This window comes from Paraburkholderia sp. UYCP14C (assembly GCF_004197395.1).
Classification (GTDB): domain Bacteria; phylum Pseudomonadota; class Gammaproteobacteria; order Burkholderiales; family Burkholderiaceae; genus Paraburkholderia.
On the sequence record NZ_SELS01000011.1, the window covers coordinates 1 to 115,343 of the forward strand.

The 115,343-nt window shown below is 65.8% G+C and carries 96 protein-coding genes (1 of these 96 running past the window's edge); 34 read left to right on the forward strand and 62 right to left on the reverse strand.

All coding sequences use genetic code 11. The features are described 5' to 3' along the window. The first annotated feature begins 123 nt into the window (after positions 1 to 123). A complete protein-coding gene (locus EVC45_RS12455; protein ID WP_129958285.1) occupies positions 124 to 774 on the forward strand; it encodes a glutathione S-transferase family protein in 651 nt (216 codons plus the stop codon). Positions 775 to 796: 22 nt separating this feature from the next. On the opposite strand, the gene EVC45_RS12460 is transcribed toward EVC45_RS12455, so the two are convergent. Beyond that, the gene (locus EVC45_RS12460; protein ID WP_129958286.1) at positions 797 to 1,993 is read right to left on the reverse strand and encodes a diguanylate cyclase; all 1,197 of its coding nucleotides are present in this window, start codon (positions 1,991 to 1,993) and stop codon (positions 797 to 799) included. Beyond that, the gene (locus tag EVC45_RS12465) at positions 1,950 to 2,825 is read right to left on the reverse strand and encodes a hypothetical protein (protein WP_129958287.1); all 876 of its coding nucleotides are present in this window, start codon (positions 2,823 to 2,825) and stop codon (positions 1,950 to 1,952) included. Before EVC45_RS12465 ends, EVC45_RS12460 begins: the two co-directional genes overlap by 44 nt. Positions 2,826 to 3,408: 583 nt before the next feature. Between EVC45_RS12465 and EVC45_RS12470 the strand changes: the two genes are divergently transcribed. Beyond that, positions 3,409 to 4,476 carry an FUSC family protein gene (locus EVC45_RS12470; protein ID WP_129958288.1) on the forward strand — a complete coding sequence of 356 codons (1,068 nt, stop codon included), beginning with the start codon at positions 3,409 to 3,411 and terminating at the stop codon, positions 4,474 to 4,476. A 92-nt stretch (positions 4,477 to 4,568) separates the two neighbouring features. Here EVC45_RS12470 and EVC45_RS12475 read toward each other — a convergent pair whose 3' ends face one another. From EVC45_RS12475 to EVC45_RS12495, 5 genes are all read right to left on the reverse strand, one after another. Further along, complete coding sequence (locus tag EVC45_RS12475; protein WP_129958435.1) at positions 4,569 to 4,967, reverse strand: cupredoxin family copper-binding protein; 399 nt, start codon at positions 4,965 to 4,967, stop codon at positions 4,569 to 4,571. 36 nt (positions 4,968 to 5,003) lie between these two features. Further along, positions 5,004 to 5,948 carry a metallophosphoesterase gene (locus EVC45_RS12480; protein WP_129958289.1) on the reverse strand — a complete coding sequence of 315 codons (945 nt, stop codon included), beginning with the start codon at positions 5,946 to 5,948 and terminating at the stop codon, positions 5,004 to 5,006. 172 nt (positions 5,949 to 6,120) lie between these two features. After that, complete coding sequence (locus EVC45_RS12485) at positions 6,121 to 7,080, reverse strand: aldo/keto reductase (protein ID WP_129958436.1); 960 nt, start codon at positions 7,078 to 7,080, stop codon at positions 6,121 to 6,123. Between the two features lie 48 nt (positions 7,081 to 7,128). After that, positions 7,129 to 7,743, reverse strand: coding sequence for an HAD family phosphatase (locus EVC45_RS12490; RefSeq protein WP_129958290.1), 615 nt, complete (start codon positions 7,741 to 7,743; stop codon positions 7,129 to 7,131). Positions 7,744 to 7,752: 9 nt separating this feature from the next. Then, complete coding sequence (locus tag EVC45_RS12495) at positions 7,753 to 8,928, reverse strand: epoxide hydrolase family protein (RefSeq protein ID WP_129958437.1); 1,176 nt, start codon at positions 8,926 to 8,928, stop codon at positions 7,753 to 7,755. Between the two features lie 119 nt (positions 8,929 to 9,047). Here EVC45_RS12495 and surE point away from each other — a divergent pair, with 119 nt between their 5' ends. Continuing rightward, entirely contained in the window at positions 9,048 to 9,827 is a 780-nt protein-coding gene (gene surE / locus EVC45_RS12500; RefSeq protein WP_129958291.1) for a 5'/3'-nucleotidase SurE, read from the forward strand. Positions 9,828 to 9,859: 32 nt separating this feature from the next. Here surE and EVC45_RS12505 read toward each other — a convergent pair whose 3' ends face one another. After that, positions 9,860 to 10,678, reverse strand: coding sequence for a DUF4148 domain-containing protein (locus EVC45_RS12505; RefSeq protein WP_248295103.1), 819 nt, complete (start codon positions 10,676 to 10,678; stop codon positions 9,860 to 9,862). Between the two features lie 587 nt (positions 10,679 to 11,265). Next, on the reverse strand, positions 11,266 to 12,183 hold the full coding sequence (locus EVC45_RS12510; protein ID WP_129958292.1) for a LysR family transcriptional regulator: 918 nt from the start codon (positions 12,181 to 12,183) through the stop codon (positions 11,266 to 11,268). 141 nt (positions 12,184 to 12,324) lie between these two features. On the opposite strand from EVC45_RS12510, the gene EVC45_RS12515 reads away from it, so the two are divergent. Together EVC45_RS12515 and EVC45_RS12520 are read left to right on the forward strand one after the other, a co-directional pair. Further along, positions 12,325 to 13,089 carry an SDR family NAD(P)-dependent oxidoreductase gene (locus tag EVC45_RS12515; protein ID WP_129958293.1) on the forward strand — a complete coding sequence of 255 codons (765 nt, stop codon included), beginning with the start codon at positions 12,325 to 12,327 and terminating at the stop codon, positions 13,087 to 13,089. Between the two features lie 81 nt (positions 13,090 to 13,170). Next, the gene (locus tag EVC45_RS12520; RefSeq protein WP_129958294.1) at positions 13,171 to 13,878 is read left to right on the forward strand and encodes a pirin family protein; all 708 of its coding nucleotides are present in this window, start codon (positions 13,171 to 13,173) and stop codon (positions 13,876 to 13,878) included. 318 nt (positions 13,879 to 14,196) lie between these two features. On the opposite strand, the gene EVC45_RS12525 is transcribed toward EVC45_RS12520, so the two are convergent. After that, on the reverse strand, positions 14,197 to 15,096 hold the full coding sequence (locus EVC45_RS12525; protein WP_129958295.1) for a DMT family transporter: 900 nt from the start codon (positions 15,094 to 15,096) through the stop codon (positions 14,197 to 14,199). A gap of 245 nt (positions 15,097 to 15,341) precedes the next feature. Between EVC45_RS12525 and EVC45_RS12530 the strand changes: the two genes are divergently transcribed. After that, a complete protein-coding gene (locus tag EVC45_RS12530; protein WP_248295104.1) occupies positions 15,342 to 17,663 on the forward strand; it encodes a PA14 domain-containing protein in 2,322 nt (773 codons plus the stop codon). Positions 17,664 to 17,838: 175 nt separating this feature from the next. Here the strand turns inward: EVC45_RS12530 and EVC45_RS12535 are convergent, their stop codons facing one another. Together EVC45_RS12535 and EVC45_RS12540 are read right to left on the reverse strand one after the other, a co-directional pair. After that, complete coding sequence (locus EVC45_RS12535) at positions 17,839 to 18,474, reverse strand: carbonic anhydrase (RefSeq protein WP_129958296.1); 636 nt, start codon at positions 18,472 to 18,474, stop codon at positions 17,839 to 17,841. 329 nt (positions 18,475 to 18,803) lie between these two features. Next, complete coding sequence (locus EVC45_RS12540; protein ID WP_129958297.1) at positions 18,804 to 19,079, reverse strand: DUF1488 domain-containing protein; 276 nt, start codon at positions 19,077 to 19,079, stop codon at positions 18,804 to 18,806. A 205-nt stretch (positions 19,080 to 19,284) separates the two neighbouring features. Between EVC45_RS12540 and EVC45_RS12545 the strand changes: the two genes are divergently transcribed. Beyond that, positions 19,285 to 20,778 carry an MDR family MFS transporter gene (locus EVC45_RS12545; protein ID WP_129958298.1) on the forward strand — a complete coding sequence of 498 codons (1,494 nt, stop codon included), beginning with the start codon at positions 19,285 to 19,287 and terminating at the stop codon, positions 20,776 to 20,778. A gap of 37 nt (positions 20,779 to 20,815) precedes the next feature. On the opposite strand, the gene EVC45_RS12550 is transcribed toward EVC45_RS12545, so the two are convergent. The 6 genes from EVC45_RS12550 to cbiE form a co-directional block, all read right to left on the reverse strand. Continuing rightward, entirely contained in the window at positions 20,816 to 21,991 is a 1,176-nt protein-coding gene (locus EVC45_RS12550; RefSeq protein ID WP_129958299.1) for a serine aminopeptidase domain-containing protein, read from the reverse strand. Positions 21,992 to 21,993: 2 nt separating this feature from the next. Next, complete coding sequence (locus EVC45_RS12555; RefSeq protein ID WP_129958300.1) at positions 21,994 to 23,016, reverse strand: GyrI-like domain-containing protein; 1,023 nt, start codon at positions 23,014 to 23,016, stop codon at positions 21,994 to 21,996. A 198-nt stretch (positions 23,017 to 23,214) separates the two neighbouring features. Beyond that, complete coding sequence (cobM, locus tag EVC45_RS12560; protein WP_129958301.1) at positions 23,215 to 23,943, reverse strand: precorrin-4 C(11)-methyltransferase; 729 nt, start codon at positions 23,941 to 23,943, stop codon at positions 23,215 to 23,217. Between the two features lie 39 nt (positions 23,944 to 23,982). Continuing rightward, positions 23,983 to 24,699 (reverse strand): cobalt-precorrin-6A reductase, encoded by a 717-nt coding sequence (locus EVC45_RS12565; RefSeq protein ID WP_129958302.1) that lies wholly within the window; start codon positions 24,697 to 24,699, stop codon positions 23,983 to 23,985. Next, positions 24,696 to 25,796 (reverse strand): cobalt-precorrin-5B (C(1))-methyltransferase, encoded by a 1,101-nt coding sequence (locus EVC45_RS12570; protein WP_129958303.1) that lies wholly within the window; start codon positions 25,794 to 25,796, stop codon positions 24,696 to 24,698. The genes EVC45_RS12565 and EVC45_RS12570 overlap by 4 nt, the downstream gene beginning before the upstream one ends. Continuing rightward, a complete protein-coding gene (gene cbiE, locus EVC45_RS12575; protein ID WP_129958304.1) occupies positions 25,796 to 27,019 on the reverse strand; it encodes a precorrin-6y C5,15-methyltransferase (decarboxylating) subunit CbiE in 1,224 nt (407 codons plus the stop codon). Before cbiE ends, EVC45_RS12570 begins: the two co-directional genes overlap by 1 nt. 320 nt (positions 27,020 to 27,339) lie before the next feature. On the opposite strand from cbiE, the gene cobG reads away from it, so the two are divergent. Genes cobG through cobJ form a run of 4 tightly spaced genes read left to right on the forward strand, consistent with a single transcriptional unit; the run spans position 27,340 to position 31,971 of the window. Continuing rightward, entirely contained in the window at positions 27,340 to 28,851 is a 1,512-nt protein-coding gene (gene cobG, locus EVC45_RS12580; RefSeq protein ID WP_168991460.1) for a precorrin-3B synthase, read from the forward strand. Beyond that, complete coding sequence (locus tag EVC45_RS12585) at positions 28,844 to 29,470, forward strand: precorrin-8X methylmutase (RefSeq protein ID WP_129958306.1); 627 nt, start codon at positions 28,844 to 28,846, stop codon at positions 29,468 to 29,470. Before cobG ends, EVC45_RS12585 begins: the two co-directional genes overlap by 8 nt. Then, a complete protein-coding gene (locus EVC45_RS12590) occupies positions 29,471 to 30,214 on the forward strand; it encodes a precorrin-2 C(20)-methyltransferase (protein WP_129958307.1) in 744 nt (247 codons plus the stop codon). Then, positions 30,211 to 31,971 carry a precorrin-3B C(17)-methyltransferase gene (cobJ, locus tag EVC45_RS12595; RefSeq protein ID WP_129958440.1) on the forward strand — a complete coding sequence of 587 codons (1,761 nt, stop codon included), beginning with the start codon at positions 30,211 to 30,213 and terminating at the stop codon, positions 31,969 to 31,971. Before EVC45_RS12590 ends, cobJ begins: the two co-directional genes overlap by 4 nt. A 30-nt stretch (positions 31,972 to 32,001) precedes the next feature. Here the strand turns inward: cobJ and EVC45_RS12600 are convergent, their stop codons facing one another. Together EVC45_RS12600 and EVC45_RS12605 are read right to left on the reverse strand one after the other, a co-directional pair. Beyond that, a complete protein-coding gene (locus EVC45_RS12600) occupies positions 32,002 to 34,623 on the reverse strand; it encodes an AAA family ATPase (protein WP_129958308.1) in 2,622 nt (873 codons plus the stop codon). Further along, entirely contained in the window at positions 34,620 to 35,825 is a 1,206-nt protein-coding gene (locus EVC45_RS12605; RefSeq protein ID WP_129958309.1) for a DNA repair exonuclease, read from the reverse strand. The genes EVC45_RS12600 and EVC45_RS12605 overlap by 4 nt, the downstream gene beginning before the upstream one ends. Positions 35,826 to 36,034: 209 nt before the next feature. On the opposite strand from EVC45_RS12605, the gene EVC45_RS12610 reads away from it, so the two are divergent. Next, positions 36,035 to 37,315 carry a DUF445 domain-containing protein gene (locus EVC45_RS12610; RefSeq protein ID WP_129958310.1) on the forward strand — a complete coding sequence of 427 codons (1,281 nt, stop codon included), beginning with the start codon at positions 36,035 to 36,037 and terminating at the stop codon, positions 37,313 to 37,315. Between the two features lie 196 nt (positions 37,316 to 37,511). On the opposite strand, the gene EVC45_RS12615 is transcribed toward EVC45_RS12610, so the two are convergent. Continuing rightward, positions 37,512 to 37,802: a hypothetical protein gene (locus tag EVC45_RS12615; protein ID WP_129958311.1), complete on the reverse strand. Its 291-nt coding sequence runs from the start codon at positions 37,800 to 37,802 to the stop codon at positions 37,512 to 37,514. Positions 37,803 to 38,355: 553 nt separating this feature from the next. Further along, positions 38,356 to 39,360, reverse strand: coding sequence for a formylglycine-generating enzyme family protein (locus tag EVC45_RS12620; protein WP_129958312.1), 1,005 nt, complete (start codon positions 39,358 to 39,360; stop codon positions 38,356 to 38,358). A gap of 463 nt (positions 39,361 to 39,823) precedes the next feature. Between EVC45_RS12620 and EVC45_RS12625 the strand changes: the two genes are divergently transcribed. Continuing rightward, complete coding sequence (locus EVC45_RS12625) at positions 39,824 to 41,800, forward strand: AI-2E family transporter (protein WP_129958313.1); 1,977 nt, start codon at positions 39,824 to 39,826, stop codon at positions 41,798 to 41,800. 132 nt (positions 41,801 to 41,932) lie between these two features. On the opposite strand, the gene EVC45_RS12630 is transcribed toward EVC45_RS12625, so the two are convergent. Genes EVC45_RS12630 through EVC45_RS12645 form a run of 4 tightly spaced genes read right to left on the reverse strand, consistent with a single transcriptional unit; the run spans position 41,933 to position 46,193 of the window. Next, positions 41,933 to 42,685, reverse strand: a complete 753-nt coding sequence (locus EVC45_RS12630; RefSeq protein WP_129958314.1) for an aspartate/glutamate racemase family protein — start codon at positions 42,683 to 42,685, stop codon at positions 41,933 to 41,935. 14 nt (positions 42,686 to 42,699) lie between these two features. Next, on the reverse strand, positions 42,700 to 44,115 hold the full coding sequence (gene hydA / locus EVC45_RS12635; protein ID WP_129958315.1) for a dihydropyrimidinase: 1,416 nt from the start codon (positions 44,113 to 44,115) through the stop codon (positions 42,700 to 42,702). Positions 44,116 to 44,125: 10 nt separating this feature from the next. Next, the gene (locus EVC45_RS12640; protein WP_129958316.1) at positions 44,126 to 44,854 is read right to left on the reverse strand and encodes an aspartate/glutamate racemase family protein; all 729 of its coding nucleotides are present in this window, start codon (positions 44,852 to 44,854) and stop codon (positions 44,126 to 44,128) included. 43 nt (positions 44,855 to 44,897) lie between these two features. Beyond that, a complete protein-coding gene (locus EVC45_RS12645; protein ID WP_129958441.1) occupies positions 44,898 to 46,193 on the reverse strand; it encodes an MFS transporter in 1,296 nt (431 codons plus the stop codon). 229 nt (positions 46,194 to 46,422) lie between these two features. Between EVC45_RS12645 and EVC45_RS12650 the strand changes: the two genes are divergently transcribed. Next, entirely contained in the window at positions 46,423 to 47,124 is a 702-nt protein-coding gene (locus tag EVC45_RS12650) for a GntR family transcriptional regulator (protein ID WP_168991462.1), read from the forward strand. A gap of 222 nt (positions 47,125 to 47,346) precedes the next feature. Here EVC45_RS12650 and EVC45_RS12655 read toward each other — a convergent pair whose 3' ends face one another. Beyond that, positions 47,347 to 48,057: an SDR family NAD(P)-dependent oxidoreductase gene (locus EVC45_RS12655; RefSeq protein WP_129958317.1), complete on the reverse strand. Its 711-nt coding sequence runs from the start codon at positions 48,055 to 48,057 to the stop codon at positions 47,347 to 47,349. A 105-nt stretch (positions 48,058 to 48,162) separates the two neighbouring features. Next, a complete protein-coding gene (locus EVC45_RS12660) occupies positions 48,163 to 48,915 on the reverse strand; it encodes an SDR family oxidoreductase (RefSeq protein ID WP_129958318.1) in 753 nt (250 codons plus the stop codon). A 190-nt stretch (positions 48,916 to 49,105) separates the two neighbouring features. Between EVC45_RS12660 and EVC45_RS12665 the strand changes: the two genes are divergently transcribed. The 3 genes from EVC45_RS12665 to EVC45_RS12675 all read left to right on the forward strand — a co-directional run bounded on the left by EVC45_RS12665 (position 49,106) and on the right by EVC45_RS12675 (position 52,704). After that, positions 49,106 to 50,611, forward strand: a complete 1,506-nt coding sequence (locus EVC45_RS12665; RefSeq protein ID WP_129958319.1) for a PLP-dependent aminotransferase family protein — start codon at positions 49,106 to 49,108, stop codon at positions 50,609 to 50,611. A 149-nt stretch (positions 50,612 to 50,760) separates the two neighbouring features. Further along, complete coding sequence (locus tag EVC45_RS12670; RefSeq protein WP_129958320.1) at positions 50,761 to 52,497, forward strand: FAD-dependent oxidoreductase; 1,737 nt, start codon at positions 50,761 to 50,763, stop codon at positions 52,495 to 52,497. Positions 52,498 to 52,518: 21 nt separating this feature from the next. Beyond that, positions 52,519 to 52,704: a hypothetical protein gene (locus tag EVC45_RS12675; RefSeq protein ID WP_018425236.1), complete on the forward strand. Its 186-nt coding sequence runs from the start codon at positions 52,519 to 52,521 to the stop codon at positions 52,702 to 52,704. Between the two features lie 75 nt (positions 52,705 to 52,779). Here EVC45_RS12675 and EVC45_RS12680 read toward each other — a convergent pair whose 3' ends face one another. The 3 genes from EVC45_RS12680 to EVC45_RS12690 form a co-directional block, all read right to left on the reverse strand. Further along, positions 52,780 to 53,763: a 2-dehydropantoate 2-reductase gene (locus tag EVC45_RS12680; protein ID WP_129958321.1), complete on the reverse strand. Its 984-nt coding sequence runs from the start codon at positions 53,761 to 53,763 to the stop codon at positions 52,780 to 52,782. Between the two features lie 71 nt (positions 53,764 to 53,834). Beyond that, positions 53,835 to 54,629 (reverse strand): class II aldolase/adducin family protein, encoded by a 795-nt coding sequence (locus tag EVC45_RS12685; protein WP_129958322.1) that lies wholly within the window; start codon positions 54,627 to 54,629, stop codon positions 53,835 to 53,837. A gap of 99 nt (positions 54,630 to 54,728) precedes the next feature. Beyond that, entirely contained in the window at positions 54,729 to 55,928 is a 1,200-nt protein-coding gene (locus EVC45_RS12690) for an amino acid aminotransferase (protein ID WP_129958323.1), read from the reverse strand. Positions 55,929 to 56,120: 192 nt separating this feature from the next. Here EVC45_RS12690 and EVC45_RS12695 point away from each other — a divergent pair, with 192 nt between their 5' ends. Next, entirely contained in the window at positions 56,121 to 57,062 is a 942-nt protein-coding gene (locus tag EVC45_RS12695; protein WP_129958324.1) for a LysR family transcriptional regulator, read from the forward strand. Between the two features lie 81 nt (positions 57,063 to 57,143). Here the strand turns inward: EVC45_RS12695 and EVC45_RS12700 are convergent, their stop codons facing one another. The 6 genes from EVC45_RS12700 to katE form a co-directional block, all read right to left on the reverse strand. After that, on the reverse strand, positions 57,144 to 57,968 hold the full coding sequence (locus EVC45_RS12700; protein ID WP_129958325.1) for a helix-turn-helix transcriptional regulator: 825 nt from the start codon (positions 57,966 to 57,968) through the stop codon (positions 57,144 to 57,146). A 103-nt stretch (positions 57,969 to 58,071) separates the two neighbouring features. Continuing rightward, a complete protein-coding gene (locus EVC45_RS12705; RefSeq protein WP_129958326.1) occupies positions 58,072 to 59,199 on the reverse strand; it encodes a hybrid sensor histidine kinase/response regulator in 1,128 nt (375 codons plus the stop codon). A gap of 9 nt (positions 59,200 to 59,208) precedes the next feature. Beyond that, a complete protein-coding gene (locus tag EVC45_RS12710; RefSeq protein ID WP_129958327.1) occupies positions 59,209 to 59,877 on the reverse strand; it encodes a chemotaxis protein CheB in 669 nt (222 codons plus the stop codon). Positions 59,878 to 59,887: 10 nt separating this feature from the next. After that, complete coding sequence (locus EVC45_RS12715) at positions 59,888 to 60,715, reverse strand: protein-glutamate O-methyltransferase CheR (protein WP_129958328.1); 828 nt, start codon at positions 60,713 to 60,715, stop codon at positions 59,888 to 59,890. A 34-nt stretch (positions 60,716 to 60,749) separates the two neighbouring features. Further along, complete coding sequence (locus EVC45_RS12720; protein ID WP_129958329.1) at positions 60,750 to 64,319, reverse strand: response regulator; 3,570 nt, start codon at positions 64,317 to 64,319, stop codon at positions 60,750 to 60,752. Positions 64,320 to 64,612: 293 nt separating this feature from the next. Continuing rightward, complete coding sequence (katE, locus tag EVC45_RS12725) at positions 64,613 to 66,733, reverse strand: catalase HPII (protein WP_129958330.1); 2,121 nt, start codon at positions 66,731 to 66,733, stop codon at positions 64,613 to 64,615. Positions 66,734 to 67,112: 379 nt separating this feature from the next. Between katE and EVC45_RS12730 the strand changes: the two genes are divergently transcribed. Then, positions 67,113 to 68,426, forward strand: coding sequence for an MFS transporter (locus EVC45_RS12730; protein ID WP_248295105.1), 1,314 nt, complete (start codon positions 67,113 to 67,115; stop codon positions 68,424 to 68,426). Here the strand turns inward: EVC45_RS12730 and EVC45_RS12735 are convergent. From EVC45_RS12735 to EVC45_RS12745, 3 genes are all read right to left on the reverse strand, one after another. Next, on the reverse strand, positions 68,410 to 69,309 hold the full coding sequence (locus EVC45_RS12735) for a MipA/OmpV family protein (RefSeq protein ID WP_129958332.1): 900 nt from the start codon (positions 69,307 to 69,309) through the stop codon (positions 68,410 to 68,412). The two genes, EVC45_RS12730 and EVC45_RS12735, sit on opposite strands and share 17 nt — an antisense overlap. A 365-nt stretch (positions 69,310 to 69,674) precedes the next feature. Then, on the reverse strand, positions 69,675 to 70,433 hold the full coding sequence (msrA, locus tag EVC45_RS12740; RefSeq protein ID WP_129958333.1) for a peptide-methionine (S)-S-oxide reductase MsrA: 759 nt from the start codon (positions 70,431 to 70,433) through the stop codon (positions 69,675 to 69,677). Positions 70,434 to 70,604: 171 nt separating this feature from the next. Next, positions 70,605 to 71,147 carry an Lrp/AsnC family transcriptional regulator gene (locus EVC45_RS12745; protein WP_129958334.1) on the reverse strand — a complete coding sequence of 181 codons (543 nt, stop codon included), beginning with the start codon at positions 71,145 to 71,147 and terminating at the stop codon, positions 70,605 to 70,607. 139 nt (positions 71,148 to 71,286) lie between these two features. Here EVC45_RS12745 and EVC45_RS12750 point away from each other — a divergent pair, with 139 nt between their 5' ends. Further along, positions 71,287 to 72,303 (forward strand): 1-aminocyclopropane-1-carboxylate deaminase, encoded by a 1,017-nt coding sequence (locus EVC45_RS12750; RefSeq protein ID WP_129958335.1) that lies wholly within the window; start codon positions 71,287 to 71,289, stop codon positions 72,301 to 72,303. A gap of 60 nt (positions 72,304 to 72,363) precedes the next feature. Here EVC45_RS12750 and EVC45_RS12755 read toward each other — a convergent pair whose 3' ends face one another. Continuing rightward, a complete protein-coding gene (locus EVC45_RS12755; protein ID WP_129958336.1) occupies positions 72,364 to 73,254 on the reverse strand; it encodes a LysR family transcriptional regulator in 891 nt (296 codons plus the stop codon). 138 nt (positions 73,255 to 73,392) lie between these two features. Here EVC45_RS12755 and EVC45_RS12760 point away from each other — a divergent pair, with 138 nt between their 5' ends. Next, positions 73,393 to 74,118: a pirin family protein gene (locus tag EVC45_RS12760; RefSeq protein ID WP_129958337.1), complete on the forward strand. Its 726-nt coding sequence runs from the start codon at positions 73,393 to 73,395 to the stop codon at positions 74,116 to 74,118. A 99-nt stretch (positions 74,119 to 74,217) separates the two neighbouring features. Next, positions 74,218 to 74,631, forward strand: a complete 414-nt coding sequence (locus tag EVC45_RS12765; protein ID WP_129958338.1) for a DoxX family protein — start codon at positions 74,218 to 74,220, stop codon at positions 74,629 to 74,631. A gap of 114 nt (positions 74,632 to 74,745) precedes the next feature. On the opposite strand, the gene ahpF is transcribed toward EVC45_RS12765, so the two are convergent. The 3 genes from ahpF to prpR form a co-directional block, all read right to left on the reverse strand. Then, the gene (ahpF, locus tag EVC45_RS12770; RefSeq protein WP_129958339.1) at positions 74,746 to 76,338 is read right to left on the reverse strand and encodes an alkyl hydroperoxide reductase subunit F; all 1,593 of its coding nucleotides are present in this window, start codon (positions 76,336 to 76,338) and stop codon (positions 74,746 to 74,748) included. 173 nt (positions 76,339 to 76,511) lie between these two features. Further along, on the reverse strand, positions 76,512 to 77,075 hold the full coding sequence (ahpC, locus tag EVC45_RS12775; protein WP_129958340.1) for an alkyl hydroperoxide reductase subunit C: 564 nt from the start codon (positions 77,073 to 77,075) through the stop codon (positions 76,512 to 76,514). A 150-nt stretch (positions 77,076 to 77,225) separates the two neighbouring features. Then, positions 77,226 to 79,247 carry a propionate catabolism operon regulatory protein PrpR gene (gene prpR, locus EVC45_RS12780; protein ID WP_129958341.1) on the reverse strand — a complete coding sequence of 674 codons (2,022 nt, stop codon included), beginning with the start codon at positions 79,245 to 79,247 and terminating at the stop codon, positions 77,226 to 77,228. Positions 79,248 to 79,447: 200 nt separating this feature from the next. On the opposite strand from prpR, the gene EVC45_RS12785 reads away from it, so the two are divergent. From EVC45_RS12785 to EVC45_RS12795, 3 genes are all read left to right on the forward strand, one after another. Then, positions 79,448 to 80,332 carry an oxaloacetate decarboxylase gene (locus EVC45_RS12785; RefSeq protein WP_129958342.1) on the forward strand — a complete coding sequence of 295 codons (885 nt, stop codon included), beginning with the start codon at positions 79,448 to 79,450 and terminating at the stop codon, positions 80,330 to 80,332. 318 nt (positions 80,333 to 80,650) lie between these two features. Beyond that, positions 80,651 to 82,090 (forward strand): MFS transporter, encoded by a 1,440-nt coding sequence (locus EVC45_RS12790; RefSeq protein WP_129958343.1) that lies wholly within the window; start codon positions 80,651 to 80,653, stop codon positions 82,088 to 82,090. A 40-nt stretch (positions 82,091 to 82,130) separates the two neighbouring features. Next, positions 82,131 to 82,568, forward strand: a complete 438-nt coding sequence (locus EVC45_RS12795; protein WP_129958344.1) for a GNAT family N-acetyltransferase — start codon at positions 82,131 to 82,133, stop codon at positions 82,566 to 82,568. Between the two features lie 39 nt (positions 82,569 to 82,607). Here EVC45_RS12795 and EVC45_RS12800 read toward each other — a convergent pair whose 3' ends face one another. The 3 genes from EVC45_RS12800 to EVC45_RS12810 form a co-directional block, all read right to left on the reverse strand. After that, positions 82,608 to 83,468, reverse strand: a complete 861-nt coding sequence (locus EVC45_RS12800; protein WP_129958345.1) for a 2OG-Fe(II) oxygenase — start codon at positions 83,466 to 83,468, stop codon at positions 82,608 to 82,610. A gap of 90 nt (positions 83,469 to 83,558) precedes the next feature. Beyond that, positions 83,559 to 84,044, reverse strand: coding sequence for a nuclear transport factor 2 family protein (locus tag EVC45_RS12805; RefSeq protein WP_129958346.1), 486 nt, complete (start codon positions 84,042 to 84,044; stop codon positions 83,559 to 83,561). Between the two features lie 205 nt (positions 84,045 to 84,249). Beyond that, a complete protein-coding gene (locus EVC45_RS12810) occupies positions 84,250 to 85,827 on the reverse strand; it encodes an MFS transporter (protein ID WP_248295106.1) in 1,578 nt (525 codons plus the stop codon). 123 nt (positions 85,828 to 85,950) lie between these two features. On the opposite strand from EVC45_RS12810, the gene EVC45_RS12815 reads away from it, so the two are divergent. The 3 genes from EVC45_RS12815 to EVC45_RS12825 all read left to right on the forward strand — a co-directional run bounded on the left by EVC45_RS12815 (position 85,951) and on the right by EVC45_RS12825 (position 89,132). Continuing rightward, positions 85,951 to 86,832 carry a LysR family transcriptional regulator gene (locus EVC45_RS12815; RefSeq protein ID WP_129958347.1) on the forward strand — a complete coding sequence of 294 codons (882 nt, stop codon included), beginning with the start codon at positions 85,951 to 85,953 and terminating at the stop codon, positions 86,830 to 86,832. A gap of 201 nt (positions 86,833 to 87,033) precedes the next feature. Then, positions 87,034 to 87,630, forward strand: a complete 597-nt coding sequence (locus EVC45_RS12820; RefSeq protein ID WP_248295107.1) for a hypothetical protein — start codon at positions 87,034 to 87,036, stop codon at positions 87,628 to 87,630. A 155-nt stretch (positions 87,631 to 87,785) separates the two neighbouring features. Continuing rightward, on the forward strand, positions 87,786 to 89,132 hold the full coding sequence (locus EVC45_RS12825) for a DUF2325 domain-containing protein (protein WP_129958348.1): 1,347 nt from the start codon (positions 87,786 to 87,788) through the stop codon (positions 89,130 to 89,132). A gap of 33 nt (positions 89,133 to 89,165) precedes the next feature. Here EVC45_RS12825 and EVC45_RS12830 read toward each other — a convergent pair whose 3' ends face one another. From EVC45_RS12830 to EVC45_RS45590, 7 genes are all read right to left on the reverse strand, one after another. Then, positions 89,166 to 89,573, reverse strand: coding sequence for a winged helix-turn-helix domain-containing protein (locus EVC45_RS12830; RefSeq protein ID WP_373683017.1), 408 nt, complete (start codon positions 89,571 to 89,573; stop codon positions 89,166 to 89,168). Positions 89,574 to 89,624: 51 nt separating this feature from the next. Continuing rightward, complete coding sequence (locus EVC45_RS12835; RefSeq protein ID WP_129958349.1) at positions 89,625 to 90,188, reverse strand: nitrogen fixation protein NifQ; 564 nt, start codon at positions 90,186 to 90,188, stop codon at positions 89,625 to 89,627. 27 nt (positions 90,189 to 90,215) lie between these two features. Beyond that, positions 90,216 to 91,655 carry a nicotinate phosphoribosyltransferase gene (locus EVC45_RS12840; RefSeq protein ID WP_129958350.1) on the reverse strand — a complete coding sequence of 480 codons (1,440 nt, stop codon included), beginning with the start codon at positions 91,653 to 91,655 and terminating at the stop codon, positions 90,216 to 90,218. 98 nt (positions 91,656 to 91,753) lie between these two features. Next, positions 91,754 to 92,353 carry an isoprenylcysteine carboxylmethyltransferase family protein gene (locus EVC45_RS12845; protein WP_248295111.1) on the reverse strand — a complete coding sequence of 200 codons (600 nt, stop codon included), beginning with the start codon at positions 92,351 to 92,353 and terminating at the stop codon, positions 91,754 to 91,756. 312 nt (positions 92,354 to 92,665) lie between these two features. Then, positions 92,666 to 93,868, reverse strand: a complete 1,203-nt coding sequence (locus tag EVC45_RS12850) for an AAA family ATPase (RefSeq protein ID WP_129958351.1) — start codon at positions 93,866 to 93,868, stop codon at positions 92,666 to 92,668. Positions 93,869 to 94,053: 185 nt separating this feature from the next. Further along, positions 94,054 to 94,335: a hypothetical protein gene (locus EVC45_RS12855; protein ID WP_129958352.1), complete on the reverse strand. Its 282-nt coding sequence runs from the start codon at positions 94,333 to 94,335 to the stop codon at positions 94,054 to 94,056. A gap of 250 nt (positions 94,336 to 94,585) precedes the next feature. Then, complete coding sequence (locus EVC45_RS45590) at positions 94,586 to 94,801, reverse strand: hypothetical protein (RefSeq protein WP_168991463.1); 216 nt, start codon at positions 94,799 to 94,801, stop codon at positions 94,586 to 94,588. Positions 94,802 to 95,665: 864 nt separating this feature from the next. Here EVC45_RS45590 and EVC45_RS12860 point away from each other — a divergent pair. Together EVC45_RS12860 and EVC45_RS12865 are read left to right on the forward strand one after the other, a co-directional pair. After that, complete coding sequence (locus tag EVC45_RS12860; RefSeq protein WP_129958353.1) at positions 95,666 to 97,093, forward strand: sigma-54 dependent transcriptional regulator; 1,428 nt, start codon at positions 95,666 to 95,668, stop codon at positions 97,091 to 97,093. A gap of 416 nt (positions 97,094 to 97,509) precedes the next feature. Beyond that, positions 97,510 to 100,155, forward strand: coding sequence for a mechanosensitive ion channel domain-containing protein (locus EVC45_RS12865; RefSeq protein ID WP_129958354.1), 2,646 nt, complete (start codon positions 97,510 to 97,512; stop codon positions 100,153 to 100,155). 68 nt (positions 100,156 to 100,223) lie between these two features. On the opposite strand, the gene EVC45_RS12870 is transcribed toward EVC45_RS12865, so the two are convergent. The 6 genes from EVC45_RS12870 to EVC45_RS12895 all read right to left on the reverse strand — a co-directional run bounded on the left by EVC45_RS12870 (position 100,224) and on the right by EVC45_RS12895 (position 108,221). Beyond that, a complete protein-coding gene (locus EVC45_RS12870; protein WP_129958355.1) occupies positions 100,224 to 102,485 on the reverse strand; it encodes an ATP-dependent DNA helicase in 2,262 nt (753 codons plus the stop codon). Beyond that, positions 102,482 to 104,251, reverse strand: coding sequence for a VRR-NUC domain-containing protein (locus tag EVC45_RS12875; RefSeq protein ID WP_129958356.1), 1,770 nt, complete (start codon positions 104,249 to 104,251; stop codon positions 102,482 to 102,484). The genes EVC45_RS12870 and EVC45_RS12875 overlap by 4 nt, the downstream gene beginning before the upstream one ends. A gap of 69 nt (positions 104,252 to 104,320) precedes the next feature. Then, positions 104,321 to 104,905 (reverse strand): LUD domain-containing protein, encoded by a 585-nt coding sequence (locus EVC45_RS12880; protein ID WP_129958357.1) that lies wholly within the window; start codon positions 104,903 to 104,905, stop codon positions 104,321 to 104,323. Next, positions 104,892 to 106,295 (reverse strand): lactate utilization protein B, encoded by a 1,404-nt coding sequence (locus tag EVC45_RS12885; RefSeq protein WP_129958358.1) that lies wholly within the window; start codon positions 106,293 to 106,295, stop codon positions 104,892 to 104,894. Before EVC45_RS12885 ends, EVC45_RS12880 begins: the two co-directional genes overlap by 14 nt. Further along, positions 106,292 to 107,035, reverse strand: a complete 744-nt coding sequence (locus EVC45_RS12890) for a (Fe-S)-binding protein (RefSeq protein WP_129958359.1) — start codon at positions 107,033 to 107,035, stop codon at positions 106,292 to 106,294. The genes EVC45_RS12885 and EVC45_RS12890 overlap by 4 nt, the downstream gene beginning before the upstream one ends. 193 nt (positions 107,036 to 107,228) lie before the next feature. Next, positions 107,229 to 108,221, reverse strand: coding sequence for a LacI family DNA-binding transcriptional regulator (locus EVC45_RS12895; RefSeq protein WP_129958360.1), 993 nt, complete (start codon positions 108,219 to 108,221; stop codon positions 107,229 to 107,231). 362 nt (positions 108,222 to 108,583) lie between these two features. Here EVC45_RS12895 and EVC45_RS12900 point away from each other — a divergent pair, with 362 nt between their 5' ends. After that, positions 108,584 to 109,351, forward strand: a complete 768-nt coding sequence (locus EVC45_RS12900; protein WP_129958361.1) for a sugar phosphate isomerase/epimerase — start codon at positions 108,584 to 108,586, stop codon at positions 109,349 to 109,351. Between the two features lie 3 nt (positions 109,352 to 109,354). Then, positions 109,355 to 110,494, forward strand: a complete 1,140-nt coding sequence (locus EVC45_RS12905) for a Gfo/Idh/MocA family protein (protein ID WP_129958362.1) — start codon at positions 109,355 to 109,357, stop codon at positions 110,492 to 110,494. Between the two features lie 66 nt (positions 110,495 to 110,560). Here EVC45_RS12905 and EVC45_RS12910 read toward each other — a convergent pair whose 3' ends face one another. Together EVC45_RS12910 and EVC45_RS12915 are read right to left on the reverse strand one after the other, a co-directional pair. Next, entirely contained in the window at positions 110,561 to 111,307 is a 747-nt protein-coding gene (locus EVC45_RS12910) for a FadR/GntR family transcriptional regulator (protein ID WP_129958363.1), read from the reverse strand. 94 nt (positions 111,308 to 111,401) lie between these two features. Next, positions 111,402 to 113,213 carry a S10 family peptidase gene (locus EVC45_RS12915; RefSeq protein ID WP_129958364.1) on the reverse strand — a complete coding sequence of 604 codons (1,812 nt, stop codon included), beginning with the start codon at positions 113,211 to 113,213 and terminating at the stop codon, positions 111,402 to 111,404. A gap of 214 nt (positions 113,214 to 113,427) precedes the next feature. On the opposite strand from EVC45_RS12915, the gene EVC45_RS12920 reads away from it, so the two are divergent. Both EVC45_RS12920 and EVC45_RS12925 read left to right on the forward strand, forming a co-directional pair. Next, on the forward strand, positions 113,428 to 114,417 hold the full coding sequence (locus EVC45_RS12920) for a ferritin-like domain-containing protein (RefSeq protein ID WP_129958365.1): 990 nt from the start codon (positions 113,428 to 113,430) through the stop codon (positions 114,415 to 114,417). A 176-nt stretch (positions 114,418 to 114,593) separates the two neighbouring features. After that, on the forward strand, positions 114,594 to 115,343 hold the 5' portion of the coding sequence (locus tag EVC45_RS12925; RefSeq protein ID WP_129958366.1) for a sulfotransferase. 48 nt of this gene lie beyond the right edge of the window; the window shows 750 of its 798 coding nt (coding positions 1-750); the start codon lies at positions 114,594 to 114,596; its stop codon lies beyond the right edge, outside the window.

Consider the following 115,343-nt stretch of genomic DNA (forward strand, 5'->3'; position numbering starts at 1 on the left):
CCCGAACCGCCCGGTGCGGACCCGCACGCCGGGTGGTGTGGCAGGGGCACGGCCTTATGGCCGTCCCCTATGCCGATCGGTTCACGGCTCGACCGCTCTCCCCACGATCCACGGAGCCCCGACATGTCCTACGTTCTGTACTACTCGCCCGGCGCGGCCAGCATGCCCGTGCACTGGATGCTGCTCGAAATGGGTGTGCCGTTCGAAGCGCGCCTCGTCGATATCGACTCGGGCCAGCAGCACGATCCCGAGTATCTGCGTCTGAATCCGGCCGGCCGCGTGCCGACGCTGGTCGTCCACGGCGTGCCGCGGCATGAATCGGCCGCGCTGCTGATGCTGCTCGCCGAGCGTCACGCCGATGCCGGCCTCGCGCCCGCGCCCGGTTCGCCCGCGCGCGCGGAATGGCTCGAATGGATGATCTACCTCGCGAACACGGTGCTGCCGGCAATGCGCGACTGGTTCTACGCCGCAAGCGACGGCGAGCCGTCGGGCGCCGAGGGGGTGCGCGCGCTCGCGCAACGCCGCATCGAAGCGGCCTGCGCGCGCCTCGACACGCATTTCGCCGACGGCCGCGCCTATCTCGCGGGCGACACGCTCAGCACCGCCGATCTGCTCGCGCTGGTGCTGATGCGCTGGACCCGCAACATGCCCCATCCCGCGACGGCAGGCTGGCCGCATCTGGCGAGCTATATCCGCAGGCTGCGCGCACGGCCTGCGTTCATCGAAGTCAACGAGCGGGAAAAGCTGACGGAGTGGCGCAACGACGATCAGTGACGTTCAATGACGTTCAGCGGGTTCAAAACGTCGCTTCCCGGCCCGTCTGCGCCGCGAACGCGAAGCCGTTCTTGCCGTCGCGCTTGACCTGATACATCGCAGCATCGGCGGCGGCGACCAGACGGCGGTGATCGTCGACATCGTCCGGATAGCTCGCGATGCCCACGCTCGCCCGCACCCGGCCGATCCCCATCTGTGCGTCGGTCTCGACCACGCAGGCCATCAGCCGGCGGGCGATCTCGGCCAGTTCGTCGTCGCCCGCGAAGGTGCGCACCAGCACCGCGAACTCGTCCCCGCCGATGCGCGCGACCAGATCGCCCTTGCGCACCGACGCGCGAAACCGCGCCGATACGGCGGCGAGGAATTCGTCGCCGGTGCGATGCCCGAACGAATCGTTGACCTGCTTGAAGCCGTCGAGGTCGATATACAGCACGGCGAGGCGTTGCTCGACGAGCGCGGTCCGCGCGGTTTTTGCGGCGGCGTCGAGCGCGGCCTGTAGCTTGCGGCGGTTCGACAGACCGGTCAGCGAATCATGCAGCGACGCGAGCTCGAACTCGTGCGACTGCCCCGCGAGTTGCCGGTTGCGCTTAGCGTACATGCCGAGCGCCGTGATCAGCATGCAGAACAGCAGCGCGGCGAGCGCGATCAGCGTGCGCGCGACGTGCGCGACGCGCAGCCGCACGTCGGCGCTCGCCTCGTCGCGTTGCGCGCGCCAGTATTCCGACACGCTGCCGAGCACCGTCGCAACGGCTTCGGGCGTCGCCTGCGCGGGTGATAGCGACGGAATGGGCGGCGCCGGCGACGGACTCGCGTTGACGAGCGCCGCGAGCGACGCGAAACGCCGCGCGAGTTCGGTGCGTGCCGCGTCATAGGCCGGCACGAACGACGCGTCGCGACTCGCCGGAGTCTCGGCCATGTGCTGCCATACGGCCAGTTGTTCGCGCGCGCTGTCGACGCGCTCGGCCGCCTGCAGCACGAGGCCTGCGTACTCCTGCTTCAATTGATCGGAAAACACGGTGCGGATCTGCATCGCCACGTACAGCAGACCGAACAGCAGACACAGCAGCGCGGCCACGGCGATGCTCGTGGGTCCAACCCGCAAGCGCCACACCGGCGCGCGCGCGTGTGCGGCACCGCGCATCCCGGCTTGCGCTGCTGGCCCGACGACCACGGGCTCAGGGATGGGAGTAGTTATTTTGTTGCTGTCGGCCGTTGTCATGTTGACGATAGCTCACGCGTCGAAGGAACTGCCCGATCCGCGCAAACAGACCGCCCTTGTGCTCCGACGACGCGCGCCGATCCTGCTGCGCGAGCCGCGCATCTTTCGCGCCGTGGCCGGCCGGGGGCTTTGCGGTGGAATTGGCGGCGTGCCGCGTGGGGCGTGGGGGTGGCGTGGAAGCGATGGCGGCTGTGGGCTTATCGAGCGAGGTATCGGCCGACGCGTCGGCCGGCTTGTCGGTCGTGGTGTCCACCGGCGGATCGGCCAGCGTGGCGGTGAGACTCGGGTCGGGCGTAGCTGGGTGGATCTGGCCGGACCACACGGACGGGTTACTGTCCTCGACGCCGGCGTTCACGCGGGCCACTTCGTCGTGTGCGACGTCTGGTGCTGTGGGTTGCGCCGCCGACGGTTCGGCTGGCTGCGCGGCTAACTGTGGTGTCGCTGACTGCGTGGCTGGCTGCACGGCTAACTGTGTGGCTGGCTGCGTGGCCAACTGCGCGGCAAACTGCGTGCCGGACGGCGCGGCGACCTCCTCCGACGCGTGCGCGACGGCCACCGTCGGCACCCCGCCCGCCGCCGATGAGCCGAGCGCCAGGCGCGCGCCCGCAATCGCATCCGCGTAGGTCTGCTGATCCTGATTGAACCAGACGCCGTAGGCCACGGTGCCCATCACGCCGAAGGTCAGCGCGCCCGCTGCCGCGAGGCACAGCGCGAGACGGCCGAAGCGCGGCGGTGGCGCGCCCGATTCGTCCGGGCCGTCGGGTTCGAAGCCCGGGGACCGGCTATCCGTTGCGGAATGGCGCAAATCGATATTGTCGGGATCGGTAGCCATCGCAATACACTCCGGGTATGCCACTTCCTGCTGACTGGCTGGCGCGCCGACGAGCCGGCGGGTAAGCCGCGCTCGCGCGCTGCCGCTGCACGCAATGCTCAATGAATGTAATCCTGTCGCGATCGGCCGACAACATAGCAGCGTTGCGTTTCCGCCTCGCGTCAGTGGTGCTACGAACGAACGTCGCGGACACCGCGCGAGTTGGCAAAAAAACGTGCAAAGCTGGTAAAAACTCCAACCCGACAAATAGCCGATTGCCGGCCGTGCGCCTGCCGTCGCCCGCTACCCGAGAGACGTCGAGGGTACTGCGAAATGCGTCAGCGCGGTCGCAGTTTCGTATGCAACAACCGGGCCTGGAAACAGGCTCGCGCGCGACGCCCGGCACACCGCTCGAAACCCGCGCCGGACTGTGCGCGCCACACGCTCGAGCAGCATCCCGCGAACCTGCTACCGCGCGAATTCCCGCAAAACCGTGCGCGGCCGGTGGTAAGGTCACGTGCGCGCATGTCCCGACCGCCGCGCCGCGCCGCGCCATGCCCGGCCCGCGGCGCCCGGCCCAACGTCATCGGTCAGCATAAAAATCATGTCGAACAGGTATCAGCACAAACCACTCACACCGTTGCGTCGCGCGCTGGCGCGCTTTTCTCTTTCGGAAACCGCCAAGTACACGAAGCTGACGCTCGGCCTGTGGATCGGTTTCGGCATCCCGTACCTGCTCGGCTACCCCGACGCTGCCGTGCCGCTCGCCGGTTCGACGATGCTCACGCTGGCGCTCGGTAGCTCGATTTCGGCGGCGCGAAGCTACTTCTACAAGCGCGTGCTTTCGAACGTGGTGGCGATGCCGATCGGCACGCTGCTGATCTGGCTGACCGCGCCGCACCTTTGGATGGGCGCGGCGCTGCTGCCGCTCGTGATCTTCAGCATCGTCGCGCTGCGGCCGTCGCTGTTCCAGATGACCAGCATCACGGTGCCGATCACGCTCGTGCTCTATTCCGGCGAACACATTCCGCTGCTCGAACAGCGCCTGATCGGCGTGGTGCTCGGCATGTTCCTCGGCTTCATCATCCAGCAGATCGTGTTTCCGCCCGATCACGGTTATTGGGCGAACACGCTGGTCAACGACGGCAACGAACAGGCCACCGATGTCGTCGGGCAACTGGCCGCCGCTCGGCTCGACAAAGCGCAGATCAAGGCGGCGGCCTCGAAGCTGCGCACGCTGAGCACGAACCTGAAGCAGGCGCACCTGCTGCTGAAGACCGATCTCGAGCAGGCGTGGGTGGCGCCGCATCTGAAGCGCAACGCGGCGCGGCTGCCGGTGTTCGCGTGCTATCAGGAGACCTTCGATTCACTGGTCAATTTTCTCGAAACGATGGACACCTTCCACGATCAGTTCGCCGCGCTCGACGCCCCGTGGCGCGAAGCGTTTCTGGCGCGGCTCGGGCAGCTCGTCAACGCTCACCGCCAACTGGCCGAGGCCGCCGATCTGCGCGTCGAGCGCCCTGCGCTCGCGGCACCGCCACTGCATATGGAGGACCTGCGTCAGCTGACCGAGGACCTCCCCGCATCGAACGTGTTTACGAGCGTGTACCTCGGGCACCTGACCGGCTACGGGATTCTGCTGTGCCGGTTGAGCGAGCTGCATACCGCGTGAGCGGCGCGGGTTGCCCAGTCCACCGCACCGCTCGTTTGTACCGCTCATTGCACGGCTCATAGCACGGCTCATTGCACGGCTCATTGCACGGCTCATTGCACGGTAATGGTCGCCTTCATGTTCGGATGGATGCCGCAAAAGATCTTGTACACCCCCGGCTTATCGAACTTGAACTGATACGTGTCGTTCTGATCGAGCGCGGCCGAACGGAACAGGCCCGCGTCGTTGACCACCGTGTGCGGCTCGCCGTCGAGATTTTTCCACGTAACCGTCGTGCCCGCTTTGACGGTCAGTTCCATCGGCGTGAACATGAAGTTCTTGATGACGATCGCGTTAGGCGTCGACGCGACGGTCTGTTTCTGCGCCTTCATCTGCATCGGCATTTGCATCGGCATCGTCGTTTGCGCGACGCCCAGTCCCGCCGACACCGCCAGAATCGCGACACTGCCGAGCAGAATCACGAGCGCGCGGCCCATCATGTTGGTTAGCATCATTGATCTCCTCGAGCGTAAAAGTGGCGCATGCCGTCAGGCGAGCGTGCTGTCGTTGAGCGTCGCTTTCAGCGGATGACGCGCGATGCTCACGCTCGTCACGCCGAGCATCTTCGGCAACTGGTCGCTCGCAACCTTCAGCGGCCCCGGGCCGTCGCCCTGGCCGGCGGTCGGCTGCGGATAGGCGGTCGAGCGCGCGGTGTGGAACGTCACGTTGCCTTCGACCTTCGTCACGATCTGATGAATGTGTCCGTTCAACACCGTCACCGAACCGAAGCGCTTCAGATAGCTCATCGCCTGACCCGCGTCGCCGGTGCCCCAGCCCCACGGCTCGTAGATCGTCCACATCGGCATGTGCGCGAACACGACTATCGGCGTGCTCGACGAGCGGCCTTTCAGATCGTTTTCGAGCCATTGGAGCTGTTCGTCGCCGAGACCGCCGAGGCCGTTCGGCTTGAAATGCATCACGTTGACGAGCCCGACGAAGTGCACGCCCTGGTGATCGAAGCTGTAATAGCCGCGGTTATCCGATGCCTTGCCGAAGCGGCTGAAGTACTCGGTGCCGGGGCCGTCAGTAACGTCATGCTCGCCGGGGACCGTGTGCACCTCGGTGATCTTCAGGCCCGACATCAATTGCTGGGCGAGATCGAACTCCGAGGCCTTCGACAGATGCGTGATGTCGCCGGTGTGAATCGCGAGCGGTGGGCGCGCCGGCATTGCGTTGACGTAGTCGATCGTCTGCTTCAGCGTGCCCGCGACGTCAGGATTCGCTTCCTTGTTGAAGCCGATATGCGTGTCGCTGATCTGCAGGAAAAGCGGCACCCCGGCCGGGGGCGATGCGGCGTTCGCGTCGGCGGCGAGCGCCAGCTCGACTGGCGTCAGCACGCCGCCCGACAGCATGAACACGGTGCCGAGGCCGCCGAACGCAAGACATTTCAGCGCGCCGCGACGCGCCGGATCGAATGAATGATGTGACGACATGTTGACCTCACGATAAGGATTCGTCGAACCGAACCCGGTTCGTGAGGCATAACCGGCGGGCTACGGGTTTTATTCCCGTGGCGTGCGAAGCTCGTGGCGAGCTGCGTTTGTATGCGAATGGAAAGCGGCAAGTAATCGTCCTGACGGATTGCACACGGGGTTGCTCATCACGTCAGCCGCCGACCGCCGCGATGATCTTCGCGCGCATCGCCGCGTCGGGCAACGGTCCCGATCCCGCGCGCACGTTGTCCGCCATGTATTGCGGCCGCCCGGTGCCGGGAATCACGACCGTCACCGCCGGCTGCGCGAGCACGAATTTCAACAGAATCTGCGCCCAGCTCGCGCAGCCGATTTCGGCGGCCCATGCGGGCACCGGCGTCTTCATCACACGCGCGAGCAAACCGCCGCCGCCGAACGGTTGGTTGATCACGACGCCGATGCCGAGATCGGCCGCGAGCGGCAGAATGCGCTGCTCGGCCGTGCGATCGTCGGCGGCGTAGTTGATCTGCACGAAGTCGGGCTTCTCGCTGCGCATCACCGCGGCGACTTCGTCGAACGCGCTCGACGTGTAATGCGTGATGCCGAGATAGCGAATCCGGCCGCGCGCTTTCCAGTCGCGCAACGTCGCGAGCTGCGTGCGCCAGTCGAGCAGGTTGTGGATCTGCATCAGATCGACGTGCGGCTGCTGAAAACGCCGCAGCGATTCCTCCATCTGCGCGATGCCGGCCGCGCGACCCTCGGTCCAGACCTTGGTCGCGATGAAGGCCTTGCGATGCGCGTCGAGTTGCGTGAGCAGCGCGCCCGCGACCGCTTCCGACGAACCGTACATCGGCGAAGAATCGATCACCGAGCCGCCCGCTTCGAACAGGATGCGCAGCACGTCGGCGAGTTGCGCGCGCGCGGCGGCATCGTCGCCGACGTCGAAGGTGCGCCACGTGCCGCAGCCGATCACCGGCAGCGCTTCGCCGGTGGACGGGATCGGGCGACGGTTCATGCGGGGTAACGCGCTACCGGTTGGCGCGGGCGTGTCGGTTTGGGCAGTCGTGACGCGCGACAACGCAAGCGTTGCCGGCAACCCGAGCGCCGCGCGCAGAAAGCGGCGGCGCTGATCGTGGTTCGTCGGAAGTGTCATCACGTGATGGGGTCCTCGCGCACGAAATTTCGCCCCCTATCGCAGCGCTTAAAGCACACCTCGCCGCGCGAATTCGAGCAACAAACCCTCCGCGTCGACGAAGCGGTAAGCCTGCAAACCGGCTGCGAGCGCGCCGTCCACGTTGGCCTGGCTGTCGTCGATGAACAGGGTGTCCGTTGCGGCCGCGCCGAGGCGTTCGACGCAGCGCAGATAGGTCTGCGTGGCGGGCTTCGCCGCGCCGAACGCCGCCGACGAATAGACGTGCGTTCCGAACAGCCTGGCAACAGGTGGATTCAGATAAGCGATGTGATCGGTCAGCAGGTGGCAGTTGTTCGTCAGTATCGCGATCCGGCAACGCTGCGCGGCGCGGGATGCCAGCGCGAGCGCGGCTTCGTTCGGCGCGATCGATGCGAGCCGCGCGTCGAGCCACTCGGCGGCGCTCACCGGATAATCGAGCAGCACGCCGAGTTCGCGCAGGTATTCGTCGTCGCTGATTTCGCCGCCATCGGCGCGCGCCTCGAGTCCCGAGCCCCAGATCGCGTGACGCACGGTCTCCGCCGTGCAGCCCGCGATCGCCGCGAGACGCTCGACGCGCGCGGCGCGGTCGTAGTGCGACAGCACACCTTCCAGGTCGAACAGAAGCAGCGTGACGGATGCGCTCATGCTGCGTCCCTAGCGCGCTTTCTGTCGCAACGGCCTGAAAAACTTCCGAATCTCCGCCGCGAGCAACTCGGGCTTTTCCATCGCTGCAAAGTGTCCGCCGGCTGGCATTTCGTTCCACTGCACGACGTTGAAGGTGCGTTCGAGCCAGCTGCGCGGCGGATGATTGATCTCCTTCGGAAACAGCGCGAAACCGACCGGCGTGTCGATGCGCCCGCCGCCGGAAAAACGCATCGGCTGCAGACGGTTTTCCCAATACATCTGCATGGCCGGGCCGATGCACTGCGTGAACCAGTACAGGGAGATATTGGTCAGCAGATCGTCTTGCGAGAACACGCTTTCCACGTCGCCGCCGCAATCGCTCCACGCGCGAAACTTCTCGCCGATCCATGCGGCGAGTCCCACCGGCGAATCGTTCAGCGATGCGGCGACGGTCAGCGGTTTGGTGCCGTGCTGATGCGCGTAGCCGCCTTCGAGCGCGGCCCAGTCGTTCTTCTCGCGCAGATAGTCCTGCTCGGCCGACGTCAGCTCCCGCTGCGCCGCGCCGATCGCCGGCTCGTAGGAACTCGGCAGGAAGTTCAGATGGATGCCGTCGACCGCTCGCGGATGACGCGCGGCCAACGCGATCGACACGCCCGCGCCGAGGTCGCCGCCCTGCGCGCCGAAACGCTCGTAGCCGAGCCCGCGCATCAGCGACACCCACAGGTCCGCGACCTGGAACGCGGACATGCCGGCCTGCCTGGGCGCAGGCGAAAACGCGAAGCCCGGCAGCGACGGCGTGACGACGTCGAACGCGTCGGCGGGATCGGCGCCGAACGCGGCCGGATCGCACAACTGATCGAGCAGCGCGTGAAACTCGAAGAACGAACCGGGCCAGCCGTGCGTGATCACGAGCGGATAAGCCTGAAAGCCGGACGCGACACTGGCGGCGCGCCGATGCGCGAAGTGCACCGTCTGGCCGTTCACGTCGGCGAGAAATTGCGGCAGCTGGTTCAAGCTGCGTTCGGCCGCGCGCCAGTCGAATTGCCCAGCCCAATAGGTCGCGAGTTCACGCAGCCAGGCCGGATCGGCGCCCTGCTGCCATGCGGGCGAAGGAGTCGCGGGTGCCCAGCGGGTGGCGCGGATGCGGCGGCGCAGATCGTCGATGTCCTGATCGGCGATCGCAATCTCAAACGGGTCGATCTGCATGGCGGGGTCGTCCTGGGTCGATTCGCGGCTCACCGTCATCGTACGCGCGTCGGACGAAAGCCGGATAATGGCCGTCCCTTCCCCACGATTTATTCACCGACCCACAGGAGATTGACGCGATGTCCGCTTACGATTCCAAAGTGCCGCGAGTGCTGCTGACGAACGACGACGGTATCGACGCGCCCGGCTTGGCCGTGCTCGAAGCCGTCGCCGCCGAGCTCGCGCACGAAGTCTGGGTGGTCGCGCCCGAGCACGACCAGAGCGGTACGTCGCATTCGATCAGCCTGCATTCGCCGCTGCGCGTGAGCCGCCAGGGCGAACGCCGGTTCGGCGTGACCGGCACGCCCGGCGATTGCGTCGTGATGGGCGTGCGGCATCTGATGCGCGAGGCGCCGCCGTCGCTGGTGCTGTCCGGCGTCAATCGCGGCGGCAACCTCGGCATCGAAACGATGTTTTCGGGCACGGTCGGCGCGGCGATGACGGGGCTGCTGCTCGGGCTGCCGTCGTTCGCGCTGAGCCAGGTGTTCAGCGATCGCGAGCGCGTGCGCTGGGACACCGCGCGCACGCTCGCGCCCGGCGTGATCCGTCAGTTGCTCGCGATCGAGCATGCGGCACCGACCTGCCTGAACATCAACTTTCCCGACGTCGATGCCGCCGCTGCCGGTCCGCTGACGCCGACGCGCCAGGGCGTCGGGCTCGTCAGGGACATCGACGTGCTGCCGGAAGTCGACCCGCGCGGCATCGCGTATCACTGGCTGCGCTTCGAGCGCGGGCCGCGCGAAAACGAGGCCGACAGCGAAACGGCAACGGTCGCGGCGGGTCGCGTCTCGGTCACGCCGCTCGCGTTCGATCGCACCGACGAAGCCACCTTCGCCCGGCTCGCTGCATCGTTGATCTGACGGGTGCCGCGGACGCGGCGGACGCCCCTGATTCAGTGCGCCCCTGCCCCCGCTGGCTCGGGTCTGCCGAACGCGGGCATCGTGCCGTTCTCACGCGCGCGCACGAGTTCGGCCTCCACCTCGGCGCGGGTCTTGGGGCCGTTGCTGGCGACCGCTTGCGTTCCGCTCCGGCCGGTCAGCCCCGTGCGCGGCATCGACCATGGCAACTCGACGCCTTGGGTTGAAGATTGCAGCGACGCCCCCGCTTCTGGCTCGACGCTGGCTGCTTTCTTCGCGGATCGCTCGGCGGTAGAACTCTTCCGGTGGGTGCCGCCCCGTGCGTGATTCGTACTCGATGTCGTCGCAACGCTTTGCGCTGAGTGCGGTTTCGTCGGGGTGCTCGACGCGCCTTTCGGATGTTCGCCGGACGCAACGCGGCTATGGTGTGCGTGCGCGGTCTTTGCCGGCGGCGCCTGGGTCCGGTTCGGCGTCACCGCAGACTGCGGCGGTAAGCTCGACTGCTGCGGCTCCGGTTGTACCTCCGGTTGCGCCTTGTTCGACTCCCGCGCGAACTGCAGTGCCGCGATGGCCAGAGCGTCGCCCGCCTGGGCGCCGATCGACGCGGCCGGCTGAGCCCGCAACGCGGTCACGTCGTCGCGCAGCGCATGGTGGCGCGACGACGGCACGCCGTCCCGGCCTACACTCTGCCCCACCACCGCGCCCGTCACGCTAACGCCCCGTTCGCCATCGGCGGCGAGGCTTGCATCCTGGCCGGACGACCAGTCGTTGTCCAACTGCGATACATAGGCCCCTATCGTCACCGCGCCGAAGACGAGGGCCGTCAACACGATCATTTTCGGTTCGCTATACAAGGCACGCTCCCCATTACGGCAGATCGACCCACTTGTGGAAGTGTGGGTGATCAGGATGACAGTGTTTTCCTTTTAGACCGAACAACTGACGAATCGGCGGTTCTGGTCGGGGGTGTGTCCGAAATCGACGGGCAATGGTCTGTTCAAACGTGCGCGGCAAGCGTCCCAAGCATTTTTGTAGGACGTCGTTAAAGGTGAAAAACCGGCGTTGAATTTAATGGGCCTTCTTCACAAGGTCGGTCACTGGAAGCCGAACTCCATGCCTCGGAACTTGAAAAATTCTGTCCATCGTGCCACTGCAGGTGGGAATTGCTGAGCGCCGTCGCAGGTGGACGGTAGACCGAAAGCAGGCTGGGCAAAACGAATGCTGCAATGGTGGTTCGCTGATTTCCGTTGCCCCGGTTCGGCCATGAACGGCCAATCCCCACGAAATATCGTCAGGCCGCTTCAATCGACAAAGCGGCCTTTCATCGAAGCAACATTCAAGCGGTGCGCGTCACGGCGAACGCGTCTGCCGCTGCCACCGTGTCCAACGCCTCACGCAACAGCTGAGCGCGGGCGACAAGCCCTGCGGCTCGTCGAACGCATTACTTCGGCCATCGCCAAGATGGCTCGGACAGATGCTCCGCAAAATAATCGGACAGCGCATCCACCTTCGCAGGACGCGCGCGCGCCGATGGCGTGACGAAGTAAAGGCCACCCTTCGTCAACGACCAGTCGGTGAGGATCGCTTCGAGGCGGCCATCGGCCAGATATTCGCCGGCGATGAATTCGGGCAGCTCGGCAATCGCGAGGCCAGCGAGCAGCGTGGGCAGCAGCGCATCGGCATTCGTCACGCGCAGCGGTCCGGTCGGCATGACCGGCTCCTCCTCGCCCGCGGCGTTCGTGAAGCGCCACACATCGCTGCGCGCGCGATACGCGTATGAAAGGCACGGGCGGTCGGCCAGTTCGCGCGGATGCGCGGGCCGCCCTTCGCGCTTCAGATACGCTGGCGACGCCACCACGAACTGTGTGACCGCGCACAGCCGTCGCGCGACCAGCGACGAATCCGGTAGCGCGGCGATGCGCAGCGCGGCGTCAAACCCATCGGCGACCAGATCGACCGACGCATCCGAAAGATGCAGGTCGATCGACACCTCGGGGTAGGCGCGAAAGAAGCCGGGCAGCAGCGGCGCGACCCAGCGCAGCCCGAACGACATCGGCACGGCGAGGCGCACCAGTCCGCGCGGCTGCACCGACATCTCGCGCGCGGCGCTTTCTGCTTCTTCGGCCTGACGGTATATCTCTCCGGCCTTCTCGCAGATCGTCCGGCCGAACTCGGTGAGTGAGAGTTGGCGCGACGTGCGGTTGAAGAGCCGCGCTCCCAGCCGGTCTTCGAGACGGGCAACGCCGCGCGAGACCGTCGCCACCGACACGCCCATCGCGCGCGCAGCGGCCGCGAACGATCCCTCCTCGGCGACCTTCGCGAACATCGCGAGTCCTTCGAAATCAGGCAGCTTCGCCATTTCCCCTCATCTTTTCATTTTTGCAACGTTAGATTGCAATCAATTCTATTTCGAAAAGTCCAGGGCGTCGATATTCTCCTCACATCGCAGCATGCAACACCGATCGCAGTCATCCACTTACCGAACGAAAGGAGAAACACCATGGCACGCAAGCTCGACAACAAGATCGCACTCGTTACCGGCGCAACCAGCGGCATCGGCCTCGCCACCGCACAGCGTTTCGCGGCAGAAGGCGCGCACGTCTTCCTCACCGGCCGCCGTCAGGCCGAGCTCGATGCCGCGGTGAATGGCATCCGCGAAGCAGGCGGCAACGCGACGGGGGTCCGTGTCGATTCCACGAAACTGGGTGAGCTCGATGCGCTGTATGCGCAGATCAAGGAAGAACAGGGGCATCTCGACGTGCTGTTCGCGAACGCCGGCGGCGGTTCGATGCTTCCGCTTGGCAGCATCACCGAAGAACACTACGACGACACCTTCGATCGCAATGTGAAGGGCGTGCTCTTCACGGTGCAAAAGGCGCTGCCGCTGCTCGCCGAGGGCGCGTCGGTGATTCTCACGGGTTCGACGGCAGGCAGCGCGGGCACGGCTGCATTCAGCGTGTATTCGGCCTCGAAAGCCGCGGTGCGCGCCTTCGTACGAAGCTGGATTCTCGATCTGAAGGATCGCCGCATCCGCGTGAACACGATTAGCCCAGGCGCGACGCGCACGCCCGGCCTGCTCGACCTTGCCGGTGACGATGCAGCCCAACGCCAGGGTCTTGCCGATTACCTGGCTGCCCAGATCCCGATGGGGCGCCTCGGCGAGCCTGGCGAGATCGCGAGCGCTGCGCTGTTCCTTGCCTCGGACGACGCGAGCTTCGTGAACGGCATCGAGTTGTTCGTCGATGGCGGCCAGCAACAGATCTGAGCGCAGCCCGGGCGCGAGGAGGCGGTCTTCGACGATTGCGCCTGCGCCCGGCGCTCACGCGCGTTTGAACCCAGACACATCATGATCGAACATCGTTCCTTTCTGTCGCTTGGCGCGATCCGGCGCAACTGGCTCGACACGCGGATGCATTTCCGCTTCGGCGACTGCGGACGCGCCGATCATGGACCACTCGGCGCGCTCTACGTGTGGAATGACGATGAGTTCGCTCCGCACTCGGGCTTCGACCTGCACGCTCACCGCAACGTCGAGATCGTGACGTGGGTGCGCTCAGGCGCGATCACTTACGAAGATGACGCTGGCAATCGCGCGCGGCTGGTCGCCGATTCCATGCAGGCGATGAGTACGGGCGCCGCCATCCATCATGCCGAGCGCAACGAGGAAAATGTACCTGCACGACTATTCCAGATCTGGCTGCATCCGCGCGCGTCGGGCGGTACGCCGCGTTGGACGACGCGAATCTGTTCGCGCGGATGTCGCGATGGCCGCTTCGTCACGCTGGCGAGCGGCGATCCCGATGATGTGTACGCGGGCGCGCTGTCCATCCACGCCGACGCACGCGTCCGCATCGCGACGCTACGCCAAGGGACGACGGTGCATCACGTGTTGCCGGGATCGGGCGTGGCGTATCTGATTGCCGATCATGGTCGGCTTGATGTCGGTGAAGTCCGGCTCGCGCCACGCGACGGAGTTGCCGTCCGCGACGAATCGCAGCTTACGTTGGTGGCGCGAGACGACACCGATGTCGTGATAGTCGAGCTTTTGCGGTAGGGAAATTGTGCCGTTGGGCTCGAGCGCGATGACATCCCCCGCTGGCTTCCACGTTTTGCACAAGACCTGGTTTGGTAGCTTTAAACGGCTGTTTTGCGATGAGGACCTGGCGTTGATTCCGCATGACCGGATGTCTGTGATGGGTCGATCAGCGCCAATTGCGGACCATGCCACACCCGCAATGACTGTCGACTGCCCGGATCTTTTCACGCACCGCGCGAGTCGTTTTTCACTTCCCTAACTCAGATTCACCTTATGCGCCATCCGTCATTTTTCGGCGCGCTATTACCCCCCCGGTTTCAGCCACGCAAACGCGACCTAAACAAGCGGCCCTTCCTCCGACTTGCGCCGCATCGCAACGGCAATCGAACTACCCACAATCAACGCAATCCCAAGCATCGAAACCCCGCCAATCGTCTCGCCCCACACCAAATAGCCGAACAACGCAGCCCACACAATGCTCGTGTAGTTATACGGCGCAAGTGCGCCGGCCTCAGCGTCGCGAAACGCCATCGTCATCAACAACTGTCCGGCCGTCGCGAGCGCGCCGAGCAGCGCCATGATCGCGAGCGCATCGAACGACGGTGTGCGCCACGCGAAAATCAGCGATGCACCCATCACCACCGTACCGACCAGCGTGAAGTACAGCACGGTGGTGCTCGAATCGTCGCTGGCCTTGATGCGCTTGATCTGGATGATCGACAACGCGCCGCACATCGCGCTCGCGATCAGCAGCGCGGGCCCGAGCCAGCTCGAATGCGAGCCGTCCGGACGCACCACCAGCAGCATGCCGGCGAAGCCGACCGCCGCGGCCAGCGCGTCGCGCGGCTTCAGCGCCTCGTGCAACAGCAGCGGCGCCAGCACGATCACCAGCAAGGTCTCCGAATAGACGATCGCCACCGCCTCGCTGAGCGGCATATACGGCAACCCGGCAAAGAACAGGCCCGATGCGCCGAGCAGCGTCAGCGCGCGCAGGGTCTGCCCGCGCACGTCCAGGTGCCGCAAGCGCGTGGCGAGCGGCTTGCCGCGCAGGCACATCGCGACCGCCGGAAACAGACCGAACAGCATGCGGAAGAACGTGACCTCGTTGGCCGGATAGGCGAGCGCAAGCGATTTCGCCAACGCGTCGACGAGCGCGAAGCAAAACATCGATACGAGGATCAGCGCGACGCTGCGCAACGGTACGGCGCTCGGGCGGACGGCGGCGACGGGCGGCATGGAGTGCTCGTTGAGCGTGGATGACGGGAAACAGGATTATGCCCGCGCTCGCGCGCGCCCTCGCGCTTAACCCGCGCGCCCTACTTTGGCAAATCCGGGAATCCACCGATACTGGTCAGACGAACTAATAATATTATTCATATCGATTTCCGCACTCTTACGACGACGCTTTCAAGCAGGTTCGCCGTATGCGTATTTAATAATAATTATGACCATCGACCAAGCGGGGATCTCAGGAGATACAGGTGCGCAATTACTATGTGCTGGCCGCGCTCGCGATGCTGAGCGCCTGCGGCGGCAATGACGGTTCGCAAAACGGGTCCGCTACGGCGAACCGGCAGGTCAACGCGATCGATGCGACGGCGGCCGCGGCCGCTTCGTCGGCGTCGGCCACCGCCGCGGCTGCGGCCGACGCGGCCGCCGTGCAGAACGAGTTCAAGGCCGCCAAGGCCACCCCGGTCGGCATGAAAACGACCACCCCGCCGCTCGTGATCGCGGACCCGACGCTGAACCTGGCGCCCTACACGCCGCCCGCGCCGCCCGCCGCGACCGCGACGACGACGCTGTCGTTCGGCGATTTCACCAGCTACCTCGCGCCCGGTTCGGCGAGCACCTGGCACCCGGGCACCAGTGCGTCGACGATCGCGATCGACGCGCCGCCCGCCAACGGCACCGGCGCCGGCGACAAGGCCGTCGCGCTCGCCTCGACTTACGCGAGCGCGTCGTACGAAGCGGACGTGACCGTCAGCGCGCCGGTCGGCTCGGGCCCCGCGAACGCCGGCTTCGTGGTGCGCACGACGAACCCGACCGCGGGTGGCCCGGACAGCCTGACCGGCTATTTCATCGGCCTCGACACCGGCTCGCATGCGCTCGTGGTGGGCCGCGAGAACAACAACTGGACCAATTTCATCCAGTACCCGATCAGTTCGATCGTCGGCGGCAGCACGCATCATCTGAAGGTGACGACGAGCGGCAACGCGATCCTCGTCGATCTCGACGGCCAACGCGTGGTGAGCGCCAACGACGCGACCAACGCGCTGCCCGCGGCGTTCCATTCGGGCAGCTTCGGCGTGCGGCGCTTCGGGGTCGGCGTGTCGTTCAGCAACATCACGATCCATACGTATCCGACAGTGACCTCGCCCGTCTACGATTTCTCGAAGGTGGTCGGCGCCGTCTATACGCCGTCCAACGCGGTCAACGCGATCGACTTCTGGGAGAACTACGATCCCGAGATCGTCAACCGCGAGCTCACCTATGCGCAGACCTACGGCATGAACACGGTCGCCGTGTACCTGCACTATCTGGTATGGGCCAACGATCGCGAGGCCTTCCTGAGCAAGTTCGAAAACCTGCTGACGATCGCCGCGCGGCACGGCATCAAGGTCTCGCCGATCTTCTACGACGACTGCTGGAACCCCACCCCTCAATACGGCCCGCAGCCCGCGCCGGTCTGGGGCGTGCATAACAGCCAGTGGGTGCAGTCGCCGGGCACGCCGGTCGAGCAGGCGTACTTCCAGGCAAGCGCGTCGAATCCGGCGATTACGTACAAGCAGAGCCTCGCAAACTACATCACCGACTTCGTCGCGCCGCATCGCAACGACCCGCGCATCATCTTCTGGGAGCCGATGAACGAGCCGGGCTGCAGCGGTAACGGGTCATTGCAGAACACCCGCGCGGTGATGATGAACGATGCACGCATCGCGATACTGAACGCAGGCGCGACGCAGCCGATCAACTCGCCGCAGGTGCAGGAAGACGAAGGCACGTACTTTTCGGACTTCTATGGGTTCCATCCGTACAACAATCCGTACACGGGTCCGGTCAATGGCAGCAGCATCAACGCGCTGAACTCGGAGACGCTGCAACGCGGCTTCGCGGGCACGACGGGTCAGACGATGCCGGGTATCGTCGCGAACTACGGCGGCACCACCGGCTTCATCGTGTGGGAACTGATGATCGGGCGCACCAACACGCGCTTCCACTGGGGCCAGACGCCGAACGCGCCCGCGACGGTCGAACCGGCGACACCGTTCCAGGGGACGTTCTATCCGGACGGCCATCCGTGGCAGACGTCGGAAACCCAGGCGCTGACGGGCGGCTTCGACGTCAAGCTGCCGGTGCTGCAGGTCGCGTACTACAACGATCCGACCTTCAGCGCGGCGCCGGTGAAGACCTCGATCACGCCCTTGATCGACTTCGATCTGAACACCGAGCGCGGCACCGACTCGCCTGATGCGTCGGCCGGCGTCAACGCGACCAACTACGGCGTGCGCTGGACCGGCGCGCTGAAGGCGACGCAGGACGGCGAATACACGTTCACGATCAACAGCGACAACGTCGCGCGTCTGTGGATCAACGGCGTGCAGGTGATCGACAAGACGAGCGCGACGCCAGGCAGCGCTTCGGCCAAGGTCCATTTCGCCGCGAACCAGAGCGCGTCGATCAAGGTCGAGTACGTTCACGGCACCGGGACCGCGAGCATGCATCTGTTGTGGTCGAATCCGGCCGCGAAGAGCCCCGGCGTGTTGAAGATCGTGCCGTCGGAATCTCTGGTGACGTCGAGCTGATCGAGGTGCTTGTGGCGGGCGGCGCGGCGGGATTGCAACCGCGCCGCCGCGCCGGCCAAACGAAAAAAACGCGGCGCAGCGGAAAAATCCGTTGCGCCGCGTTCGTTTTATGCCAGGTTTTTTAGCAAACCAGGGTGTTAATCGCTCAAACTAGAAACCCCGTTTTAATCCCGCATCAAACCGCATATATCTCCGGATTATCCGCAAGCGACAAGAAATTACCGGTCTTGCCATCGAGCGCGAGCATTTCGCCGCTTTCGATATTGAAGATCCAGCCATGCAGTCGCAGCGTCTTGTTCACGAGCCCGACTGCCACCGACGGATGGGTACGGATATTGCCCAGCTGCGCGATCACGTTGTCCTTGACCAGCGCCTCGAGACGCTCCGCATCCGAGTGGTAGTGGCGCGACGCGTTGATCGCTTTTGCCGCATCGGCGTGACGCAGCCAGCTCGCGACCGCCGGCATGTGCTCCAGATTCGTGCAGGTCGAGATCGCCGTCATCGCGCCGCAGTTCGAATGGCCGCAGATCACGATGTCGCTGACGCCGAGCACCGCGATCGCATATTCGACGGTCGCCGACACGCCGCCCGGCTCGGGGCCGTACGACGGCACGATGTTGCCCGCATTGCGGATCACGAACAGCGAGCCCGGCTCGGTCTGCGTCAGCAGTTCCGGCACCACGCGGCTGTCCGAACAGGTCACGAAGAGTGTGCTGGGATTCTGCGCGGTCGATAAACGCTTGAAGAGCGCGCTTTGCTGCGGAAAGACCTCGCGTTGAAAGCGGATCAGACCTTCGATGATTTCCTGCACGATATTCTCCAGAGAATCGAAGAGACGGATTTAAAGTTTGCCGGGACTATACCGCAGCCTTTCAATCGTCGCGCGAATCACCGTGCTAATCGTCGGACGCTCCTGCGACGAATTGCCAGCGGAATAATGGTGTGCATGCGCCATGGATCCGCGCCATAAAAAAAGACCCGGCTGCCGGCAGCCGGGTCCAACTCTCTCGCTCACACGCGTTAAACGGTGCGTGCGTCGATACTGTAGCCGCGCCGGCGTCGCGGATACAGGCGCCGTGGCGGAAGAGTCCTTTCCGCCGCGGCCCGAATTGCTTGACCCGCTGCAATCAAGCGGATCGCTTAATCGAAGTCGTTCGTCTCGAGTTCCACGGACCGTCCCCCGTTGCGTTCGAGCACCCGCCGCGTGGCATTTTCAATGCGCGCGCGATTCGCCTCGAACGCTCCCACCAGATCGTGAGCCGACGGGGCACCGTTGCCGAGGCTGCCGTGGCCGAAATGGTCATTGAGCGCGTCGAGCGACACGCTGCACCATACGTCCTTCCCGTCCACATTGGCCTCGTAGGCGACCCGCGCAGCGGCCACCACTTCCCGCCGTCCGGTGAATTCGATCCTCATGATTGTCCTCCGTGTGTCAAAGGGAAATCCGAATACGCAACGGTCGTGCCCAGACCGGGCGCCTTGCCGGCTGCCCGGGCGCGAGCACGCATTCTCCACAAGGTGCATACTCCTGAGCGGCCGCCACGCGTGGCCGCGCCGATGCGTCGCAGCAAGGCCTCCTCCGGGCCGTCGACGCACTCAACATATCGATACTACGCCCTTCATGTCCCGCAGCCTTCAATCTTCACGCCCCCTCGTGATCGCCGCCGTGATGGCCTCGATGGCGATGGTCGCAATCGAGGCAACCATCGTGTCGACCGCGATGCCGCAGATCGTCTCGCAACTCGGCGACCTGCATTTATATAGCTGGGTGTTCTCGTCGTTCCTGCTCACGCAGACCGCGATGACCGTGGTGTTCGGCAAGCTCGCCGACCTCTATGGACGCAAGCCCGTGATCCTCGCCGGCATCGCGATCTTCCTGATCGGCTCGGTGCTGGCCGGCTTCGCGTGGTCGATGCCGGCGATGATCGTGTTCCGCCTGATCCAGGGGATCGGCGCGGGGGCGATCCAACCGGTCACGCTGACCGTCGTCGCCGATCTGTACCCGGCGCGCGAACGCGGCAAGGTGCAGGGCTATCTGGCGAGCGTGTGGGCGATTTCGGCGGTCGTGGGTCCGATGCTCGGCGGCTTCATCATTCACAACCTGTCGTGGGCGTGGATCTTCTGGATGAACGTGCCGATCGGGCTCGCGTCGGCGGCGCTCTTCATCGCGTTCCTGCGCGAACCGGAACGGCACGCGCGGCCGTCCATCGATTTCGCCGGCGCCGCGCTGTTCATGGCCGCGATCGCCGCGCTGATGATGGCGCTGACCTACGCCGGCGACGACGCCATTTCGCAAGCGTCGTTCGCGGCCGGCGTGTTCGTGCTGTGCGTGCTGCTGTTCGTGCTGCAGGAGCGCCGCGCAGCCGAACCGATGATCTCGTTCGCGCTATGGAGCCGCCGCCCGATCGCCGCGTGCAACAGCGCAACGGTGCTGGCCGGCATGATCCTGATGGGCGCGACCACGTTCCTGCCGATGTACGTGCAGGGCGTGCTGCATCGTTCGCCGGTGGTGGCCGGACTCGCGCTGACGATGATGATGGTCGGCTGGCCGACCGGCGCGACCTTTGCCGCGAAGTCGTTTCACCGGCTCGGCTTGCGGCGCATTTTGATCTGCGGCAGCGCGTTCGTGCCGCTCGGCGCGGTGCTGCTGCTGCTCCTGTCGCCGGGCGCGTCGCCGCTCGTCGCCGGGTTCGCGTCGCTGGTCATGGGCTTCGGCATGGGGACGTCGAGCGTCAGTTCGCTGGTGCTGATCCAGGAGATCGTCAGGATGGACGAACGCGGCAGCGCGACCGCGTCGAACCTGTTCTCGCGCAATCTCGGCAGCACGCTCGGCGCGACGCTGTTCGGCGCGGTGCTGAACTTCGGGCTCAGTCATTCACAAGGCACCGTGACGGTCACGTCGGATCAGTTGAAGGCGTTGCTGCAGAACCGCGCCGCCGATCTCGGCGACAGCGAACTGGTCCGGCTGGTGCTGCACCAGTCGCTGCATCTGACCTTCGTGTCGATGTTCGTGATCGCGCTGTTCGTGGTCGTGCTGCTTTCGCTAGTGCCGACGATCCGGTTCGGCGAGGACAAGCCGGTGCCAGTCAAGGCCTTGTCGCCGCTCGAGGAGTGAGTCGCGCGGCGTAGCGAACCACGGGCGTTCGCGCGCGCTACGAGCCGGCGCCCGGCAGCGTCGCCGCGAAGAAATCGCGTACCTGTGCCGCGGTTTGCGCATGAATCGCCGCGCGGTCGACACCCGGTCCGTCCTTGCAGATCGACGCCAGACGCTCCATCACCTCGGGCTCGCACAGATCCATGAAGGTGTAGTGCGAGGCGCCCGGCACCATCGTCACCGTCGCTTGCGGCATGAAGCCCGCGATCCGATGAATGTTGGTGTTGACCGGCGCGGTCGTATCGGCCTCGCCCGCGAGCAGCGCGACCGGAATCGTCACTTCCCTGAACGACGAGCTGTTGAACGCCTCGCCGAGCGCCGGGGCGATCGCGAACGCGGCCTTGATGCGCGGATCGCGATACGAGTCGCCCGAACGCGCGCGCGATGCGTTCGCTTCGGCCGACAGGTTTTCAATCGTCAGCGCCGGCGCGCCCGGCGCGTGCGCGAGACGCGCGGCTTCGGGCGGCGAGCAGATCGCATCGGCTTCGGGCGACGTGCAGAAGCGCTCGAACGCGGCACGATCGGTACGCGCGCCCGCGACTTCGAGCACCGTGTAGCCGCCGAGCGAAAAGCCCAGCGCGCCGATCCGGGCGGTGTCGACGCGCGGCCCGAAACGCGGGTCCGCGAGCATGCTGTCGAGCACTTCGCTCAAGTCGGTCGCGCGCTCCCACCAGAGGATGAACCCGTCGCGCGTGCGCGGCTCCAGCGCGTTGTTGCCCGGATGATTGACGCCCGCGACGATATAGCCCCGCGCGGCCAGCGATGCCGCGAGCCAGTCGAGACTGTCCGCGCTGCCGCCGGTACCGTGCGACAGCACGAGCAACGGGTATTTGGGCTGCGTGGCGGACAACGGCGCATCGTCGGCTGCCGCGTGGCCGACGAACATCGGATGGCCCGGCGCGCCGATATCGTGAGGCGACTCGGGTTGCGTTGCGTCGGCCGGATACCAGATGCGCGTGATCAGCGCCTGCGTTTGCGCGCCGCGCCAATTGCGGGCTACTGCGGGATGAAACACGCGGCTCGTTTCGCCGACATGCCAGTCGGCCGGGGCGGTTTGCGCGATCGCGTGCGCCGGCGACGAAGCCCATATCGCGCCGGACAGCGCCCCCGACAACGCCACAGTGAGCAACACCGCCAACGCGCTCGACAGCGCGGCACAGCCTCGACGCATCATGGTTAGTCCTCGCGAATGGGGATCAGCAGATCGGTGACGCAGGGATGCAGCGCGCCGCGATCGGGCGCGCTTCGATACAGTTCGAGCCCCGGCCGTTGATCGCGCCGGTAGCCGCTGCGCGGCAGCCAGCCGCTGTACAGCGCCCTGAAAGTCGGTGAGATCAGCGCATACGGGCCGACGAGGCGGTGCACCGCATACAGCCCGCCTTCGAGCCGCAGCGGCTCGATGCCCGGCGGCGGTGGCCCGGCAACACGCGAGCGTTGCGCGGACTCGTCGAGCCGCTCCATCGCAGCGCTGAACGCCGCCTGCGACCCCGCGACGATGCCCGCGCGATAGCAAAACCCGCCGGCCATCGACGGATCGCGCGCGCAGATGCCGACGCGCTGTTGCAACAGCGGATTCCCGTCGCTGCGCAGCGTGGTCATCAGCGTGTGGAAGGTCTGGCCGATCGTCGCGACCGGGCCGTCATGGCGAAGGCACAGCACGTCGAGCGGCGCGAACTCGGCGACTTCTACGGACGGCAATGCGGGCGTGCTTTCGCTTGCGGCGCTTTCGTTGCGCTTGGCGTCGGCATCATCGTCAATGCCGATGCCATTGCCCGCGCCATGCTGTGCGTTGCGCGCTTGCGCCGTTCGCCGCGTGCGCGACGAAGCTGCCAACGCCACAGGATTCGCAACCAGATGCCGCTGCCGGGTCCTGAATTCGCTCGGCGACACACCGGTAAAGTCGCGAAACGCGCGCGCGAACGCTTGCGGACTGTCGTAACCGGCGTCGTGCGCGACCGCGGTCACCTGCGCCGCATCGGTCAGCCGTTGCGCCGCCTCGGCGAGCCGCAGACGCTTGACGGTGTCGACCACGCTCTCGCCCATCAATGCGCGATAGATCCGGTGGAAGTGATACGGCGACATATGCGCGACGGCCGCGAGGCTATCTAGCGTGTGCCGCGCGCCGGGTTCGAGCAGAATGGCCTCGACCACGCGAGCGATCCGTCGACGGTAATCACGTTCGGTGCTGGGCTTCATCATGGCGCCACGATAGCGGTCTGCGCGCCCTGTGGCGGTGCAGAACTTGCGGATTTTCGGGCTTTCGCGCGTTCGTGTTTTGCCAGCAGACGAGGCGGCCGGCTCGCGCGCTGCGTCAAATTATGATCTACAAGGCACGCCGTTTCCTGACAGCTGAAAGGCTTTCACGGCGCCGCCGAAATCCGCCCTTGCCCGGTACCGTCAGTTGCCCTTTCCATACAGCGTCGAATCGGCGAATCCTTCGGCCGCCAGCACCTGCCCGACCAGAATCAGCGCGGTGCGCTCGATCGCGCTGCCCTGCACTTTCGCGACGATATCGTCGAGCGTGCCGGTGATTTTCTCCTCGTCGGGCCAGCTCGCGCGATAGATCACCGCGATCGGACACGCGCCGCCGTAATGCGGCCGCAATTCATCGACGATGCGCGCGAGATGCCGCACGCCGAGGTGAATCGCGAGCGTCGCGCGATGCCGCGCCAGATCGCCCAACTGCTCGCCGTCGGGCATCGACGTTTTGCTTGCGTAGCGCGTGAGGATCAGCGTCTGCGACACGCCGGGCAGCGTCAGCTCGCAGCCGAGCGCCGCCGCGCATGCGGCCGTCGCGGTCACGCCGGGCACGATCTCATACGGAATGCACAGCTCGCGCAAGCGGCGAATCTGCTCGCCGATCGCACCGTACAGCGACGGATCCCCCGAATGCACGCGCGCCACATGTTGGCCCTTCGCGTGCGCCGCTTCGAGCAGCGCGACGATCTGATCGAGATCGAGCTCCGCGGTGTTGATCACCTGTTCGGCGCTGTGACCGTCGAGCACCGCCGCCGGCACCAGCGACCCCGCGTACAGGATCACCGGACAACTGCGCACGAGCCGCTGCCCTTTCACCGTGATCAGCTCCGGGTCGCCGGGACCCGCGCCGATAAAAAACACCGTCATTCAGTACTCCAGTATTGATTCAATGCCCCGTTGCCCGACTCATGCAGGCAGTGCGTCGAGCACCTCGGCAACGCTGGCGAACTCGCGATCGACCTCGGGCAACAGCGGCCGTCGCAGCATGATCACCGGCAAGCCGCGTTCGCGCGCGACCTCGAGTTTCGCCTCGGTCGCGCCGCCGCCGCTGTTCTTGCTGACGACGACGTCGAACGCCTGCAGCGCGAACAGCGCGCGTTCGCCGTCGAGCGTGAATGGTCCACGCGCCGCAAGGATGCGCGAGCGCGCGGTGTCCTGATGCGAATCCAGCACGCGCACGGTCCAGAACTGATGCGGCGGAATCTCGTCGAGATGCGCGAGCGGTTCGCGTCCGAGCGTGAACAGCGGCCGCCTGAACGGCGCGAGCGCGTCGACCAGTTCGTGCCAGTCGCCGACCATGCGCCAGTCGTCGCCGGCTTGCGGCTGCCACGCTGGACGCCGCAGCGCCCAGCACGGCACCTTCGCCACCCGACACGCGTCCACCGCATTCGCGCTGATCCGCGCCGCGTACGGATGCGTCGCGTCGATCACGAGGCCGATCGCTTCGCTCGCGAGGTAACGCGCCAGACCCTCGCTGCCGCCGAAACCGCCGACGCGCACCGCGCACTGCAAGTCGTCGGGCACCTTGCCCAGTCCCGCGAGACTGTACACATGCACGGGACCGAGTTGGCGCGCGATCTTCAGCGCGTCGCCGGTGCCGCCGAGCAGCAGGATGCGCGTCATCGGGCCACTCCGACGAAGTTGCCCTGCCGGTCGATCGCGAAGATTTCGACGCTGACCTGCGGCGGCACGATATCGCGTGCCACGGCCAACGCATGTTCGCAGACGATATCGCCGAGCCGCACCTGTTGCGCGTGAGCAAGCGCGAGCGCCTGTTGGCTCGTGTTGGCCGCGCGCATCGCCGCTTGCAGCGCGGCGTCCGCGCCATGCTCGGCGGCCCAGCCTGCGAGCTGTTCGAGATCGATACTGGAGTTGCGACTATGCAGATCGAGATGACCGGCCGCGAGCTTGCTGAGCTTGCCGAAGCCGCCGCAGATGCTCAGCCGCTCGACCGGCGCGCGCTTCATATGCTTGAGCACCGCGCCGACGAAATCGCCCATTTCGATCAGCGCGATATCGGGCAGGCCGTAATGCGCGCGCATCGCGTCCTCGCTCGCGTTGCCGGTGCAGGCGGCCACATGCGTATAGCCGTTCGCGCGCGCGACATCGATGCCCTGATGAATCGACGCGATATACGCCGAGCATGAAAACGGCCGCACGATGCCGGTGGTGCCGAGTATCGACAGCCCGCCGACGATGCCAAGACGCGGGTTCATCGTTTTCAGCGCGAGCGCTTCGCCGTTTTCCACGCCGATCGTCACTTCGAAGCCGCCGTGATACGCGTGGCGCGCGGCGAGTTCGTTGAGGTGTTGGGACATCATCTGACGTGGGACCGGATTGATCGCGGGCTCGCCGACCGCCAGCGTGAGCCCCGCGCGCGTGACCGTGCCGACACCCGGCCCCGCCCGAAAGATCACACCGGGTTCGGACACGAGCCGCACGCGCGCGAACACGAGCGCGCCGTGCGTCACGTCGGGATCGTCGCCGGCATCCTTGATCGTGCCGGCTTCGGCGATCCGCTCGCCTTCCATCTCTGCAAAACGGCAGAACGTGAGCCGCATCGGCACATGCTGGCCCTTCGGCAACACGATCTCGGCCACCTCGCTGACCTCGCCGGCCAGCAGCAGACGCGCGGCCGCGAGCGACGTCGCGGTCGCGCAGCTACCGGTCGTATAGCCGCTGCGCAGCGGCGCCGGTTGTTCGGGGGTCTCGTCGCGCATCACGAATCGGACGATGGTTTGGCGGGTTTGGTCACGTCGAGCAGCGTGATCGGCAACGCCTGGCGCCACGTATCGAAGCCGCCAAGCGGCTGTGCATGAGCGAGCGCGATGCGCGTGAGCGTGCCGCCGTGCCGCTCGCGCCACGCGGCGAGCACCGCCTCGCCTTGCAGCGTCACCGCGTTCGCGACGAGCCGGCCGCCATCGCGCAGTTGCGCCCAACAGGTGTCCAGCACGTCCGGCTCCGTCACCCCACCGCCGATGAACACCGCGTGCGGCGCAGGCAACCCGCGCAACGCGTCCGGCGCGCGGCCGGCCACAAGTTGCAGCCCGGGCACGCCCAACGCGTCGCGGTTCTGTTCGATGAAGCGCTGCCGCGCGTCGTTCGCTTCGATCGCGATCGCGCGACACGTGGGATGCGCGCGCATCCATTCGATACCGATCGAGCCGCTACCCGCGCCGACGTCCCACAGCAACTCGCCGGGTGCGGGCGCGAGGCGCGCGAGCGTGATCGCGCGCACGTCGCGCTTGGTCAACTGGCCGTCGTGGATGAAGGCGTCGTCGGGCAAGCCGCAGGTCAGCGGCAAACGAGGCGCTTGCGCCGATGCGCGGCAGTCGAGCGCGATCAGATTGAGGGCGGCCATCTCGCCGGCCGGCCAAAGATCCGCGCGGCCATCGACACGCCGTTCGAGTTCGCCGCCCAGATGTTCGAGCACGGTCATGTGAGTCGCGCCGAAACCGCGCGCATCGAGCGAGGCCGCCAACGCGGCGGGCGTGCGCCCGTCCGCGCTCAGTACGAACAGGCGCGCGCCGTCATGCAGATGCGCATTCAGCGCGGCGAGCGGCCGGCCGACCAGCGACACGATCGCGACATCCTGCAACGGCCAGCCGAGCCGCGCGGCCGCGAGCGACAACGACGACGGCGCGGGCAACACGCGCAATTCGCCGGCCGGCAACTGCCGCGCGAGGGTCGCGCCGACGCCGAACAGCATCGGGTCGCCGCTCGCGAGCACGCACACCGCGTGCGGACGCTCGGCGAGCAACGGCGCGAGATCGAACGGACGCGGCCACGCGGCACGGCGCGCGGCGAGCCGCGTGGGCAGCATCGCCAGATGGCGCTCGCCGCCGTACACGACCGACGCGCCCAGCAACGCACGCCGCGCGGGCCGCCCCAAACCGGCGAAGCCGTCGTCGCCAATGCCCACTACGGTCAGCCATGCCGGCATGCATCCATCCTCATCAGTTGCGTCGTTTCTTTAGCGATTGCGCCGCACCGCGTCACGCATGCGGCTGCGCGCAGGCTCGGACCGCGGGTTGCGAAAGTCCGCATGATACCGCCGCAGTGCGACCCACGGGCCCGCGGGTCCGCGGCACGGCGCGGTAACGGCGCGCGCGGCGGTATCCCGCGATGGCCGACAAACCGCCGCTGCGGCCACAGCGTAAAGATATAATGGCCGCTTTCATTGCCCACGGTCAGCCCGAAGCGCTTTTCGGCCGCACGGTTCACGCCGGCCCTCATCGGGCAGCATGCAGCGAGGCCGCCGCCATGCCGTCGCGCGACGCTCAACCCGGTGCCCCTTTGAATCGAGCTTCGCCTCCCACCGTTTCGTCCCACGCGGTCACGATACCGCGGTCCTCGGCCTGTCCGGGGTTGCTGCGCATCGTCCCCACGCGCGACGGCGGCATCTGCCGCATCAAACTGCCCGGCGGCGTGCTGAGCGCGGCGCAGGCACGCGCGGCCGCCGATGCGAGCACGCGGCACGCGAACGGCGTCGCCGAGTTGACCAATCGCGCGAATCTGCAACTGCGCGGCGTGCGAAGCGGACACGAAGCGGCGTTGAGCGCCGCGCTGATCGGCGCGGGGCTTGGACCGGCCGCCGCGCTTTCTTCCGCATACGCATCTGCCTCTCCTTCGGCTACCACTTCGCACACCGACACCCCAGACCCCACCGCGCTCAGTTCCGCCGACGACGTCCGCAACGTGATGATCAGCCCCGCCGCCGGCCGCGATCCGCGTGCGCTGATCGACACGACGCCGCTGTGCGCGGAACTGCTCACGCTGCTGCAAAGCGAGGCGGGCTTCGCGGCGTTGTCGCCGAAATTCGCGCTGCTGCTCGACGGCGGCGAACGGCTCGCGCGGGTCGATCATCCGCATGACGTGTGGCTCGCGGCGTCGGCTGACGAAGCAGGTGTGCGCTTCGTGTTCGGCCTCGCGGGGTGTCCGGGTCCGGCCGCTGACCACCCGAACGCGGGCGAGCATCGCGATGCCAACGGCACGGGCGCGCTTGCGGCGGTGCCGCCATCGCGCGTGCCCGCGCTCGTGCGCGCGTTGCTGCACACGTTCCTCGACCTCGCCGCCGCCGACGCGACCCGCATGCGCGACCTGCTCGCCACGCATTGCGCCGATACGCTGCTGCGGCATGCGCAACGCTACGTCGATTTCCCGCTCGCGCGCGACGCATCGCTGAGCCGCTGGCAACGCCAGGTCCCCGCCGACGCGTCGCTACGACTCGGTGCGCACGCGCAGCGCGGCGACGGCACGTGGTACGTCGGCGGCCAGCCGCCGCTCGGTCGTCTCGACGCAGCCACGCTGCACGGGCTTGCCGCGCTCGCGCAACAACACGGCAACGGCATGCTGCACGCAACACCATGGCAAAGCGTGCTGCTGCCCGACATCCCAACGAGCGCCGTACCCGCCGTACTCGCGAAGCTGATCGCGCTCGGCCTCGCCTGCGATCCCGCGCAGGCCATCACGCACGTAATCGCGTGCGCCGGTTCGGCCGGCTGCGCGAAGGGCCTCGCCGACACCAAGACCGACGCGCTGCGACTCGCCGAGCACCTGCCCGCCGGCGTCGACGTGCATCTGACGGGCTGCCCGCGCTCGTGCGCGGCCGCGCATCGCGCGCCGTACACGCTGCTCGCCGCCGCGCCCGGCCTTTACGACCTTTATCGACGCGACGGCCACCCCGGCTTCGGCCAATGCGTCGCGCCCCAACTGACGATCGACGAGGCCGCCGCGCTGCTCGCGCGCCTCGCCCGGAGTACTCCACATGCTTGATTACATTCGCGACGGTCAGGAGATCTATCGCCAATCGTTCGCGACGATCCGCGCCGAGGCCGACCTCGCGCGCATCCCCGCCGACCTCGAAAAGCTCGCGGTGCGCGTGATCCACGCGTGCGGCATGGTCGACGTGATCGACGACCTCGCGTTTTCCGACGGCGCCGGCAGCGCGGGCCGCCGCGCGCTCGCGCAAGGCGCGCCGATCCTGTGCGACGCGGGCATGGTCGCGCAAGGCATCACGCGCGCGCGGCTGCCCGCGAACAACGAAGTGATCTGCACGCTCGCGCAGCCGGACGTCCCCGCGCTCGCGCGCGAAATCGGCAACACGCGCTCGGCCGCCGCGCTCGAATTGTGGCGCCCGCACCTGGCGGGCAGCGTCGTCGTGATCGGCAATGCGCCGACCGCGCTGTTTCATCTGCTCGACATGCTCGACGCCGGCGCGCCGAAGCCCGCGCTGATCCTCGGCTTTCCGGTCGGCTTCGTCGGCGCGGCGGAATCGAAAGCGGCACTCGCGCAAGACAGCCGCGGCGTGCCGTACGTGGTCGTGCACGGCCGACGCGGCGGCAGCGCGATGGCCGCCGCCGCGGTCAACGCGCTTGCGACGGAGGTCGAATAAATGACGAGCCAGCTAACGAGTCGCGGACGGCTGTACGGCATCGGTGTCGGTCCCGGCGATCCGGAGTTGCTTACGTTGAAGGCGGTGCGTCTGCTGAAGGCAGCGCCGGTGGTCGCGTATTTCGTCGCGAAGGGCAAGAAGGGCAACGCGTTCGGCATCATCGAGGCGCATCTGCACGACGCTCAGCAGCATCTGCCGCTCGTCTATCCGGTCACGACCGAAGCGCTCGAACCGCCGCTGTCGTATGAAGCGATCATTGCGGACTTCTACGACACCGCCGCCGAAATCGTCGCGGGCCATCTGGACGCGGGCCGCGACGTCGCGGTGGTCTGCGAAGGCGATCCGTTCTTCTACGGCTCGTACATGTATCTGCACGACCGGCTCGCGCCGCGCTACGACAGCGAAGTGGTGCCCGGCGTGTGCTCGATGCTCGGCGGCACCGCCGTGCTCGGCGCGCCGCTCGTGTATCGCAACCAGAGTTTGTCGGTGCTGTCGGGCGTGCTGCCCGAAGATGAATTGCGCCGCCGTCTCGCCGATGCCGACGCGGCGGTCATCATGAAACTGGGCCGCAATTTCGACAAGGTGCGGCGCGTGCTCGACGAGCTCGGACTCGCGCAGCGCGCGCTGTACGTCGAACGCGCGACGATGCGCAATCAGCGCATCGTGCCGCTCGCCGAAGTCGATCCGATGGCGTCGCCGTATTTCTCGCTGCTGGTCGTGCCGGGGCAAAAATGGCAAGGATGAGCGCGCCCGCCATCGTGATTCTCGGCGCGGGTGCGCTCGCGACCGCGCGTCGGATTCAGGAGCTGTACGTCGCGCGTGACGCGCATGCCGCGCCGGGCAGTGTCGTGGAATGCCAGGTCCATGCGCTGCAAGGCCGCGTCGAGGCCGACGTTGCGTACAGCGAACTCGGCGCGCATCTGCGCGAGCTGTATGCGCGCGGCACCCCGATCGTCGCGCTGTGCGCGGCCGGCATCGTGATTCGCTGCCTCGCGCCGCTGCTGTCGAACAAAGGCGCCGAGCCGCCGGTGCTCGCGGTCGCCGAGGACGGCAGCGCGGTCGTGCCGCTGCTCGGCGGCCTCGCCGGCGTCAACGTGATGGCGCGCGACATCGCCGCCGCGTTGGCCGTGCAGCCCGCGATCACGACGAGCGGCGAGCTGCGCTTCGGCACCTGCGTGCTCAATCCGCCCGATGGCTATGCGCTCGCCGACCTCGGTCAGGGCAAGCGCTTCGTGTCGGATCTGCTCGCGGGCGAAAGCACGCGCATCGAAGGTGACGCGCCGTGGCTCGACGACGCGCAACTGCCGCGCTCGGAGTCGGCGCGCCTCGCAATCCGCGTGACGCCGCGTGTGTGGGATGGGCGTGAAGACGAGCTCGTGATTCATCCGCGTAGTGTGGTGGCGGCGGTGGTCGTCGGTGATGCCGGCACTGAGGTCGATGCCGCCGACATGATCGCCGCACGCGTGCGCGCAGCGCTAGGCACGCACGGTCTCGCACCGCTTTCGCTCGCAGCCTTGCTCGCGCCTGCGGCAAGCATGGCCGATCCGGCGCTCGCGCAAGCGGCAACGCTTCTCGACGTGCCACTACGCTTCGCCGATGCCAGCGCCGATCATGGCGAATCGAGCGCCGCGGCACTGCTGCACGCCGCGTTGCGCGTGCCGCACGAAACGGTGCATGACGCCGCCAACTTCGCCCTCGCCCTCTCCCCGCTCGCCATCGACCCGTTGACGCTCGGCCGCGCCCGCGGCCGTCTGACCGTGATCGGCCTCGGCCCCGGCCGCGCCGAGCTGATGGTCCCGGCCGCGCGCACCGCGTTGAACGAAGCGACCGACATCCTCGGCTACGACACTTACGTGAAAATGGCGGGCCCCCTGCGCGCGGATCAGCGCGTGCACGGCACCGACAATCGCGAGGAAATGCAGCGCGCGCGGCACGCGTTCGAACTCGCGAGCGAAGGCCGCTCGGTCGTGATGGTGTCGTCGGGCGACCCCGGCGTGTTCGCGATGGCGGCCGCCGTGCTCGAAGCGCTCGAAGCGTCGCAAAACGATGCATGGGCGGCCGTCGAACTATCGATCGTGCCGGGCGTGTCGGCCGCGCTCGCGACCGCCGCGCAGGCCGGCGCGCCGCTCGGTCACGACTTCTGCATGCTGTCGCTGTCGGACAACCTGAAGCCGTGGACGATCATCGAAACCCGCCTGCGCCATGCGGCGCAAGCCGATCTCGTGATGGCGTTCTACAACCCGATTTCGCGCGCGCGTCCGTGGCAACTCGACAAGGCGCTCGGCATCGTGCGGGAGTATCGCGCGCCCACGACCCAGGTGGTGCTGGGGCGCGACATCGGCCGGCCAGGCGGCACGCTGCGCACGCTGACGCTCGGCGAGCTTCGCGCGGCCGACGTGGATATGCGCACGATGGTGATCGTCGGCTCGTCGCTGACGAGAAAATTCGCGCGCGGCGACAACGGCGCGCAGTGGGTCTACACGCCGCGCTGGTACGAGTAAGCGGACCTCGCCCGTACCGGCGCGTCCCGCTCACCCCACCTTCAGATCCTGCACCGCCCGCTGCCTGACGCCCAGGTCGTCCCACAGCTCCGGATGACACGTGAACACGAGGATCTGATGCCGCGTCGCCGCGTCGATCAACACGCGTTTGAGCGCGTCGCGGCGCGCGGCATCGGTATGTACCGCGGCGTCGTCGAGCATCAGCAAGGTCGGCCGGCCTGAGGCTTGCAGCAGATCCGCGTATGCGAGCCGCGTCAGGATGCCGAGCTGTTCGCGCGTGCCGAAGCTCAGCGCGTCCAGCAGCTCGGCGCGACCGTCGCGATCGAGCATCGCCGGGATCAGATCGTCGCCGAGCGCGAGGCTCGACTGCGGAAAAATCCGTTTCAGGTAGTGGCCGAGCCGCTCGGTCAACGGCGCCCGCAGTTGCGCGAGCACGGCGTCGCGTTCGTCGACCAGCACTTCGTCGAGCAGACTCAGCGCGCTCGCGCGCAGGCTCAGCTCGTCCTTGCGACGCGTGGCCTGCCCGACCTGCGCTTCGAGCGCGGCAAGCCGTTCGCCGAGGCCCGACGCGCCCATCGTTTCGAGCTGGCTGCGCAGCTGCGCGATCCGCAGTTGACGCTCGTGCTGCTCGTTGCGCGCGAGTTCCGCGGATGCGCGATAGCGCTTCGCCTCCGCCACGGGATCGTCGAGGCGGGCCGCGTCGAGTTCGCGCTCGCGCTCACCGCGCTGGGTGTTCAGCGCATCGACCTTCACGCGCTGCTCGACGATATGCGCCTGCCACTGCGCGCGGTTGCGCCGAAACGCTTCGTCGTTCAGCTGTGCTTCCTTGCGCTGCAGTTGCGCCGTCAGCGATTCGGCCTTCGCGACGCCCGTCGATTGTGCGCCAGCCGCCTGCGCAAGCACCTTGCGCGCGGCCTCCAACGCATCGCGCGCGATGTCGGCATTGCGGCGCGCGTCGTCGAGCGGCGGCGCCGCGGACACGTCGGGCAGACCGGCGAGACGCTCGCTCGACGACTGCAAGCGCGCCGCCGTCGATGCCAGCGCCGCCCGCAACGCATCGATGCCTTGCGGCGCGTGCGCTTTGACAATGCTCTCCTGGCTCTTCTGTTGCGCGACCAGCGTTTTCCATTGCTCGTGACGCGCCTGCGCATCGCCCACCGACGCGACGCCGAGCGCCTGCAGCAACTGCGCGTGCTGTGCATCGAGCGACGCCAGCTCCGACAACCGCGCGGACAGATCGGATACGCCCGGAATCACGCGCAACTCGCCGAGTTCGCCGAGGCCGATGCGTTTTTCTTCGTCGATGCGCAGCACGCCCGCGCCGCTGATCGTCTGCTCGCCGACGGTCAATTCGCCGTTCAGGCTGTACTCGATGCGCGTCATCGCCGCTTCGGTGCGCGCGCGCAGCACGGTCAATTCGCCGTCGAGCGCGACGAGGCGCCTGAACTGCTCGGCGTCGAGTTCGTGCGCCGCGGCGTCGCGCGCGGCCTGCAACACCGCCGTGTTCGCCTTGTCCGCGTCGCCGATCGATGCTTCGAGCCGCTGGCTCTCCGCCCGATAGAAATCGACCTGGCTGCGCAGGTCGGCGGCGGTCACGGCCGCGTTCGCGAGTTCCAGCGCGCGGTTCGCCTCGGCCGCTGCCTGCTCGAACTGCACTACCCGGCTGTGCGCCTGCGCATGCGCGGTTTGCGCGGCCGCGACTTCGGCACGCGCCGCATCGAGCTGCTCGCGTTCGCGCGCGATGGCCGCCTCCAGTTCGAGCGCGCCCTGCTCCTGCTGCACCGACAACGCGAGTTGAGCCTCGCCGATCTTCAACGACTGCGCGAGCCCTTCGAGACCGCGTTCGAGTTGCTCGACCGCCGCGGCACGTTGCTGCGCGAGCGCGGCCTTCTGCTCGTGAAGCTCCCACGGACGCCTGCGCTCGGCGTCGTCGAAGGCCTGCTGTTGGGTGGCGAGGCGCGCGATGTTGTCGTCGAACTGCTGGCGCTGCTGTTGCAGTTCGTCGCGGCTCGTGATCAGCGCGGCGAGGTTATGCTCCGCCTCGGCGAGCGGCCCGGTCGACTTCTGCGTGCGCGCCGTCAGCAGTTGCCGCAGTTCGCGCTGCACGGCCGCGATCAGCGCATCCTCGCCGCCCGCTTCGTGCCCGCCCGACAGTTGCGTGAGCGCGTCGCGCAGATATTGCGCCGCGTGTCCGGTCGAATCGCGCATCTCCTGCGTGCCGCCTTGCTGCACCCACAACAGACCCGGCACGCCGGCGTTCTCGGCTTTCATCGGACCGCGTGCCGCGCGCGCGAAGCCGAGCAGCGCGGCGAGCTTGTCTTCGGCTTCGTCCTCGCTATACACGGCCTGGCCGATCCTCAGCTCGCAGCGCTGACGCGACACGAACTGCTTCGACAGACGGCACGCCACCCCATCGAGCTCGAAGCCGACCTCGACCGACGGCTGTCCGTTCGCAAGCCCCCAAGGCAACAGGTCCTTCAGATGCGAGGCCTTGTAGCGTTCGAGGAACACCGTGCGCACCGCTTCCGCGATCGTGCTCTTGCCGGCCTCGTTCGGGCCGACGAACAGGTTGAGACCGGGCTGCAGATCGTCGATCACGATCTGCCCGCCGAACTGCCTGAATTCCTGAATCGCGATACGTTGCAGCTTCATGCGCAGGCTCCTTCGCGCGGCACTTCAGATTGCTGCCGATCGCGCGGCTGCGCGGGTGGTGCCGCATGTGAATCGCGTTGGCGCTGCTCGCGCTGAAAACGCGCCAGCAGCAGCAACGCCTCCGCCGCGCGCCGTGCCTGTTGCGGATCGGACTGCGCGTCTTCCTGCAAGCCGCGCAAGCGCGCGACCACCTTCGCGAGATAACCGCTTTGCGCGCCGAGTTCGGCGAGATCGTCGGCGGTGGGCAGCACGTGCAGGCTGCTCAGATCGGCACGCAACGCGCGCACGCGCGCGCGGGCCTCTTCGACGGCGACATGCAGCGCCTCGGTATCGGCGAGCGCCGCCGTGCCGCTGACCTCGATGCGCAGCACGTCGTTCGCGCCGAGTTCGGCGAGGCGGGTTGTCAGCGCGTCGATGTCGGTCGGCACCGAAATCGTCTCGTCCCAGCGATGCCACCGGTATTGCCCGACTCGCACCGCGTCGACCCGCGGCGACGCGCCCGGCTCGCTGATGGTGACGTCGAGCACGAAACCCGGCTCGTTCGCGCGGAAGCGGTCCTGCTCATGCGTGCCCGCGTACCACGTGCGCTCGTCGACGCGCAGATGACCGTGCCAGTCGCCGAGCGCCAGATAGTCGAGCCGCGCGCTCGCGGCGCGCGTCGGCGCGATCGGATTCGACGAATCGATGCCCTCTTGCAGAATGCCGCCGACACTGCCATGCGCGAGCCCCACCCGGTGATAACCGGGAGGTGTCTCGAGGGAATCGAAGCATGCGGTGGTGTCGTCGTAGGTGATGCGCTGCGTGAGCGGCGCGCACAGCAGCGCGCAGCGGCACGAGTCGAGCAGCACGACGCCGCTTTCGAGCACGAGGCGCACGTTCGGCGGCACGCAATTGAGGCGCTGCGCGCGAGTCCATACGCTTTCGACGAGCGCCGCGTCGTGGTTGCCGGGCAGCATGATCCATGTTCCGGAAAACGCTTGCAGCGCGGAGAACAAACGCCGGATCACGGTGTCCGAGACCGTCTGCAGATCGAACACGTCGCCCGCTACGAGCACCGCGTCGACATTGCGCGCGGCCGCTTCTTCGGCGATGCGGCGCACCGTGTCGAAGCGCGCCTGGGTGAGATGCGCGGCTTCGTCCGGTTCGAACTGACCGAATTGCGTGCCGATCTGCCAGTCCGCGGTGTGCAGAAACCTGATCACTGTGCCTCCATTGCGATTGCGTTGCGTCGTCTTGCGTTGGGCTCGACGAGAAGTCCAACCGCGAATGTTACCTTGCCGAAGCGCCGGAGCGTATTGCGTCGGCGCGTATCGAGGCTGGACGCGCGCGCCGGCCGTACCGCATCATTGCAACCGAGCCGGCTGAACCCCGCCGCCTTTCAGCCGCCGCCCGACACGATCGACCGCGCCCGATGGACAAGACCACCGAACTGAAGAAGGCCAAGCGCACGCCCTTATTGCTGCTCGCCGCGGCCGCCTGCGTTTTCGTCGTCACCGCGTTCCTGCCGCGCGGCCTATGGGTCGACGGCATCAAGGCCGTCGCCGAGGCCGCGATGGTCGGTGCGCTCGCCGACTGGTTCGCGGTCGCGGCGCTGTTTCGCCGCGTGCCGATTCCGGTGGTGTCCGCGCACACCGCGATCATCCCGCGCAACAAGCACAAGATCGCCGACAACCTCGCGCACTTCGTGCAGGACAAGTTTCTCGACGTGCCGTCGCTGGTCGGTCTGATCCGCCGGCACGATCCTGCGCAGACCATCACCGCGTGGCTCAGCGAATCGGCCAACACCGCGCGCCTCGGTGACTACGTGGTGCGCCTCACCGGCGGCATCCTCGACGTGGCCGACGACGCGCGCATCCAGAACTTCATCAAGGACGGCTTGCGCGACGTGCTCGCGAAGGTCGATCTGTCGCAATCGCTCGGCGCGATTCTCGACACGCTGACGCGCGACGGCCGGCATCAGGAATTGCTCGACACCGCGATCGATCAGGTGATCGCGGTGCTGCGCGAGGCGCCGGCGCGCGAGTTCATTGCCGCGCGCATCGTCGACTGGGTGAAGAGCGAGTACCCGACGATGGAGAAGTTTCTGCCGTCGGCGTGGCTCGGCGACAAGGGCGCCGAAGCGATCGCGAGCGCCGCGAACCGCATGCTCGAACAGATCGCGCAGAACCCTACGCACGAGCTGCGCGACAAGTTCGACCACGCGGTGCAGAAGCTGATCGTGCGGCTGAAGACCGATCCGGTTTTCCTGCAACAAGGCGAAGCGCTGAAGCGCTATCTGATCGAAGGCGAGGCTTTCAGCAGCTACGTGAAAGACATGTGGGGGGAGCTGCGCGCGTGGCTCAAGCGCGATCTGCAAAGCACCGATTCGGCACTGCATGCGCGGGTCGCCGCGATGGGCGCGTGGGTCGGCCGCGAACTCGCGCGCGATCCGGCGCTGCGGCAATCGCTGAACGATCACCTGGAGGACGCGGCGCGCGCGATGGCGCCGGACTTCGCCAAGTTCCTGACGCGCCATATCAGCGATACCGTGAAGAACTGGGACGCTCACGAAATGTCGCGGCAGGTCGAGGAGAATATCGGCAAGGATCTGCAGTACATCCGCATCAATGGGACGATCGTCGGCGGGTTTATCGGCTTGTTGCTCTATGTGAGTTCGCAGTTGCTGGAGATGCTGCGGGTGCATGTGGGGTGACGACCTGGCTGCAATTGCAAACAGTCGATGTGCCGCAAGCCGCTGCCGGGAAGCGATCAGGGAGAACCCAAAGACCGCTTTCCCTGGGGCAGCAGTCCCCTTTTACGTGCCACGGCTCACAACAACGACGTCGTATGAGATTGAAGCGCTTGTCGCTTTGTGCTCATTTGCACCTGATTGCAAACCTTGCCTGCTTTTATTGCCCCGCCGGCGACTGTGTGGATGGCCTCGCCAGTGTGTTGTTAAGGCCGAAAGCAGGCGTGGGCGTAGGAGACATCGCGCTGTTGTTCATGCTGGTCGGCTGGCTCGAATCCCGCGACCCGGCGCCGCTGTCCGTGTTGGTGGCGGTAGGCGTGCCGTAGCCACTCGTTGCAGCGGCCGGCGACTTCGTGGTCGGGGTCGCCAGCGTGTTGTTTTGCGCATAGGCGCCGCCCGACAGTGTGAGTGCGGCGACGGCCGCGATTACTGTGCTCGTTAGCTTGTTCATGACCCGTACTCCTTGGTTTGGAATGGTATGTCGACGCAAACGATCCTTTCGTATTTATTCCTGGCGGTCGTTATACGCATGGCTCGCGGCGCTCAGACTCGAGTGAAAAAACCACAGATCACTGCTCAGGGCTTGCAACGAGACGCTGACTTCATTCATTGAAATAATCTGCGCCCGCCTAACGCATATCCGGGTGACCGGAACTTCGCTTTAAACCACGATGACCGCTTTATCCGAATCAGTTCGAGCGGCACGCGATAAGGCGTATCAAGCTCATATTGCATGGTATTGACGTGATGCCGTTCACCGACATTCCGAAATCGAGTCTGTGCCACTTAATAGCAAGTTTAGAAAAGCTGTTTGCTGATAGTTACACATTATTCGCAATGGTGAATTTCGATTTTTGGACTAACCGGCCGGCAATCAATTTGTAAACGAATAACAATTCATGATTGCCGCAGACCGTTTTAATCGATTCTCTCTTTGCGCTGAAATCGCGAATACGCAAAGCCTGGCATCCGCCAGGCACGGAAAGCGCTGCCCGAGCTTTCATTCAGATGTGACGAACGTTAACCTCAACCCTGTCACCGCGCACCACGCAGCGAAAACCGATATGGCTCGTCGATGTGTCGATCGCTTCGGCATGCCGTGCCGCTGGGCGGTAGCGACGGCAATAGTTCGGTGCGCAAAGGTGCGATCCGCCTTTCAGCACTCTGCGGGGAATTCGAATCTCGGGCTGGCACGGGTCGTAGCTCCGCTCCTGCGCGCTGCCGCGCGGGTTCTGAGGGACGCAGCACGCCTTGGGCGCGTCGGCCCTGTGGCGGGTCGACCAGAAATCCGCGGTCCATTCCCACACATTGCCGATCATGTCGTAGATGCCGTAACCGTTCGGCGGGAAAGACCTCACCGGCGAAGTGCGCTCGAAGCCGTCCTGCATCAGATTCTGGTGCGGAAAGGCGCCCTGCCAGGTATTGGCCATCTGCTTTCCGGCTGGCGTGAACTCGTCGCCCCATGCGTATTCCGTGCCATCGAGGCCGCCACGCGCGGCAAGTTCCCACTCGGCCTCGGTCGGCAATTCCTTGCCCGCCCAGTGCGCATACGCCTCGGCGTCGCACCAGGCGATATGCACCACGGGATGGTCGTCCTTTCCGCTGATCGAACTGCGCGGCCCGTAGGGTCTTCGCCAGTCAGCACCGAATTTGAAGCGCCACCATTGCGTCCAGTCATGCAGGTCGACGGGCCCCTTGGGAGGGGAGAAGATGAGCGACCCGGCCTGCAGCATGTGCGCAAGCGCGCCCGGATAGTCCTCCGCCTTCGGCGCGATCTCGGCGAAGGTCACATAGTTCGTGGCTTCGACGAACCTGCGGAACTGGCGGTTCGTCACCGGCGTACGGTCGATCCAGAACCCATCGACTCTGACCCGGTGCACAGGCGCCTCCTCAGGGTAGTGCCGGTCCGAACCCATGCGGAATTCGCCGCCGGGCACAAAGACCATCTCGGCGAGCGGATTCCGCTGAGCGGTCTGGATTCGTTTAGAAGGCTGGCTCTGTGAACTCATGGCGTCCGGCTGTCCTGTCCGTCGTCGAGGCGTCCGTGTGGTTCGAACGCTGTGTTGTGAGGGCATACCTCTCTGCGTGATTGCCGCGAGCGCGAATCGCCCGAACCTGCCCCGGATCTTCCCCTGAGGGCAGGCTGTTCTGCAGAAGCGACTCCGATCGGATCCCTATTGGACTGACATCATGGCTTTTTGCGTGCCCGCCATGAGATCACCATGGCGTTGCGAGGGCCGCCGAAGTCGCAGTCGCCACGCTCTCCTGTTCAAACCTCCGCCGTTCCTTGGATACAGGACACTAATACTATGGAACAATTTCGCCTGACTAGCGGGCAAAATCTGGCGCCTTACCGCGTGTCCTGATGGTGAGCCCGCCTCGCACCAAAGCGCCTACAATTCGGGCATATGTCTTGCTGACGATCTGTGCTCCGCTCGGTCGTCTACGCGGCCCAACCGGAATTCCGTTCACATGAAAATATCGCTACCGCCGCCGCAAGGACGGCCGAACCGCGTTTACCCGCCGGGCACGCCGGGCTTGCATGGGCTCGTGTCGCTGATCACCGGCGTGGTGGTCGTGTGCGGGCTGTACTTCGGCCGGGAGGTATTGATTCCGATCACGTTGTCGGTGCTGCTGAGCTTTCTGCTCGCGCCGCTCGTGCAGATGCTGCGGCGTCTGCATATGGGCCAGTTGCCGTCGATCTTCATCGCGGTGCTGTTCGCGCTCGCCTCGCTGCTCGCGGTCGGCGCGCTGATCGGCGCGCAGCTCGTGCAGCTCGCGGGCGCCCTGCCGCAGTACCAGGAGGCGATCGAGCAGAAGATCGAAACGGTGCAGGAAAAGACCGTGGGCCGTGCCGATTCGCTGATGAGCAGCGCTGCCACCGCGCTGCAACGCATGGCGCCATCGCCCCGTCCCCCACCGCCCCGCCCGACCGGCCGCGCGGCGCGCAACGCGCCGCAGGTGCCGCAACAGGTCGAGGTGCACGAGCCCGCGCCGACCCCGGTGCAACTCGCGCAGCGCGCGCTGACGCCGGCCATCGCGCCGATCGAGACGACCTTCATCGTGCTCGTCGTGACGATCTTCATCCTGTTGCAGCGCGAGGATTTGCGCGACCGTCTGATCAGCCTGTTCGGTTCGCGCGACCTGCACCGCACGACCACCGCGATCAACGACGCCGCGGGGCGCCTGTCACGCTATTTCGTCGCGCAGCTCGGCGTGAATCTGAGCGCGGGCGGCATCATCGCGATCGGGCTGGCGATCATCGGCGTGCCCGGTGCGCTGCTGTTCGGCGTGATCGCCGCGCTGCTGCGCTTCGTGCCGTACATCGGCATCTGGATCGCGGCGATCCTCGCGGTGTTTCTCGCGGCCGCGATCCAGCCGCAATGGACGATGGCGGTGCTCACGCTGATCCTGTTCATCGTCGTCGACGTGGTCGCCGGGCAGATCGCCGAGCCGCTGCTGTACGGCCATCGCTCAGGCCTGTCGCCGCTCGCGGTGGTGGTCGCGGCGATTTTCTGGAGCTGGCTGTGGGGGCCGATCGGCCTCGTGCTGTCGACGCCGCTCACGCTGTGCGTCGTCACGCTCGGGCGCTATGCGGACCGGCTGAACTTCCTGACCGTGCTGCTCGGCGATCAGCCCGCGCTGTCGCCCGCGCAGACCTTCTATCAGCGCCTGCTCGCCGACGACCCGCACGAGGCGATCGTGCAGGCCGAACGGTTGCTGCGCGAGATGTCGCTGATCGACTATTACGACAAGGTTGCGCTCGAAGGGCTGCGGCTCGCGCGCAACGACGCGCAGCGCGGCGTGCTGATGCCCGACCAGCTGCAGCGGATCAACGACGCGCTCGTCGATATCGTCGAGAACCTCGAAATCGCCGAAGGGCTGCGCGATACGCTCGCGCCAGCCGAACCGGCGGACGCGGGCAACGCGCTGCTCGCCGGGACGCCGGACCTGGCGCCGCCGGGCGCCGGTGCCACGGAGCGCTATGGCGGCGATCTGCTCACGCGCTCGCAACAGCCGGGCGATGTGGGCAAGGAGGCGGTGTTGTGCGTGCCCGGCCGCGGCGCGTTCGACGAAGTGACCACGGCCATCGCCGTGCAACTGCTGAACCGTCAGGGCTTCGCGCCGCTGATGGCGACGCACTCGGGATATCGCAGCGCGCGCGCCGACGAGCCGAGCTTCAAGGACACGTCGATCATCTGCATCGTGTCGCTCGACGCGCCCGAGTCGCCGCCTTATCTGCGCAACATGCTGCGCCGCACGCGCGAATGGCGGCCGCGCGCGACGCTGGTGGTCGGCGTCGGCGACGCGCCGGAGGGCAGCGTCGAACTCGATGCGGGCGGCGAACTGCATGCGTCGCCAACGTTCCGCGCGATGATCGAGGCGTGTCACGCGGCGACCAGTGGGCAGGCGATGCGACAGCCGTCGCAGGCGGCCAGCGCGGGCTGAGAGATGCGCTGGCTAACGCCGCGCCAAACCGACAATGACAGTCTCCACAGCTGATTGACCGCCTGCAAACGTTCTTCAGACGTCCATTTAGTGCGCCCCAGCTGCCCCCGGGACTCACTCCGAAGAGCTGGATCAGCCCGTCCGCCCACGGTTCAGCAATCGCTCGAGCGGTTCGGGCAGGCCCCGATTCGGCTTGACCGGCGGCTGGGTGAAACTGCCCTTCGTCGCCTTTTTCGGACCTAGCCGGATCAGGCCCTCGAGCTGCGTAACCGCACTCGACACGCCATCGACCACCGGCACCGGCAAGTCGTTGCGTATCTCACGCGCGAGACCCGCAAGCGGCGCGCCGGCGATGATGATGACGTCGGCACCGTCGTCGTCGACGACCTGGTTGCACAGCGCCTTCAGTCTCGCTGCGTGATCCTGCTGCACGCTGCCGATATCGCGCAACGGCTCGTCGAGCGCGCGGATACTGGCGAGCCGGCTCGCCAGATGACTGCGTTCGACCGTCTCGCGATACCACGCCCTGATTCGCGGCGAGATCGCGATGATCGAGAAGCGCTGCCCGAGCGTTGCCGCCGTCACGAGTGCGGACTCGGTCAGCCCGACTACCGGCACGTCGATCAATTCCTTGATGCCCTGCAGGCCCGGGTCGCCGAATGCCGCGACCACGACGCCGTCGTAGGTGCCATGTCGCTCGGCCGCCACGCACGCGGTCGCATACCCGCCGATCAGCGCTTCGAAGCGCGTCTCGATGTACGCAACGCCGAACGGCGCGGTCGCCACCTCGATCTCGGTGTCGGGCGAAGCACTGCGTTGCGCCTCCGCCTGAATCAGGGCCGAGACACTCTCGGAGATGTTGGGGTTGATCACCAGGATCTTCATGCTGCTCTCCAATGTCACAGGTCGACGTACTGCGGCTTGCCAGCGGCGAGAAAGCGGCCCCGGCCCGCCTCCGGCTCGAGATAGCGGCCGCTCTCGACCAGCAGTTCGCCACGTGACAGACAATGCTTCGGCCACCCCTGCACGGTGCGGCCCTCGTAGGGCGTGTAGTCGACGTTGTGATGCAGCGCGTCGTTCGCGATGGCGACCTGCTTGAGCGGGTCCCACAGCACGATGTCGGCGTCGGCGCCGACCGCGATCGTTCCCTTGCGCGGATAGAGGCCGTACAGCTTCGCGGGATTCAATGACGTCAGTTCGACGAACTTGTGCAGCGATAGCTTGCCGCGGTTCACTCCATCGAACAGGAGCGCCAACCGGGTTTCGATGCCGGGGATGCCGTTCGGGATGTGCTCGAACGACACCTCGTTGCCGCCGGGCTTTTTGCCCTGCGGATCGTCGTATGAAAACGGCGCGTGATCGGACGAGAAAATGCTGAATACGCCACGCTTGAGGGCGCTCCACACGGCCCGCTGGCTGGACGCGTTGCGTGGCGGCGGACTGCAAACGCACTTCGCGCCGTGATAGCCGTCCTCATGGCCGAGATCTTCGGCCGTCAGGTAAAGGTATTGCGGGCAGGTTTCGGCGTAGATATTCAGACCGCGCTGCTGCGCCCATTCGATCTGCTCGATCGCGTCCTCGCCCGACACATGCACGATCAGGATTGGCACGTCGACCAGTTCGGAAAACGCAATCGCGCGATGCGTCGCTTCCCGCTCGACCACCGCCGGGCGCGACAGCGCGTGATACTTCGGCGCGTGCTTACCGGTTTCGATGAGCTTGTCGGTCAGCCACGCGATGCAGTCCGAATTCTCGGCATGCACCATGACCAGCGCCTCGTTGCGGCGCGCAACATCCATCACTTCGAGGATCTCGCGGTCGCTGAGCTTGAGATCGTCGTAGGTCATATAGATCTTGAACGACGTATAGCCGGCGGCGATGAGTTCGGGAAGTTCGCGTTCCAGCACCTCGGGCGTCGGATCGGACACGATCAGGTGGAACGCGTAGTCGGTGACCGCGCGGCCTTCCGCGCGGCTATGGTAGTCGGCCACCGCGGCTTTGAGCGACTGCCCCTTTGCCTGCGCGGCGAACGGGATCACGGTCGTGGTGCCGCCACACACGGCGGCACGGGTGCCGCTGTGGAAGTCATCCGCCATCTTTAGCCCGTCCGGCATCGGTTGATCGAGATGGCAGTGGGCGTCGATTCCGCCGGGCAGCGCCAGCAGGCCGGTGGCGTCGATCTCGCGCCTGCCCGCGTCGAGATCGCGGCCCAGCGCGACGACGATGCCGTCCTTCACACCAATGTCGCAATTGAAGCGCTCGGACGCGGTGACCACGTCAGCGTTACGGATTACCAGGTCGTACAGGGTTGTCATGACGGTCCTCTCACACGACTTCGGAGAACAGGCGGCCCCAGCCCGCAAGCCGGGTCGTATCGTATCCAGCGAGCTTCAACGACTTCCACACCACGGTGGAGATCGTGTCGTAGAGCGGCACACCGTGGTGCCGCTCCACTTCCGAGGCCAGATGGGCGGCGTGCAGGTTGGTGCAGAACGTAACGATCGCTTCCGGTCGATGCTCGGCGACTTCGCGGATCTGTGCGCGCAGCGTCTCTTCGGTGACTTCGGAAAACTGAAAGTTCACCTTCAGGCCGAGGTGGTTTTCGGAAGAGCAGTCGATGCCGTTGTCGCGGTAATTGGCGACGATCTTCTGCTGAACATCCTTCAGGTACGGGCTGACCAGGCCGAATTTCTTCACGCCGGTCTTGTCCAGAATCTCGTTTAACGCCAGCACCGACGTGGTTGCGCGGATGCCGGTCGCATCCTCGATTTCGCGGCACAGGCGGCGGTCGGTTTCGAAGCCGAGCCAGCCGGATGAAGTGCCGTTCCATGCGATCACGTCGACCTTGGCGTCGGCCAGCAGCCTCGCGGCCTGAATGATGTTGGTAGTGTCGAACTGCCCGAGCGCCTGGTCGGACAGCGAGATTTCGGTGACCCTGAAGCGGGAAAAATGGGCACTAACACCGGGCAACTGGGCCACCATCGCGCTCGTGATCGGTTCGAGCGCGGTGTTGGACGACGGTGTAAGCATGCCGAGCATGACGCGTTTGCTCATGATGAAGTCAGCCATCAAGTGTTAAGGGTGAAGAAGGTCCGGCTTAGACGGGCAATTTGCGTTCGTAGTCGATCAGCGTCGAACAGACGAGAAGTCCTACGCCTGCGGCGGCGAAAAACATCAGGGCCAGAAAATAGGAACCGGTGGTCTGCACGATCAGGCCGACGATGATCGGCACGAGAACGCCGCCGATATTGCCGCCCAGGTTCATGAAGCCGCCCAGAAAGCCGACCTTGTTGCGGGTCCCGAGGATGGAAGGCAGGCACCAGAACAGACCGCACCAGCGCAGGAAGAACAGCGTGGTGGCCAGCAGCACCACCACCGTCGCGGGATTCCCGACATAGGCGACCGAGAAGATCGACACAGTTGCCGCCACGGCGGCGATGCCGAACAGCGTGCGCATCACGCGGTTGGGAGAACCGCCCGCGGCCTTCCACTTGTCGGCGATCCATCCGCCGATCAGTTCACCCACGAAGCCGCTGAAGAAGATCGCGAAGCTGGCTCCGCCCATCTGCTGGATGTTGAAGCCGTGAACCTTGTTCAGATAGTTCGGCATCCAGGTGAGCAAGCCGTAAAACAGCGAGTTGAAGCACATCCAGCCGAAGAACATGCCCCACACCGAGCGATACCGGAAAAAGTCCAGGCTGCGGCCGCTGGCATCAACCGGCTCAGCGAGGTGCTCTTCCTGCAGTGCCGCTTCGAGATACTCTGCTTCGGCCTGATTGACGGCAGGATGCTCACGCGGGTTGTTGCGGATGTAGTACCAGGCGAACAGGCCGGCAAGCATGGTTCCGATACCGGCCACCACGAACGAGGTGCGCCACGATCCGAATTCGCTGATCAACCCGGAGATGATCACCGCGCCGAGTGCCGCCCCCAGCGGTGCGCCACCGTCGAGCAGCGTCGCGCCGCGGCCACGTTCGTGACGGGTCATCCACATTGCGTTGAGCTTGCCGCCGGCCGGGTAGATCGGTGCTTCGGCGGCACCCAGGCCCAGACGGGTGAGGATCAGCGCGGTCGCCGTCGTGCAGACGGCGGCAATGCCCTGGAAGAATCCCCAGAACAACGTAGCGCACGCGATCACGATGCGCGGCTTGAATCGATCAGCCAGCATGCCCCCCGGGATCTGCATGAACGCGTAGGTCCAGAAGAACGAACTCAGGATCAGGCCCTGCACTGCCGGGGCGATATGGAACTCCTTGGCGATAAGGGGCATGGCGACGGACAGCGAAGCCCGGTCCACGTAGTTGATCGAAATCAGCATCAACATGATCAGAAAGATTTTCCAGCGTACGCCGGTCCTAACCTCGGCCCGCACGGCCGCATCTACGGTTTGCATCTGTGTCTCCTCCGTTCGCCTGATCACGGCTTTGGGGTTCATGTTCGTGTCCGGGACCGCTCCCGCACCGGTGCGCTGCATGCGCCAACGCAGTATATGATGCCTAATTATGAATTACAAGCGTTGTATTACGTTGATTTTGTTAGTGTTTTTATTTTTTGTGGATAGACGATCGAACCTGTAAGACAATTAAGCAACGACGGAAGATGCAAAATTGGAAACAGGCGACATGGACCTCAAGTCACTACCGGCAGATACACGCAAGCGCGTCAGCCTGCGCGGCACGGGTATGTATGCGGCGATCGCGGAGCGATTGCGCGAGATGATTCTCGAAGGGGAATTGCCACCTGGCGGCCGTATCGACGAAAAAGCGTTGTGCGAGCGCTTTGACATCTCCAGAACGCCTTTGCGCGAGGCGCTCAAAACGCTGGTGACCGAGGGGTACGTGACTCACCGGCAGCACATGGGCTTTCAGGTCGCGCCGATCAACAAGGCCGAGATCGCCGCCATCTTCGAAGTGCTGCATGGACTGGAGGAAACGGCCGGACGACTCGCTGCGCAGCGTATCGACGACAAGCAGATGAAGGTGCTGATGGAGCGCCATCGCACCATGGAGACTTATCACCGCGACGGCAAGCGCACGGCCTACTACCGCGCCAACCAGAAAGTGCATCAGCAGATCGTCGACGTCGCCGGCAATCCGGTGCTATCGGACATGTACGCCTCGTTGATGAGCAAGATTCACCGCGCGAGAGGGGCGGCTAATGCCGATGTGCTGCGCTGGGCCGAATCCCTCGGCGAACACAGTGAAATTCTGGACGCGCTATCCAGACGCGATGGAGCATGCCTCGCGCGATTACTGCGCGAACATTCGGAACATACCGCCGCGGAAGTGATGAAAGTGCTCGAGACTACGAATGGGAACGAGTAGCGATGGTCGGTGAAAGGACCATCGGCGATACCGAGCAGACATAGCGGCGCAAGGATCCGACCCGCCGTAACGCGTTCGCGCTTCTTTGCAGCGCCGCATTTGCGTCGTTTAGACAACGCGCAAGAAAGCGCGTGACGTGCAACGCACGATCCCCGGCCCTCCCGGATCATGTGTTCGCTATCGGAATACCAAAGGGCACCGGCTTACGGTGCCCTCGGAAGACTAGCGACCGGCGCTCTGACCGCCGTCGACGTGCAGAATTTCTCCCGTGATGAACGGCGCGGAATCGAGGAAGAGAATCGCGTCGGCGATATCGCTCATCTCGCCCATGCGCCCCAGCGGATGAAACGCGCCCAACGCCTCATGTGTTTCGGGCGCGTGCATCGGCGACTTGATGATCCCCGGCGCGACGGCATTCACGCGTATGCCTTTTTTCGCGTATTCGATCGCCAGCGACTTCGTGGCCGCGTTCAGTCCGCCCTTCGTCAGGGCTGCCAGTACCGAAAACACGCCGCTGATCGCAGCGTCGACGGTGCTGGACGTGACACTAACCACATGGCCGCTCGAATACTTTTCCATTTCGGCGATGGCGAGTTGGGTGATGTGGTAGAACCCCGCCATGTTCACGTTCATCACCGCGGCGAAGTCGTCGGCAGTGTGTTCGGTGAAGGGCTTGCCGATGTAAATGCCGGCGTTGTTGACCAGCGTGTCGATCCGGCCGAATCGTGCGACACCCTCGGAAATGACGCGCTGAGCAGTTGCCGGGTCACCGACATCCCCCGCGACGCTCAGAATGTTCGGGTCGTCCGACGGCTTGATCGAGCGCGCGGTCGCGACGATGCGATAGTCGAGCCTGCGAAATGCCTTGACGACTTCGGCGCCTATGCCTTGCGAGGCGCCGGTCACGACGACGACTTTCTGTGATGTGCTCATGCTTTGCCCAAAAGATTGTTTGCTCGGCTTCGACGCCTGCCGGGTCGATCGCCTCCATCCGATGAAACGCGGACCTGCCGCTTCAGGGTTCACAAAGACCTGAAATCACCCTTTCTTGTTTTGCGCCAGCCACTGGTCGAGACTCACGCGGCCGATCCGCGCGTCGCCGAGCGGTACGAGCGACTGTTCCTCGACGCGACCGCCGTAATAGCGCGCATCCTGATCCGTCACCACCGGGCGCGGGTCGCCGACAGACTTCAAATAACGTCCGACGATCGTGGCGAACGGTTCACGGTCCGGGCCCGCGATATCGACCGTGCCGTTCAGCGGCGCGGCGAGAGCGACCTGCGCGAGGCTCGCTGCGACGTCATCCGCGGCGATCGGCTGGAACAGTCCGTCCCCGACCCGCACCGTCCCGCCTTCCGTGCCGTAATCGGCAATCGCGCCGATGAATTCCATGAACTGGGTCGCGCGCACGATCGTGTAGGGCACGCCCGCTGCTTCAATCGCCTCTTCCTGCGCGACCTTGGCGACGAAATACGCGTTGTCCGGCGAGCGCTCGCAGCCGACGATGGACAGCGCGACGTGATGGCGTACCCCCGCAGCCACTTCCGCTTTGCCGAGGTTGCGCGTCGAGGTGCGGAAAAAGTCGAGCACCGCCTGAGGCTCCCACGAGGGCGCGTTCGCCACATCGACTACGACGTCCGCACCCGCTAGCGCATTGCTCAGGCCTTCGCCTGTCACGGCGTTCACACCGGTACGCGGTGACGCAGCAAATGCCTCATGACCAGCCTCGCCAAGCAGTTTGACGACACGCGAGCCGATCAGGCCGGAACCACCGATTACGACGATCTTCATGGCACATTCTCCAGATGAGAGTCAGATAGCACGAGTACGCGTCCGGCGGCCGTTGCATCGCGGGGAAGCACTCGCCGCCGTCGCATCGTGTGAGGCTATTGTGGGAAGATCATGAACTATCGAAAAGTGCCAAGAAATGTCGATCCGACCAGGACATGCTGATTCCGGTCGACATGCAGGCAAGACCGTCATGACCGTGCCGTCAACCGAATTCACCGTCGATATCGATCGGCAGTTGCAGTTGCCGATCTACCTGCAGATCTGTGCGCGCTTCAGAACCGCGATCACCGCGGGGCATCTGCGTCCAGGCGAGCGCGTGCCCGCGCTGCGCAGCCTCGCCACGCAACTGAACACGGCGCGCGGCACGGTTGAACTGGCGTACACGATCCTCGTCGACGAAGGCTATCTCCAGATGCGCGGTGCGGCCGGCACGTTCGTGTCGCCCTCGCTGCCGGCCTCAGTGACGCGCTCGCGGACGCAAGGCGCAAAGGGCTCGACCGGCACGCAAAGCGCTGAAGCGGCGGCCCCAGCTCAGGCGCAAGGCGCCCCGCGCCAGCTTGCCATTGCCTCCGCCATGAGCGGCGAGCCCCGGCCGTTGCAACCCGGGCTGCCCGCGCTCGACGCGTTTCCGGTCAAGGTCTGGAATCGTCTCGTTTCGAATCGCGCGCGCAGCGGCGAGCGAGCGATGCTCGCGTACCCGGATCCCGCGGGCTACCGGCCGCTGCGCGAACACATCGCAACGTATCTTGGGCTGTCGCGCGGGGTCACCTGCCTGCCGGACCAGGTGTTCGTGACCGGCGGCTACCGCGCGACGCTCGAACTCGTGTTGCGCAGTCTTGCCAGCCCGAACGACAGCGTGTGGTACGAAGATCCGGGCTATCTGCTCGCGCGCGGTTTTCTCGCCGAAACCGGCGTGCAGCTCGTCGCGGTACCGGTGGACGAAGCAGGCCTCGACGTCGAACGCGGCACCCAGCTGGATGCGCAGGCGCGCTTCGCGCTGGTCACGCCGTCGCACCAGAGCCCGCTCGGGCACACGTTGTCGCTGCCCCGACGCATGGCGCTGCTGGAGTGGGCCGAGAAAGCGTCCAGCTGGATCATCGAAGACGATTACGACAGCGAGTTCCGCTATCTGGGCCGGCCATTGCCGGCATTGAAGAGCCTCGACCGCCACGATCACGTGATCTACTGCGGCACCTTCAGCAAGGTGATGTTTCCCGGCTTGCGGCTCGCGTATGCGGTGGTGCCGGAGCGGGCCGTCGAGCGCGTCGGGCGGGTGGCGCGCAGCATGAACGCCGGATCGTCGACGCTGTTGCAGGCCGCTTTGGCCGACTTCATCGAGCGGGGGCATTTTGCGCGGCATCTGAAGCGCATGCGTGCGTTGTACGGCGAGCGGCGCGTGCTGGTCGTGCGTGCGCTGGAGCGGGTGTTCGGCGACCGGCTCAGCGTCGAATTGCCGCCAGGGGGAATCCAGTTCGCGGCACGCTTCACCGAGGGCCCCGATGGCCCTGTCGATGACGTCGCGGTTGCCGCGCGCGCCCGCGACGCGGGGCTCGCCGTGCTGCCGCTGTCGATCTGGTACGCGAATGGCCGCACGCGCCGCACGCCGCGCGGCCTTGTGATGGGCTTCGCGAACGTCGCCGATACAGGCGAAGCCGGCCGTCTCGCGCGGATCTTGCGCGCGTGTCTGGACGGCTAACGAGCGGGCGAAAGTCCACTTCTCCGCGGCCTGACCACAAGAAACGAGCTTGCGAAGCGTCGGAGAAACCGTCGTACCCAAAATGAGGACAGCCGCGCACGAACGCTGACGCATACTGCGCCGATAACGCAAGCAATCTGGAGACACGCATGACCCGCCCGTTCAAGCCCTATCCGTTCGCGCCACGCCGTTATCCGGCCGCGGTGCCGCCGCTGGTCGACGGACGCGAGCCGCAAACGCGCGCGGTCGCGATCGTCGGCGGCGGTCCGGTCGGCATGACGCTCGCACTCGCGCTCGCGCGCCAGGGCGTGCGCTCGGTGCTGATCGAGGCCGACGACAGCGTCTGCACCGGCAGCCGCGCGATCTGCATCTCGCGACGCAGCCTCGAAATCTTCAAGCGGCTCGGCGTCGTCGATGGGTTTCTGCAAAAGGGGCTGGCGTGGACCGGCGGACGCAGCTTCTATCGCGACACCGAGGTGTTCCGCTTCGCGATGCATCAGGACGACGAGCAGTCGCTGCCGCCGATGATCAATATCGCGCAGTATCAGATCGAGCAGCTGCTGCTCGACGAGATCGAACGGCACGCCGATCTGATCGACGTGCGTTGGCAAACGCGGGTGACGGGCCTCGAACAAAAACCGCAAGGCGGCGCAACGCTGACGCTCCGCAGCGGCGAACCTGCCGATCCGCAAGGCGCGAGCTGGCAGATGGACGCCGCATGGGTCATCGCCTGCGACGGCGGACGCAGCACGATCCGCGACCTGCTCGGGCTGAAGCTCACCGGCACGACCTATGAAGGGCGTTACGTGATCGTCGATATCGAACTCGACACCTCGCGCGCGACCGAACGGCTCGCCTATTTCGATCCGCCGTCGAATCCGGGCTCGACGGTGCTCGTGCACAAGCAGCCCGACAACGTGTGGCGCATCGACTACCAGTTGCGCGACGACGAAGACCCCGACGCCGCCGTGCTGCCCGAGAACGTGATACCGCGCGTGCAAAACCTGCTCGACTCGATGGGCGAAACCGGCGCATGGTCGCCGATCTGGATCACGATCTACAAGGCCAATGCGTTGACGCTCGAACGCTATCGGCACGGCAGCCTGCTGTTCGCGGGCGACGCCGCGCATCTGGTGCCGATCTTCGGCGTGCGCGGCGCGAATTCGGGCATCGACGACGCCGACAATCTCGGCTGGAAGCTCGGCTGCGTGATCAATGGCAGCGCGTCGCCCGCGCTGCTGGATAGCTATAGCGACGAACGTGTGTACGCGGCGCGCGAGAACCTGAGCTACGGCATGAAAAGCACCGAATTCATGGCCCCGCCGACCTTCGCGTTCGATCTGATGCGCACGGCCGTGCTCGGACTTGCCGAGCGGCACGCGGCGGTGCGCCCGCTGATCAACCCGCGCCAGACGCATGCGATCGCGTATCGGCAATCGCCGCTGAACTTCGCAGGCGACGCAGCCGATGCATTCGATCGCGGCCCCGCGCCGGGCACCGTGTTACCCGAGTGCAGGCTGCTCAAACGATCGCAAGATGGCGCACGGATCGGCATTCATCTAACCGACCTGCTCGGACCGTGCTTCACGGCGCTGCGCTTCGACGTAGAGCACGCGAACGACGGCGACGCGTGGCAACAACTGCAAAACACGCTAGCCGGCCAGGGCATTCCGTTCAACGTGATCGACATCGTCACGGCCGAAGCGCAATCGGCAAACGGCCCTGGAACCATCGACCCGACCGGCCGCCTGCACGACATGCTCGACGCACGACCCGGCACCGTCTATCTGATCCGCCCCGACGGCCACGTGCTCGCGCGCTGGCGCAACGGCAGCGCAGCGGCCGTGCGGCACGCGCTCGATGCCACGCTGACACGGCAGAACTAACGCACAAGGACCTTCGACATCATGACCGATAGCGATCTCGATCTCGTCTATACGACGCTGTGCAACACGCTGACCCACGAAGGCGAAGCGCAGGCGTCGCTGTATCTGGCGCGCCTCGCGCTGTTGTGCCTGACCGAACTCGACGACTCGCGGCGCGCGTTGTCGCTGATCGAAGCGGCGAAGCTGCCGGCTGCCGCCACGGCGTAGCGCGGGCATAAAAAAGCCGCGCGGTCGACGCGCGGCGTTTCTTCGTCCTTTGAACCAAGGGCTTTTACATCGACCTCACTGCTTCGGATACAAGCCCAACGTACTCGCATGCAGCCGCGCGAGGCCGAGCAACGCATCCGTGTAAGGCGTCGGCACGCGCGTCAGTTGCCCGAGTTCGCGCACCGCGCCGACCAGCGCATCGAGTTCGACCGCCTTGCCGGCCTGCACGTCCTGCAGCATCGAGGTTTTCATCGCGCCGAGCTTCAGCGTGACCGCGTGACGGTCCTCGGGCGCCTGGTCGATCGGGATGCCGAAGCGCGCGCCGATTTCCTTCGCCTCCAGCATGATGTGCGTGACGAAGCCGCGCACGAGTTCGTCGCCGAGGATTCGGTCCGTCGTTGCGCCGGTGATCGCGCTGACCGGATTCATCGTCATGTTGCCCCATAGCTTGAACCAGACGTCGCGCTGGATCTGCGCCGAGGCCGTCGCATGGAAGCCCGCCGCCTGCAGCAGCGCGGCGAGCAGTTCGACACGCTCGCTCGGCTTGCCCGACGCCTCGCCGACGATCAGCCCGTTGCCCTGGTGATGCCGGATCACGCCGGGCGCGTCGATCAGGCAACTGGCATGCACGACGCAGCCGACGGTCTGCGCGGCCGGGATCGCGGCGGCAATGGCGCCGTCTGGATCGATCGTCTTAAGGCGCTGGCCGGCGAGTTCTCCGCCGAGGCCGTCGCAGAACCACCACGGCACGCCGTTCATCGCGGTCAGCACGATCGTCTCGGGGCCGAGCAGCGGCTTGACATGCGCGGCCACCGCCGCCATCGCCGGGCCCTTCACCGCGATCACGACGAGCTCCTGCACGCCGAGATCGGCCGGCTTGTCGCTCGCCTTCACCTGCTCGGCGTAGATCACGCCGCCTTCGATCAGCCGCAGACCATGCTGGCGCACCGCGTCGAGCGTCGCGCCCCGCGCGACCACGCTGACCTGGTGCCCCGCCTGCGCGAGCTTCACTCCCATCCAGCCGCCGATCGAGCCGGCGCCGTAGATCGCTACTTTCATCGCCTGAATCCTTGCCTGTTGCCGTGTTTATTGCAGCGTTGATTGTCGCGCTCTTTTACCCGTGGCTTCAATCATTGCCGGTAGCTCGCATCGATTCGCTCGACCCGCCGCACCAGCGCATCGAACACGTCCTGCCCGGCGCCGTGGCGCGGGTCGAACTGCAGCGCGTCGCGCGAGCAGCGGATCGCGACCTCCTCCGGCACCGGCCGCGCGCGGCCCATCGAAAACGTCGCCATCTGGATTTCGCAGGCGCGATTCAGTGTCCACAGAATCGCGAATGCCTGCGGCAAAGTCCGGCCCCACGATAGCAGACCGTGGTTGCGCAGGATCACGGCTTGTCTGTCGCCGATATGCGCGAGCAGCCGCGGCCCCTCTTCCGCATGAATCGTGATGCCCTCGAAGTCGTGATACGCGATCCGGTCGTGCAACTGCGCGCTATAGAAATTGGTCTGTTGCAAGCCCTCTTCGAGGCATGCCACCGCGACGCCCGCGGTCGTATGCGTGTGCATCACGCAGTGCGCATCGGGCAAGCCCTCGTGAATCGCCGCATGCACGACGAAGCCAGCCGGATTCACCGGATACGGCGAGTCGTCCAGCACCCGCCCCTGCGCATCGATCTTTACCAGATTGCTCGCGCTCACCTCGCTGTAGTGCAGCCCGAACGGGTTGATCAGGAAGTGGCGCTCGGTGCCGCTGACGCTTTCGGGGACGCGCAGCGTGATGTGGTTGTAGATCATCTCGGTCCAGCCGAGCAGATCGAAGATCCGGTAGCACGCGGCCAGCTGCACGCGCGCCTGCCATTCGTCCGGATGCATCGCGGCCGAACTGGACGGGCTCGCCGGTTGCGCTTCGAGGGTCGTGGCCATCGTCAGTATCTCCATGATTCTCGTTGTGACGGCGCGTCAGCGCGCGCCGGTCTTCGGTATTCACGCGTGCCGCGATAGCGGCCGAACCGCGGGACGGCTTCAGGCGTTCGACACCACCGCCGCGATCGACGAGGCGACATAGTCCGCGTTGCGCGCATTCAAGCCGGCTACGCACATGCGGCCCGAGCGCAGCACGTACACCGCGTATTCGTTGCGCAGACGCTCGACCTGGCTTTCGGACAGGCCCGTGTACGTGAACATGCCGCGCTGCGCGACATAGCGCGCACGCAGCACTTCGTCGACGCGTCCGTCGAGCCCCGCGTGGATCACGTTGCGCATCGCCAGAATGCGCTCGCGCATCGCGCCGAGCTCGGCTTCCCACGACGCGCGCAGCGTCGCATCGGCGAGCACGTTGGCGACGAGGCACGCGCCGTGCGTCGGCGGATTGCTGTAGTTCGCGCGCACCGCCGACATCAGTTGGCCGGCTACGCGCGCGGCCTCGTCGGCGCTCTTGCAGACCACGCTCAACGCGCCGACGCGCTCGCCGTACAGCGAGAAATTCTTCGAGAACGAGTTCGCGACGATCAGCGGCACGTGCGCGTCGGCGAGCAGGCGCACCGGCGCGGCGTCTTCTTCGAGGCCCGCGCCGAAGCCCTGGTAGGCCATGTCGACGAACGCGATCAGCTTGCGGCGCTGCAAAACCGGCACCAGCTCCGCCCACTGCGCCGGGCTGAGATCGACGCCGGTTGGGTTATGGCAGCACGCGTGCAGCAGCACCACGCTCTGTTCCGGCAAGGCGTCGATCGCGGCGAGCATTTCGGCGAAGCGCAGGCCGCCCGTTTGCGGGTCGTAGTACGGATAGGTGTTGACCGTGTGCCCCGCGCCTTCGAAGATCACGCGATGGTTTTCCCAGCTCGGGTCGCTAATCCAAACCTGCGAGCCGGGGAAATAGCGCTTCAGGAAATCGGCGCCGACTTTCAGCGCGCCCGAGCCGCCGAGCGTTTGCAGCGTCGCGATCCGGCCTTCGGCGCGCGCCGCGCTGTCGGCGCCGAACACGAGCGCCTGCGCGGTGTCGCGATAGAGCGGCAAGCCCGCCATCGGCAGATACGAACGCGGGCCGATCGCGTCGAGCAGCGCGGTTTCGGCGCGGCGCACCGCGTCGATCACCGGCAGCTTGCCGGCGTCGTCGAAATAGATGCCGATGCTGAGGTTGACCTTGTTCGGCCGTGGGTCCAGCTGAAAGTCTTCGTTCAGGCTCAGAATCGGGTCGCCCGGATAGGCAGGAATATGGTCGAACATGACGGGTCCTTGAAGACGGCCTCTGCAGGCCGGTTGTGGCGGTCGTCCGCGCGCCGCGGGACGACAGGGCAAACCTTAAGTCTAAGCGGGTTTGCCGGGCTAAGTCGACCTGCACGAGTGTCGGTGGTCGGCGCGCCGCGCACAATCAATCGATTTTTCATGATTCGTAAGTTTTTCTTTAGAATCGATCGTATGCCTCTTACCCGCGTCACGATCCGCCAATTCGAAGCGTTCCTCGCCATCGTCGATCTTCATAGCATCGGCGCGGCGGCGCAGCGGCTCGGGCTGACTTCGTCGGCGGTCAGCCAGCTGCTTGCCGAGCTCGAAACGGAGCTCGGCTTCCGGCTGTTCGATCGCACCACGCGGCGCGTCGCGCTGTCCAGCGCTGGGCAGGACTTCCTGGCGTCGGCCGAATCGGTGCTGCGCCACGTGCGCGCAGCCGCTCAATCCGCCGACGATATCCGCAACCGCGCGGCCGGCATCGTGCGGGTCGGCGCGCCGCTCGTCATCGCGTCGACGGCGCTGCCCGCGGCGATCGCCGAATACGCGCGCGACAAGCCTAAGGTGGTCGTACGCGTCTGCGATACCGTGGTCGAGCAACTGGTGGAGCGGGTCGAGAGCGGCGACCTCGATCTTGCGATCGGCCCGGACCGGCAAAGCGGGACGCGCGTGCGCTCAGAGCCCGCGTTCGCGAGTCCGTGGGTGATGTGGTGCTCGGCCGCGCATCCGCTCGCGGCGCGCCGCCGCGTGCAGTGGCAGCACCTGCGCGACGTGCCGATCGTCGCGACCGGCCGCGACCACGAGCGCGCGGTCGACCAGATGCTCGCCCACCTGCCGGTCGAGGCGCGCATCATTCCGGTCGATGTCGTCGACAACGTGACCACCGCGTTCGGCCTCGCCGCGCAAGGGCTTGCTGTCACGCTCGCGCCGGCCTACGTCGCGCCGCTCGCCCGCACGTTCGGGCTCGTGATGAAGCGCATCGTCGATCCGGAAACGATTCGCGAGGTGTGCGTGTATCGCTCGACCGAGCGCGCGCTGTCGCCATCGGCCGATGGTTTCGCGGATTTCGTGATGCCGTGGTTGAAACGCTGGGATCGGGAGACGCAGGCCGAGGCGCGGGGTAAGCGGAGTTGAAGCGCTGTTGAAGCGGACATGAAGCGCGCTCCGACGCCCGCTTCGACCCGAGTGTGGACACGAGCTTCGACAGATGCGCCGCTAAGGCTGCATACACAGCGCGAACAGCTGCCGTTGATTCGAAATCCCCAGCCGCGCGTACGCGCGCTTCTGATACGTGACGACGCTCGTGGGCTTCACCCCCATTCGCCCGGCGATCTCGGCGGCGCTCGCGCCTTCGAGGGTGCCGCGCAGCACGTCGAGCTCGCGCGGCGTCAGCGCCGGACACGCGCGACGCACGCGCGCGAGCATCGCCGCACCGGCGCCCTGCTGGTGTTGCCCATTCAGCGCGTAATGGCCTTTCGCCGCATGCGCGAACAGCGGCGCGACGCTTTCGATCCGCTCCAGTTCGCCCGCCGCGAACACGCCGTACGCGCGGTCGCGATACAGGTTGATCGACAGCCACACGCTATCCGCCGGCTGCACCAGCAACGACAGCCGGTCCGATACGTTCGGCTGCGCGTAGCACGCCGCGCGATACGCTTCGTTTTCGATTTCGTCGCCGCGCTGCTGATGCAGCACCAGCGCATCGCCTGAACGGATGCGCCGCCTACCGTCGGTCTGGCCGATGATCGCGCGATTGCCGTCCAGCGCATAAAAATGCGCGGCGTAGCGCTCGGCGACGTCGCGTAGAAAATGCCCGCCGCGATGATCGGCCGCCGACACCGTACGGGGCCGTGCATCGAACTCGTACGCGAAGATCGTGCACTGCGAGACCGGCAGCGACAATGACTCGCCAACCGTCTGCAGAATGCTCGCGGCGAGCGCGCCGGCATCCGGGTGGGACATCGCCATGACGAGGTCGGTGGCGCGTGCGGTGCTGATCTGACCGCTGCGCTGCGATGATGCGAGGCGCCAGGAACGCATGATGGGGATTCGTGCTTGCGCTGCGTGGATTGGGTTGCGGCAAGCGTAGCACAGCGGGCGCGCGGCGCAGGACCAGCGGCGTTATCGACTCGTTAGCGACGCCTCATCGCCGGGTAAACGACCCGCGCTGCAACGCCACCGCCCTCGGCAACTGGATCGTGAAGCTCGTGCCCGCGTCGTCGCTGGATGCGACGCTGACGTCACCGCCATGCATGCGCGCGATTTCCTGCACGATATGCAGGCCCAGCCCGAGCCCCTCGCGCGAGCGCGCGCTGTTGCCGTTCGACGCGAACGCCTTGAACAGATGCGGAAACACCTCGGCCGGAATCGTGCCGCGATTGGACACCTTCAGACGCACGCAATCCTCGGCCTCGCCGTCCACCTCCACGCCGATATCGCCCTCCAGCGCGCCATGATGCAGCGCATTGCTGACGAGATTCGACACCGCCTGCCACACGAGGTCGGTATCCCACGCGCCGGCCGTATTGCCGGTGCAGCTGAACACGATCTGCTTGCCGCTCTTCTGCGATGCGAATTCATCGATCACCGAGCGGCACAGCGTCGCGAGTTCGATCGAGCGCGGCTGCAACGGCAGACGTCCGCCTTGCAGACGCGCGAGGTTCAGCAACTGATCGACCATCCGCGCCATGCGCAGCGAGCTGTTCTTCACCCGCGCGGCGACGCTCGCGGCCTGCTCGTCGACGGCCGTGCGCATCAGGTATTCCGCCGACGCCAGCACCGCGCCGAGCGGCGTGCGCAGATCGTGACTGAGCACCGCCATCAGCATTTCGTTCGCTTCGAGCATCTGGCGCGTCGTCACCAGTTGCGCGGCGAGCTGGCGCTTCTGCTGCTCCAGTTGCACGAACACGTCGACCTTCGACTGCAGGATGCGCGGATCGAACGGCTTGTACAGGAAGTCGACCGCGCCCGCCTCGTAGCCGCGGAACGTGCGCGACGCGTCCTGCGCGGTCGCGGTCAGGAAGATGATCGGCACGTGCGACGTGCGCGGGCTGCCGCGCATCAGCGCGGCCAGTTCGAAGCCGTTCATGCCGGGCATGTTGACGTCGAGAATCGCCAGCGCGACTTCGTGCTTGAGCAGCAGATCGAGCGCGGCGGTGCCGGAATCGGCGACCAGCACCGCGACGTCGGGACGCGTGAGCAACGCTTCGAGCGCGGTGATGTTGTGGACGATGTCGTCGACGATCAGGATGTTCACAGGTGAGTTCGACATGGCACCGTATCAGAGGGAAGTCGGCAGCGCGGCAAGGCGCTTCGCCAGGGTTTCGGGATTGTAGATCGCGTCGGCCGCGCCGCGTTCGATCGCCGCGCGCGGCATCTCCGGCGAGCCGGCGCTGCCGGGGTCCTGCACCCACGCGGTGCCGCCGCACGCGCGCACGCGTTCGAGCCCGTACGAGCCGTCGTCGTTGGCGCCGGACAGCAGGATCGCGAGCAGCCGCTCGCCGTACACCGCGGCGGCCGATTCGAACAACACGTCGATCGACGGCCGCGAGAAGCGCACCGCCGCATCGGTCGACAGCGCGACCGTGCGGTCCACTTCGACGAGCATGTGATAACCAGGCGGCGCGACGTGCACGCGGCCCGCCAGGATCAGCTCGCCGGCATCGGGTTCGAGCACCGGCAGTGCGCAGCGATGCGCGATCGCCGGCACCAGGTAGCTCGGCGAATCGGCCGGCAGATGCGAGACGATCATCACGGCCGCCGCGAAGCGCGTGGGCAACGCGGCGAGCAGCACGTTGAGCACCTCGAGGCCGCCGGCCGAGCCGCCGATCACGACGAGGTCGTAACCCCGCGGCGCGTCCGTGCCCGCATCTGCGCCCGTGCCCGTGCCGAGCGCGCCGCTGGCAGCGGCGGCCCGGGTGACGGTGGGTTCGACGTTCGAGCGTGGCATCGCGACCTCGCTAACGCTTCTGGTAAATGCGTTCGGTCGCACGGAACTCGTCGAACGCCGGGTAGTGATGCGAAAAGCGCAGGCTTTCCTTGCTGCCCAGGCCGAGAAAGCCGCGCCGCACCAACGCGTTCTCGAACAGCCCCAACGCGCGATCCTGCAAGCCGCGATCGAAATAGATCAGCACGTTGCGGCACGACACCAGATGCGCTTCGAGGAACACTTCGTCGGTGGACAGGCTGTGATCGGCGAACACCACGCGCTCTTTCAGCGAGCCGGCAAAGCGCGCGCCGCCATATGCTGCATGATAGTAGTCCGACAGCGATCGCGTGCCGCCCGCCGCCAGATAGTTCTGCGTGAAGCCCTGGATGCGCTCCAGCGCGTAAATGCCCGCCTCCGCGCGCGCGAGCGCGTCGGGGTTGATGTCGGTCGCGTAGAACAGCGTGCGCTCGGTGAGGCCCTCCTCGTCGAACAGGATCTTCAGCGACCACAGCTCCTCGCCGGTGCTGCATCCGGCGACCCACACCTTGATCGACGGATAAGTGCGCAGACGCGGCAGCACGTGTTCGCGCAGCGCGAGGAAATACGACGGGTCGCGAAACATGTCGCTGACCTGCACCGTCAGGTACTGGAACAGCCGCGAAAACTCGTTGCCGTCGCGGATGATGCGGTCCTGCAATTGCGACAGCGTGTCCACGTTGAATTCGTCGAGCGCCTGCGTGAGGCGGCGGCGCAGCGACGACATCGCGTAGTGGCGAAAGTCGTGCTGATACTTCAGATAGATCGCCTCGAGCAGCAGCCGCAGCTCGATGTCGAAATCGCTGAGGCGGGATGGGTTCATCGCGTTTCTCGCTTGCCTGCTCACGCTCGCGGCCTCAGCGCTGCCGCAGCCACACGCGGCACAGCGCAACGAGCTTGTCGACGTCGATCGGTTTCGACACGTAGTCGTCGGCGCCCGCTTCGAGGCAGCGCGTGCGATCGTTGGCCATCGCCTTCGCGGTCAGCGCGATGATCGGCAGATGCGCGAAGCGCGGATTGCGGCGAATCTCGCCCATCGCGGTCAGGCCGTCCATCTCGGGCATCATGATGTCCATCAGCACCAGATGCACTTCCGGTCCGTTCTCCAGTTCGTCGAGCGCCTCGCGGCCGTTGCGCGCGATCAGCAGTTTCGCGCCGAGCGGCTCCAGCACGTGCGACAGCGCGAAGATGTTGCGCACGTCGTCTTCGGCGAGCAGGATCGTGCGGCCCTCGAAAGCATTGTCGCGTTGCCGCACGGTGCGCAGCATGCGCTGCTGCTCCGGCGCGAGCGACGACTCGACGCTGTGCAGGAACAGCGTGACTTCGTCGAGCAGACGCTCCGGCGATTTCGCGCCCTTGATGATGATCGACTTCGAATAGCGGCGCAGCCGGTGCTCCTCTTCGTCGGAGAGCATGCGGCCCGTGTAGACGATCACCGGCAGCGACGCGTGCGCGCTGTTCGCGGCGAGGCGTTCGAGCAGATCGTAGCCGGTGCCGTCGGGCAGCGCCAGATCGGTGACGACGCAGTCGAACGTCAGCGTCGACAGCTGCTCGAACGCCTCGGCGAGCGTCGCGACCGCGACGATCTCGGTGTTCTCGCTTTGCAGCAGCGCGCGGATGCTTTCGCGCATCGGCGCGTCGTCCTCGATCACCAGCACGCGTTTCAGGCGCTGTTGCAGCCGCGCTTCGAGACGGCGGATCGCGGCCTCCATGGTCGAGCGCGCGGTCGGCTTCAGCGTGTAGCCGATCGCGCCCAGGTGCAGCGCCTTGTCGGCGTGATCGGTGGCCGACACGATATGGATCGGGATGTGGCGCGTCAGCGGATCGTTCTTCAGCCATTCGAGCACGGTGAGGCCCGAGCGGTCCGGCAGGCCGACGTCGAGCAGCACCGCGGCCGGCCGCATGTCGCGCACCAGCGCGAGGCCGCTGGCGGCGTCGCTCGCGTGCACGAAGTCGAAGTCGAGTTCGTGCACGAGATCGCGCAGAATCGCGGCGAACGGGGGATCGTCTTCGACCGCGACGATCAGTCGGCCCGCGCGGGTGCGGTTGTCGCGATCGTCGGCAATCGGCGCGACGGCGGGCTCGGCGGCGCCGGCCAGCAAGGCTTCGTACGATGCGGTGGGCGACGCCCGGCTTGCCAGACCATTCGCCGGCGAGATCACCGCGGCGGGAGCGGCGTCGAGCGGCGTGTGCAGCAACGGCGCCGGCGCCGTCGCGTGCGTGCCCGGGTTCACCGCGTTGATCGCGGCGGCGCTCGTCACCGTGCTGTCTGCCGCCGCGCGCGCATCGAGCGGCAGCCACAGCGTAAACACACTGCCCTTGCCGACTTCGCTCGCGACCGTGATGCGCCCGCCCAGCAGCCGCGAGAGCTCGCGCGAAATCGACAGCCCAAGGCCGCTGCCGCCATATTGACGGCTCGTCGAGCCATCGGCCTGCTGGAACGCCTCGAAGATCAGGTCGAGCTTGTCGGCCGCAATGCCGATGCCCGAATCGCGCACGTCGAAGCGCAGCAGGTTGTCCTCGACCCTGGCGACCTCGAGCGTGACCTCGCCGCGCTCGGTGAACTTCACCGCGTTCGACAGCAGGTTGCGCAGGATCTGCGTGAGCCGCTGGCCATCGGTGACGAACGCATCGGGCGCGCCCGGCAGCTTGTCGAAGGCGAGACGCAATTGCCTGGTCGCCGCGATCGGCCGAAACATTTCTTCGAGCGATTGCAGCGTCGCCTCGATCGACACCGTTTCGGGCTCGACCGTCAGTTGGCCCGCCTCGACCTTCGACAGGTCGAGAATGTCATTGATCAGCACCAGCAGATCGCTGTTCGACGCGTGGATCGTCTCCGCGTAGCGCACCTGCTCGTCGGTCAGATTGCCGCTGCGATTCTGCTGCAGCAGCCTCGCGAGAATCAGCGAGCTGTTCAGCGGCGTGCGCAATTCGTGCGACATGTTCGCGAGGAACTCGGACTTGTAGCGGCTCGACTGTTCGAGGCGTTCCGCGTTGGCCGCCAGGTCGCTCTGCGCGCGCAGCAGCTCCGATTTCTGCCGCTCCAGCCGCTGCGCGTATTCCTCGAGCTGCACGTTGGTCTGTTCGAGCTCGGCCTGCTGCGCCTCGAGGCGCCGTTGCGATTCCATCAGCGCGCGGCCGCGTTCCTCGAGCCCTTCGTTGGAGACCCGCAGTTCCTCCTGCTGGACCTGCAACTCCTCGTTCAGCTGCTGCGTCTCGGCGAGCACATCCTGCAGGCGTTCGCGGTACAGCGCCGCTTCGAGAAAGTCGCCCATGCTGTGGCGGATCAGCTCCATGAACTCTTCGTCGCGCGGCGTCACCTCGCGCAGGAAGCCCATTTCGACGACGCCGTTGACCTGGCCGTCGTTGTCGATCGGCAGGATCAGCAGGTTGCGCGGTGCGCCGCTGCCCGTCGCCGACATGACCCGCACGTAATCGGCGGGCACGTCGCGCAGCACCAGCGTGCGGCGCGAGCGCGCCGCCTGACCGACCAGCGTTTCGCCCTCCTCGAAAGTCAGGCCGGCCGTCTGTTCGCTGTCGCGGCTATATCCGTACGCGGCGATGCGGCGCAGCGTGCCGCTCTGCCGGTCGCGCACATACAGCGCGGCGACGAGCGCATCGAGATATTGGGCGAGAAATTCGAGCATCGCGCGGCCGACGAGCGGCGCGTTCGTCTGGCCGACCACCTTGTCCGCGAGCAGCCTCTGACCCGAGCGCAACCAGACCTGCTGCTCGAGCAGCGCGGTCTGTTCGGCCTGGCGGCGCAGCACGTCGTCATAGGTCGCGGACAGGTCCAGCAGTTCGCGACGGCCCCGCCATGCAAGCAGGCCGCTGACGACGAGGCTGAACAGCAGGAACACGCCGACCAGTGTCGCCGTTACGTTGCGTGTCGCTTCGGCGCGCTGCTGGCGCAGGCGCAGCTCGACGTCGAGAAAATCGCCGAATTCGCGGCGGGTTTCGTCGAACTCGACCTTGCCGCGCCCCGCCGCGATCGCAGTCTCATAGTCCTGGTTGCGGCGGCGCGCGTCGATGATCTCTTCGGCGAAACGTCCCCAGCGCTGCTGCAGCGCTTCGATCTGCTTGAGCCGCTCGACCTGCGGCGGGTTGTCGGCGACCTGCTTCTCCAGGGTGTCGAGTTGTGCCTTGAATTTGGGGCCGCCGTTTTCGTACGGCGCGAGGAAACTCTCGTTACCGGTGATCAGGAAGCCGCGCATCGACGATTCGCGATCCACCGCGAGCCGCAGCATTTCGTTGGCGTCGCCGATCACGCGCTCGGAGTGCTCGACCCAGCTCATCGTCGACACGAGGTAAGCGATCAGCCCGACGAACAGCGCCATCGTGACCAGGCCGACGCCCAAAGGCAGCGCGATATTGCGGCGAAGAATGCGGCGGAAACGGAGTTGATCGACGGCCTGCGATGCGGTCATTTTTTCTGTAGGTGGCATGGCGAATCGGGTCGATGCGGAATATTTTTCGGGTCTGCGCGCGGTGTTGGTTGCCGCGACGCGACCGCCGTCATCATACAAGGACGACACGCATCGTGTAACGGACAGTACGCTCGTCGAGCCTTGCTGGGCAGGGCGCGCAATGCAAAAAGAACCTGGCCGGTTCGCACCCGCCAGGCTCTCGCAGCGACGCGCATGGGAGCGCCGCGTTTCAGCTACGCTGCACCGATCAGCGGCTCACGCGGCAGCGCCTCGGTGCCACCGCGCCGGCCCGCTCAGGCCGGCACCGATTCCGCCTGCACCGCGCGCGACCATACGCGATGCTGCCCGGCGGCCTTGATGAATGCCTTCAACACGTCGGCGGACTGCGAGTCGTCTCCGGTCGCGATGCCGTCCGACTGCGCGGGCAACTGCGCGGCCGCGAGCAGGTCCCGCCCCGCGCCGAGTGCCGCGATCGCCTTCAGATGCTTGAACGCTTCGAGCACGAAGTGCCGCGCATCGCCCGATTGCGACAGCGCCTTCGCCCCCTTCTCCCCGCCGACCACGATCACCGCGTCGAACATGATCGACGGCAATCCGGCGATCGTCGCGTCGGGCGCGAGTCCGTCGATCCCGGCGAGCGTCGGCGCGATCAGCATCGGCGTCGCGCCTTCACCCTCGAGCGCCTGCCGTAGCCGTTTGATCGCCGCGCCATCGGAGCCGGGCGCGGCGAGCAGCGCGATCTTGCGGGTCTTGATGCCGGGCTTCACGCGATTGAGCAGACTCAGCGCCGCCGACGACTTCGGCCCGACGAGTTTTGCCGTGCCCTTCTTCGGCGCCGGCAAGCCGAGTCCTTCGGCCACCTTCGCGGCGAGGTCGGCGTCGAAGTTCGCGAGAATCTCGTTGACCTGGCGCGTGCGAATCTCGGGCTTCGTCACCTTGCCGAGCTCGAACTGATAGGCCGCCGCGATATGGTCCTTCTCCGGCTGCGACATGCTGTTGTAGAACAACGCGGCCTGCGAGAAATGATCGGCGAACGAATCGCTGCGCACGCGAATCTTGGTGCCCTCGACGCGCTCCTGATAGCTGTCGAAGCCGCCATCTTCGGCCGCCGGATCGGTTTCCTTCGGCCAGCCTTCGTTCAGCGAGTTCGGCTCGTACGACGCCTGGCCGACGTGGATCGCCTGCCGATGCATCGCATCGCGCTGATTGTTGACGGCTGGACAGACCGGCCGGTTGATCGGAATCTCGTGAAAGTTCGGGCCGCCGAGGCGGCTGATCTGGGTGTCCGTGTACGAGAACAAACGCCCCTGCAGCAACGGATCGTTGGTGAAATCGATGCCCGGCACGATATGCCCCGGATGAAACGCGGCCTGTTCGGTCTCGGCGAAGAAGTTGTCCGGATTGCGATTGAGCGTCATCTTGCCGATGATTTTCACGGGCACGAGTTCTTCCGGAATGAGCTTGGTCGGATCGAGCAGATCGAAATCGAACTTGTGCTCGTCGGCTTCCTCGACGATCTGCACGCCCAGTTCGTACTCCGGATAATCGCCCCGCTCGATCGCATCCCATAGATCGCGCCGGTGAAAGTCCGGGTCTTTGCCCGCGAGCTTCTGCGCTTCATCCCATAGCAGCGAATACGAGCCGAGCACGGGACGCCAGTGGAACTTGATGAAACGCGCGCGGCCCTCCGCATTGACGAAGCGGAACGTATGGACGCCGAAGCCTTCCATCGTCCGCAAGCTGCGCGGAATCGCACGGTCCGACATCGTCCACAGCACCATGTGGGCCGATTCGGGCACGAGCGACACGAAGTCCCAGAACGTGTCGTGCGCGGACCCGCCGGTCGGCATCTCGTTCGGCGCCTCCGGCTTCACCGCGTGCACGAAGTCGGGAAACTTGATCGCATCCTGAATGAAGAACACCGGCATGTTGTTGCCGACCAGATCGAAATTGCCTTCCTGCGTGTAAAACTTCACCGCGAAGCCGCGCACGTCGCGCACGGTATCGGCCGAGCCGCGCGGACCTTGCACGGTCGAGAACCGCACATAGACCGGCGTTTCGGCGGCCGGGTCCTGCAAAAACGCGGCCTTGGTGTACTCGTGCATCGATTCGTAGACCTGAAACACGCCATGCGCGGCCGAGCCGCGCGCATGCACGATGCGCTCGGGAATTCGCTCGTGATCGAAATGCGTGATCTTTTCACGCATGATGAAATCTTCGAGCAGCGACGGACCGCGCGGTCCTGCACGCAACGTGTTCTGGTTGTCGGCTATCTTGACGCCCTGATTGGTTCTCAGGGCCTCGCCCTGCGGCTTCACGCGATTGCGTTCGAGATCGTTCGATTTTGCGTCGTTCGACGGCGCTGCCCCGTTTGCCCGGGCCGCGGGCTTCTGGGTATTCGCTTTACCTGCCATGGGGATCGACTCCTTGTGTTCGCGCGCGCGGCGACGAAGGCGTCGTGGCGCGCGAACAGAGAGTCAGCAAGGGCTATACCCGCGAGGTCGCGGCGTGGCGGCCGCTCTGTTTGCGACGCTGTCGACTACCGCCCATGCAAAAGCGCGTTACGGGATCGTCACCAACTCGCTTCCCGGAGGCGATTTGACATCGGACGATTGGGACGCGGCGTGGCAACCAGCCGGCCGAAAATGGCGTATGTGACAAAATGCCGGCTACCAATCGCGGAGAACAGTGCGGATGAGCCGTGCACCAACAGAAATCGTTGCGCAAAGAAGCGCGGAAATCCCTCGGAAATATCGGCGTGAGCTTCTGAAGACCGTCGTCGCAGCCTCGCTCGTGACCGGGCTCGAAATGTTCGACTTCACCGTCTTCGGCTTTTTCGCGGCGGTGATCGGCGATCGGTTCTTCCCGGCCCACGATCCGATGACTTCATTGCTGTATGCCGTCGGCACATTCGGCGTCGGCTTTTTCATGCGGCCTGTCGGCGCGATGATGATTGGCGCTTACGCCGACCGCGTGGGACGCCGTGCAGCGATGACGAGAACCAGCTGGATGATGGCTCTGGGGACCGCCACGCTCGTGCTGTGCCCGTCGTTTGCCAGCATCGGCGTGCTTGCGCCGCTCATTGTGATCGCCGGTCGATCGTTGCAGGGCCTGGCCGTCGGCGGCGACATCGGAGTCGCCGCGGCCTTCATGCTGGAGGCCGGCCCCGTGTCACGCCGCGGCTCTCTGGTCAGCTGGCAGTTCGTCAGCCTGGGCGCAGCCGCGTTGCTGGGCGCAACCCTGGGCCTGCTGATCACCAGCACGATGTCGCCGGCTGACGTGGCTTCATGGGGCTGGCGAATCCCGTTCGTGATCGGTCTGCTGATCGCACCAGTCGGCCTCTACGTTCGCCGCCGGCTTCGCGATCGTCCGATCGCGAGCAGCGCCGCCAGACATGCCGCCACACCGCTCGCCGAACTGCGTCGCGAACATGGGACGACGATTCTGCTGGCGATGCTGATGATCATGGGGCAATCCATACCGGTATACGCGATCGTCTACTTCATGCCGAGCTATGCGACTCGCGTGATGCACATGCCGGCCGTCATCGGCTTTCGTGCTTCCGCATTGTCCGCGCTGCTGCTCGTCGTCATTCCGCCGCTGGCCGGCCGTCTCCTCGACAGCATGCGTCGCCGCAAACCAATGGCCCTGCTGGCCTCCGGATGCACGGCGCTGCTGGTCTATCCGGTCTTTGTGGTGATTACCCGTGCGACCAGCGAGCTGCCGGTTCTGTGCGGCGTCGCGCTCATCAGCACGATGGTGGCGTTTAGCGCCTGCTCGATCACCCTGCTCGTGCTCGAAGCCTTTCCTGCGCGGGTGCGCGGCAGCGGTATGGCGGTATCGCATGCGCTGCAGGTCGCGCTGTTCGGCGGTACGACTCAATTCATCCTGACGGGCTTGATCAAATGGACCGGCGATCCGATGTCGGCAGCCTGGTATGTAGCGCCGGCGTGCGCGGTCAGCTTTTGTGCGGTGATGCTTTTCAAGGAAAGAGCTTCGACGCCTGAACCTTCCACGGCACGCATCGACGCATCGGGTGAACAATGCGCCGCTGGCAGCCCCTCCTCGTCGTCTCAACAATTGAGATCGGTCAGAACCGGTAGTTGATCGACACGTCGGCGACGCCGGTCGCGCGGCGGCGCGTGATCGGACTGTTGCCCGCGCTGCCGACGAGCTGCTCGAACGCGCCGTCGGCGGTCGCGAACCAGTGCCTGCTGAACAGCCAGATCGCGCTGACGCCGAAGCCCACCGACTTGAAGCCGGCGCTCGCGTGGTATTGCGGATACTGCGAGTGCGCAGCCTGCTCCTGATTGACGCCCCACCAGCTGTTCATGTAGTTGGAGTCCGCGATCGCGACGTTCGGACCCGCGAACCAGAAGAACTGCTTCGTGCTGCCGGGCATCGGCATATAGGCGCCGAGATCGCCGATCCAGCCGTTCGATCCGCCGAAATAGCGGCGGATATCGGCGCGCAGCACGAGTGGAAAATCCTTCGACACGACGTACTCGCCCGAGAGCTTCACACCGAGCGCCGGATTGATGTTGCCGAGCCCGTTGAGTTCCTGCGGGTCGTCCTGCCCGCGTCGGCCGAGGTCGTAGACCGCGGCGAGACTCATGCGCCAGTTCTCGCCCTGCGCGAAATTCACGCCGAAGCCTTCGCCGCTCGACAGAAAGAACAGATCCTTGTAGCGCACGTCGATGCTCGGACCGGTCGCCAGGTGATAGCGGTCCGATCCCTCGAAGCGCGGCTGGAACGAGGTGGCCACACCGAGGCGCACTTGCCAGTCGGGAATGTTGGGCTGAAACATCTTCTGCAGCGGGATCCCTGCCGAGTATTGCCATTCGCCGAGTGGCGACGGCGTCTGCGCGAAGACGACGCGAGGCATGCAGGCCATCGCACCCAAGGTCGCGACGACGAGCGAACTCGCCGCGATGCCGGCTTGTTTATGGCGAGGCTCCGCGCCTCGCTTCTTTCTACGGCTGTTCAACACCGGAAGCCTCCGATCTCGCTCCTCGCGATGAGGTTAGGTTTTCGTCCGGGGTCCAGCGCGGACCCAAAAGCGCGGACGACCGCCGCACCGTTACTTACGGCGTGTAATTTTTCCAATCGACGACGCGGGCAACGCGATGCGCACGAAGCGCGGTGGGCCCGCATGACCCACGCAGTCGTGTGGCCGCTGCACATCGTGCTTGCACGCCGCGGCGAGGCGGACGATGGACAACGGAACCTTGGTGCGCAAGGAACGCGCCACGTCCGTGGAAAATTGATGACGAGCGATGGAAGGCGTACTGCGAGGATGGGTCAGGCGCTGCGGCGGCGCCGCTGGCGCCGCCGTTCAGAGGAGTTTCAGAGGGGTTATTGCCCTGCTTCGACGAGCACCGGCTTGTCGCGATACAGGTTGGGGAACAGGCGCTTCAGGTTGGCGATTTTCGGCATGTCGTTGAACACGATGTAGGCCGAATCGGGATGCAAGGTCAAATAATTCTGGTGATACGACTCGGCCGGATAGAAGCCCTTGTACGGCTCCGTCTTCGTGACGATCGGCGCGGGAAACACGTGCGACTTGTCGAGTTGCGCAATATAGTTTTGCGCGACGCGCCGCTGCGCGTCGTTCAGCGGAAAGATCGCTGAGCGGTATTGCGTGCCGCTGTCGGGACCCTGGCGATTCAGCTCGGTCGGGTCCTGAACCACCGAGAAATACACTTGCAGCAACTGACCGTAGGTGACCTTGCCCGGATCGAAGGTGACCTGCACCGATTCGGCGTGCCCGGTCTCGCCGCCGCTGACGGTCTCGTATTGCGCGGTGTCGCGTGAGCCGCCCGAGTAGCCCGACACCGCTCGCGTGACGCCGCGCACATGCTGGAACACGCCTTGGACGCCCCAGAAGCAGCCACCCGCGAGCACCGCGGTTTCCTCGTGCGCGGTACTGGCCGGAATCGTTTCGTCGAGCGCGGGCGGCGCGATCACGACCGCCTTCTCCGCCGCGAACGCGACGCGCTGCGCGAGCGGCAACGCGAGCACGGCCGCGCCGAGCAGCAACGACAGCGCGGCCGCGCGCGAGCGTCTGGAGGTGCCGCCGAACGATGTAAGGAATTGCGGTCTGTTGCGAATCATGATGGTTGCTCCGGAAAAGTGCCGACGCTCACCCGCCTTGGCACAGTGCCCCCAGGGCCGCGTGCGGGTGCGTCGATGCTTGGTCGCGCGGGCGCGGCATTTATGACAGCATGCGCGCTTTCGCCGCCGGCTGCGCGGTTGTGCGGTTCCGCGGTTGCGTTGCCGCGCGGCTCAGAGCGGAAATTTCGTGGTCGACAGGATTTCCTTCAGCACCATGAACGAGCGGATCTGCCGCACGCCCGGCAGATACAGCAACTGCTCGGCGTGCAGACGATTGAAGCTGTCGCTGTCGCGCGTGCGGATCACCATGAAATAGTCGAACTCGCCGGTCACCACGTGGCACTCCATGCAACCGGCCACTTTCTGCGCGGCCTTTTCGAACTCGGCGAACGACTCGGGCGTCGAGCGATCGAGCACCACGCCGATGATCACGAGCATGCCCGCGCCGGCCGCCTTCGGGTCGAGCAGCGCGACCACGCCGCGAATCAGCCCCGCTTCCTTCAGCCGTTCGACGCGCCGCAGACACGCGGGCGCGCTCAGTTTCACTTTCGCGGCGAGCGCCACGTTCGAAATCGACGCGTCGGTCTGCAGTTGCCGCAGGATCGCCCGGTCGATGCGGTCCAGCGCGTGGTGGTGGGGATCGGCTGGCGACGTGGAGTGAGCGGAGCTTCGATCGGAACGTTTCGCTCCGGTACGAACTTTTGTTGCGTTCATCGTTGCAGATGCGAAGTTTTGTTAGGAACGAGAGGTTCTTCAATTTCTAAAAATACGTCTGCGCGATTTTTTTCGCAAGCTCATTTCTGGCAGTTTTTTCTACCATGAACTCACGGAAATCACTCACCACGGAGCCGCGATGAACCTGCAACGATTCCCCCGCTACTCGCTCACCTTCGGACCGACGCCGATCCAACCGCTCAAGCGTCTGAGCGAGCATCTCGGCGGCAAGGTCCAGCTGTATGCCAAGCGCGAGGACTGCAATAGCGGCCTCGCGTTCGGCGGCAACAAGACCCGCAAGCTCGAATATCTGATCCCAGACGCGCTCGCGCAGGGCTGCGACACGCTCGTGTCGATCGGCGGCATCCAGTCGAACCAGACGCGCCAGGTCGCGGCGGTGGCCGCGCATCTGGGCCTCAAATGCGTGCTCGTGCAGGAGAACTGGGTCAACTACTCGGATGCGGTGTACGACCGCGTCGGCAACATCCAGATGTCGCGCATGATGGGCGCCGACGTGCGGCTCGTGCCGGACGGCTTCGATATCGGTTTTCGCAAGAGCTGGGAAGACGCGCTCGACAGCGTACGCGCCGCCGGCGGCAAGCCGTACGCGATTCCGGCCGGCTGCTCGGATCATCCGCTGGGCGGGCTCGGCTTCGTCGGCTTTGCCGAAGAGGTGCGTCGGCAGGAAGCCGAACTGGGCTTCAGATTCGACTACATCGTCGTGTGCTCGGTGACCGGCAGCACGCAGGCCGGCATGGTCGTCGGTTTCGCCGCCGACGGCCGCGCCGATCGGGTGATCGGCATCGACGCGTCGGCAAAGCCGGCGCAGACGCGCGAGCAGATCCTGCGCATCGCGAAGCGGACCGCCGAGAGCGTCGAGTTGGGCCGCGACATCACCGCGAAGGACATCGTGCTCGATGAGCGCTACGGCGGCCCGGAATACGGTCTGCCGAACGACGGCACGCTCGAGGCGATCCGTCTGAGCGCGCGCCTCGAAGGCATGCTGACCGATCCGGTGTACGAAGGTAAGTCGATGCACGGCATGATCGACAAGGTGCGCAACGGCGAATTTCCGCCCGGCTCGCGCGTGCTGTATGCGCATCTGGGCGGCGTGCCGGCGTTGAGCGCGTATAGCTTTATTTTCCGCGACGGTTGAAAGCGTTTCGCAGATTGACCGACGGGCGTCCACGGTTCGCCTTCGGCTTCGGCTTCGACTTCAACCCGCGAGCTTCTTCCTAAGATGCTTGCGCAGAAACTCGACGAATGCCCGGATCGTGACCGAGCTCTGCCGATGCTGCGGATACACGGCATAGACGCCCGTCGCCGTCGGCAGGAACGCTTCGAGCACGGGCACGAGCTGGCCGCTCGCCAGCGCATCGGCGACGATGAAATCGGGCAGCCGAACGATTCCAAGTCCCGCGACCGCCGAATCGCGAATCAGATCGCCGTTATTGGCCCGCAACGGCCCGCGCACCTCGACGCTCCTGATCGCGCCGTCGACGCGAAACTCCCAGCTCACCGCGCCGCCATGGCCGTACAGCAGACAGTCGTGGTTCGCGAGATCGGCCGGCACGGCCGGGCTGCCGCGCCGGCGCAGATAGGCGGGGCTGCAACACGCGACCATCTTCACATCGATCAGCTTCTGCGCGATCAGCGACGAATCCGCCAGCGTGCCGATCCGGATCGCCATGTCGAAGCCCTCGCCGACCACGTCGACGGCGCGGTCGCTCAGCTCCATGTCGAAGCGCACGTCGCGATGCTCGCGCAAAAACGCCGCGACGAGCGGCGACAGATGCATCATGCCGAACGACATCGGCGCGCTCACGCGTAGCAGCCCGCGCGGCCCGGCACGGCGCAGCGACATCGCCTGCTCGGCGTCCTCGACCTCGCCGAGGATGCGCTTCGCGCGCTCGTAGAACTCCTGCCCCAGATCGGTCACCGCCAGCTTGCGCGTGTTGCGAATCAACAGTTGCACGCCGAGCGCTTCCTCCAGCGCCATCACCCGGCGGCTCACGAACTGTTTCGACAGCGATAGCCGGTTCGCCGCGGCGGTGAAATTGTGGGCGTCGACGGTCGCGACGAAGATCCGCATGTCATCGAGCTGCATCGTATTGTCCACTCCAATGCGACAGTGTTTCCGTTTTCACCATAATTATAGCCATCCGAATTGACCTACACTGTCGTTCATGGATCGCAGCCAAACATCTGGCCCGGATCGCACGACAAAACTCAAGGAGAAAACAGCATGCTCGAAATCAGACACGCCAACCAACGTGGCCGCGCGGAACACGGCTGGCTCAGCTCGCGTCATACGTTTTCGTTCGCGCACTATCACGATCCGAAGCAGAACGGCTTCTCCGACCTCCTCGTGATCAACGACGACCGTGTGGCACCGGCGCAAGGCTTCGGCAAGCATCCGCATCGCGACATGGAAATCTTTTCGTACGTGCTCGAAGGCGCGCTCGAACACAAGGACACGATGGGCACGGGCTCGGTGATCGTGCCGGGCGACATCCAGTTGATGAGCGCAGGCACCGGCGTCGCGCACAGTGAATACAACCATTCGAAGAGCGAGCCGGTGCACTTCCTGCAGATCTGGATCGCGCCGGCGCAGCAAGGCACGAAGCCGCGCTATCAGCAACAGCACTTCGGCGCGGCCGACAAGCGTGGTGTGCTGCGCCTCGTGCTGTCGCCAGACGGTGCGGACGGTTCGCTGCAGCTGCAACAGGATGCGCGCGTGTACGCCGGTCTTTTCGACGGTGACGAAACCGCGCGGCTCGAACTCGCGAAGGACCGCTATGCTTTTGTTCATGTGGCGCGCGGCAGCGTCACGGTGAATGGTGTCGAGCTTGGCGAGGGCGACGGCGTGCGGGTGCGTGGCGAAGAAGCGCTGACGTTCACGCAAGGCCGCGACGCGGAAGTGCTCGTGTTCGACCTGCGCAATATCGAAACCTCGGCGTTGTGGGCGTAAGCGCTCCGCTCGCGCCGCTCGACTAACCCAATCTTGACCACGGCTCGCTGGACAATGGTTTCCAGCGAGCTTCACTCTTCTCCGCTATCGGGAAAAATCATGCGCTACACACTGTTTGAAAACCAGAAAGACACCATCGTTCTCGTCGCTCGAATCCTGCTGATGGTGCTGTTCGTGATGTTCGGCTGGTCGAAGCTGACCGGCTTTGCCGGCACCGTCGCTTATATGACGTCATCCGGCGCGCCCGTGCCGGAGCTGTCGGCTGTTATCGCGGTGGTGATGGAGCTGGTCGTGGGCGTCGCGCTGCTGGTGGGATTTTTCACGCGACCGCTGGCGCTGCTGCTTGCGGTGTATACGCTCGGCACCGCGATCATCGGGCATCACTACTGGAACATGACCGGCGCGGTGCAGTACGACAACATGATTCATTTCTACAAGAACATCGCAATCATTGGCGGCTTGCTGTTGTTGTGCGTGACCGGCCCCGGCAAGTATTCGTTCGATCGACGTTGATACCGATTCTCGCGCTTTAACGAAACAAGGCCCGCTTCCATGCGGGCTTTGTTGCGTGCGCACAATAAAAAACGGCGACCCGCGGGCCGCCGTTTGCGTCTTTGGTCAACCTGATCAAACCGCTGCTTCGGCTTCCTCGTCGCTGACCACCGCGACTTCTTCGCTGTTGCGGATCAGGTGATCGAATGCGGACAGCGATGCCTTCGCGCCTTCGCCCACCGCGATCACGATCTGCTTGAACGGCACCGTGGTCACGTCGCCGGCGGCGAACACGCCCGGCACCGACGTCGCGCCGCGCGCATCGACGACGATCTCGCCATGCTTCGACAGCTCGACCGTGCCCTTCAACCATTCGGTGTTCGGCACGAGACCGATCTGCACGAACACGCCTTCGAGCTCGACGTTCTTCACTTCGCCCGAAGCGAGGTCCTTGTAGACCAGACCATTGACCTTCTTGCCGTCGCCGGTGATTTCGGTGGTCTGCGCCTGCGTGACGACCGTCACGTTCGGCAGGCTGCGCAGCTTGCGTTGCAGCACTTCGTCGGCACGCAGCGTCGCGCCGAATTCGAGCAGCGTCACTTCGCGCACGAGGCCAGCGAGGTCGATCGCCGCTTCGACGCCCGAGTTGCCGCCGCCGATCACCGCGACGCGCTTGCCCTTGAACAGCGGGCCATCGCAGTGCGGGCAGTACGCGACGCCGTGATTGCGATACTCGCGCTCGCCCGGCACGTTGATTTCGCGCCAGCGCGCGCCGGTCGCGAGGATGATCGTCTTCGCCTTCAGCACCGCGCCATTGGCGAGACGCACTTCGTTGATGCGCCCCGGAATCAGCGCTTCGGCGCGCTGCACGTCCATGATGTCGACCTCATAGGTCTTCACATGCTGTTCGAGCGCGGTCGCGAACTTCGGGCCTTCGGTTTCGGTCACGGAGACGAAGTTTTCGATCGCCAGCGTATCGAGCACCTGACCGCCGAAGCGTTCGGCCACGACGCCGGTCGCAATACCCTTGCGCGCCGAGTAGATTGCCGCCGCCGCGCCCGCCGGGCCGCCGCCGACGATCAGCGTGTCGAACACCGGCTTCTTTTCCAGTTCCTTCGCGGCGCGCGCACCGGCGTTGGTGTCGAGCTTCGCGAGGATTTCCTTCACGCCGCTGCGACCCTGGCCGAAGGTTTCGCCGTTCAGGAACATGGTGGGTACCGCCATGATCTGGCGCGCGTCGACTTCGTTCTGGAACAGCGCGCCGTCGATCGCGACGTGACGGATCCGCGGATTGATCAACGCCATCACGTTCAGCGCCTGCACGACTTCCGGGCAGTTCTGGCACGACAGCGAGAAATACGTTTCGAACTGGTAGTCGCCGTCGAGGCTGCGGATCTGTTCGATCACCGCATCGTCGAGTTTGACCGGATGGCCGCCGACCTGCAGCAGTGCGAGGACCAGCGACGTGAATTCATGCCCCATCGGAATGCCGGCGAAACGGATGCCGGTGTCCTTGCCCGCTTCGCCAATCGAAAACGACGGCTTGCGCTCGCTGTCGCCGCGACGCTCGATCACCGTGACGCGCTCCGACAACGTCGCGATGTCGTTCAGCAGAGCCAGCAGTTCCTGCGACTTCGCGCTGTCGTCGACCGATGCGACGAGCTCGATAGGCCTGCTAACTTTTTCGAGGTACGACTTCAGTTGAGTCTTGAGATTGGCGTCAAGCATGGCGTTGCGATTCCGTGACGAGGGGTGTGGGTGTCCCGGCGCCGCGCGCATCCCGATAGAACATGTGCGGCCCGGGGACGCGCGAAGCGCCGTATCAGGCGATTCGCGCGGGTGTTGCGCCGGGAAGATCCCGGTAGATGCAGACTGCGGATGCAGCGTGAGCTGCGCGGACCTTAGATCTTGCCGATCAGGTCGAGCGACGGGGTCAGCGTTTCTGCGCCCGGCGTCCACTTGGCGGGGCACACTTCGCCCGGATGCTTCGCGATGTATTGCGCAGCCTGAACCTTGCGCAGCAGTTCGCCAGCGTCACGGCCGATGCCGTTGTCGTGGATTTCGCACAGCTTGATCTCGCCTTCCGGGTTGATCACGAACGTGCCGCGCAGCGCGAGGCCTTCTTCTTCGATCAGCACGTCGAAGTTGCGCGAGATAGCGAGCGTCGGGTCAGCCAGCATCGGGTACTTGATCTTCTGGATCGTGTCCGACGTGTCGTGCCATGCCTTGTGCGTGAAGTGCGTGTCGGTCGAGACGCTGTAGATCTCAACGCCGATCTTCTTGAACTCTTCGTAACGATCGGCCAGGTCACCCAGTTCGGTCGGGCACACGAACGTGAAGTCGGCCGGGTAGAACACGAAAACCGACCACTTGCCCTTCAGGCTTTCTTCAGTGACGGTCTTGAAATCGCCGTTGTGGTAAGCCTGTGCTTTGAACGGTTTGACTTGACTGTTGATGATCGGCATTTGCTGAATCCTCTCTGTGAGGGGGGTTGGAAAGTGGAGTCAGTATGTCAGACTGCGCTTAATAGGTAAAGTGGATTGTATTAATGAGATCAATAGTCTGACCCTATTCATTTTAGCGGTCCAGACTATCGGAAGGATTTGCCGGGCGATTCAGCCCTTCAGAAGCCGCCACAGCGTGGTGCGGCCGATGCCGAGCGCGCGGCTCGCGGCGACGCGATTGCCGCCGGATCGTTCGAGGGCGCGCAGCGCGTCCTCGCGGCTGGGGGTGGCGCGGGGCGCCGAACTGCCGGGCGGAGAGCCCTGAGGCGCCTGCGTAACGCGCTCGACGCCGGCCGGCCTGACCCGGGCGAACTCGGGAAACACAGCCTGCCAGTCTGGCAAGGCGTCGGCGGTCGAGTTCCCGGACATCTCACCGGTCACGTCGCCCATATAAATCGCCGCGCGCGCCAGCAGATTTTCCAGTTCGCGGACGTTGCCGGGCCACGCGTAGTTCGCAAAAAGCGGGTCGAGAAACGCGAGCACCCGCTCGAGCGCCGCCGCCGACAAGCCGTACTGCAGCGCGCTGCGCTCCAGCAGATGCCGCGCCAGCGGCGCGATGTCGGCGCGGCGTTCGCGCAGCGGCGGCAATTTTATCTGAAGCAGATTTAATCTGAAATACAGATCCGCGCGAAACGAGCCCTGCTCGACGAGCGCATGCAGATCGCGATGCGTCGCGGCGATCACGCGCACGTCGACCGGCGTCGCGCGGCCCGCGCCGAGCTTCATCACCTCGCGCTCCTGCAGCACGCGCAACAGCCGGCTTTGCAGCGCCGCCGGCATCTCGCCGATCTCATCGAGAAAAATGGTGCCGGTGTGCGCGATTTCAAACAGCCCCGGCTTGCCGCCGCGCCGCGCCCCCGTGAACGCCCCTTCCTCGTGCCCGAACAGTTCGCTTTCGATCAGCCCCTCGGGCAGCGCCGCGCAGTTGAACGCGACGAACGGATTGCCGCGCCGCCGGCTCGCGTTGTGGATGCCCTGCGCCACCAACTCCTTGCCGGTGCCGCTTTCGCCGCTCAGCAGCACGGTCGCGTCGTGCGCGGCACCTGCGCGCGCGAGCCGGCGCACGCGCTCGAGCGCCACTGAAGCGCCGATCAGATCGTCGAGCCGATGCCGCGCGACCAGATGCCTCGGCCGCTGGCTGGTGCGCAGCGAACGGTCGATCCGCTGCGCGACGAGCGCGTCCTGCGCGGTCACGACGAACCCGGCGCGCGCGCCCTGCTCGACGATCGGCACACAGTTGACGATCAGCGCACGGCCGCCGATCTGCTCGATGCGCTCGTCGACCGGCTGCTCGGCGGTGCGCGTCTCGCGCAACAGCGGCGCGAGCGCGCGAGCGACTCGCGCCGGGGTGTCCTCATCGTCTTTGGGGAACTGCTGGGCAGCGCCTAGACCGAGCAGTTCGAGCATCGCCGGATTGACCGCTTCGAGCTGGCCGGCTTCGTCGAACGCGGCGACGCCGTCGCGCAGATGCGCGACGATCGTGTTCAGGCGCACCCGCTTCGATTCCTTCTGGCGGCTCACGCGCGCGAGTTCGACCGAGCGCTCGAACGCTTCCTCGACCGCGGCGAGCGAGTACAGGAACACGCTTTCCATGCCGGCCTGCTGCGCCAGATCGCAGGCCATGCCGGCGCCGACCACCACGCGGCAGCCTTGCGCGGCGAGTTCATTGACCGCTAGCCGCACTTCGTCGACCGACCGGTACGCGCGTTGCCGCAGATCGACATTCAGCAGCGGGCTCAGGTCGGCCAGTTCCTGCGCGATCGCTTCGTGCAGCACGAGGCCGATGCGCGTCTGCGGCCACGTAGCGGTAGCGCGCGTGATTGCGCTCAACACGTCGAAGCCGTTCACCTTGACCATCACGACCGGCACGCTGAGGTTCTCGCGCAGGTACGCGCCGTTCGACCCGGCGGACAGTACGACGTCGACGGAACCCGCGTCGACGTACGCCTGCAGCGCGGCGACGGCGGCGCCGTAGCCCTCGCGCACCGTGAAGAATTTCGCCCGGCCGGCATAGCGTGGCGCCACCGCCTCGCAAAGCGATTGCAGTCGGCTGATACTGACGAGTGCGACGCCGGGGCGGCCGGCATCGACGGCGGGACTCGGGTTCGCGACGAATGGTGTGAACGTGGACACCGCGACTCTCCTTGATTGAAACGTTCCGCGAAACGTTTCATGAAACGTTCCACCGATTGTGCCACGAACCTTCAGGTCGAGCCCATCCCGCGCGAACCCTTGTTGCAGCGGCCCGACCCCCGAAATGCCAGCCAATGGCACGCTTCCTGCGGAATGTCGCCCGCGTTCCACTAACGATTGCTCTTCTGGAGACCTGCATCATGACCACCACTTCCGCCACCCGCCGCGCCGCCTTCCGCGCCAAGGTCAATCAGCGTCAGGGCCTGCTCGTGCCCGGCGCGTTCAATGCGATGAGCGCGCGCGTGATCGAGGACGCCGGCTTCGAGGCGGTCTATATCACCGGAGCGGGCGTCACCAACATGTCGCTCGGCCTGCCCGACCTCGGCTTCATCGGCCTCGCCGAGGTCGCCGAGCACACCGCACGGATCCGCGACGCGGTCGCGCTGCCGCTGATCGTCGATGCCGACACCGGCTTCGGCAACGCGCTGAACGTGCGCCAGACCGTGCGCGTGCTCGAGCGCAGCGGCGCCGACGTGATCCAGTTCGAAGACCAGGTGATGCCGAAGAAATGCGGCCACTTCGCGGGCAAGGAAGTCGTCGCGACGAGCGAGATGGTCGGCAAGATCCGCGCGGCCGTCGACGCGCGCGAAGACGCGAACCTGCAGATCATGGCGCGCACCGACGCGGCGGCGGTCCACGGCATCGAGGACGCGATCGAGCGCGGCCATCGCTTCATCGAGGCGGGCGCCGACATCCTGTTCATCGAGGCGACCGAATCGCTCGCCGACATCGAGCGTTTGCCGGGGCTGTTCGACGTGCCGCAGCTGATCAACATCGTGATCGGCGGCAAGACGCCGGTGCAGTCGCGCGACGCGCTCGGCAAGCTCGGCTACGGCATCGTGCTGTACGCGAACGCGGCGCTGCAAGGTGCGGTGCTCGGCATGCAGCGCGCGCTCGGCACGCTGCAAAGCAACGGCCGCCTCGACGAGGACGCGACGCTCGTCGCGCCGTTCAGCGAGCGCCAGCGGCTCGTCAACAAGCCGCTGTATGACCGGCTGGACAAGGAGTACGCGGCGAAGGACTGACGCACCGGCGGCGGCGCGGCGGCGCGACGCGCTGCACGCCAGCGCGATGTGGGACTCTTTATTGCGTTAGGATTCGGGGCTGGCAAGTGGGGCTGAAAATCGAGGCTGAAAATCAGGCAGCCGCAGTTCCCGCCAGCCCGTCGCGACCGTTCGCGACCCCGGCCTCTGTCGCCGGCCCGTTTTCCCGGATGACGGCCGAAACACCCAACGCAATCAAAAGGTAGTCGCAAGCATCATGAAGTCGAACTCTTCGCGCGGCCCGCGCCCGCCCGTCCATGGTCTTTCCGCCCTCGGGCGCCCGGCACGGGAGCTCGCGCGATGAGCAGCAGCGACACCCGCATCGCGCACGTCGGCTGGCTGCCGTACATCGTCGCGGCCACCTTCTTCATGGAGTACCTCGACACCACGGTGATCGCCACCGCGCTGCCGCAGATGGCGCGTTCGTTCGACGTCGGCCCGAACAGCCTGAGCCTCGGCATGACCGCCTACATGCTCGCGCTCGCGATCTTCATCCCGGTGAGCGGCTGGGTCGCCGACCGTTGCGGCGCGCGCACCGTGTTCGTCAGTGCGATCGGCGTGTTCACGGTCGCGTCGATACTGTGCGGGCTGTCGCAGAACGTGCCCGAGTTCACGGCCGCGCGGCTGCTGCAAGGCATCGGCGGCGCGATGATGGTGCCGGTCGGCCGTCTGATCGTGGTCCGCAGCACCGAGAAAGCCCGCCTGATGCAGGCGATCTCGACCATCACATGGCCCGCCATCGCGGCGCCGGTGATCGGGCCGCCGATCGGCGGCTTCATCACGACCTACGCGTCGTGGCGCTGGATCTTCCTGTTGAACGTGCCGTTCGGCCTCGCGGCGATCGCGGTCGCGCTCGCCATCGTGCCGAACCTGCGCGGCACCGAACGCAAGCCGCTCGACGTCGTCGGCCTGCTGCTGAGCGGCGTCGCGCTGACCGCGATCCTGTACGGCGCGGAGCTCGCGAGCCAGCCGGCCACCAACCCGTGGCTCGCGGTCTCGATCGTGGCGGGCGGTCTGCTGGTCGGCGTGGTCGCATTCCTGCACGCCAAGGGTCATCGGCATCCGCTCGTCGACGTGTCGACGCTGAAAGTGCCGACGTTCTCGGTGACGGTCGTCACCGGCTCGTTCACGCGCATCGGCATCGGCGCGGTGCCTTATTTGATGCCGCTTCTGTTCCAGGTCGGCTTCGGTCTGTCGGCGTTCCGCTCGGGCCTGCTGCTGCTCGCGAGCGCGCTCGGCAACCTCGGCATGAAGGCGCTGACCACGCGCATCCTGCAGCGCTACGGCTTCCGAATGGTGTCGATCGTCGACGTGGCGGTGGCCGGCATTTTCATCATCGCGTGCGGGCTGCTGACGCCGAACGTGCCGCTCGTGCTCGTGCTCATCGTCGTGTTCGTGTACGGCGTGACGCGCTCGATGCAGTTTTCGACGCTCGCGACGCTCGCCTACGCCGACATCGCGCAGCCACAGATGAGCGCGGCGAGCACGCTGTGGAGTGCGGCCATGCAAATGTCGATCGGTCTGGGCATCGCGTTCGGCGCGGTGTCACTGCGTATCGCGGCACTGTTCAACGGCGAGACGAGCGGCCACGTGTTCACGCTCGACGATTTCCGTCTCGCGTTCCTGTTTGCCGGCGTGCTGACGCTGCTGTCGGTAGTCGGATACATGGGGCTCGCGCGCAATGCCGGCCAGAGTATCGGCGGGGGCTCGCGCGGCGGCGAGACCGCCGCGAAGAGCTAACGGGCACACGCTACCGCTACGCGAACTAGGGAGACGCGCCGTGCAAGCAGGCGAACTGACGATTTCCAGTCGCAACGACGATCTCGACCTCGACATGGTCTATGCGTTCCTGTCGCGGGAAACGCCGTGGGCCAAGGACATGCCGCGGGCGACCTTCGAGCGGGCCGTCGCCGGTTCGCTGTGCTTCGGCGGCTTTGTCGACGGGCAGCAGATCGCGTTCGCGCGCCTCATCACCGACGCGGCGACCTTCGCTTACCTGTGCGACGTGTTCGTCCTGCCGGCGTATCGCGGCCGGGGGTATGCGTCGGCGTTGATGAAACACATCTTCGCGAGCCCGTCGCTCGCCAGCCTGCGCAGGGTCGTGCTGGTCACGACCGACGCGCATCACGTCTATGCGCCGCATGGGTTCACGTCGCTCGCGAATCCCGAGCGGTATATGGAGCTGCACCGGCCGGACGTTTACCGAGCGGCCGACTAGGCGCCGTATCAGCACGCTTCCCACGCGCGAAATTCAGTCTCAGCCGTACGCGCGCTCGCGCAGCCACTTCGTCATGATCCATTTGTCGCCGGCCAGCACCGGCGCGCCGCCGTGCAGGCTCGACGGATCGAGCTGGCGCTCACCGTTCATGTAGCGGAAATACACCGCGCCGCCCGCGCGCGCCGCGACCGACAGGCCCACCGCGGGAAACACCGTCTCGCCGCCGTCGGCGACGTCGTTCAGATAGACGATCAGCGTCGCGACGCGTTGGCCGCCCTGCGCGGTGTGCACCGCGCTGCCCGGCTGATCGGGCGCGAAGAAATCGAAATGCGGGCTGTACTCGCCGCTCGTGTCGTAATGCAGCACCTGCAGGCCTTCGCCGTTTTCGAGCGGCCAGTTCGTCAGGCTCTCGATGCGCCGTTCGATTCGCGCAATCAACTCATCCTCGCCACGCCGATACCAGACGCCCTCGCTGGTGCGGTTGCGGATCACGTCCTCGTGGCCGGTCAGCGGATTGACCGTCGTCGAGCGATTCAACCGATTCCGCGAGCGTTCGATCAGCTCGGCGCATTCGGCGACGGACAGCAGGTCGGCGAACACCACGAGTTGCGGACGCTCGCAGCGCAGCAGCACGCGCACGTCGCGGTCGTCGGCGCGGATCAGGTTGCCGCGCGCGACCGGCGCGGCGTCGTATCGATAAGGCTGGGTGGCCGGATCGGCGACGCTGGCCGCCATGGCCGGGTCGGCCGAATGGTGGTCGAACGCATGGTGGACGGCAACGCGGGCGTCGCCGTCGGCAAAACCGGCCTGCACCATCGCGTCGATCATCGAGCCCGGCGTGCAGCCGCGCGCGACATTGCTGCTCAGCCACTCTTGCCAGGCGGCATCGACGACTCGCATAGCGCTTCCCTTGCGGCGGTCCGGCAACGAGTGCCGGCACGCCCGTGCTTCGATGATAGCTAGCGCGATGGGCGCGGCGCCCGCACGCGCCTACTCGCGCTCGCGCTGCAGTTGCCCGCGATAGTGCAGCAGGCCCCGGCGCGCCTGTTGCCTGAGCAGCCGCTGCACGAACGGCGACCAGCCGAACAGCGTGCCGCGCACGCCCATCGCCTGCCGCATCCACAGCCACAGATCGAAGCGGTCACGATGCTCGACGATGAGCCCGTCGCGGAACACGAAACGAGCCTCGATCCGGTTCACGACGTCGCGCCCTGTCTGGACGAAACGGTAGCGCGCCACCCACTGCGCGCGACCGGTGCGGTCGTCCGCTTCGATGTCGCTGAAGGTCAGCGTGAAGTCCTGCGCATGCTTGACGAGCATGCGCCACATGTCGCGCACTTCGTCGCCGACCAGCTCGCCGAAGGCGGGGTCGCTGAAGACGACGTCGTCGGCATAACAGGCGACCATGGTCTCGGCGTCGCGTTGCTGGAAGGCGGTGTAGAAGCGTTCGATCAGCTCGGTGTTGGGATGGCTCATTGATGTCGTATGGTGTATTGCGGGAGCGCGCGTGATGCACGCGCGGAGTCGCGCCGCGCTCCGGAAAAACAGCCCGCGCGCGGTAGGCGGCGGGCATGGCGCACACGATATAGGAAAACGGGGGAAATGGGGGCGCGGTGCGAGCCGGTGATGGCGTTAGTTTTCCCGCTGCACGATCGCCGCCGCACGATTCCGGCTTCCCGCTTCACCCTTCCGATACCGCGCCCGTCAACCGCACGACCTCCGTGCGCCCGGCCAGCCCCCACACCACCACCGCCACCGACGCCGCGACGAGCGCCGCCACGCCCAGCGCCGCCGCAAAACCCGCGGCGAAGCTTGCCTGCGCGGCCGCCGCCAGCGTCGCGCGTAGCGCAGGCGCCAGCGACACAGTGGCCTGCGCGGTGTCGCCCGCCATCACGCGCGACATGAAACCGGCATCGAGCGCGGCGCGCACGGCCGGCGTCAACGGCGTGGCCGCGACGAACGCTGCGCGCGTGTGCGCGGCCAGTACCGCGCCGAGCACGCCGACCGACGTGACGATCGCGGTAAAGCGTGTCGTCGTGCTGATACCCGAAGCCATCCCGGTCCGCTCCGGCGGCACGCACGCCATGATCGCCTTCTGGGTGTCGCCGTTCAGTATGCCCGCGCCGAGTCCGGTCACGAGCATGCCGCCCGCGACCCATGCGTAATGCGCGCCGCCGGCCGCGAGCGCGGTCAGCAGATTGCCGAGCGCGATCAGCACGAGGCCCGCGCTCAGCAGCAGCATCGGCGGAATTCGCCTGCCGAGCGCCGCGCCAACGTAGGGCCCCACGACCATCGCAAGCGCGAACGGCAGCATGCCGATGCCCGCGGCCACCGCCGACAGGCCGAACGCGTTCTGCAGATACAGCGGCAGGAACGTCATCATCACTTGCGCGCACGCGGCATAGCCGAACATCGCGAGCACCGCGGCGACGAAACGCGGCTGGCGGAACAGCGCGAGATCGATCATCGGATGCGCGCGGCGCCGCTGCAGTTGCACGAACGCGCCGCCCAGCAGCGCGCAGACCGCGAGCCGCGCGCCGGTGGTCCAGCTCGCGAAGCCGTGCGACGGCGCGTCGATCAATGCCCAGATGCCGCTGGCGAGCGCGAGGCCGAATAACAGGCTGCCGGCGCCATCGAGCGGACCGGGCGCGGGGTTGCGCGACTCGGCGAGCTCGCGCGACGCGCACCACCCAAGCACGCCGCACACCGGCAGATTGAGCAGAAAGATCCAGCGCCAGCCGAGCCATTGCGTGATCACGCCGCCAATCAGCGGCGCGATCGTCGTCGCGACGCCCATGCAGGTGCCCCACGCCGCCCACGCGCGCACGCGGGCGGGGCCGTCGTGAAAGGCGTTGGCGATGACCGCCAGCGCGGCCGTCAGCAGCATTGCGGCACCCACGCCTTTGACCGCGCGCGCCACGTTCAACACGAGCGCCGACGTCGCGAGCCCGCAACCAAGCGACGCCAGGCTGAACACCGCGAGCCCGACGAGCAGCATGCGCTTGCGGCCCACGCGATCGGCGAGCGCCCCCGCCGACAGCAGGCACGACGCGAACGCGACCATGTAGGCGCTGACGACCCATTCGACCTCGGCGAAGCTCGCGTGGAACGAGCGCGCGATCGACGGCAGCGACACGGCGACCACGTTGGTATCGAGCACGATCAGCGCGCAGGTGGCCGACGCGATGGCCAGCACGAAAGCTGGACGGGCGGCGGGCGGTGGCGTTGCCGACGCACCGCGGTGGCGGACAGATGACATAGGGACGGCTCGCGATAAAGCGAAGGACGGAGCGGAAGTGACGTCATCGTAACCGCCGTACTATTGCCTGTCATTCACCTAAAATCACGGAATAATTAGCAATTCAATCAATACTGGAAAAGCATGCGACAACTTGAACTGCGTCATATCCGTGCCTTCGTGTGCGTCGCTCAACAGCTGCATTTCGCGCGCGCCGCCGACGAGCTCGGCATCGCCGCGCCGTCGCTGACGCGGCTGATTCAGGAGACCGAGCGGCTGCTCGGCGTGCGACTGTTCTATCGCACGAAGCGTTCGGTCGCGTTGAGCGCGGCGGGCAGCGCCTATCTCGCCGAAGCGCTGGTGGCGCTCGATCATCTCGAGCGCGCCGCGCAGCGCGCGTTGCTCGCCGGGCGCGGTGAAGTGGGACGCATCGAGGTCGGCTATGTGGCGTCGGCCGCGTACGCGGGCGTCTTGCAGAAAGCGGTCGGCGGCTTTCGCGGCACGCATGCGGGCGTCGAGGTATCGATCCGCGAAGTGCCGATGGACGAGGTCGCCGCGATGCTCGGCGACGGTCTGCTCGATGCGGCCTACGTGCGTCCGCCAATGCCGCTCGCGAACGGCATTCTGGCCACGACCGTGCATCGCGACCGTTTCGTGCTCGCGCTGCCGGCCGATTCGCCGCTCGCCGACTCAGCCAGCGTGCGGCCCGCGCAACTGCGCGACCAGTGTTTCGTGCTGCCCGAACAGGAGTCCGGCACCTTCGAAGTCGCGCGGCGCGGCCGTTTCCCGCCGCGGCTCGGCCCGCGGCCCGGCACGCTCGCGGCCGTGCTCGCCTGCGTGTCGCTCGGCGGTTACGTGTCGGTCGTGCCGCATACGCTCGCCGATTGCATCGCGCTGCCGGGCGTCGTCTACCGCGACATCGCCGGTCAGCCGATCGGGTCCGAAATCGCGCTCGCGTTTCGTCAGCACGAGCGAGCGCCGGCCGTCAAGGCGTTCCTGCGCTTCGCGCGTGGTGGTAAAGACTGAGGCTGACTGCAGCGCCGCTACGTGCATCGAGGCCGGTGATAGCGAACGGTCGTCAGGTTTCGCATCCACACAGCGGCGGCCTTTCGTTATATCCTCTCGGATATTACGGTAGCGCTTGCCGACGAGCGGCGAAGTTCAACGAAGCAGCAGGAGCCATCAGCGGTGCGCAGTCGATCTACGTTGTCAATTCCGGGGCCACGCATGTCATCCGGCCAGAGCGAGGCCAACGAGATCTCGTCGGCGATCGTCGCGGTGAGGTCAGCCTCCGGGCGCGGCCGGGCCGAATCGATCCGCGACGTCGTCGACGCGTACCGGCGTCTGTACGGCAGCGTGCAGCGCTTCGTGACGATGCTGAGCGGCGACCAGATGAGCTTCAAGTCGATCGGCACGTCGGGCTCGCATTCGCTGAACCAGTTGTTGTCGATGCTCGCGGAGCAGGCGCGCGCCACCGCGTTCACGCGACTACGCGAGCTAAAGATGACGATCGAGGAAGCGCAGCTTGCCGAGCCGTTGCGCGACACGATCTTCTCCGACGCGTTCAGCAATGACCCGCCCGCGTTGCGCCGGGTGGTCGCGGAACTCGAACGGCTCGACGCCGCGATGGTCGGGCTGTGCGTCAGGCACGTGCTCGAGCAGCATGCGCGGCCGTCCGGCGAAGCGGTCACGCCCATCACCCGCACCACGGGCCGGCGCGAACGGGAGGCTGTACGCCGTGCGCGACCGGCAGGCAGCGCCAGCGTGATCGCGGAACCGTCGAACGTACGCTCGCAGGCCACGCTCGCACGCTCCGCCGACTGATGCACTGATACACCGATTGCAAAAGCGCCGCCGAATGACCGCTGTTTGCGCGCACCGTTATATCAACGCGAATACATCGACGACGATGAACTTGCAGTGAACGGGTGCCGCGCACGCGTTCGGCACGACTGATACGAACCGGATTCGAGACCGACATGCAAACGCCCCCGTTTCCTCTGGCTCAGCCTCAGCGCATCAAGCTATCCGGCGACGAACTGGCGAGCACCGGCATCCGCGCGCCGCACGACGCGTGCTGCTCGCCAGTCAATGCAGCGCCGGCGAACGTCAGACGACGCACGCGTCTGGCCGAACTGGACTGTCATCTGCACTGCTCGATCATCGGCACCTGTCTGAGCACGCACGAATTGCGCAAGCTGGTGCCGAAATTTGCCGACCTCGATCGCCACGACTCGACCGACCTCCAGATCCACCACACGGCGGTTGAACTCGCGATCGCCGGCGGCCCGGGTGCGAAGGCGCTGCACAAGCTGCTCGACGAACGCTATGCAATCGCGATCCGCCGCTTCGACAACGCCGCCGACGATACCGAGCTACTGAAGCTATGGGACGAAGCGCTCAAGAACGGCGACATCCCGCCCGCTTACTGGGCGCTGATGACCCATCCGCTCGCAACGATGCCAGTCCGCCAGCAGGCGTTCGGCGACTTGCACATGCTGTCGCATCTGGTCGGCGCGGCCAATCGCGCGGACATACGCCGGCTCGTTGCGCTGGAGGAAGAAAACGCCGCGCTGAAGGAGAAAATCGAGCGCCAACAAAGCCGCATGCAACATCTATGCATCGAGCGCGATGCGTCGATCGCGGCGCTCAACGAACAGATCGCGCGACTGCAAGCAAACCCGTTGCCCGCTGACACCATCGGCCTCGAAGCCCAGACGCAGCAACTGCGCGAGTGGCTCGCCGTCGCCGATCAACGCGTGGCGCTGCATACGAGCCGGCGCGAGGCGGCCGAGCAACGTATGCAGCAGGAACAGGACGCGGCTGTGGCGCTGCGTCACAGCCGCGATCAGGCGCTTGCGCTGCTCAAGCTCGTGCAAAGCGAATGCGATGCGCTCGAACGTGCGACCGTCGAGGCCGCCGATGCCGCGAACGCCACCGGCCCGCGCCGCGCGAGCCTCGTCGGCGTGCAGGGCAAACGGATCATTTACGTGGGCGGACGGCCCGGTTCCAATGCCGCGCTCAAGCGGCTCGTCGATGCGGCCGGCGGCGAACTGGTCGTGCATGACGGCGGCATCGAGGATCGCAAGGGGCTGTTGGCCGCCGCGCTGCCGGGCGCGGATATCGTCGTGTTTCCGGTTGATTGCGTCGATCACGATTCGATGTCCACGCTGAAGCGGATCTGCGAGCGTCATGAAATCGACTATCACCCGCTGCGCACGGCGAGCGTCGCGAGCTTCGTCGAGTTGATCGCGCGGCTGCATCCCGAGCACGTCGCGCAGCTTCGCAATCCGCCGCCTTCGGCGTTCTGTTTGCGGCACGGCTGAACGCGCCTGTCTCTCAGGCGTGAACGAAGCCCTTCACGGGCGAATCAGTTTCATCAGCTCGGCGATCTGCTTCGCGCAGCTTCGCCGCGCCTCTTCCTCGACGTCGCGATACAGGCGGATGATGGTTTCGCCGACCGGCGTCAGCGTGCAGCCGCCGCCGCTCTGACCACCCTGCTCCGAATGCGTGGCCGGCGACTTCAGCGAGCGGTTCAGCTCGTCGATCAACAGCCACGCGCGCCGGTACGACATGTCGAGACTGCGTGCCGCCGCCGAGATCGAACCATGTTCGCGCACCGCTTCGAGCAGATCGACCTTGCCTGGCCCGAGTGCAACCGCATCGCCGTTGCGGATGCGCATTCTGAAGCGCACTTCGGGACGCGTCTTCGTGGACTTCGTCGCCGTAGCGGCTCTGGTTTTCGCGGGTTTTACGGTGTCGGTCATGCGCGCAAGCATACACGAACGGTTTCGCGGCGCCACCTCCCGGGATGCGCGTCAAAGCCGCCCCGGAAAGCAGTAGCCGTAGTCTTCGCAGCCCGGGCAACCCGGCGCGGGTCCCGGCTCCTGGCCCAGAGAAAGCGCGCATTGCGCGGCGAGGAATTTCTTCCAGCGCAGGTTATCGACGTTGCGCGCGACCAGTACCGGAAAGTAACGCGTGAGCATCCACGTCACTTCATCGCGGCCCGCGAGGCCGAGGTCGCGCCATAGATGATCCGGGCGCAAACATGCATGAGCGATGATCGTCGCGAGGCAATGCGCGTCGTCGGGATGAACCGCGCTGCTCGCGTTCGCGACGAGCAGCGCGTGCAGTGCGTGGACGAAGTTCGCGTGTTCGCTGGGAACCACCGAAAGCGGCAACGCAGGAATGCGCGCACCAACGAAGTGCCTCGCTAGCAGCGCGCGCCATGCGTGCGCTTGCAGGCCGAGCAACGCGAGTTCATTGCGATCGTCGCGCGCGGAGATCAGTCTGGCGAACAGACGCGTATCGGCACACCCGGGTTCGGCGGCCTCGCCCAGCCATGCGCACATGCAGTCGGAGCTCAACGGATCGTCAGACATGGCTGAACCCGCGTGAAGAGAAATGAATCAAGCCTCGTACGCATACGCGCGGCCTCGAATCTCGGCCAGCGACGCATCCACCAGCAAGCGGCCCGCATCGAACACCGTCTCGAGCGCTTCGTCCCACTCGCCCGCCACCGTGCGCTCGTCCCACACGACCGGCAACTTGACCGTCCGATACTCGCCGCTGCGGCGATGGCGCAGCAACGTGAGCCGGCCTTTCATCGAGCGCTTGGCGTGATCCGTGACCGGATCCTTCGACACATCGTGCCACGTGTCGCCTAGCCGGATCGCCGAGCACTTCATCGCGAAGCGCTGCGTATCGCGGTTGATCTGCTGCAAGAGCGCGCCACCCATGCCGAACACGATGTTGTCGGCGGCGAAGCCGGCCTCGTCCATCGCGGCGAGAATCGCGACGATCGAATCCGGGTTCACGCCGTCGCCCTGAATCACGCGCACATGGTCGAGCACACGCCGCCCCTTGCTGTTCGTCTGCGAGCCGAACGACGCCTCCAGCGAGCGCAGCGTGTGCAGGACGATCGTGCATGGATCGCCGGAGTCCGGGCGAATCACGAGCGTGCCGCCGGCATCGAGCACGGCCTGCTTCAACTCGCCGCCCCAGGCGTTCAGCGCGGCGAACAGGTCGTAGGAATCGGACACCACCGATACGATCGCGCCCGGCTTGCCGAAGCGGGCGATCATGTTGCGATACGCATCGACTTCGCGCTCCCGGCCCCATGACGTGATCGTGCTGTGCTCCGCCGCCGGCACGGAGAACGCCGCCATGCTGTCGTGATAGTAGTGATTGGCCGCAACCACGCCGAGCACCGTATCCGAGCCCATGAAGCTGACCAGATGCGCCGCGCCGCCGATCGCCGCCGACTCCGCGCTCGACACGCCGCGCGCGCCGAAATCATGCAGCTTGAACGGCAGTTGCGACAGGTCGTCGCTACTTTTCAGCAAAGACTCGCGGATCGTCTGGCGCAGATGCCAGCTTTGCGTCGCAACCGTGATCGGATACCAGACGCGCATCAGCATCGTCTCCAGATACGACGCGAGCCAGAACACTTCGGGGTCGCCGCATTCGACGGTGACGAGCACGTTGTGGGTCGGCACGACCGAGCCTTCCGGCACCGCGCGAATCCGCACGGGAAGATGGCCGCCGTATTGCTGCACGACGTAGCGCCAGCCCGCTTCGTTGAACGGCTCGCCGTGCGCGCCGAAGAAGGCGCGGGCCTGGTCGATCATCGCGCCGGTCACCGGCCGGCACAGGTATTCCTTCAGCAGCATCTGCAAGCCGAAGAACAGCGTGCGCCCGTAACGTCCGCCGCGCGATTCGATGTACGAGAACATCCCCGTCGCGTCGGGCGGATATTGCAGATAGTGCGATGCCTTGTACGAATCCGTATTGAGAATCGGATTGGCCAGGATCGACGCGAGGTCGCTGAAACCCTGTGCGTTTTGCATGGACGGTGCTGCGCTCACGTGATTTTCCCGCTTGATTGACCGGACGGCGTGAACCTGCCCGTCGCTTTCGAAACTCTGACGCCGCCGCTCCAGACCCTTCAGAATATGCCGGGGATGACCCTGTATCTCACCTTACTACGGTATGCGCGATAGCGCCCGTCGTCGGACAGCAGCTTCTCTTCGAGCATGATTCGACCGACCTGCAGCGCGAACTGGCAACCATAGACGATCATGTTGCCGATCCCGAAGTTCACGAGCAGAAAGCCGAGGTCCAGCAGAAAGTAGCCGAGATACATCGGATGCCGCACGAAGCGGTACGCGCCGCTCGCCACCACCCCGCGATTGGCCGGCAGGATGCCGAACGACCTGCGCAGCGACACCTTCGCGAACAGCTCCCAGAAAATTCCGAACAGCTGCAACGCGGCACCGGCCGTTTCAGGGATCAGTTGGACGCCGGGCGAAAGCCGCACCGCCAGAAAGTAGAACGTGCCGCCGACCGCCAGCACGAACGCGAGCGGCGTCCAGTCGCGCCGGCTCGGCACGCGCGCGAACAGCGACAAACCCACCGTCACGAATGCGCCGACCACGAGCAGCAGCAACGTGATGCGCGTCGGCTCCGCGAGCCAGCGCCCGACCGCTTCGTAGGCGAAGATGCTCAGCAGCAGCGCCGCGGACCCTCGCGCGACGATTTCCACCAGGGCTTCGCGCGCGTCGAGTGTCGCGAGCGTGGGCTGAAGATCATGAGCGGCGGGCTTGACGCGTCGGACGGGGCAGTTCGATCCGCTCCGGACATTCCCGACGCTGCGCCCGTACGTCCGGTTGCGCCGGGCGAATGGATTCCGGTCATGGATGACTCGCTTTTGCATACGCATGATTTTTCTGTCCGGCGACGCCGCGAGCGCCGCGCGAAGCGCATCTGATGGGCGGTACGCCAGTCTCCCAGTCGTCCGAGCGCGGCAGCCGCACCGGATGTGCTTCCGATCGCGGGCGGTAGCCGGCAAGCAGTCGACCTAGATCCCGGGCTTCAATTGCGGCGGCTGAGTCGGCCACGTTGCCAGCAGCCGGCCGAGCATGCTCCTGCGGCGCTCGGCACCGGCAGGCCACAGCATCTTCGCCAGCAGGACGATGCCTTGCGCGAGCCCGCTGTCGCGCGCGCACGTGACGATCGGCACGCCGCGACTCAGCGCGTCGTCGACGTGCCGATCGTCGCGCGGCAGTTGATGCGCGACCTTCGCGCCGAGCGTTCGTTCGAGCATCGGCAGGTTGATCTGCGCATCCTTGTCGTACTGGTTGACGACGATCCGCACCTTGCTGGCCGGATGTCCGAGTTCGCGGAAGATATCGAGCATGCGGCGCGCGCCATGCAAATACAGCGGGTTCTGCCGCACCACCATGCAGATCGCGTCGCTGTGCGCGAGCGCACGGATCGTCAACGGATTCAGGCTCGGGCCGACGTCGATCAGCACCGCGTCGTAGCGCTCGCGCACCAGTGTCAGAATCCGCTCGAGTTGCCCGGGCAGCAGTTCGGCGGCCTTCAACGGATCGCCTGCGCCGGCGAGCAGATCGAGGTTCGGGCGCACGTGCATCGCGCACGCGTCGAACAGTGCCGCGTCGAGTTGCTCGTTGCGCGAGCACAGATCGGCGAGCGTCATGGGCGGCGGGCGATTCGCCATCAGCAGGCTCGCGTCGGCGAACTGCTGGCTCAGGTCGATCAGCAGCACGCGCCGCTCCCGCTGCGCGGCGAGCGCGCACGCGAGGTTGACCGCGATCAGCGTGGTGCCGCTGCCGCCCTTGCTCGATGCCAGCGTGACCACGCGCGCGCCGCGCCGTTCCGGCTCGCGGCGCCAAGCCTCGATCTGCGCGAGCGCATCGGCGACGGCCTGACGATCGAGCGGCCACGACAGCACATGCCGCACGCCGGCGCGCAGCGCCGCGCCGATCAGAGCGGTGGACGGCGCCGGCGTCACGAGCATGCAATGTAGGGTCGGCGCGCAGGCGAGCGTTTCCTCGATGCCGTCGAGTCCCCGGACGTTCAGATTGGCGTCGTCGACGATCAGCAGGTCAGCGCCGCGGACCATGCGCAGATGCATCGGCAGTTGCCGGGCCGAACCGTACGCGGTGTGCAGCCGGTAGCGCACACCGCTCTCCTCGAGCCGCACGACGATGCGCTGCGCGTTTTCGATGCTCGCGGCAATCAGGAAGATGTCGATCATGGCAGCTCTGCGGCGCTTGGCGCGTCATGCGCGGGTTTTTATTCAAGTCGTCTGTTCACGATCGGCGACGCAGACTTCGGCGCAGGCGCCCTACCACGGCGCCCCTCCGTGAAAGCCCTGCGCCGGCGAACGATGTTATCGAGTCCGCTGTGCGGCCGTCGTGAGACCCCGCCGAGCGCCGGGCATCACGCGTCGGTGTCACCGTCGGTTTCATCGTCGTCGCGCCAATGGACTGCGCTGCGCTCGGCACGCGCCGGCATGTCGTACAGCGCATCGCGCAGCACGCCGTGGCGGATCTCGGCCTGCGCGCGGCGCTCGAGCGCCTCGGCGACGACGAGCGTCAGCAGATCGACCGACGAACCCGCCGACTGTGCGAAAAAGCGCGCGCGCGACGCCGCGACATAACGCCGGTAAATGCGCCCCGTTCCCTCCGATGCGGCCGGCCTGCGATTCAGTTGTGGTTTCATGACAGCCCCCGATTTCGATCAGATTTGCGCCAGGTCTCGCCGTTTCGTCGCGGCGCCCCGGCCACTGAGCCAGGTCGCCGTGCCCGCGCCAACCCACGGACACGGCCCCTGGTTCACCTCGTACATTCGTCTCTCTGTGGAGACTATGGCCTCTCTTCCCGCTTCATCGCGCCGGGCGGTCCCGGTCCGGCGCTGCCCCTTCCCTTTGCGGCGCGTCGCTCGCAAAACGTTGCCAGCGCGCTGCCTGTCGTTATCGCCAACCTTTTCGCGTCGTCAGGACAAAAAGTCGAAAAGGAAAAACAGCGAAGTCGATGTCCTTTTTTCGTCCGGTTTTGAATGGCCGCCATTCCGGTCCGCCACTCACCCGCTTTTCTGACGTATTTAAGAAGGCCTCGCCGCGCGCTCCCGCAAACACCTGATGGCTTCCCCGACCTTGTCTGCGAGTGACATTTTTACCGCTGGTCATTTTTTAATCCGGTTTTCCCCGTACCGTCGACCAGGCGGCAAAACATTTTTCTGTGCAGACCTTATTGCAACGGTTATGCCAACTCGCGTTCCAATCGGTAAGGCGCCCGCCAAAGCTTCACGCCACCGTGAAATCGGTTTGCTTTTGACGCGGCGCGAGCCTGCCCGATTTTTTGACGCGGCACGCATTGATTCGTTTCTGACACGCCAATTCACCGCGCGCTGGCCGCGAAGCGGGTGCGCCGCCCCGTCCCACCGGCCCGCCGGGCGGCCGCGATGCCGGCCGCACGCGGCTTTGCCGCCCCTTCCGGTCGGCGAAGCAGCCCGCCCGGGACGGCAAAGCGCATTCGTCTCGTGCCGTCCAATCTGTCGCAACTATGAAACATGACGGCTCGCGCCCCGTCCGTTTTAGTCACGCCTTAATACCAGGGCAATTGCTGCGAAATGTGCGATTCCTCGCATAAGCGGTCTTGACCGCTTATTCATTAGTGATCCGTGTTAATCCGAAAACAACACGCATTGTTCATCCATGTTTCTTTGTCTGGCACTTTCAGGCGCTTTAGCTTATCGTTAGGCCATGCGCCAATCAGAGCGCTGGTATCAGGTCAACGTGGCAAGCCACGGTTCAAGTGGTTTTCACGATTCGGGGATAAAGTCACAGGGCAGTTTCAGCAATGAACGAGAGTTCGCCGCCATTGCATGAAGCGGTCCGCCATGCAGCGCGTTCCGGTTCGCGCCGCGCTTGCAGTGTGTCCCTTGTTCGTGAGTGCTGCTGCCGTGAATGTGTCGCAGCCGGAGTGCCGCGACTGGCCGCCTGAATCTCACTACGTCGCACAGCAGTCCTGAGGAACGAACGGGGGGAACCATGACTACGACTTGCACGCCGGCCGACATGGAACGCACGGTTCTGTACGTGGCGAACGCGCCCGACCAGAAACTCGTCGAGTTTCTGGCCGCGTCGGGATGGCAAGCCGTGCACGCAAAGAGCACGGCCGTGGCCGAACGCATGATCGAACGCGGCAACATCAAGGTCGGTCTGGTTCAGCTGCCCGCAGATTGCACGTCGCAGCAGCTCTCCGCGCTCGCGCTGTGCATGCGCCGCGTCGAAACCAACTGGGTCGCGCAGATCGTCCCGGGCCAGGCCGACAACGAGCTGGTCGGCCGCTTCATCCTCGATTACTGCTTCGACTTCGTCACGCAGCCGTGGCTCAACGAGCGGCTCGTGTTCGCACTGGGGCACGCGCACGGCCTGTCGAGCCTGCGCCAGCCACGCGTCGCGCCGGAACCGTCGCTCGGCCGTCACGGCATGGTCGGACAATGCGAGCCGATGCAGCAGCTCTACCGGCGCATCGACAAATGCGGCGTGACCGACGCGCCGGTGTTCATCGCGGGCGAATCGGGCACCGGCAAGGAGCTGACCGCTCGTGCTATTCACGACCGCTCGCCGCGCGCGGGCCGCACCTTCGTCGCGATCAATTGCGCGGCGATTCCGCCGAGCCTGCTGCAGGCCGAGTTGTTCGGCCACGAGCGCGGCGCGTTTACCGGCGCGCTGCAACGCAAGATCGGCCGCATCGAGAGCGCGCATGAAGGCACGCTGTTTCTCGACGAAATCGGCGATATGCCGCACGAGTGCCAGGCGGTGCTGCTGCGCTTCCTGCAGGAAGGCACGATCGAGCGGCTCGGCGGCAACGGTCCGATCAGCGTCGACGTGCGCGTGATCTCGGCGACCCACGTCGATCTGGAGCGCGCCGTCGAAGACGGGCGTTTCCGCTCCGACCTCTATCACCGGCTGTGCGTACTGCGCCTCGTCGAGCCGCCGCTGCGCGAGCGCGGCGGCGACATCAAGCTGCTCGCCAATTACGCGCTCAGCATGTACAAGCAGGACGGCGCGCGCAAATTGCGCGGGCTGTCGAGCGACGCGATCGTCGCAATGTCGAACTATCCGTGGCCCGGCAACGTGCGCGAGCTGATCAACTGCGTGCGACGCGCCGTCGTGATGAGCGAGGGCCGCTTCATCACCGCGAGCGACCTCGGTTTACCCGAGGCCGACAATGGCCCGGCGGTCACGCTGGCGGAAATCCGCAGCAAAGCCGAAAAGGACGCGATCGAAAGCGCGCTGCTGCGGCACGGCTACAAGCTGTCCGACGCGGCGGCCGAACTCGGCATCTCGCGCGCGACGCTGTACCGGCTGATGCACGCGAACCGGCTGCATCAGGAGCCGGCCGGACGCGGCGCGAGCAGCGGCCCCGATGCCGACGACGAAGCCCAGCGGCACACCTCGTCAGTGGCATGAGCGCGGATTTAAGCGTTTTTTGCAGTGAACGCTTAGCAGCGCACGATCATCGCGATTGATTATTCCGGCCTTACGACATCCTGTCGGCGCGTAGCGTAGCCGTTCAGGCTCCCGCGCCACGGCCCCAGCCTTGTCACCCGGCAAGCGGCCTCCCACCTGCTGTGCCGTCCCGCCTAAAGGGCGCTCCGGGCAGGCTTTCTGCCGCCTTCGACAGGCCTGCCCGCCGGCATAGGCTATCCTGTCGCATCAACGCCACGCCCGGCGGGCGCCGTCCTCGCGGCCCTTTCGCCCGTCCGGCGGGCCTCCGCCGCAGGAACTTCGCCCCCCCGGCCCTTGTCGGTCCCGGGTCGCCCGGCTAAATCAGCCCCACGTTCCGGCGCCATCGTCCGCACTGGCTTCATTCCGCTTTACACCCTATGCAAAAATTTCTGCGTGCCTGTTTTTTGATTTTTCTGCTCGCCGGCGCGGCGCCCGCCTTCGCCGCCGCGCCGCAGCCCGCCCACCCTACGTCCGTCGCGCCCGCGTCGGACGCCGTGACCCTGACTCCTCAGCAGGCCCGCGACGCCCTCGCCGTGCTGAACGACCCGAAACGTCGCGCGCAAGTCGCCGATACATTGCAGGCGATCGCCGCAGCCGGCGCTTTGAGTGCGCCGCCCGCTTCCGCGCCGGCGGCGGTGTCGGCGCCGGCCGCCGCCAGCGGAGCCGCCTCGCTCGTGCCGACTGCGTTCAAATCCAATGGTCTCGCCTCGCAGATCGCTCGCCAGGGCGCGCATTACGCGAGCTATCTCGCGACCTCGCTGCGGGGCTCGATCGGCGCGCTACTCGACGTCGCGTCGGTGCGCGCGTGGTGGCACTGGCAGTTCGCCAACCCGCACGCGCGCATGGTGCTGTTCCAGGTGCTCTGGTCGCTGCTCGCCGCACTGATCCCCGCATTGCTGCTCGAATGGCTGGTGCGGCGACTGCTGCGGCGCGCCTATCGGGCGATCGCCGCGCGCCGCGAAGCCGCGCAGCAGGATGACCACGACAGCGTGCCGCCGCCCGCGCACGGCGCCGCCGGCTCTGCGCCGACCAGCACGCCGCCGCTGCCCGCGATGTCGTCCGTGCCGGCGGTGCTCGAAGCGGAAGCGCAGGCCGTCGCGACTGGGCCGGCCGCGCCGTACGCGACGCCATCGGAGAAAGGCCGCGCGATCGAAGCCGAAGGCAAGCGCAACGCGACGCACCACTGGACGCTGCTGCAACGTCTGCCGCGCGCGCTGCTCATCACGCTGGTGCGGCTCATCCCGATTGCCGCGTTCGTCGCCGCGGCGAGCGCGCTGATCTCGCTCGTCGCCGACGACGGCACGCCGCAGGACCGCGCGCTCGATTCGCTGATCGACGTCTACGTGGTGTGCCGCTGCGTCGTGATCGTCGGCGCGTTCTTCCTGCAGCCGAACGCGCCGCGTCTGCGGCTGCTGCGCATGGGCGATGCGTGGGCCAGCTACATACTCGACTGGATCGTGCGGATCGTCAGCGTGGTCGGCGCCGGTGTCGCGCTTGCCGAGGTCGCGCAGGCGCTCGGCATGAACGACGCCGCGCATCTCGCGCTGCTCAAAGTAGTCGCGCTCGTCGGTCACGTGATGATTTCGATCCTCGTGTTGCGCTGCGCGAAGCCGGTCGCCAACCGGATTCGCAATCGCTTTGCCGCGCACGAGTCGTTGCAGATGTTCGGCAATGCGTTCGCCGATGCGTGGGCCTGGGTCACGGTAACGATCGTGATGGGGCTGTGGTTCGTCTGGGCCTTCGACGTGCGGAACGGCTATCACGCGCTCGTCAATATCGGCGGCATGACGCTCGCGGTCCTGATCGGCGCGCGGCTCGCGTCGATCGTGATCTTCGGTGCGCTCGCGCGCCTGTTCCACGTGCAGGACGAAGAGTCGCGCTCCCTCGTGCATCAGCACGCGTACCGATACTATCCGGCGCTGCGGCGCGTGATCGGCTGGATCCTCGGCATCGTCACCGCGCTGGTGCTGTTGCAGGCGTGGGGCGTCGACGTCGTCGATCTGTTTCGCAGCGGCACGATCGGGCACCGGCTCGCATCGGCGCTCGCGACGATCGCCGTGGCCGCGGTCATCGCGCTGGTGGTGTGGGAGGTGGTCAACGTGTCGGCCGAACGCCGCCTCGACAACTGGACGAGCCGCGGCGATCTGGTGCGCGCCGCGCGTCTGCGCACGCTGATGCCGATGCTGCGCAGCGCGCTGTTCTGCGTGATCGCGCTGATCGTCGTGCTGACCGGCCTGAGCCAGCTCGGCGTGAACATCGGGCCGCTGCTCGCGGGCGCGAGCATCTTCGGCGTCGCGCTCGGCTTCGGCTCGCAGAAGCTCGTGCAGGACTTCATCACCGGCATCTTCCTGCTGATGGAAAACGCGATGCAGGTGGGCGACTGGGTCACGCTCGCGGGCGTGTCGGGCACGGTCGAATATCTGTCGATTCGCACCGTGCGGCTGCGCGGCAGCGACGGCTCGCTGTTTACGGTGCCGTTCAGCTCGGTGTCGACCGTGAACAACACGAATCGCGGTATCGGCAATGCGGCGGTGCGCGTGAACATCGTGTTCGGCCAGGACGTCGAGCGCGCGATCGACACGCTGAAGGAAATCGGCGCATCGCTGCGCGCGGACGACAAGTTCAAGGACGGCATCCTGTCGGACTTCTCGTTCTGGGGTGTCGATGCGGTCGACGGCTCGGCGGTGACGCTGGCCGGTCAGATGCAATGCCGCGATACGTCGCGCTGGGGCGTGCAACGCGAGTTCAACCGGCGCATCCTCGAGCGCTTCAGCGACCTCGGCATCGAGATCGCGAATCCGCAGCGTCATCTGCTGACGTGGGACCCGGCAAGCAAGGCCAAGGTCGTGACGGCCGTGCCGCGCGTGCGCCAGGGCGGACAGCCGGATGGCGACGCCGCGCGCGACCACCACGCTGCGCACGAGGGCGACGCGCCGCTGGACGATCAGATCCCCGTCGATCCGCGCCCGGCCGGCGGCCCCGGTACGCCCGGCAATCCGGGCTCGACGTCGCCGCACGTTTAAGGCGTGATGTTTGAGGCGTGACGCGGCTGTTGCCGCGCACGTAGAAGATTCGCCAGCGCGGCGCCGCGCTAGCGAACTTGCCACCAGCGCGGCAACAGCCGCCGCACCTCCGGCCTGCGAAAGCGGTCGTCGATCAGATGCACGACGCCGCGGTCCTCTTCGGTGCGAATCACGCGCCCCGCCGCCTGCACGACTTTCTGCAATCCCGGATACAGGTACATGTAGTCGTAGCCGTTGCCGAAGCGCGCATCGAGCGTGCGGCGCATCTGCTCGTTGACATCGTTGATCTGCGGCAGACCGAGCGTCGCGACGAACGCGCCGATCAGTTGCTGCCCGGTCAGATCGACCCCCTCCGAAAACGCGCCGCCGAGCACCGCGAAGCCGATGCCCTGACTCATCGTCCTGAAGCGCGCGAGAAACGCATCGCGCGCGGCTTCGTCCATGCCGGGCTCCTGCGCCCACACCGGCAAGCCGGGATGCCGCTCGCGCAGCAGCGCGACCACGCGTTGCAGATAGTCGAAACTGCTCAGGAACCCGAGGTAATTACCAGGCTGGGTGTCGTACTGTTTCGCGATCAGCTCGACGATCGGCGCGAGCGAGCGTTCGCGGTCGCGCCAGCGCGTCGACACATGAGCAGCCACGTGCACCTGCAACTGCTCCGCGCGAAACGGTCCTTCGATGTCGAGCCAGTGCGTGTCGTCGGCGAGCCCAAGTGTATCGCGATAGAAGTGTTGCGGATTCAGCGTGCCGGAGAACATCACCGTGGTACGCGCGGCCGCATAGCGCGGCGCGAGAAACGGCGCGGGGATGACGTTGCGCACGCATAGTGCCGCACTGGTTTTGTCGCGCGGCGCGTAGCGGTCGGCGCTCAAGGTCACGTCGAACATCGAGTGCTCGCCGAACTGCTCGGCCAGCGCGACGAAGTGCATCGCGTCGAAGAAAACCCTCAGCGCGTGTTCGTCGATCGACAGCGGCGCGTCGGCGAGCTGATCCGTTACCGCGCCGATCAGATTCTGCGCGGCGGACAGCAGTTTGCCGGGCACCTCCGCATATACCTGATAGCTCGCCGTCTGAGCACGCTTCACCGCATTCCACTCGCGCTGCAAGCGTTCGAGCGGCTTCTTCAGCGCCGCCGGCGCGCTGCTGCGCGCGAGCCGGAACGCGCTTTGATCGAGCGACGCGGTATACATGCGGCGCGCGCGTTCGAGCAGGTTGTGCGCTTCGTCGACCAGCACGCCGACGCGCCACTGGTTGATCTGCGTGAGCGCGTACAGCATCGCGCTGCCGTCGTAGTAGTAGTTGTAATCGCCGACGATCACATCGGCCCAGCGCGCGAGCTCCTGCGCCAGATAGTACGGACAGACGTCGTGCGCGAGCGCGGCCTCGCGCACCGCCGCGCGGTCGAGCCGCGGCGTCGCCAGCGCGGCTGCGCGCGCCGCATCGAGACGGTCGTAAAAGCCGCGCGCGAGCGGACAGGACTCGCCGTTGCAGGCTTTGTCCGGATGCTCGCAGGCTTTGTCGCGCGCGACGAGTTCGAGCGTTCTGAGCGGCAGTGGCGCCGCCTGATGCAGCGAGTCGATCGCATCGAGCGCAAGCGCGCGGCCCGGGGTCTTCGCGGTCAGAAAGAACACCCGATCGAGCCGGTCTTCGCCACAGGCTTTCAGCAACGGAAAAATCGTCGCCAGCGTCTTACCGATGCCGGTCGGCGCCTGCGCCATCAACGGCTTGCCGTCGCGCGCCGCGCGATACACGGCCACCGCGAGCTCGCGCTGCCCACTGCGAAACTGGCCGTACGGAAACTGCATCGCGACGAGCGCCGCATTGCGCGCGACGCGATGCGCGTCTTCCTGCAAGGCCCAATCGAGAAATCGTTCGCACTGGTCGACGAAGAAGATTTCGAGCTCGCGCGCGCTGTGCTGCTGCGTCAGCACGGTTTCCTTCTGACTGCCGATATCGAAGTACACCAGCGCGACCGTCAGCTCGCCGAGCCCGCGCGCCCGGCACAGCAGATGCCCATAGACGAGCGCCTGCGCCCAGTGCAGCACGCGATGATTGGCGGGCATGCGAGCGAGATCGCCGCGATAGGTCTTCACTTCTTCGAGCCGGTTGGCGGTCGGATCGTAGCCGTCCGCGCGGCCGCGCACGGTCAGACTGCGATGCGTGCCCGTCAGCGTGAGTTCGGTTTCGTAGCCGCTCGCGCGGCGGCCGGCGACCATCTGATGACCGGCGATGCCTTCGAGCGAAGTCGGCGCGGGCGTGAAGCGCAGATCGAGATCGCCGCGCCGCGCGGTGAATTCGCACATCGCGCGCACGGCCACCACGTAGCTCATACGACCCGCTCCGCTTCGGCACGCGTCGCGACGTCCGCTTCATTCTGCGCCTCCTGGCCGGCCCAGCGCACGTCGACGACGCGCACCGGCATGCCGTGTTGCACGCAGTACGCGAGCCAGCGAATCTGGTTGTCCTGCAGACGATCGCCGGGGCCTTTCACCTCGATCAATTCGTAGCGACGCTCGGCCGGCCAGAACCGGATCAGGTCCGGCAAGCCCGAGCGATTGCCGCGAATGTCGCGCAGCAAGCGCTCGAACCACAGCTTCAGATGCGCGGCGGGCAGACAGTCGAGCGCGAGCGCGACGAGCTCCGGCGTCAGCAGTCCCCAGAACACGAACGGCGACTGCATGCCGGCCTTGTCCTGCAGATGACGCAGAATCGTGTCGCGATAGACCCCGCTGTCGAGCTGCGCGAAGCATGCGGCGAACTGCGCGGCGCGACGCGCGTGAAAATCCGGCGCGTGCAGATCGGCCGGTCCGCGCTGGAACGGATGAAAAAACGCGCCGGGCAGCGCCGCGAAAACCGGCTCCCAGCACAGCAGACCGAACAGCGAATTGATCAGCGCGTTCTCGACGTAGTGCACCGGCGCGGCGTCGCTGCTCAGATGATCGCGCACCACGTATTCGACGGCCACCGGCGTGTCAGGCTTCGGCAGCACCAGCGTGCCGCGCTCCACAGGCCGCGGCGCTGCGGCACGCGCCGCCGGCTCGCCGCATTTGCGCCGCAAGCGCGGCAACATCCGGGCGACGCGCTGCGCCTCTTCCTCGCTCTCGGGCGTGGCGTCGGCCTGCGAGGCCAGCGCGAGCGCTTCGCCGTAACGCTCGCTGCGTTCGAGCACGCGCATGCGCCGATGACGGGCGCCGGGCCATGCGCAGGCGTCGTACACCGCGAGCGCGATGTCCCACTGCGCGCGCCGCTCGCAATCCTGGCCGATCCGGAACAGCAGTTTCGCGCGGCGCGTTTCGAGCCACGGATTCGCGGTGCCGATCGAGCGAACGGTTGCGATCAGTTCGTGAAGGGGGGCGGTGTCGTTATCTGCCGGCAGCCATTCCAGCGCTTCGCGGCACGCGTGCAGCGCGAGATAGACGTCGACGTCAGCGCGTTGCTGGAACGCGCGCGACGACGGGCCGAACGCGACCTTCTCGTACTGGAACACGCCAACATCGGCAAGCACGAACTCCGACCAGTCCTGATGCAGATTGCCGAAGAACATCAGCCGCAAGCGATCGCACAACGGCGCGATCGCGACGTGCAGCACGCGGTCTGTCGTGGTGTCGTGCCACGCGGCGAGCGGACGTGATGTGCGCGCAGGCTCTTCGCCGCTTTCAGTTGCGTAAAACGCGCGCAGCGTGGCGAGCAGATCGGGTTTGCGCAATGCCTTTGCGCCGGGAATCCGCGCGATCGCGTCCGCGAACATGTCCATCAATTGCGCTCGCGTGCTGAGCGCAAACAGATCGTCGAGAGACAGAGCGGGCTCGGTGTCGATCCAGCGATGCACCGTCATCGGCATCGCCGCCTGCAACGGACAGCCGATCTCGTCGTAACTCAGGCGGCTCGCGCGAAACAGCATGCCCTTGCGCATCAGCATGCGCACCAGCAACGCCCGCGATGCCTGCGGCAAGGTCGCGAAAGTTTCCAGAAAGGCGTGCTCTTCGTCGTCGAGCAGGTCGTCGTAACGCGCGGCGAGCCACGCCAGCGCGCGTTCGAAATTCAGCAGGTAGTAAGGGACGTCAGAGCGGATCTCTGAGCGAGCGTCGGTTGCCACGGAGTTTTTGCAGAACCTGTATGTTTATACAGTGATGATAGCAAAGTCCGGCGCGGCAACCGCCGCAGTTCAGCCCGCGAGCCACACGACCGTCAGCGAACGCACGCCCTGCGCGCCGCGAATCAGTACGCCCTCGATATCGGCGGTCGCCGATGGTCCGGTAACGAGCGCCGCGTAACGCGCGCTGTGGAAATCGTCGCGACGATAGACGTCTTGCAGTCCATCGAGCAGCTGCGTCGGATCGAGCAGCACCACCAGATGCTGGACGATGTAGCCCAACGCGTTGACCACATATTCACGCTCGCTGAACCACACCGAGCCGGTTTCGGCGACGCCGAAGCGCGCCCGCACCACACCGACGTCGACGTCCTGCAGCGACGCGGGGTCCGTATCCGCGCCGATCGCGCGCGTGCCCGGCACTTCGGCGCTCGCCGACGCAATCGATGCCGCCGCGCCAAAACGTTCGCGAATCATTGCGCCGACGTCGCGCGCGCTTGTTGCTTCGACACAGGTGCCGCCCATCGTCTGCAACGCCGCCGTGAAACGCGCCCGCAGATCGCCGCCAACCGCATCGAATAGCGGCACGTCGGGACGCGGCCGCGCGTCCGGTTGCGCGGCGCGCACTTTGGCGAGAAAAGCCTCACGCGTTGTCATCGCCGCCTCCGCGATTCTTCTTGTACCAGGCATGAAAAGTCATCTTCGGCGCTTCCGGCAGTTCGCGCTGCCGGCCCCAGATATTCAGCGGGTTGTACAGCACGAAATTCGGCAGCCGCCGCAACGCGCTGCCCATCGACGACACCGTCGCGCGATACAAGGTCGGACTCGATAGCAGACGCCCCGCCATCTTCAGTACCTCCTGTTTGACGAACGGCACTTCGTGCTGCTCGGCGATCACCGCGCGCCACTTGTAGATCTGCTCGTGAATGTTGATCTTCACCGGACACACGTTCGTGCAACTGCCATTGAGTGTCGACGCGAACGGCAATGCGCTATAGCGTTTCAGATCGTATGTCGGATTGATGATCGCGCCGATCGGCCCCGAATAGGTGCCGCCATACGACAGTCCGCCGCTGCGCCGATAGACCGGACACGTGTTCATGCACGCGCCGCAGCGTATGCATTTGAGCGAGTACCAGAAGTCCTCCATCGCGAGCCGCTCGGAGCGGCCATGATCGACGAGGATGAAGTGCATCTCGGTGCCCGGCCGCGGCGCACGAAAATGCGACGTGTACTGCGTGATCGGCGAACCCAATGCGCTGCGCGACAGCATGCGCACGAACACGCCGAGATCCGACACCCTCGGGATCAGCTTCTCGATCCCGATCGATGCGATATGCAGCGGCGGCACGTTAGCCGAAAGATCCGCATTGCCTTCGTTCGTGCAGACGACGACCGTGCCCGTCTCCGCCACCGCGAAATTACAGCCGGTCATGCCGGCCGTTTTCTCGCGCACGAAATACGGCCGCGTATTCATGCGCTGACTCTCGGCCAGGTAGTGGATGTCGCTATTCGCCGGATCGGTGCCGATGGTGCGGCCGAACAGCTCGGCCACGTCAGCGCGCAGCTTGTGCACCGCCGGCACGACCATATGGCTCGGGTCCTGGTGATCGAGCTGCTGGATGCGCTCGCCGAGGTCCGTCTCCATCACGGTAATGCCGCGCGGTTCGAGATACTCGCGCATCCGGCATTCGTCGGTGAGCATCGACTTGCTCTTCACGAGCGTCGTCATGCCGCGCCCGGCCATCAGTTCGTGGACGATCGCGTTGTGCTCTTCCGCGCTCGCGGCCCAATGCACGACCACGCCGTTGGCCTCGGCCGCCGCCGCGAACTGCTCCAGGTAGTCGGCCAGATGCGACAGCGTGTGTTCCTTGATGCCCGACGCCAACGAGCGCAAGGTTTCCCATTCGGCAATGCCGTGCGCCTGCGCGTCGCGCTTCTCGCGCAGGTCCCACAGACGTTTGTCGTGAAACGCGACATGCTCGGTCTTGCTAATGAAAGACCCCGCGGCTTTCGCGTGATCGATGCGCTGGTGGTCGCCGCTCATGCGCGTGCTCCATTGAGAACCTGCGCGATATGAATGAAGCGCGCGTCGGCCTTCATGCGTTCCGCGCAACCCTGCTGGTGCATCAGGCACGACATGTCGCCCGAAACGATGTACTCGGCGCCCGCATTCAGATGGTCGCGCACCTTGTCCTGGCCCATGCGCACCGACACCGCTTCTTCGGTGACCGAGAACGTGCCGCCGAAACCGCAGCATTCGTCGGGCCTCGCGGGCTTCACGAACTCGATGCCCTTCACGCCTTCGAGCAACGCGCGCGGCTTCGAAAACGACGGACCGGCGATTTCCGACGCCGACGCCTGCTTCAGATGACGCAGCGCGCTGCAACTGGTGTGCAGGCCGACGCGATGCGGAAACTCGGCCCACGGAAATTCGCGCGCGCCGATCACGTCGTGCAGAAACTCGACCAGCTCGTAGGCGCTTGCGCGCACTTTCTTCACTTCGTCGGTCTGCTCGAGCGCGGTCAAATGTTCGCGCACATGATGAATGCAGCTCGCGGACGGACCGACGATGTAGTCGTAGCCGGCGAAGTTGCGCGCGAACAGCCGCTCGGTGGCAGCGGCATCCGCGTGTGCGCCGCTATTGGCCATCGGCTGGCCACAGCAGGTCTGCTGCTGCGGATAGTCGACCTCGATGCCGAAACGTTCGAGCAGTTCGAGCGTCGCGATACCGACCTCGGGATAGAACGCGTCGATAAAGCACGGGATAAACAGTGCGACTTTCATAGGCTCTTCAGGAAAAGCGGCGGGGACGATGTCGGTTGACCGGTGCGGCCTGTTTGGCCGTCTTGGTCATGTTGGTCTGACCAAGACTATAAAAAAGTCCGTTGATGGTGTCAATTCGGATAGCCGGCGTCGCGCGTCAGCGTTTCCGTGTATCCAGGTTAGCGCCTGGAAGGCATCCCGACCGACCGACCGCTCAAACCGACTCCCGCAGCACCAGCCGATGCTGCAGGATGCGCGGCGCGGGGCGTTCGCCGTCCAGCAGTGCCAGTAGCATTTCGGCCGCCGCGGCGCCCAGTTCGACCATGGGCTGGGCCACGGTGGTGAGCCCCGGCTCGAAGATGTCGGCGATGGGCACGTCGTCGAAGCCCATTACCGCCACGTCGTGCGGCACCCGCCGGCCGGCCTTGCTGAAGCACTTGATCGCGCCGATCGCCAACGTGTCCGACACGGCGAACACCGCAGTCGGCGGATCGACCACCGCCAGCAGACTTGCCGCCGCCTGGCTTCCGGCGGCGTAACTATTGTCGCCAGTGACACAGACAAGCTCCGGCGCAGGCGCGAGGCCGGCGCGCAGTAGTGCTGCCTCGTAGCCCTCGCGGCGCTGACGCGCATACAAAAAGCGCTCATCGCTGGTGATGAAGCCGATGCGCCGGTGGCCTTTATTGATCAGGTACTGCACGGCATCCGTAGCGGCCTGGCGGTGGTCGATGCTGACATAAGGCACATCGCTTCCGGGCAGGAATTCCGAACAATTGACCCACGGCTTGCCATTCGCCGCCTCGCGCCGGGCTGCCTGGTCGGACATGGGCACGAGATTGATGACGCCGTCGCTCAGACTGCCGACCAGCGTCGGCAGCGACGCGTCCGCCGTGCCGCTCCAGGCTTCCAGGTCCGCCGGAAGCAGCGTGTAACCGGCCTGGCGACTGACCGCGGCGGCCCCGCGGACGATCTCGGCGTAATAGGGGTTGGCGAAATCCGGCATGAGCATCAGCAGAATGCGACTCTGGCCGGTACTCAGGCTGCGGCCGAACGGATTGACCCGGTAGTCCAGTGCGCTGACGGCTGCCTCAACCCGCTGCCGCGTGGCCGCCGACACCGGCTTGGTGCCGTTGAGCACACGCGACACCGTGGCGATGGACACGCCAGCCTCGCGGGCAACGGCTTCGATAGAGGGTTTGCTTCGCATGGTGTGGGTTCAGGCGGCGGCGTACCCGTCGCCGACGGGGAGGTAACAATTCTAGCACCGTCGGGAAAATATTTTCCTATCACGCGCTACCGGACCTCGAATCTGAGCTGGGATTCTGACGTAGCTTGCGGGAGAGCACGCTGTTGCCGCAAACCGCAGTTTTATACAATCCGCATCTCGAGCGTCTTTGCGCGTACTCGTGTTTGGGCCGATCCCTGCCGGCCTGGGGTAAAGCCGTGTTCCACAGAAACGGGAAAGCGCTTACCTTCTGATCTGCACGCAGTTCCGCAGCGGTCGCTGTTCGCCACCTGAGCAACTTGCCATCCGCGCCGCATCCCCCTTGACTCTTTGGATTGACGACCATGAATCAAGCCTTGCCCATTTCCATCCAGATTTACAGCCTGCGTAAAGCGGGCGACCTAGACCGGCAGTTCGACATTGCAGCCCAAGCGGGATTTCGCCAGGTGGAGCTGATCGGGTCCTTGCTGGAAGATGCGGCCGACACCCGGAACAAGCTTCAGGCGCACGGCCTGCGCGCCTCCTCCAGCCATCTCAGCATGACCATGCTGCGTGAGCGTCTGGACGACGTAACCGCAGCGTGCGAGACCATCGGGTTCACCCAGTTGATCATGCCCGCGGTGCCGCCAGCCGAGCGCGACAGCGACGCCGCCTATTGGCGGGCGCTCGGCACCGAGCTGGGCGAGTTCGCCCATCGGCTGGCCGATCGGGGCATCGCCCTCGCTTACCACAACCATGATTGGGAACTCCGCGCCAAGGAGAACGGCGTAACGGCGCTGGAACTGCTGTTCGAATCAGCCGGGGAAAGCCCGCTCGGCTGGCAGGTGGATGTGGCCTGGCTCGTGCGCGGCGGCGCCGATCCTCTGCCATGGCTGCGCCGCTACACGGGCCGCGTGGTCTCGGCCCATGCGAAAGACCTCGCGCCGACGGGTGAAAAACTGGACGAGGACGGCTGGGCCGACGTGGGTCACGGCGTGATGGATTGGCCCACGCTGTCCGCGGCCTGCCGCGCAGCGGGGGCGCGTTTCCTCGCCGCCGAGCACGACAATCCCAGCGACGCCGAACGCTTCGCCCGCAATGCCTTTGCCTATCTGCACCAGCTCGGAGCCTGATCCATGAAACCTGTCCTGATCGGCATCATCGGTTGCGGCAATATCAGCGATGCTTATTTCACCGGCGCGGCGAATTCGGAGTTCGCCCGCGTCAAGGCTTGCGCCGACTTGCGTCCCGAGGCCGCCCAGGCCAAGGCCTCGCAGCACGGCGTGGCCGCGATGTCGGTGGACGCGCTGCTGGCCGACCCCGACATCGAGATCGTCATCAACCTGACGGTGCCGCACGCGCACGTGCCGGTCAGCCTGCAGATTCTCGAGGCGGGCAAGCACGTCTACCTCGAAAAGCCTTTGGGTACCGACTTCGCGTCCGCGCGCGCGATGTTGGCGAAAGCCGAGGCGGCGGGATTGCGCGTGGGCTGCGCGCCGGACACCTTCTTCGGCGCGGCCCATCAGGCCTGCCGCGCGGCGCTCGATGGCGGCCGCATCGGGCGTGCGATTGGCGGGGCCGTGGCCGTGTTGTCCCGCGGCATGGAGTCCTGGCATCCCAATCCGGAGTTCTTTTTCAAGCGAGGCGGCGGCCCGATTCACGACATGGGCCCGTATTACGTGACCCAGCTAGTGAACCTGCTTGGTCCGGTGGCACGCGTGTCTGCTTGCGCGACCATCGGTTTTCCACAGCGCGTCATCTCCAGTGAGCCGCTGAAGGGCCAGGTCATCGAGGTCGAGGTGCCCACCACGGTCAACGGTATCCTGCAATTTGCGAGTGGCGCCAACGTGACGATGACTGCCTCCTGGGACGTGTGGGCTCATCAGCGTTCGCCCATCGAAATCTATGGCACGGAAGGCAGCCTGTTGGGCGTCGACCCCAACTTCTTTGGCGGAAGTCCGCGGCTAGCTGAACGTGATGGCGGCTTCAAACCGCTCGACATCCGGTCCCATGCCTTCGGTGTCGACAACTTCACGTTGAGGAGTGGCGCGCGCGTGGCCAATTACCGCGCGGTGGGCGTGCTGGATATGGCCGTGGCATTGCGTCGAGGTCGGCCGCATCGCGCGAGCGGCGAACTGGCGTTGCATGTGCTGGAGGTGCTGGATGCTTTCGAACGCTCTTCGCGCGAGGGGCGGCACATCGCTATCGAGACCGCCGTCCAGCGACCCGCCGTCGTGTCGTTGGGGCGAGGCGAAGAGGTGTTGCTCGCCGACTGACTCACCTGACCTTGATGTTCTCGAGCCCGCGACGACACTCGGCCGCGGGCTTCGAAACCGGCAAACTCAGGAAATCACCGCGGCCGACGGCTTCGTCGCATCGTCCTTGTAAATCTCGCGCACGAAGGCCAGATGCCGCTCGGCGGCCTTGCGCGCCTTGGGCGCATCGCGCGCGACGACGGCGTCGTAAATCGCCTGGTGCTGGCTCATCAGCTGCTTTTCCATCGCGTCGTCGTAATCGATCAGCCGATGATACTGGCGCATGCCCTCGCGAATCAGCGTATGAATGCCGTGCATCACATGCGCCAACGCGACGTTGTGCGTGGAATCCGCGATCGCGAGATGGAACGCGGCATCGAGTTCGGCAAGACTCGCGCGATCGCGCGACAGCGACGCAGCCTTCAACGCGTCGAACGCCGCGTGGATTTTCTTCAGGTCGGCGGCGGTTGCGCGCTGCGCGGCATAGACCGTCGAGATCGCTTCGAGCCCCTGGCGCAACTCCAGAATGTCGGCACTGGTACGCGGATTCTGCAGCAGCAGCTCGGCAAGCGGCTTCGAGATGATCGGCGCGGTCACGTCGACCACCGTGAACCCTCCGCGCCCCGACGTTTCGATGTAACCGTCCGCTTCCAGCCGGATCAGCGCCTCGCGCAGCGACGGCCGCGACACGCCGAGCTGCGCCGCGAGATCGCGCTCGGCCGGCAGCCGGTCGCCGGGCATCAGCGTGCCCTCCGAGATCAGTTGCTTGATCTGGTCGGATACCACGTCGGAAATGCGCTTGCGCGCGAAGGACGGAATCGGGGTGAATGGCATAAGCGGCAAACGATGAAGCCGGTTGACGGAGCGCGCGGCTACTCCACGGTGCGTGGAATTATACCGTTCGACACCGTGCGCCGATTCGCCGATCTCAACGCGGCTGCGCGGTATAAAAGCTCACGAGATCACGCTTCATCGCGTGCAGCGCGGCATCGTCGAGATACACCATGTGGCCGGTCGGATAGTAGGCGATGCTCACGTTCTCGTGCAGCGGCCGATCGAGGCCGAGATGCGCCAGCGCATATTCGGTCGCGAAGAACGGCGTGGCGAGATCGAAGTAACCGTTCAGCGACAGCACGCGCAGTTGCGGATTCTGCCGCATCGCTTCGGCCAGATCACCGCCCGCGTACGGCAGCTCCAGCCGTTCGCCCCACCATTCGCGATGTTTCCAGTCCCATTGCTTCAACGCATCGTCGCTGAACACCACGTAGCGGTCGCTCGGCGTGTAGTGCAGATCTTCCGCCAGATGCTGATGAAGCGCCGCATTGAACGCATTCGACACGCCGCTGACCGACGCATCGAAGTCGGGATCCTCCGCTGCATCGTCGTAGTTCAGGCCTTCGAAACGGCCATCGTAGCGGCCCACGCTGCGCGACTCGTTGCGCAGCAACTCGTTTCGGAACCGCGACGGATAGAGACGCAGACGGTTGCGCTTCACGAAGCCCACGTCGAGTCCGGTGAAGTACGCGATGCGCGCGGCGATCGCGTCGCGCTGCGCGTCGGGCAGCGCATCGCCCTGTTCGAGCGCCTGCGCATAGGGTCCGCGCGCGAACGCGCGGGCTTCGTCGAGAAAGGCCGGCAGGCTCGCGGGCTTCGGCGTGACCTTGTCGTGATACCACGCGATCGCCGCGAAACTCGGCAGATAGCTCACGCTCTTGAAATCGTTGCCGGGCGTGAACGCCGCCGAATTGAGCACCGACGACAGCAGGATCACGCCGTTCAGCGCGATATTGTTCTGCCCCAACTGATAGGCGAGCATCGCGGCGCGCGCGGTGCCATACGATTCGCCGAGCAGGTACTTCGGCGAATTCCAGCGCTGATTCACCGTCAGATAACGGTCGATGAATTGCGCAAACGCGCTGACATCCTGGTCGACGCCCCAGAAGTCTTTGCCGGTGCCATGCCCGACCGGTCTCGACAGGCCCGCGCCGACCGCGTCGATGAACACGAGGTCCGAGATGTCGAGCAGGCTGTCGGGGTTGTCTTCGAGCGTGTACGGCGCGGGCGGTGTGCTCGCGGGGCTCGCGGTGCGCACGCGTTTGGGGCCGACCGAGCCCATCATCAGAAACACGCTGCCGGCGCCGGGGCCGCCGTTGAACAGAAACGTGATCGGACGCGTCGCCGGCGTTTTGGTCGGCACCGTGTACGCCACATAGAACACGCTCGCGTTGGGCGCGCCGGTCTTGTCGTGCAACAACAGATTGCCGGCCGTCGCCGTGTAGTCGAGCTTGCGGCCGTTCAGGCGAAGCGAATGCGTGGTGACGCTGGTGGTTTCGGGCGGCACGGGAATCACGGGCGTCAATGCCCTGTCGTTGCGATGCCTCGCCGTCGCGTCGGCCGCATCCGTCGGATTCGATGCAGCTTGCGTGTCGCCGCGCGCAGCCGTCCGCTTGCGCGGCTCGCCGTTCGGCCGGGCTGTCAGCGCGTGCGGCTCGTGCGAATCGCCGACAGGCGACGCGCTCGCCTCCGTGCCCTGGCGTGGCGCGACGGGCGCGGAGGCGGCGTCCGCGCTCTCCCCTGTTTCCGCGCTGTCCGCGGTATTCGACGCATCGGCCTGCTCGGCTGCCCTACACCGTTCGCCGAACGGCACCGCACCGGCGACGCCAAGCGTGACCGTCAGCACGGCGGCCGGGAAACCCGCTGTCAGCAAGCGGCGCAACGCAGGAGGGGAGCAAAAGATCATGAAGTTGTCCGCGACGAGTCGAAACGCGCTGGAGTCCGTCTAGCCGGATTCTGGAGCGAACCCGGCGCTCGATTCTTGACGCAAGTTTGCCCGGCGTCAACCTCGCGCATGCTTGCATGCCCAACATTACAAAGCGCTTTTCTTCGACGTGGCGTACACCTGCGCAGTCATGGCAGAATCGACAGCGCCTTCGTCGCCTTGTCGAGAATACCCAATGGCCCAACTGGTACTGGATGCATTCGACGCTGCAGCGCTGATCCCCGGCTTTCGCGCGCCGCAACTGCCGCACGAACAGCCTGACCCCTCTACCCTCGACGCCGCCGACCACGCGATGCGGCACTGGACGAGCGCCGTCAGCGGCCCGCTGGCGCCGGGCTCCGACACGCACCGGCACGAAATGTGCCGCATGTTTCGCGAAACCTTCAATCCGTATCGCCCGTCCGTGCTCGCATGGCCGCCGCTCGAAGCCTCGACGCTCAAGCGCATCGTCGAACTGCCGATCTGGGACATCGCCGTGCAAACCGAAGGCAGGGCACGCCTACGCATGGCGGCCTACGCGGCCTCGCTCGACACGCCGGACCTGCGCGACGCGCTGGCGCTGAACGCGTGGGAAGAGAACCGCCATAAGGAAGTGCTGTCGCGCATGGTGCATGCGTATGGCATCGCGCTCGCGAGCGAGCCGGCTTACGTCTATCCGAAAGACACGGAACGCGCTTACCTCGTGACCGGCTACAGCGAATGTATCGACAGCTTCTTCGCGTTCGGCCTGTTCGAGGTGGCGCGGCGCTCGGGCTTGTTCCCGCCGGAACTGACCGAGACGTTCGAGCCGGTGATGCAGGAAGAGTGTCGCCACATTCTGCTGTTCGCGAACTGGGTCGCCTGGCATCGCGCGCAGCTTTCATGGTGGCAGCGCATCCGCTTCGAGCTCAAGGTGGCCGGCGTGTGGGCGTTTCTGATCTGGGAGCGTATCGGGCTCGCGCGTGCGATGGATGCCGAGGGCAACGTCCACGAGCACGATAACAACTTCACGGTCAACGGCGCGCAGCAAGTGACGGATGTCGATATCAGCGTGCCGGAATTGATGCAACTGTGTCTTCAGGAAAACGAACGTCGATTCGCCGGATACGACACACGGCTGCTGCGGCCCGAAACGATGCCGCGGCTGGTGCGCTTCGGCTTGAAGTTCGCGCGCAAGAAAAAGTAAGCTACGCCGAGGCACGCGCTCTGCTCGCGCGCCAGCATTCGAGAATTGCGAATCGCTGCCTGACGGGCGACGTCGCTCGCTGTCAAAGCGAGTGGCGCGGGAGTCATGCCCGCGTCAGGCTGACGCCATGCTGCTTGCGTAAGCTGGGAACCCAAGCGAACGACAAGGAGCATGCAATGGAGTCCTTCCCGCTGTTCATCATTGGCTCGCCCAGGTCCGGAACGACCTTTCTTTGTTCAGTGCTGAACGCGCATCCTCTGATCCAGCTGACCAACGAATGCCGCGTCTTCGCATTGCTGAAGGACTTCCTCGAAGTCGGCTGCCAACGCGTCGATCTGCTCGGCGAGACTTCGCGCGACCGCCTGTGCGCATTCGGCCGTCGGACGCTCGGCGGATGGGTCGAACGCTTCTATCGCGAAGAGTTGAAGTTCGGCGCGCCGATCTGGGGCGACAAGCATCCTCCGTATGCCGACCCCACGGTACTGTCGGGCCGAACAGGTTCGATCGAACGCCTGCCGCGCTCGGGTTCCTGCTTGCGTCTGATACGCGAACTGCTGCCGCAGGCGCGCTTCATTCATATCCACCGCGATCCGCGCCACGTGGCCAATTCGCTGGTCCACAAGCATTGGACTGGATCGATCGAAGACGGCATTCGCGTGTGGGGGCAATACGTCGGCGAGATCACCGCATTCTTCGAAGAGATACCGGCGGCTCACGCGCTGACCATTTCGTACCGGAAGGTCATCGAAGAGCCGTGCGCGACGGCGGCCAGTATCGGGCAGTTTCTCGGCCTCGCGGATGCATCTCCGATCAGCGACTTCCTGATCTCGCAACGCAGTTCACCGACGCCGTTCAGCGATCCGGTGACCGATATCGGCGATCTTTATCTGATTCCCGATACCGCCGCGAGCGACGACACGCTCCTC

Coding starts and splice junctions, on each gene's coding strand:
- EVC45_RS12620 (WP_129958312.1), bottom strand. CDS start 39,360: ATGAGTTCACAGAGCCAGCCTTCTAAACGAATCCAGACCGCTCAGCGG.
- EVC45_RS12765 (WP_129958338.1), top strand. CDS start 74,218: ATGCGCTACACACTGTTTGAAAACCAGAAAGACACCATCGTTCTCGTC.
- EVC45_RS12885 (WP_129958358.1), bottom strand. CDS start 106,295: ATGAGCGGCGACCACCAGCGCATCGATCACGCGAAAGCCGCGGGGTCT.
- EVC45_RS12645 (WP_129958441.1), bottom strand. CDS start 46,193: ATGCAAACCGTAGATGCGGCCGTGCGGGCCGAGGTTAGGACCGGCGTA.
- EVC45_RS12895 (WP_129958360.1), bottom strand. CDS start 108,221: ATGCGAAGCAAACCCTCTATCGAAGCCGTTGCCCGCGAGGCTGGCGTG.
- EVC45_RS12460 (WP_129958286.1), bottom strand. CDS start 1,993: ATGACAACGGCCGACAGCAACAAAATAACTACTCCCATCCCTGAGCCC.
- EVC45_RS12755 (WP_129958336.1), bottom strand. CDS start 73,254: ATGCAGCTCGATGACATGCGGATCTTCGTCGCGACCGTCGACGCCCAC.
- EVC45_RS12625 (WP_129958313.1), top strand. CDS start 39,824: ATGAAAATATCGCTACCGCCGCCGCAAGGACGGCCGAACCGCGTTTAC.
- EVC45_RS12510 (WP_129958292.1), bottom strand. CDS start 12,183: ATGGCGAAGCTGCCTGATTTCGAAGGACTCGCGATGTTCGCGAAGGTC.
- EVC45_RS12650 (WP_168991462.1), top strand. CDS start 46,423: ATGGACCTCAAGTCACTACCGGCAGATACACGCAAGCGCGTCAGCCTG.
- EVC45_RS12520 (WP_129958294.1), top strand. CDS start 13,171: ATGATCGAACATCGTTCCTTTCTGTCGCTTGGCGCGATCCGGCGCAAC.
- hydA (WP_129958315.1), bottom strand. CDS start 44,115: ATGACAACCCTGTACGACCTGGTAATCCGTAACGCTGACGTGGTCACC.
- EVC45_RS12700 (WP_129958325.1), bottom strand. CDS start 57,968: ATGCGTTCCTGGCGCCTCGCATCATCGCAGCGCAGCGGTCAGATCAGC.
- EVC45_RS12760 (WP_129958337.1), top strand. CDS start 73,393: ATGCTCGAAATCAGACACGCCAACCAACGTGGCCGCGCGGAACACGGC.
- EVC45_RS12890 (WP_129958359.1), bottom strand. CDS start 107,035: ATGAAAGTCGCACTGTTTATCCCGTGCTTTATCGACGCGTTCTATCCC.
- EVC45_RS12695 (WP_129958324.1), top strand. CDS start 56,121: ATGCCTCTTACCCGCGTCACGATCCGCCAATTCGAAGCGTTCCTCGCC.
- EVC45_RS12920 (WP_129958365.1), top strand. CDS start 113,428: ATGGCCCAACTGGTACTGGATGCATTCGACGCTGCAGCGCTGATCCCC.
- EVC45_RS12675 (WP_018425236.1), top strand. CDS start 52,519: ATGACCGATAGCGATCTCGATCTCGTCTATACGACGCTGTGCAACACG.
- EVC45_RS12475 (WP_129958435.1), bottom strand. CDS start 4,967: ATGCTAACCAACATGATGGGCCGCGCGCTCGTGATTCTGCTCGGCAGT.
- EVC45_RS12865 (WP_129958354.1), top strand. CDS start 97,510: ATGCAAAAATTTCTGCGTGCCTGTTTTTTGATTTTTCTGCTCGCCGGC.
- EVC45_RS12880 (WP_129958357.1), bottom strand. CDS start 104,905: ATGACAACGCGTGAGGCTTTTCTCGCCAAAGTGCGCGCCGCGCAACCG.
- EVC45_RS45590 (WP_168991463.1), bottom strand. CDS start 94,801: ATGACCAGCGGTAAAAATGTCACTCGCAGACAAGGTCGGGGAAGCCAT.
- EVC45_RS12850 (WP_129958351.1), bottom strand. CDS start 93,868: ATGATCGACATCTTCCTGATTGCCGCGAGCATCGAAAACGCGCAGCGC.
- EVC45_RS12665 (WP_129958319.1), top strand. CDS start 49,106: ATGACCGTGCCGTCAACCGAATTCACCGTCGATATCGATCGGCAGTTG.
- cobJ (WP_129958440.1), top strand. CDS start 30,211: ATGAGCGCGCCCGCCATCGTGATTCTCGGCGCGGGTGCGCTCGCGACC.
- surE (WP_129958291.1), top strand. CDS start 9,048: ATGTCCGCTTACGATTCCAAAGTGCCGCGAGTGCTGCTGACGAACGAC.
- EVC45_RS12820 (WP_248295107.1), top strand. CDS start 87,034: ATGTCATCCGGCCAGAGCGAGGCCAACGAGATCTCGTCGGCGATCGTC.
- EVC45_RS12485 (WP_129958436.1), bottom strand. CDS start 7,080: ATGACACTTCCGACGAACCACGATCAGCGCCGCCGCTTTCTGCGCGCG.
- EVC45_RS12745 (WP_129958334.1), bottom strand. CDS start 71,147: ATGAACGCAACAAAAGTTCGTACCGGAGCGAAACGTTCCGATCGAAGC.
- katE (WP_129958330.1), bottom strand. CDS start 66,733: ATGGCAGGTAAAGCGAATACCCAGAAGCCCGCGGCCCGGGCAAACGGG.
- cobM (WP_129958301.1), bottom strand. CDS start 23,943: ATGACGGTGTTTTTTATCGGCGCGGGTCCCGGCGACCCGGAGCTGATC.
- ahpF (WP_129958339.1), bottom strand. CDS start 76,338: ATGCTTGACGCCAATCTCAAGACTCAACTGAAGTCGTACCTCGAAAAA.
- EVC45_RS12785 (WP_129958342.1), top strand. CDS start 79,448: ATGACCACCACTTCCGCCACCCGCCGCGCCGCCTTCCGCGCCAAGGTC.
- EVC45_RS12910 (WP_129958363.1), bottom strand. CDS start 111,307: ATGCCATTCACCCCGATTCCGTCCTTCGCGCGCAAGCGCATTTCCGAC.
- EVC45_RS12660 (WP_129958318.1), bottom strand. CDS start 48,915: ATGAAGATCGTCGTAATCGGTGGTTCCGGCCTGATCGGCTCGCGTGTC.
- EVC45_RS12800 (WP_129958345.1), bottom strand. CDS start 83,468: ATGCGAGTCGTCGATGCCGCCTGGCAAGAGTGGCTGAGCAGCAATGTC.
- msrA (WP_129958333.1), bottom strand. CDS start 70,433: ATGATTCGCAACAGACCGCAATTCCTTACATCGTTCGGCGGCACCTCC.
- EVC45_RS12670 (WP_129958320.1), top strand. CDS start 50,761: ATGACCCGCCCGTTCAAGCCCTATCCGTTCGCGCCACGCCGTTATCCG.
- EVC45_RS12610 (WP_129958310.1), top strand. CDS start 36,035: ATGGACAAGACCACCGAACTGAAGAAGGCCAAGCGCACGCCCTTATTG.
- EVC45_RS12525 (WP_129958295.1), bottom strand. CDS start 15,096: ATGCCGCCCGTCGCCGCCGTCCGCCCGAGCGCCGTACCGTTGCGCAGC.
- EVC45_RS12640 (WP_129958316.1), bottom strand. CDS start 44,854: ATGAGCAAACGCGTCATGCTCGGCATGCTTACACCGTCGTCCAACACC.
- EVC45_RS12870 (WP_129958355.1), bottom strand. CDS start 102,485: ATGAGCTACGTGGTGGCCGTGCGCGCGATGTGCGAATTCACCGCGCGG.
- EVC45_RS12555 (WP_129958300.1), bottom strand. CDS start 23,016: ATGATGAAGCCCAGCACCGAACGTGATTACCGTCGACGGATCGCTCGC.
- EVC45_RS12830 (WP_373683017.1), bottom strand. CDS start 89,573: ATGACCGACACCGTAAAACCCGCGAAAACCAGAGCCGCTACGGCGACG.
- EVC45_RS12750 (WP_129958335.1), top strand. CDS start 71,287: ATGAACCTGCAACGATTCCCCCGCTACTCGCTCACCTTCGGACCGACG.
- EVC45_RS12715 (WP_129958328.1), bottom strand. CDS start 60,715: ATGAACCCATCCCGCCTCAGCGATTTCGACATCGAGCTGCGGCTGCTG.
- EVC45_RS12805 (WP_129958346.1), bottom strand. CDS start 84,044: ATGAGCCATCCCAACACCGAGCTGATCGAACGCTTCTACACCGCCTTC.
- EVC45_RS12860 (WP_129958353.1), top strand. CDS start 95,666: ATGACTACGACTTGCACGCCGGCCGACATGGAACGCACGGTTCTGTAC.
- EVC45_RS12545 (WP_129958298.1), top strand. CDS start 19,285: ATGTCCCGCAGCCTTCAATCTTCACGCCCCCTCGTGATCGCCGCCGTG.
- EVC45_RS12705 (WP_129958326.1), bottom strand. CDS start 59,199: ATGTCGAACTCACCTGTGAACATCCTGATCGTCGACGACATCGTCCAC.
- EVC45_RS12710 (WP_129958327.1), bottom strand. CDS start 59,877: ATGCCACGCTCGAACGTCGAACCCACCGTCACCCGGGCCGCCGCTGCC.
- EVC45_RS12585 (WP_129958306.1), top strand. CDS start 28,844: ATGCTTGATTACATTCGCGACGGTCAGGAGATCTATCGCCAATCGTTC.
- EVC45_RS12790 (WP_129958343.1), top strand. CDS start 80,651: ATGAGCAGCAGCGACACCCGCATCGCGCACGTCGGCTGGCTGCCGTAC.
- EVC45_RS12680 (WP_129958321.1), bottom strand. CDS start 53,763: ATGAAAGTAGCGATCTACGGCGCCGGCTCGATCGGCGGCTGGATGGGA.
- EVC45_RS12685 (WP_129958322.1), bottom strand. CDS start 54,629: ATGGCCACGACCCTCGAAGCGCAACCGGCGAGCCCGTCCAGTTCGGCC.
- cbiE (WP_129958304.1), bottom strand. CDS start 27,019: ATGCCGGCATGGCTGACCGTAGTGGGCATTGGCGACGACGGCTTCGCC.
- EVC45_RS12615 (WP_129958311.1), bottom strand. CDS start 37,802: ATGAACAAGCTAACGAGCACAGTAATCGCGGCCGTCGCCGCACTCACA.
- EVC45_RS12855 (WP_129958352.1), bottom strand. CDS start 94,335: ATGAAACCACAACTGAATCGCAGGCCGGCCGCATCGGAGGGAACGGGG.
- EVC45_RS12840 (WP_129958350.1), bottom strand. CDS start 91,655: ATGCAAAACGCACAGGGTTTCAGCGACCTCGCGTCGATCCTGGCCAAT.
- EVC45_RS12465 (WP_129958287.1), bottom strand. CDS start 2,825: ATGGCTACCGATCCCGACAATATCGATTTGCGCCATTCCGCAACGGAT.
- EVC45_RS12540 (WP_129958297.1), bottom strand. CDS start 19,079: ATGAGGATCGAATTCACCGGACGGCGGGAAGTGGTGGCCGCTGCGCGG.
- EVC45_RS12835 (WP_129958349.1), bottom strand. CDS start 90,188: ATGTCTGACGATCCGTTGAGCTCCGACTGCATGTGCGCATGGCTGGGC.
- EVC45_RS12570 (WP_129958303.1), bottom strand. CDS start 25,796: ATGCGCGACGAGACCCCCGAACAACCGGCGCCGCTGCGCAGCGGCTAT.
- EVC45_RS12915 (WP_129958364.1), bottom strand. CDS start 113,213: ATGATCTTTTGCTCCCCTCCTGCGTTGCGCCGCTTGCTGACAGCGGGT.
- EVC45_RS12470 (WP_129958288.1), top strand. CDS start 3,409: ATGTCGAACAGGTATCAGCACAAACCACTCACACCGTTGCGTCGCGCG.
- cobG (WP_168991460.1), top strand. CDS start 27,340: ATGCCGTCGCGCGACGCTCAACCCGGTGCCCCTTTGAATCGAGCTTCG.
- EVC45_RS12550 (WP_129958299.1), bottom strand. CDS start 21,991: ATGATGCGTCGAGGCTGTGCCGCGCTGTCGAGCGCGTTGGCGGTGTTG.
- EVC45_RS12600 (WP_129958308.1), bottom strand. CDS start 34,623: ATGAAGCTGCAACGTATCGCGATTCAGGAATTCAGGCAGTTCGGCGGG.
- ahpC (WP_129958340.1), bottom strand. CDS start 77,075: ATGCCGATCATCAACAGTCAAGTCAAACCGTTCAAAGCACAGGCTTAC.
- EVC45_RS12815 (WP_129958347.1), top strand. CDS start 85,951: ATGCGACAACTTGAACTGCGTCATATCCGTGCCTTCGTGTGCGTCGCT.
- EVC45_RS12490 (WP_129958290.1), bottom strand. CDS start 7,743: ATGAGCGCATCCGTCACGCTGCTTCTGTTCGACCTGGAAGGTGTGCTG.
- EVC45_RS12655 (WP_129958317.1), bottom strand. CDS start 48,057: ATGAGCACATCACAGAAAGTCGTCGTCGTGACCGGCGCCTCGCAAGGC.
- EVC45_RS12825 (WP_129958348.1), top strand. CDS start 87,786: ATGCAAACGCCCCCGTTTCCTCTGGCTCAGCCTCAGCGCATCAAGCTA.
- EVC45_RS12690 (WP_129958323.1), bottom strand. CDS start 55,928: ATGTTCGACCATATTCCTGCCTATCCGGGCGACCCGATTCTGAGCCTG.
- EVC45_RS12480 (WP_129958289.1), bottom strand. CDS start 5,948: ATGTCGTCACATCATTCATTCGATCCGGCGCGTCGCGGCGCGCTGAAA.
- EVC45_RS12495 (WP_129958437.1), bottom strand. CDS start 8,928: ATGCAGATCGACCCGTTTGAGATTGCGATCGCCGATCAGGACATCGAC.
- EVC45_RS12630 (WP_129958314.1), bottom strand. CDS start 42,685: ATGAAGATCCTGGTGATCAACCCCAACATCTCCGAGAGTGTCTCGGCC.
- EVC45_RS12455 (WP_129958285.1), top strand. CDS start 124: ATGTCCTACGTTCTGTACTACTCGCCCGGCGCGGCCAGCATGCCCGTG.
- EVC45_RS12590 (WP_129958307.1), top strand. CDS start 29,471: ATGACGAGCCAGCTAACGAGTCGCGGACGGCTGTACGGCATCGGTGTC.
- EVC45_RS12810 (WP_248295106.1), bottom strand. CDS start 85,827: ATGTCATCTGTCCGCCACCGCGGTGCGTCGGCAACGCCACCGCCCGCC.
- EVC45_RS12720 (WP_129958329.1), bottom strand. CDS start 64,319: ATGACCGCATCGCAGGCCGTCGATCAACTCCGTTTCCGCCGCATTCTT.
- EVC45_RS12565 (WP_129958302.1), bottom strand. CDS start 24,699: ATGACGCGCATCCTGCTGCTCGGCGGCACCGGCGACGCGCTGAAGATC.
- EVC45_RS12515 (WP_129958293.1), top strand. CDS start 12,325: ATGGCACGCAAGCTCGACAACAAGATCGCACTCGTTACCGGCGCAACC.
- EVC45_RS12905 (WP_129958362.1), top strand. CDS start 109,355: ATGAAACCTGTCCTGATCGGCATCATCGGTTGCGGCAATATCAGCGAT.
- EVC45_RS12900 (WP_129958361.1), top strand. CDS start 108,584: ATGAATCAAGCCTTGCCCATTTCCATCCAGATTTACAGCCTGCGTAAA.